At 43.5% G+C, this 114,249-nt stretch carries 88 protein-coding genes, 1 tRNA gene and 2 pseudogenes; 28 read left to right on the top strand and 63 right to left on the bottom strand.

Features of this window, described 5'->3' with window-relative positions:
* Window positions 1-258: 258 nt before the first annotated feature.
* The 11 genes from ABWW54_RS17560 to ABWW54_RS17610 all read right to left on the bottom strand — a co-directional run bounded on the left by ABWW54_RS17560 (window position 259) and on the right by ABWW54_RS17610 (window position 12,373).
* The gene (locus tag ABWW54_RS17560; RefSeq protein ID WP_353414159.1) at window positions 259-543 is read right to left on the bottom strand and encodes a hypothetical protein; all 285 of its coding nucleotides are present in this window, start codon (window positions 541-543) and stop codon (window positions 259-261) included.
* A gap of 1,277 nt (window positions 544-1,820) precedes the next feature.
* Window positions 1,821-2,651, bottom strand: coding sequence for a DUF5984 family protein (locus tag ABWW54_RS17565; RefSeq protein ID WP_353414161.1), 831 nt, complete (start codon window positions 2,649-2,651; stop codon window positions 1,821-1,823).
* Between the two features lie 78 nt (window positions 2,652-2,729).
* Window positions 2,730-3,848, bottom strand: a complete 1,119-nt coding sequence (locus tag ABWW54_RS17570; protein ID WP_353414309.1) for a polymorphic toxin-type HINT domain-containing protein — start codon at window positions 3,846-3,848, stop codon at window positions 2,730-2,732.
* 112 nt (window positions 3,849-3,960) lie between these two features.
* Window positions 3,961-5,898 carry a DUF3732 domain-containing protein gene (locus ABWW54_RS17575; protein WP_353414163.1) on the bottom strand — a complete coding sequence of 646 codons (1,938 nt, stop codon included), beginning with the start codon at window positions 5,896-5,898 and terminating at the stop codon, window positions 3,961-3,963.
* On the bottom strand, window positions 5,898-6,380 hold the full coding sequence (locus tag ABWW54_RS17580; protein ID WP_353414165.1) for a three component ABC system middle component: 483 nt from the start codon (window positions 6,378-6,380) through the stop codon (window positions 5,898-5,900). The genes ABWW54_RS17575 and ABWW54_RS17580 overlap by 1 nt, the downstream gene beginning before the upstream one ends.
* A 2-nt stretch (window positions 6,381-6,382) precedes the next feature.
* Complete coding sequence (locus ABWW54_RS17585; RefSeq protein ID WP_353414167.1) at window positions 6,383-7,555, bottom strand: ABC-three component system protein; 1,173 nt, start codon at window positions 7,553-7,555, stop codon at window positions 6,383-6,385.
* Window positions 7,556-7,746: 191 nt separating this feature from the next.
* Window positions 7,747-8,697, bottom strand: a complete 951-nt coding sequence (locus ABWW54_RS17590) for a tyrosine-type recombinase/integrase (RefSeq protein WP_353414169.1) — start codon at window positions 8,695-8,697, stop codon at window positions 7,747-7,749.
* Window positions 8,697-9,587, bottom strand: a complete 891-nt coding sequence (locus ABWW54_RS17595; RefSeq protein ID WP_353414170.1) for a toprim domain-containing protein — start codon at window positions 9,585-9,587, stop codon at window positions 8,697-8,699. The genes ABWW54_RS17590 and ABWW54_RS17595 overlap by 1 nt, the downstream gene beginning before the upstream one ends.
* A complete protein-coding gene (gene istB, locus ABWW54_RS17600; RefSeq protein ID WP_353414171.1) occupies window positions 9,580-10,332 on the bottom strand; it encodes an IS21-like element helper ATPase IstB in 753 nt (250 codons plus the stop codon). The genes ABWW54_RS17595 and istB overlap by 8 nt, the downstream gene beginning before the upstream one ends.
* Complete coding sequence (gene istA, locus ABWW54_RS17605) at window positions 10,332-11,879, bottom strand: IS21 family transposase (protein ID WP_353414173.1); 1,548 nt, start codon at window positions 11,877-11,879, stop codon at window positions 10,332-10,334. The genes istB and istA overlap by 1 nt, the downstream gene beginning before the upstream one ends.
* 227 nt (window positions 11,880-12,106) lie before the next feature.
* On the bottom strand, window positions 12,107-12,373 hold the full coding sequence (locus ABWW54_RS17610) for a hypothetical protein (protein WP_353414175.1): 267 nt from the start codon (window positions 12,371-12,373) through the stop codon (window positions 12,107-12,109).
* Between the two features lie 467 nt (window positions 12,374-12,840).
* On the opposite strand from ABWW54_RS17610, the gene ABWW54_RS17615 reads away from it, so the two are divergent.
* Window positions 12,841-13,614 carry a hypothetical protein gene (locus tag ABWW54_RS17615; protein ID WP_353414177.1) on the top strand — a complete coding sequence of 258 codons (774 nt, stop codon included), beginning with the start codon at window positions 12,841-12,843 and terminating at the stop codon, window positions 13,612-13,614.
* Window positions 13,615-13,661: 47 nt separating this feature from the next.
* Here the strand turns inward: ABWW54_RS17615 and ABWW54_RS17620 are convergent, their stop codons facing one another.
* Window positions 13,662-13,889: a helix-turn-helix transcriptional regulator gene (locus ABWW54_RS17620; RefSeq protein ID WP_353414179.1), complete on the bottom strand. Its 228-nt coding sequence runs from the start codon at window positions 13,887-13,889 to the stop codon at window positions 13,662-13,664.
* 89 nt (window positions 13,890-13,978) lie between these two features.
* Between ABWW54_RS17620 and ABWW54_RS17625 the strand changes: the two genes are divergently transcribed.
* Together ABWW54_RS17625 and ABWW54_RS17630 are read left to right on the top strand one after the other, a co-directional pair.
* Window positions 13,979-14,581, top strand: a complete 603-nt coding sequence (locus ABWW54_RS17625; protein WP_353414181.1) for a hypothetical protein — start codon at window positions 13,979-13,981, stop codon at window positions 14,579-14,581.
* A 254-nt stretch (window positions 14,582-14,835) separates the two neighbouring features.
* Window positions 14,836-15,459: a hypothetical protein gene (locus tag ABWW54_RS17630; RefSeq protein ID WP_353414182.1), complete on the top strand. Its 624-nt coding sequence runs from the start codon at window positions 14,836-14,838 to the stop codon at window positions 15,457-15,459.
* Window positions 15,460-15,484: 25 nt separating this feature from the next.
* On the opposite strand, the gene ABWW54_RS17635 is transcribed toward ABWW54_RS17630, so the two are convergent.
* Window positions 15,485-16,159, bottom strand: coding sequence for a hypothetical protein (locus tag ABWW54_RS17635; RefSeq protein WP_353414184.1), 675 nt, complete (start codon window positions 16,157-16,159; stop codon window positions 15,485-15,487).
* 432 nt (window positions 16,160-16,591) lie between these two features.
* Here ABWW54_RS17635 and ABWW54_RS17640 point away from each other — a divergent pair, with 432 nt between their 5' ends.
* A complete protein-coding gene (locus tag ABWW54_RS17640; RefSeq protein WP_353414186.1) occupies window positions 16,592-17,200 on the top strand; it encodes a ComEC/Rec2 family competence protein in 609 nt (202 codons plus the stop codon).
* A gap of 518 nt (window positions 17,201-17,718) precedes the next feature.
* On the opposite strand, the gene ABWW54_RS17645 is transcribed toward ABWW54_RS17640, so the two are convergent.
* Window positions 17,719-19,665 (bottom strand): winged helix-turn-helix domain-containing protein, encoded by a 1,947-nt coding sequence (locus ABWW54_RS17645; protein WP_353414188.1) that lies wholly within the window; start codon window positions 19,663-19,665, stop codon window positions 17,719-17,721.
* A gap of 229 nt (window positions 19,666-19,894) precedes the next feature.
* Here ABWW54_RS17645 and ABWW54_RS17650 point away from each other — a divergent pair, with 229 nt between their 5' ends.
* On the top strand, window positions 19,895-21,703 hold the full coding sequence (locus ABWW54_RS17650) for a hypothetical protein (protein WP_353414190.1): 1,809 nt from the start codon (window positions 19,895-19,897) through the stop codon (window positions 21,701-21,703).
* 17 nt (window positions 21,704-21,720) lie between these two features.
* Window positions 21,721-23,157, top strand: a complete 1,437-nt coding sequence (locus tag ABWW54_RS17655; RefSeq protein WP_353414192.1) for an amidohydrolase family protein — start codon at window positions 21,721-21,723, stop codon at window positions 23,155-23,157.
* 485 nt (window positions 23,158-23,642) lie between these two features.
* On the opposite strand, the gene ABWW54_RS17660 is transcribed toward ABWW54_RS17655, so the two are convergent.
* The 4 genes from ABWW54_RS17660 to ABWW54_RS17675 form a co-directional block, all read right to left on the bottom strand.
* Entirely contained in the window at window positions 23,643-23,759 is a 117-nt protein-coding gene (locus ABWW54_RS17660) for an IS66 family transposase (RefSeq protein ID WP_353414194.1), read from the bottom strand.
* Between the two features lie 574 nt (window positions 23,760-24,333).
* Window positions 24,334-25,890 carry a tryptophan halogenase family protein gene (locus ABWW54_RS17665; protein ID WP_353414196.1) on the bottom strand — a complete coding sequence of 519 codons (1,557 nt, stop codon included), beginning with the start codon at window positions 25,888-25,890 and terminating at the stop codon, window positions 24,334-24,336.
* 2 nt (window positions 25,891-25,892) lie between these two features.
* A complete protein-coding gene (locus ABWW54_RS17670) occupies window positions 25,893-27,395 on the bottom strand; it encodes a tryptophan halogenase family protein (RefSeq protein WP_353414198.1) in 1,503 nt (500 codons plus the stop codon).
* Window positions 27,396-27,561: 166 nt separating this feature from the next.
* Window positions 27,562-30,465, bottom strand: coding sequence for a TonB-dependent receptor (locus ABWW54_RS17675; protein ID WP_353414199.1), 2,904 nt, complete (start codon window positions 30,463-30,465; stop codon window positions 27,562-27,564).
* 719 nt (window positions 30,466-31,184) lie between these two features.
* Here ABWW54_RS17675 and ABWW54_RS17680 point away from each other — a divergent pair.
* Complete coding sequence (locus ABWW54_RS17680) at window positions 31,185-31,520, top strand: tryptophan 7-halogenase (RefSeq protein WP_353414200.1); 336 nt, start codon at window positions 31,185-31,187, stop codon at window positions 31,518-31,520.
* Between the two features lie 712 nt (window positions 31,521-32,232).
* Here ABWW54_RS17680 and ABWW54_RS17685 read toward each other — a convergent pair.
* The 9 genes from ABWW54_RS17685 to ABWW54_RS17725 form a co-directional block, all read right to left on the bottom strand.
* On the bottom strand, window positions 32,233-33,318 hold the full coding sequence (locus ABWW54_RS17685; RefSeq protein ID WP_353414202.1) for a DUF5694 domain-containing protein: 1,086 nt from the start codon (window positions 33,316-33,318) through the stop codon (window positions 32,233-32,235).
* Window positions 33,319-33,516: 198 nt separating this feature from the next.
* A complete protein-coding gene (locus ABWW54_RS17690; RefSeq protein WP_353414204.1) occupies window positions 33,517-34,515 on the bottom strand; it encodes a LacI family DNA-binding transcriptional regulator in 999 nt (332 codons plus the stop codon).
* A gap of 139 nt (window positions 34,516-34,654) precedes the next feature.
* Complete coding sequence (locus ABWW54_RS17695) at window positions 34,655-36,022, bottom strand: glycoside hydrolase 5 family protein (protein WP_353414206.1); 1,368 nt, start codon at window positions 36,020-36,022, stop codon at window positions 34,655-34,657.
* Window positions 36,023-36,174: 152 nt separating this feature from the next.
* The gene (locus ABWW54_RS17700) at window positions 36,175-37,560 is read right to left on the bottom strand and encodes a phosphohexomutase domain-containing protein (protein WP_353414208.1); all 1,386 of its coding nucleotides are present in this window, start codon (window positions 37,558-37,560) and stop codon (window positions 36,175-36,177) included.
* 10 nt (window positions 37,561-37,570) lie between these two features.
* Window positions 37,571-38,899, bottom strand: coding sequence for a glycoside hydrolase 5 family protein (locus tag ABWW54_RS17705; protein ID WP_353414210.1), 1,329 nt, complete (start codon window positions 38,897-38,899; stop codon window positions 37,571-37,573).
* A 13-nt stretch (window positions 38,900-38,912) separates the two neighbouring features.
* On the bottom strand, window positions 38,913-40,121 hold the full coding sequence (locus ABWW54_RS17710; protein WP_353414212.1) for an AGE family epimerase/isomerase: 1,209 nt from the start codon (window positions 40,119-40,121) through the stop codon (window positions 38,913-38,915).
* 19 nt (window positions 40,122-40,140) lie between these two features.
* Window positions 40,141-41,334: a glycoside hydrolase family 130 protein gene (locus ABWW54_RS17715; RefSeq protein WP_353414213.1), complete on the bottom strand. Its 1,194-nt coding sequence runs from the start codon at window positions 41,332-41,334 to the stop codon at window positions 40,141-40,143.
* A 19-nt stretch (window positions 41,335-41,353) separates the two neighbouring features.
* Window positions 41,354-43,195 carry a sodium:solute symporter family protein gene (locus tag ABWW54_RS17720; protein ID WP_353414215.1) on the bottom strand — a complete coding sequence of 614 codons (1,842 nt, stop codon included), beginning with the start codon at window positions 43,193-43,195 and terminating at the stop codon, window positions 41,354-41,356.
* Between the two features lie 121 nt (window positions 43,196-43,316).
* Complete coding sequence (locus ABWW54_RS17725) at window positions 43,317-44,459, bottom strand: AGE family epimerase/isomerase (protein WP_353414217.1); 1,143 nt, start codon at window positions 44,457-44,459, stop codon at window positions 43,317-43,319.
* A gap of 193 nt (window positions 44,460-44,652) precedes the next feature.
* Between ABWW54_RS17725 and ABWW54_RS17730 the strand changes: the two genes are divergently transcribed.
* The gene (locus tag ABWW54_RS17730; RefSeq protein WP_353414219.1) at window positions 44,653-45,630 is read left to right on the top strand and encodes a sugar phosphate isomerase/epimerase family protein; all 978 of its coding nucleotides are present in this window, start codon (window positions 44,653-44,655) and stop codon (window positions 45,628-45,630) included.
* Window positions 45,631-45,727: 97 nt separating this feature from the next.
* Here ABWW54_RS17730 and ABWW54_RS17735 read toward each other — a convergent pair whose 3' ends face one another.
* Window positions 45,728-47,002, bottom strand: coding sequence for an AGE family epimerase/isomerase (locus ABWW54_RS17735; protein WP_353414221.1), 1,275 nt, complete (start codon window positions 47,000-47,002; stop codon window positions 45,728-45,730).
* 231 nt (window positions 47,003-47,233) lie between these two features.
* Window positions 47,234-48,694 carry a glycoside hydrolase family protein gene (locus ABWW54_RS17740; RefSeq protein WP_353414222.1) on the bottom strand — a complete coding sequence of 487 codons (1,461 nt, stop codon included), beginning with the start codon at window positions 48,692-48,694 and terminating at the stop codon, window positions 47,234-47,236.
* Window positions 48,695-49,563: 869 nt separating this feature from the next.
* Between ABWW54_RS17740 and ABWW54_RS17745 the strand changes: the two genes are divergently transcribed.
* From ABWW54_RS17745 to ABWW54_RS17760, 4 genes are all read left to right on the top strand, one after another.
* On the top strand, window positions 49,564-50,850 hold the full coding sequence (locus ABWW54_RS17745) for a cellulase family glycosylhydrolase (protein ID WP_353414224.1): 1,287 nt from the start codon (window positions 49,564-49,566) through the stop codon (window positions 50,848-50,850).
* A 605-nt stretch (window positions 50,851-51,455) separates the two neighbouring features.
* Window positions 51,456-51,635, top strand: coding sequence for a helix-turn-helix domain-containing protein (locus ABWW54_RS17750; RefSeq protein WP_353414311.1), 180 nt, complete (start codon window positions 51,456-51,458; stop codon window positions 51,633-51,635).
* A gap of 310 nt (window positions 51,636-51,945) precedes the next feature.
* The gene (locus tag ABWW54_RS17755) at window positions 51,946-53,367 is read left to right on the top strand and encodes a hypothetical protein (RefSeq protein WP_353414226.1); all 1,422 of its coding nucleotides are present in this window, start codon (window positions 51,946-51,948) and stop codon (window positions 53,365-53,367) included.
* A 108-nt stretch (window positions 53,368-53,475) separates the two neighbouring features.
* Window positions 53,476-54,414 (top strand): gliding motility protein GldB-related protein, encoded by a 939-nt coding sequence (locus tag ABWW54_RS17760; protein WP_353414228.1) that lies wholly within the window; start codon window positions 53,476-53,478, stop codon window positions 54,412-54,414.
* Window positions 54,415-54,499: 85 nt separating this feature from the next.
* On the opposite strand, the gene ABWW54_RS17765 is transcribed toward ABWW54_RS17760, so the two are convergent.
* From ABWW54_RS17765 to ABWW54_RS17785, 5 genes are all read right to left on the bottom strand, one after another.
* The gene (locus ABWW54_RS17765; protein WP_353414230.1) at window positions 54,500-55,390 is read right to left on the bottom strand and encodes a S41 family peptidase; all 891 of its coding nucleotides are present in this window, start codon (window positions 55,388-55,390) and stop codon (window positions 54,500-54,502) included.
* 54 nt (window positions 55,391-55,444) lie between these two features.
* Window positions 55,445-55,948, bottom strand: a complete 504-nt coding sequence (locus ABWW54_RS17770) for a MarR family winged helix-turn-helix transcriptional regulator (RefSeq protein WP_353414231.1) — start codon at window positions 55,946-55,948, stop codon at window positions 55,445-55,447.
* Window positions 55,949-56,402: 454 nt separating this feature from the next.
* Window positions 56,403-58,253, bottom strand: coding sequence for a DUF885 domain-containing protein (locus ABWW54_RS17775; protein WP_353414233.1), 1,851 nt, complete (start codon window positions 58,251-58,253; stop codon window positions 56,403-56,405).
* Between the two features lie 36 nt (window positions 58,254-58,289).
* Window positions 58,290-60,038 (bottom strand): 2Fe-2S iron-sulfur cluster-binding protein, encoded by a 1,749-nt coding sequence (locus tag ABWW54_RS17780; RefSeq protein ID WP_353414235.1) that lies wholly within the window; start codon window positions 60,036-60,038, stop codon window positions 58,290-58,292.
* Window positions 60,029-61,072 carry a pyridoxal-phosphate dependent enzyme gene (locus tag ABWW54_RS17785; RefSeq protein ID WP_353414237.1) on the bottom strand — a complete coding sequence of 348 codons (1,044 nt, stop codon included), beginning with the start codon at window positions 61,070-61,072 and terminating at the stop codon, window positions 60,029-60,031. The genes ABWW54_RS17780 and ABWW54_RS17785 overlap by 10 nt, the downstream gene beginning before the upstream one ends.
* Before the next feature lie 84 nt (window positions 61,073-61,156).
* Here ABWW54_RS17785 and ABWW54_RS17790 point away from each other — a divergent pair, with 84 nt between their 5' ends.
* The 3 genes from ABWW54_RS17790 to ABWW54_RS17800 all read left to right on the top strand — a co-directional run bounded on the left by ABWW54_RS17790 (window position 61,157) and on the right by ABWW54_RS17800 (window position 64,140).
* Window positions 61,157-61,618 (top strand): Lrp/AsnC family transcriptional regulator, encoded by a 462-nt coding sequence (locus ABWW54_RS17790; protein WP_353414239.1) that lies wholly within the window; start codon window positions 61,157-61,159, stop codon window positions 61,616-61,618.
* An 811-nt stretch (window positions 61,619-62,429) separates the two neighbouring features.
* Window positions 62,430-63,569 (top strand): serine hydrolase domain-containing protein, encoded by a 1,140-nt coding sequence (locus ABWW54_RS17795; RefSeq protein ID WP_353414241.1) that lies wholly within the window; start codon window positions 62,430-62,432, stop codon window positions 63,567-63,569.
* Between the two features lie 385 nt (window positions 63,570-63,954).
* Window positions 63,955-64,140: a hypothetical protein gene (locus ABWW54_RS17800; RefSeq protein WP_353414242.1), complete on the top strand. Its 186-nt coding sequence runs from the start codon at window positions 63,955-63,957 to the stop codon at window positions 64,138-64,140.
* Between the two features lie 617 nt (window positions 64,141-64,757).
* Here ABWW54_RS17800 and ABWW54_RS17805 read toward each other — a convergent pair.
* Together ABWW54_RS17805 and ABWW54_RS17810 are read right to left on the bottom strand one after the other, a co-directional pair.
* Complete coding sequence (locus ABWW54_RS17805; RefSeq protein WP_353414244.1) at window positions 64,758-69,755, bottom strand: cadherin-like domain-containing protein; 4,998 nt, start codon at window positions 69,753-69,755, stop codon at window positions 64,758-64,760.
* A 603-nt stretch (window positions 69,756-70,358) separates the two neighbouring features.
* Window positions 70,359-70,628 (bottom strand): hypothetical protein, encoded by a 270-nt coding sequence (locus ABWW54_RS17810; RefSeq protein ID WP_353414246.1) that lies wholly within the window; start codon window positions 70,626-70,628, stop codon window positions 70,359-70,361.
* A 459-nt stretch (window positions 70,629-71,087) separates the two neighbouring features.
* On the opposite strand from ABWW54_RS17810, the gene ABWW54_RS17815 reads away from it, so the two are divergent.
* The 6 genes and pseudogenes from ABWW54_RS17815 to ABWW54_RS17835 all read left to right on the top strand — a co-directional run bounded on the left by ABWW54_RS17815 (window position 71,088) and on the right by ABWW54_RS17835 (window position 75,026).
* A complete protein-coding gene (locus ABWW54_RS17815) occupies window positions 71,088-71,258 on the top strand; it encodes a hypothetical protein (RefSeq protein WP_353414247.1) in 171 nt (56 codons plus the stop codon).
* Window positions 71,259-71,278: 20 nt separating this feature from the next.
* Window positions 71,279-71,429 (top strand): annotated as a pseudogene (locus ABWW54_RS20160) (IS3 family transposase); the annotation flags it as partial.
* Window positions 71,430-71,553: 124 nt separating this feature from the next.
* A complete protein-coding gene (locus ABWW54_RS17820) occupies window positions 71,554-72,111 on the top strand; it encodes an ArsR family transcriptional regulator (protein ID WP_353414249.1) in 558 nt (185 codons plus the stop codon).
* A gap of 133 nt (window positions 72,112-72,244) precedes the next feature.
* Window positions 72,245-72,556: a hypothetical protein gene (locus ABWW54_RS17825; protein ID WP_353414250.1), complete on the top strand. Its 312-nt coding sequence runs from the start codon at window positions 72,245-72,247 to the stop codon at window positions 72,554-72,556.
* 875 nt (window positions 72,557-73,431) lie between these two features.
* Window positions 73,432-74,258: pseudogene (locus tag ABWW54_RS17830) on the top strand (integrase core domain-containing protein).
* Window positions 74,259-74,949: 691 nt separating this feature from the next.
* A tRNA-Arg gene (locus ABWW54_RS17835) sits at window positions 74,950-75,026 on the top strand.
* A 78-nt stretch (window positions 75,027-75,104) separates the two neighbouring features.
* On the opposite strand, the gene ABWW54_RS17840 is transcribed toward ABWW54_RS17835, so the two are convergent.
* The 15 genes from ABWW54_RS17840 to ABWW54_RS17910 form a co-directional block, all read right to left on the bottom strand.
* On the bottom strand, window positions 75,105-75,500 hold the full coding sequence (locus ABWW54_RS17840) for a hypothetical protein (RefSeq protein WP_353414252.1): 396 nt from the start codon (window positions 75,498-75,500) through the stop codon (window positions 75,105-75,107).
* A complete protein-coding gene (locus ABWW54_RS17845) occupies window positions 75,484-77,478 on the bottom strand; it encodes a site-specific integrase (RefSeq protein ID WP_353414254.1) in 1,995 nt (664 codons plus the stop codon). The genes ABWW54_RS17840 and ABWW54_RS17845 overlap by 17 nt, the downstream gene beginning before the upstream one ends.
* Window positions 77,471-78,907 carry a hypothetical protein gene (locus ABWW54_RS17850; protein ID WP_353414255.1) on the bottom strand — a complete coding sequence of 479 codons (1,437 nt, stop codon included), beginning with the start codon at window positions 78,905-78,907 and terminating at the stop codon, window positions 77,471-77,473. The genes ABWW54_RS17845 and ABWW54_RS17850 overlap by 8 nt, the downstream gene beginning before the upstream one ends.
* Window positions 78,908-79,161: 254 nt before the next feature.
* The gene (locus ABWW54_RS17855; protein ID WP_353414257.1) at window positions 79,162-80,379 is read right to left on the bottom strand and encodes a tyrosine-type recombinase/integrase; all 1,218 of its coding nucleotides are present in this window, start codon (window positions 80,377-80,379) and stop codon (window positions 79,162-79,164) included.
* 264 nt (window positions 80,380-80,643) lie between these two features.
* Entirely contained in the window at window positions 80,644-81,363 is a 720-nt protein-coding gene (locus tag ABWW54_RS17860) for a DUF1499 domain-containing protein (protein WP_353414259.1), read from the bottom strand.
* Window positions 81,364-81,392: 29 nt separating this feature from the next.
* Entirely contained in the window at window positions 81,393-82,337 is a 945-nt protein-coding gene (gene nagZ / locus ABWW54_RS17865; protein ID WP_353414261.1) for a beta-N-acetylhexosaminidase, read from the bottom strand.
* A 59-nt stretch (window positions 82,338-82,396) separates the two neighbouring features.
* On the bottom strand, window positions 82,397-82,888 hold the full coding sequence (locus ABWW54_RS17870) for a L,D-transpeptidase family protein (protein ID WP_353414262.1): 492 nt from the start codon (window positions 82,886-82,888) through the stop codon (window positions 82,397-82,399).
* Complete coding sequence (locus tag ABWW54_RS17875) at window positions 82,882-83,382, bottom strand: low molecular weight protein-tyrosine-phosphatase (RefSeq protein ID WP_353414312.1); 501 nt, start codon at window positions 83,380-83,382, stop codon at window positions 82,882-82,884. Before ABWW54_RS17875 ends, ABWW54_RS17870 begins: the two co-directional genes overlap by 7 nt.
* Window positions 83,383-83,427: 45 nt before the next feature.
* Entirely contained in the window at window positions 83,428-84,159 is a 732-nt protein-coding gene (gene kdsB / locus ABWW54_RS17880) for a 3-deoxy-manno-octulosonate cytidylyltransferase (RefSeq protein WP_353414264.1), read from the bottom strand.
* Window positions 84,159-84,344, bottom strand: coding sequence for a Trm112 family protein (locus ABWW54_RS17885; protein ID WP_353414266.1), 186 nt, complete (start codon window positions 84,342-84,344; stop codon window positions 84,159-84,161). Before ABWW54_RS17885 ends, kdsB begins: the two co-directional genes overlap by 1 nt.
* Window positions 84,345-84,363: 19 nt before the next feature.
* Window positions 84,364-85,353 carry a tetraacyldisaccharide 4'-kinase gene (gene lpxK / locus ABWW54_RS17890; RefSeq protein ID WP_353414268.1) on the bottom strand — a complete coding sequence of 330 codons (990 nt, stop codon included), beginning with the start codon at window positions 85,351-85,353 and terminating at the stop codon, window positions 84,364-84,366.
* Window positions 85,354-85,380: 27 nt separating this feature from the next.
* Entirely contained in the window at window positions 85,381-87,210 is a 1,830-nt protein-coding gene (gene msbA / locus ABWW54_RS17895; RefSeq protein WP_353414270.1) for a lipid A export permease/ATP-binding protein MsbA, read from the bottom strand.
* A gap of 127 nt (window positions 87,211-87,337) precedes the next feature.
* Window positions 87,338-87,772: an ExbD/TolR family protein gene (locus ABWW54_RS17900; RefSeq protein ID WP_353414272.1), complete on the bottom strand. Its 435-nt coding sequence runs from the start codon at window positions 87,770-87,772 to the stop codon at window positions 87,338-87,340.
* A gap of 10 nt (window positions 87,773-87,782) precedes the next feature.
* The gene (locus tag ABWW54_RS17905) at window positions 87,783-88,382 is read right to left on the bottom strand and encodes a MotA/TolQ/ExbB proton channel family protein (protein WP_353414273.1); all 600 of its coding nucleotides are present in this window, start codon (window positions 88,380-88,382) and stop codon (window positions 87,783-87,785) included.
* Window positions 88,383-88,556: 174 nt separating this feature from the next.
* Window positions 88,557-90,941 (bottom strand): DNA internalization-related competence protein ComEC/Rec2, encoded by a 2,385-nt coding sequence (locus ABWW54_RS17910; RefSeq protein WP_353414275.1) that lies wholly within the window; start codon window positions 90,939-90,941, stop codon window positions 88,557-88,559.
* 287 nt (window positions 90,942-91,228) lie between these two features.
* Here ABWW54_RS17910 and ABWW54_RS17915 point away from each other — a divergent pair, with 287 nt between their 5' ends.
* Window positions 91,229-91,744: a DUF2062 domain-containing protein gene (locus ABWW54_RS17915; RefSeq protein ID WP_353414277.1), complete on the top strand. Its 516-nt coding sequence runs from the start codon at window positions 91,229-91,231 to the stop codon at window positions 91,742-91,744.
* Between the two features lie 63 nt (window positions 91,745-91,807).
* Here the strand turns inward: ABWW54_RS17915 and lolD are convergent, their stop codons facing one another.
* The 8 genes from lolD to ABWW54_RS17955 form a co-directional block, all read right to left on the bottom strand.
* Window positions 91,808-92,488 (bottom strand): lipoprotein-releasing ABC transporter ATP-binding protein LolD, encoded by a 681-nt coding sequence (lolD, locus tag ABWW54_RS17920; protein ID WP_353414279.1) that lies wholly within the window; start codon window positions 92,486-92,488, stop codon window positions 91,808-91,810.
* 9 nt (window positions 92,489-92,497) lie between these two features.
* A complete protein-coding gene (locus ABWW54_RS17925; RefSeq protein WP_353414281.1) occupies window positions 92,498-93,751 on the bottom strand; it encodes a lipoprotein-releasing ABC transporter permease subunit in 1,254 nt (417 codons plus the stop codon).
* Between the two features lie 79 nt (window positions 93,752-93,830).
* Window positions 93,831-95,348, bottom strand: coding sequence for a lysine--tRNA ligase (gene lysS, locus ABWW54_RS17930; RefSeq protein ID WP_353414283.1), 1,518 nt, complete (start codon window positions 95,346-95,348; stop codon window positions 93,831-93,833).
* Window positions 95,349-95,448: 100 nt separating this feature from the next.
* A protein-coding gene (gene prfB / locus ABWW54_RS17935) for a peptide chain release factor 2 (RefSeq protein WP_502907829.1) occupies window positions 95,449-96,547 on the bottom strand; the annotation gives its coding sequence in 2 pieces (ribosomal slippage) (window positions 95,449-96,471 and window positions 96,473-96,547; 1,098 coding nt in all).
* Between the two features lie 72 nt (window positions 96,548-96,619).
* Window positions 96,620-97,405: an SPOR domain-containing protein gene (locus ABWW54_RS17940; protein WP_353414287.1), complete on the bottom strand. Its 786-nt coding sequence runs from the start codon at window positions 97,403-97,405 to the stop codon at window positions 96,620-96,622.
* Window positions 97,406-97,540: 135 nt separating this feature from the next.
* Complete coding sequence (locus ABWW54_RS17945; RefSeq protein WP_353414289.1) at window positions 97,541-98,821, bottom strand: ammonium transporter; 1,281 nt, start codon at window positions 98,819-98,821, stop codon at window positions 97,541-97,543.
* Between the two features lie 146 nt (window positions 98,822-98,967).
* Window positions 98,968-99,306 carry a P-II family nitrogen regulator gene (locus ABWW54_RS17950; RefSeq protein ID WP_353414314.1) on the bottom strand — a complete coding sequence of 113 codons (339 nt, stop codon included), beginning with the start codon at window positions 99,304-99,306 and terminating at the stop codon, window positions 98,968-98,970.
* 269 nt (window positions 99,307-99,575) lie between these two features.
* Window positions 99,576-100,535: an NAD(P)H-dependent flavin oxidoreductase gene (locus ABWW54_RS17955; protein WP_502907828.1), complete on the bottom strand. Its 960-nt coding sequence runs from the start codon at window positions 100,533-100,535 to the stop codon at window positions 99,576-99,578.
* A gap of 164 nt (window positions 100,536-100,699) precedes the next feature.
* Between ABWW54_RS17955 and ABWW54_RS17960 the strand changes: the two genes are divergently transcribed.
* Genes ABWW54_RS17960 through ABWW54_RS17970 form a run of 3 tightly spaced genes read left to right on the top strand, consistent with a single transcriptional unit; the run spans window position 100,700 to window position 106,529 of the window.
* A complete protein-coding gene (locus ABWW54_RS17960) occupies window positions 100,700-102,151 on the top strand; it encodes a Wadjet anti-phage system protein JetA family protein (RefSeq protein ID WP_353414291.1) in 1,452 nt (483 codons plus the stop codon).
* Window positions 102,152-102,155: 4 nt separating this feature from the next.
* Window positions 102,156-102,863, top strand: coding sequence for a DUF4194 domain-containing protein (locus ABWW54_RS17965; protein WP_353414293.1), 708 nt, complete (start codon window positions 102,156-102,158; stop codon window positions 102,861-102,863).
* Window positions 102,864-102,875: 12 nt separating this feature from the next.
* The gene (locus ABWW54_RS17970; protein WP_353414295.1) at window positions 102,876-106,529 is read left to right on the top strand and encodes an ATP-binding protein; all 3,654 of its coding nucleotides are present in this window, start codon (window positions 102,876-102,878) and stop codon (window positions 106,527-106,529) included.
* Window positions 106,530-106,564: 35 nt separating this feature from the next.
* Here the strand turns inward: ABWW54_RS17970 and ABWW54_RS17975 are convergent, their stop codons facing one another.
* The 4 genes from ABWW54_RS17975 to ABWW54_RS17990 are packed head-to-tail and all read right to left on the bottom strand — an operon-like array spanning window position 106,565 to window position 110,027.
* On the bottom strand, window positions 106,565-107,164 hold the full coding sequence (locus ABWW54_RS17975; RefSeq protein ID WP_353414297.1) for a PqiC family protein: 600 nt from the start codon (window positions 107,162-107,164) through the stop codon (window positions 106,565-106,567).
* Window positions 107,157-108,749: a PqiB family protein gene (locus ABWW54_RS17980; protein ID WP_353414299.1), complete on the bottom strand. Its 1,593-nt coding sequence runs from the start codon at window positions 108,747-108,749 to the stop codon at window positions 107,157-107,159. Before ABWW54_RS17980 ends, ABWW54_RS17975 begins: the two co-directional genes overlap by 8 nt.
* Window positions 108,746-109,372, bottom strand: coding sequence for a paraquat-inducible protein A (locus ABWW54_RS17985; RefSeq protein ID WP_353414301.1), 627 nt, complete (start codon window positions 109,370-109,372; stop codon window positions 108,746-108,748). The genes ABWW54_RS17980 and ABWW54_RS17985 overlap by 4 nt, the downstream gene beginning before the upstream one ends.
* A gap of 1 nt (window position 109,373) precedes the next feature.
* Complete coding sequence (locus tag ABWW54_RS17990) at window positions 109,374-110,027, bottom strand: paraquat-inducible protein A (RefSeq protein WP_353414303.1); 654 nt, start codon at window positions 110,025-110,027, stop codon at window positions 109,374-109,376.
* A 189-nt stretch (window positions 110,028-110,216) separates the two neighbouring features.
* On the opposite strand from ABWW54_RS17990, the gene ABWW54_RS17995 reads away from it, so the two are divergent.
* The 3 genes from ABWW54_RS17995 to ABWW54_RS18005 all read left to right on the top strand — a co-directional run bounded on the left by ABWW54_RS17995 (window position 110,217) and on the right by ABWW54_RS18005 (window position 113,660).
* Window positions 110,217-111,158 (top strand): glutathione S-transferase family protein, encoded by a 942-nt coding sequence (locus tag ABWW54_RS17995; protein ID WP_353414305.1) that lies wholly within the window; start codon window positions 110,217-110,219, stop codon window positions 111,156-111,158.
* A 56-nt stretch (window positions 111,159-111,214) separates the two neighbouring features.
* On the top strand, window positions 111,215-112,348 hold the full coding sequence (locus ABWW54_RS18000) for a M14 family metallopeptidase (protein ID WP_353414318.1): 1,134 nt from the start codon (window positions 111,215-111,217) through the stop codon (window positions 112,346-112,348).
* Window positions 112,349-112,535: 187 nt separating this feature from the next.
* Entirely contained in the window at window positions 112,536-113,660 is a 1,125-nt protein-coding gene (locus ABWW54_RS18005; protein WP_353414307.1) for a zinc-binding dehydrogenase, read from the top strand.
* Window positions 113,661-114,249 lie beyond the last annotated feature (589 nt).

Here is a 114,249-nt window from a genome sequence, read left to right on the forward strand (position 1 = left end):
CTGGAGGATCTCTTAGAAGATATTCACCGCAGCCTATTGCTATTGGCATCTGGATCATAAACTGGGTCACTAGACATTTATCAGTTAACCCTAGCAGCCCCAGTCAAGGTCGTAGGCTCGAGGCCGTTTAGTCTCGGGGTCAATTCGGGTGCAAACAATCTTGCTAAGTGCTATGAATGGGCACTTTCGAATACTTTGTATCGAATGCACAAATTGCCAATGACTAATCAAGCCCATTGGCTCTAGCTACTCCAAAGATTACAGTCTAGGTGTTAAAATGTTAATGGGTAATAATATTGTTAGCACCGTCCAGTTAGATGTTGGGTCTATTGCCCGAGGCAATCGGTCTAGATCGCCAATTTCTAACAAGATGAGGCTGACGAGTAAGTCGCCAATACCGATGACGGTTTTAACTAGATAAAGGTTAGTGAGTTGATGCTTTTTAAGCTCTTTATAGATGAGCTGTTCGAAACGCCTTAACTCCTTAGTGTGAAAGGCTATTAAATTGAGATCCATATCGATGCTGTGTTGTAAAGACGGCATAGGAAAGGCGTTGCGAAGTATGGTTTGGCTCTTCGATCCACACAGATCACCATTCTTGATGATGAGGTTGTACCGCGATTTGGAGTTCGAGACGTGGGCTTTAAGCTGACTGGTATAGCGCACTATAAGTCGCGCATGGCACGGAGTTGTTTTGGATAGCGTAAACCGATGGGAAAGTTGCCACCACGAATGAGTATAGCGATTTTGTAAGAGTCGATCCGGTCAGACTTGGCTTTGCCGCAGTGAACGGCTTTCATGTGCAAGGCATGGCCAATGATAAAGTCAATGTGGAGATCTTCACAAAAATCAGAGCCCCAGTACCAGCACTGCATACACGCGTCACCGACAACGATATTGCGGAGATAGGGTTTTAGTGATTCGAGTAATGCACTAAGTCAATGTTAACTTTTTGGTGAACTAGGGCTCCCTGATCGTCTGAAATGCAAACCTAGAGCATGCAGGCGTGTAAATCGATACCGCAATAGAAAGGATGTTGATGGTTATGAAATTTAATGGGCCTTCTCCGATGGTTGTGTCGAAACTTCAATTTATACACCAGTAGTGGATAATCTGGAGGAGGCGCAATGACTATCAAACATGTTACTATCATTACACCCAAGCAATGACTGTAGTATCTTTCTGACACCTAAAATAGTAGGTTTACTCTTAATAAAAACTTTAGCGATATTGACTTCGTAGTAAGAGTGCCGGAATTCGGAGGGTACAAAATGGATTTTTCTATTCAATGACCTACAAAGCAGTAGTCGCCAATGCAAAAAAAGTTGTACGTGAATGGAAAGCGCGTACGAACAGCTATGGGCCTGCGCTTTGCTCCTGAGCGGAATAGATCAGCAAGTTGAGCTATTCCACTTTACGCAGGCGTTAATACTACTGCATTTAGCCCCAGTGAATTAGCCTTTTACTATCTAGACCTTTCAAAAAAGCCCATAACCGAGCCGGTTCAGGTTCACTCAAAGCGGACTACATTATATCTTGGTGAAAATCTAACGCCGTTGAGAATTAGGGTCGACCCAACCAATCAAGCGCTAACGTCAGTTACTAACTCTAGTGGCGTCCCTGTCTTGTGCTCTCGGAAAAAGGCTCAAATAATCATCGACGATGGCATCGTCGAGACTCTTGAGGGCAAATTCTGGATTGAAATAGTGCAGGCGCTACACCAAAATGCACACGGCGCTGGAAAGGGCTGACCACCTGAACCGGTGCTACTGCCCATACAAATCATAAATGAGTTGTGAATCAAAATTTTAAGAATTAACCTATATGCTCAGGCCTTGATCCTTTTGCAATGACTCATACGCAGTCAATACCTCATCCCAGCTTTGCACTGCGGCTTTCTCCACTATGGCTTCATTAAGTGCATGCGACCTTTCTTCTTGCTCCCGCGCTAATTCTTGCTTATCAATAGAAATGTTTGAAAGGGCGTCATTCGATGCAATTAATGACACTCTATCCTCCATTCCTTTCATCAACTTGTCGTGAAATGAATGTACCTCTTCGACAAATTTTTCAACCGGTAACAAGAACTCTCCAGATGAAGCAGACCAGGTACCAATACCATCCTGACTATAGTCAGAGTTATCCCAACGAATGACCACTTGCTCATCGAACCTAAAAATCAATATATCTGGCCCACCACCAATTCCCGCTAGTTTTCGACATTGAAACCAATCTGTAGCCTGTGTATATGCATCAAAAAAATCCATCTCCTCCACTGGATCCTCATTTTCATAAGAATCCGCAAATGAGGCTAAGCTGTACTCCCAATTTTTTTGTTTTTCAACTGTCGCAATACAATCAAATAATGCTTTAGGAATTTCTTGAAGCACATTTGGTAAAATAGCTAACAAGTCCTCATGGAGGCGACTAACTTGATAGTCAAAATATGGGCTTACATGAATTTCATCATTCGAATTATCTTTTGACCAGTATCGTAACAACTCAGTAGAGTATTCAAACAACTTTTCCTTTCCAACATTCATATAGTAGTTGGAATCAGTAAGTCCGAACCAACTCAAATACAAATTATTTTCCTCACCCCACGGAATAATTTCTTCGAGTGGCTTCAATTTAAATTCAAACAATGCCATTTATTCTAGCTCGCACATCTTCAACATTTACTTAGTTATCTTACCTGAGAGTTCATCTATTACAGGCACCTTGAATGGTTATTGCAACTTACCACTATCTTTAAATCCTAGAGCCCGTTTAATCGCTGGCGGAATGTCACTGAATTTTAAAGCAGACTTTACATCAGTCGTACTTGCTGACCAATGAGCTTTGCCTCTACTCTCAGTGTACATATATATTGACTTACCATCAGTCGACTTGGCATACCACTTTTTCGGCTGTTTTTCTGCCTTAAGAGCTAGCCTAAAAGCTAGATCATGGTCAAATGGAAGAAGCCCTGAAGCTTTTCCTCCACTACGCAGTCCACCAACATGCTTGTTATTAATCTCTAGCTCAGGCTTTTTCCCTCCTAAGATTAAACCATTGATGGGGCAGACCTTTTGAGCGTTATGATTCAAAACTTTGCTAACACCAACATAATATGTGTGGTCATTATCAACAGTTATGTTGTAGACATCGCGACTCTCTCGATAATTTTTAACTTGTTCTATTTCGATGCTTTTATCATCGATACTAACTAAATAATCACCTTCAACTAAATCGCTAGCATCAACCCATTCATTATTAACATAGAACGGATGCTCATTAGTCGCTGTCAATACCTCACCGGTTTCAAGTGTAATATCTATCAGCTCCTTGGTGCCTTCACCGAAAATTAGATGCGTTACTTCTTGAAGCGACTTTTCGCCAGTTTTATCGTTGTAAGCCCAAACTTTATCCCCAATTTTAACCTCATGAATTGGTCTTAGTCCGTTTTCAGTAGCAACTAATGTATCACTATCAAAGCTGTTGCAACCTCTCTTAAAGAGCTTTAAAAACTTTCCAGGGCTCAATGATGTAAGGAAAATAATTCCCGCTTCTTTTGCGGTCAGACCATCACCATCAGTAGCAGCACCGAAAATATCAAATGCGGTAGTGGCTACACTAATAGTAGACAATATTCCACTAATACTCCCACCAACGCTCACACTACCAATAGAGAAATTCCCGGTCGGGTCTACCATATTGGCTGGATCAACGTTGGCATAAAGGTACTTATGCAAAGTGATCGGGTCATGATTGCGCCCCATCCACGTATCCATCTGCGTAAAACGACCCACGTTCTGGTCGTAATACCTCGCTCTTAGGTAGTGTCGATAGACTACGACACAAATTATGTTCCTATTACTCCTAAAATTAGCATATTAGCCACAAAAGCTTAGACTCGATTAAGACCTTGTGCCAGAGCTATGCTTTAAGAAATACTTATTCGATTCAGCTCTACCCCAGCTAATTGGGGAGCCATTCATAAGGTATCAATGCTTTATTTCCTCTCCATGGCTCCTCCACTAACGCTGATTGAAACCAATCCTTATCAACGTTTGCATGCTCAGTGACTATTATCTGGAAGCCATTTTTTGCTTCCTCACAGTAACTAAAAAAAAGGCGAAATAATTTTATTACCTCTTGCATATCTGTATCAGCATACTCAGCAATTTCACCCTCCAGTTGTTTATACGAAGAAAGGTCTGGAAAATGGACTTGTGAAGGCTGATCAAGAATTAGAAAAGATGGAACAGGAGATCTTTGCTCCGAAAAATATCTATGCAATGCGAGTAACGTTATCACATGACAACCAAGCCAGTTTTCACCACTTCCCTGACGCAACATAGGAACTCCCCCTTGGGGACTATCTGCGTAAACTGTAAGCCTAGGGATATCTAGTCGATAGAGCGAATCAGAATACTCTAACTGCATATTTCTAGCGTATTCAGTCATATAACCACCGACAACATTAAGTGCTGACTGAAGTCTGTCACGGACAGATTCAGCATTTAATTCACTTTCGAGCACGCCTATCTCATGTTTTAGGTTCTCTATGTTTTGAAGTAATTTGGAATCCGGCTTGGTCTCTTTAACGCTTTCGAGAAACAATGAAATACGACCCAGGACGCGCGAGATATGAGCCTCTCTATCTTTAATTACTAAGTTTTCTTTTCGGGAGTCAATAATTGCTGTTATTTTACCTTCGAGATCATCAATCTGTACCTGTATACCGTTCTCCTTTGTTGATAGGTCACTAATATAATCTTGTAACATAGGGTTGCTTTGGTTGAGAGCATCTAGCTGATCAGAAGTCGTTTTCAATGCCTCTTCTATTTGAATAAAACGCGTCGCTGACTCTGGCTCTTGGTTTCCACACACTGGGCATGACGCTTCCTTAGACGGGTCGAATAAACCTATTGGAGAAAGTCTTATCTTATGTTCATCGACGCTTTCGGCATGGGCACTACGATGCTTCTTAAATAGTGTCGCCTGCATGATTTTTTCATTACACTCAACTTGTTCTTTTCGAAGATCGGTCAAATTGCTCTGAAGCAAGTAAAGCTCATCTTTGGAGTACCTCTGTATCTCACTAGGAGTCCAAGTTGAGCATCGTTCGAGAAGCCCCACACATTTCTCAAACTCTAATTCGCTCGATATTAACTCTTGACCGACTAACCCAAAATTCGACGCCTCATGAAGCAACTGTATTGCACGATCGTTGCTTTGGTTAATGATGCTCTCAAGCTGCTTTAGATTTGAATTCAACCTTTTAAGCTCCTTCTTTTTGTCTCCTAAAACGCTTAACTTTGATAGTCGTTCACTGTCCATCGCACCAAGAAAAAATGGGAAAGTGTCTTTTATAGCTTGGTCTAAAAATGACTCGTCTTGACGATGGAACAGAATTTTCTTATTAGCTATCTCTCCTTGTTCCTGAAATAGAAAGCTTTTTGTATGTTTTAAATTTGCCCTATATGCAGTTTCTGTAGTTTCAGTTCTGAATGTTAAGTTTTCGGACAAACCTATTTCTCGTTCTATTTGGTTTCTAACTCCCTCATCATTTGTGTTGACCGTTAAGGTTTCTAGTTCAGGTATACCTACGTCTTCGCTTATCAAAATACACGATTCGGAATTTGACGTATAACTATTCTTTGGTGGTTTCTTCGCTACAAGAATTTGCTTATTTTTAAATTGATAGGTGACTGCATACCAGCTAATAACATCTCGATTCACACCATCGAAAACATTGAACGTTGAACGCCCAAGGCAATAGTCGATGATATTAATAATCGCAGACTTTCCAGTTCTGGATTTACCAGTGATTATATTCAAAGAGTTTAACTTAAATAGTATCTCCCTATAGTCGCCTGTATTGTTATACAAGACGATATTTTTTATTTGCATTAAAGCTGTACCCCCAAAACTGCCATTATAGATATAGCGCTGTTATTTTTTCCGCACATAGAACCAAGTGTTCTGGCCTTCTTTAAATACTCGCCGATCATAGGAAAGTCTCTGGCGGCGCTATTCAACGCGCTCTGTTTAACCAGCTTAATTCCTAACTCTGAATCAGAGTTGATTTGCCCTTGACCATGTAAAAACATAGCTGCCTCCGATACAAAAGGTTTTAGACCACTCGCGCGCTCTGCGAGCCCGACTTTTATTTCCTCTGTATTCTGGAGCCAAGAATGAAATTTGGTAATTGAGCTTTTGGGAATTAGCATCCTCGACTCTCTATGCAATATGATCGGCATCAAAACATATGGGAGATAAAAAGGAATCGGGGACTTTGACTTTGAGTTATATCCGCTCACAATTGAAGCGTAAACCAATCCACAAAATGCAGGATTCAACAGGTTTGTTGTTTCGGTTGATCTATCGCGCATAACTAAGCTTCGGTCTCTAACAGCTGCGCTAACTTATCTGAAAAATTAGGATGCCAACCTATGGAAGGATCAGCTTCATTTGATAACATGTGGTAACTCCCTATCATCACGAACTTATCTGAAACCCTTGGCCTTATTCTTAAATCAGCCTTTGTTTCAACCCAATTCAATATCGATCTTCCCGCTTTCTCCAACTCCTGATCACCACCTTCACCTAATTCATCGAGCACTGAAAGCCGAACACGTTTCCACTCGTCGTTTAGCCTTTGCTCATATTTTGTGATGTCATACTCAATTAATAAGTCGTCCTTTATCCATTTAGTGCGTTGATTGTAAGCCTTATAGTAATCCAGGACCGCATTATGAATTCTTTCCGTACCAACTCCTATAATTTTTAGCTGTCTAACAAACTGATAGCCCATAAAGTCATTTATCTGTTCTTCGCCTAAATACGCATCGCTAAAATCAATCGGTAGCGTATCAGGGTGATAGGCATAAGAAAGTTGTATTACTTTATCTCTGACTTCGTCTCGCCATATTTTCTCTCGATCACCAAATAAAAGCGATACGACTTCGTTAAACCACCAGCCTTCTAATTTGCTGTATAGGTCATCAACAAAATCAGTTTGTACAGATAATTCAAGCCGTTGTTTTATTTTTTCGGTTATATCCTGAGCATTATCTTCTTCAGCCAGGATAGTAATTGAATCACACAACTGAATTTTCTGTTGTTGGTTGAGTGCTAAATAATTTGAAACCGATTTCGCTAAATCATTGTTTTCTATTTCACCCGCAACTCTATCCATCAAGTCTACAGCGACGTTCGTGTTGCGCATCCTTCTTAGCAAATTACTGGCGATAGTTTTTTCTTTAACTTTAGCGGTTGTTACAAGAAAAAACTTGAATTCTTCTGTCTCAAGCTCTTCATTTAATATCTGCCCGGACCATATGCCTATACTTTTCCAAAAGTCGACAGACTTATCTGAAAGATTTATTTTATTAACATGATGTTTTAGCTGAAATAGAACTGTATCTGAATCTGTTTTTACTTCCACATCGTCCAATGATTCCAGCTTTATAAAATAGGCATCAGTATCCTCAATCGCGCGATAAAGTGCATACCTAATTTGATACAAATATCCAAGTTTCGCAAATCCTGCACTGTGAACACTCACTCTAACTTCTCCATGACGAACGCCTCCCCAAAATGAGAGTTTGAGTATTCAAGACAAAATTGATTATGTCAACACACCAAAATTCGCCACTACCGAACCTCGACACGTACCCTGGCAAACGACCAGATTGCCTGAGGTTTAGCGCCTTCCAATAATTTATGAATATTTTGCCTCTTTGAGAGCCTCAACGTTCAACACTCCTTCGCTGCTGGATGAGTACGGAGATACACCTTCTCCAATTGATTAATCGCTACATGCGTATAAACCTGAGTCGTTGAAATATCAGCGTGACCCAGCATTTCCTGTACATAACGGATATCAGCACCTGCATTTAACATCGACGTAGCTGTAGCATGTCTGAACAAATGGCAGGCACCTGGCTTTTCAACACCGGCTCTACGTCGGTACTTCCCTACCGCCTGGCCAATCTGATCCGCTTTTAACGGATAACCCTTATCGTGGAGAAACAAAGCCTCTCTTGATTCGATAGTGAGGAATTTAGGACGCACTTCCTGCAAATATGCTCGAACTCGATCGCAGGCTCTCAACGCGACCGGCAAATGCCTATCCCTTAGCCCTTTCCCCTCTACAATCATGAGCACCTGCTTATCAAAGTCGATGTGAGACAGTTTTAACCTAGCCAGTTCGGAGCGGCGAATAGCCGTTGCGTAAAACAATTCAAGAATCGCCCGATCCCGAATGCCTATAGGGTCACCGCGCAGCATAGCCACAGCAAAAATACGCTCAATCTCTTCTGACGATAATACAGAACGCGGTAGCCGCTTTTTGCACCTCGGCATTTCAAATTCTTCAAAATCTGAATTGGTGATAATACGACGTCGATGTAATCGACGAAGGAAGAGTTTTAAATCAGTCAGAAACTTATATTGACTGTTGATTGATAACGGTTCGCCATCTAATAGTTTCTTGTAGTGATGCAAATACAAGCGAAAGCCCTCCATTACTTCGAGGTTGATCTCTTGTGGCCTCGTTATACCATGAGCCCCACACCACTCGTTAAATCGGCTCAAGGACTGTCGTTTAACGATGATGGTGTTCGGCGACATCCCTTTCGCCAAACAATCATCTAGGTAAAACGACACCGCCTCAGATATAGTTACTATTGCAGGTGCCGGCCACATTACACTTCTCCTAATCGGTTTTCATAGGATTGATCAAAAGGTAGTGCTGTTTTCAAGCGCTTACTGAAGGCCTCATATAGATCGTCCTCACGTTGAGCCACCTCACCTATGTCTTGGTTTCTCGGCAAATTGAGCCTATAGCACTTAAGACTCATTGCTGATAAAGATTGAGCCAGCATCCCCGCAACATGATTACCAGAGTCTGAATTGTCGAACGCCAATACGATTTCAGACGGCTGGTATTTATACAGCTCTTCCATGTGAGCAAGTCCAAAACTAAACAACCCCATGATAGACACCACATTCGAGATTCCTGCACTGATCAGCACAAGCGCTTCCAATGGGCTTTTACACAATACGATTTGACTGTATTGCTCAAGAACTCGACGGTTAAAGAACGTGGCTTCCCCATGAAACCAATGGTGATGGTAGATTTGATCGCACCTGTTTTCAGGGGTAACTCGCCTTCCGTAAGCACCAACAATACGATCATCTCCATCGAAGAATGGAAAAACCACATCACCATGAAAATATTGATATCCACTTGGTTTTAATATTCCCAAGCGCTGCCAAGCTCCACGTACAAGGTCAGACTGCCTCCCTTTGTCTCTGCCATAATTTTTACACAAAGACCGATCAGAAAACCCAAGCCGAAACTCACTGATCAATGGGTGTGTTAGATCAATTTTCCTAGCTTTAAACCAATCCCAAATACGGGGTGTACTCACCAGCACTTCTTCGTAGTGATTAAACGCATGTTCAACGTAGGCATATAGATCATCAGCAGGACGGAGCTCATCGGCACTTTCTCTACCGTTGGTGCTAGACTGATGTAAAGCGGGCGAATAGCCAGCAACCTTGATATTTAAGGGGGTAACTCCGCTAAACATTATCCACCTCCAACTCGCTTCGTTTGAGCTTTCTCATCGATTCGCCCTTGAGACTTAACAAGTGTGAGCGATGAACCACACGATCAATCATGGCATCAGCGACCGTCGGCTCACTGACGTAGTCATGCCATTCACTAACGGGCAGCTGCGACGCTATTAACAGAGAACCTACTTCGTTCTTATCTTCGAATATCTCGAAGAGTTCCCGACGTCCATTAACGGTCATTGGACATATAGCCCAGTCGTCCACAATGAGCAATGAACACTTCGCAATACGTGCGCGCAAATTCGGCAATGAACCATCCAGTCGTATTTCTAGTGCCTCTATTAGCCGAGGAAACCGCCAATACAACACAGGCATGCTTTGCCGAATCGCGGCTTGACCAAAAGCACAGGCCAGCCATGTTTTGCCTACACCCGTTGGTCCTTCGATAATCATGTGCTGATATCGTTTTATCCAATTACAGGTTTTCAGATTAGCTACAGTCTTTTTCTCAAGCCCACGTCGCGCCTTGAAGTCAACGTTTTCCAAAAATGCAGTTGGATACTTTAACTTCGAGGCTCTCAGCAATCGCTGTATCTTACGTTGCCTGCGATCATGGACCTCAGCATCGATCAACAGACTTAATAGTTCATCGAAACATAGCTCTTCGATATTAGGGTCAGTCTGCATGCATTCATAGCGACTGGCCATTCCTAAGAATCTCAAATCAGCCAGAAGCGTTTGGTTTTGTTGGTATGACATTATGCTTGCCCCCCCAATTTAAAATACTCAGAACCGCGCACATTTTGGTGCAGGGGTAACTGACCTTGAAGTGGTATGCCATCCAACTCCGCCAAGTCCAACTTACGCTGCAAAATAGAGCGAATACTCTTAACGGTAAATGACCGTATTGCGGCCGCACGAGAGCAGGCATGCTCAAAGCGCTCGTCTCCATATTGCTTCGCTAAAGATTGCAATTGACTGCATGCGTTACGCCCTACATAGCTATAATCAGGCTTACCCTCAAATTGAGCGTATACAGTCTGCATTGCAGCTGGACCAATTGCCTTACTCCATTTAATAAACTTATCGGCTGTCTGTTCAGCATAAGCTTTGTGCTTGTCAGGGCGGTGTTCAGGGTTTGTTGTATGCCCCCCAGGCTGAAATTGTCTGGCATGCATGGCAATACGTTTTCCATTGAAGTACAACTCAACTACCTTTTCTGATAATCGTGCCTCAACATCTTCACTTACCAACATAAACGGCACGGAGTAAGCATGGTTATCAACGTAGACGTGATAATCCGGCCCCACCTTTTGTTTACTAATCCATTCAGCATACTCGAATGAATGAGCTGGCAGAGGGTTAAGCATTGGCTTATCGAATTCGTTAAACCGACTTAACCGGTTACCTGGTAGCCGTTTGAACGAGCGATTATTGAAGGCCTCTAACAGCTCGGCAATACGGGCATTGATTTCAGCAACGCTAAAAAACGTCTCTTGCTGTAATTTGTTGATAATCCAGATTGTAATCAGCCGGACTGCATTCTCCGCCTTCGATTTGTCTTGTGGTTTTCGAACACGACTAGGGATAATCACAATGCCATAATGAATTGCCCAGTCGTTGAAGGTGCGATTAAGCTCTGGAATCTTACCAGCCTTAGTGACAGCCGACTTCAAGTTGTCAGGCACCTCAACTTCAGGCACCCCGCCATAAAATCGAAGCATCGCATTGTGTGCCTCAATCCAATGCATGCTCTTTTGGCTGGGTACTGCATAAGCAAATGTATAATTCGAGCAGCCCATGCAAGCGACGAAAACTTCGGCCATTAGCTCTTGACCAGTTTTCAACGAACGATACGGTATGCGTTTTCCACAGAAGTCCGTGAATACGACCTCGCCAGCGATATGAGTTTGTCGCATGGTTATATCGAGTTTTGCGCAGAACCGTCGGAAATAGTGTGTGAACTGAGAGTAGGAGTAGGCGTCGCCAGGGTCAATTAAACGGTAATCTTCCCAAAGTTCCGTCAAGACCTGATGCTTGCGCTGCATCTTCGCATAGATAAAGTCCCAATCAGGCAATCGCTTACCTGGAACAGGTAGACCTTTACCCTTCAATAGAGACCGAATCTCCATATCACCCATCTCTTTAACGTCAGCCAAGCTATGGCCACTGTCTTTCAAAAGAAGCCGATATCGCCTAATCGTATTAGGCGCTAACCCTACCATTTTAGCGATCTTTCGGTTCGATAGCGATGTGCTCAATATGAGCTCAACTGCATATCGCATCTGCGATTGTTTAAGTTTCATTTTTCGAGTATTCCTCATTAATTTTTGAATTTAATGAGGCAATAAACGGCCTACAACGCATGATCGATTGTGCGATCAGCATTGACGAAGTAGGCTTTTTGAGGGATACTAGAAGTCGAAAAGGTATTCCAGTAATATCTCAGGCCAGATTAGAGTGACAGCTCTTTTCTGGCTTTTTCATTTATTGCCCCAGTTTTTTGGCAAACCTTTTATCTGATCACATAGTTTTATCCTCCTGATTGCCCTTCATATCTAGCTTTGGCAAGATAGTGAGCAACATCTTTCGTTAATGCGTAATAGCCTCTTCGACCATCCATTCTAAAAATTGGTACAGGCACTGTTTTTCGTGCAATCGATGTTCTAAACGCGTCCGTTGAGACGTATCCAAGAGATTTGGTTAAATGCTCACCCGAAAGAACTGGCCCGTAAAGCTTCAGAAGGTCCTCCTCTAAAGCTGCTTCTAGTGTTTTTTCTAGCGCACTAAAATCATTCATAAATTATTCACCGGCACCTGTTTGGAACGTTATAAAACAAATCACAACTTAATGTTTTTATTCTATCCAGCTCCTCAAAATTGCGGAAGGGTCAAGGTTTTACCCCCAAGGCACCAGTTTTGATATAAAGTGGGACACTTATTTTCTATTATTATCAGCCACTTACCGATTTTAGGGCGTTTATAACAAAAATAGGACTAAAAATTAATATCAGGACGACAAACGCAAATCCACCATCAATCTGGCAATTAAGAAGGATTGCGACACAACTCTTGTTCACTGAACTGAAAGGCATTTCAGAGATAAGTAATGGAGAACTACATAGGCTTCTTTATCGATGTGATGAGGAGTATTAAGGCGACACTTCAAGAATACTTAGTAAATATGCGAGAGGGGCGTGCTCCATTTCTGAAGACTCACCTTTACTTGAAAAAGTCGAAAGTCGATTCTCTGGAAAAGCCAAAATATTGAAACATCCACTTTGGTTCATCCTTAAAAACCCATCATCGAACCAAGAAACCATCATCAAAAAGATGAAGGAGCTAAACTCTAGTATTCAATCTAAAGTTTTTGAAAAGGTCCAGACAGAAAACTTGATTTTGCGTCGAAAGTGGAAAAACGCCAAGCCTCTATACTATATCGGACGAGACAACAGCCTAGATGCTCTGGCGTGCCTCTTAATGGTCATAAGAGAGATGGAAATTCTGAAACGCTGGGATATATACGTTTACGCCAAGTGGTTTGCTCATTGGCTTTTTTTTCGTCTAGCACACTTTGAACCTTTTAAAACCGTAGCCCATAAGCTTTATCCGACAATCTACTTTTCATTTATCAATCGAAATGAACCACTCCCTGTAAACGACTTCCTTTCGTATTCGATGTATGGTCAGCTCGTTTCACCGAGATTCGTAACTGACAAAAAGCAAATTGATGACAAATTTGCGAGCATTTTGTCGATGACTGAAAACTTAAATCTTGATGCCAACAACAAGGAGGCCAAACTTGAACTTCTTTTTTGGTGTTGTACTTATGGCTTAAACGCAATAAGTGAGTCTTTAGATCCGAATAATTCCAAGCTAGAAAACCAAGTCTTTATCAAGAAACTGACACAGGCCTCCAATAGTTCAAACACGAAACAACATCTACCAAGCACTCGAATCCTCGACGTATATGGACCATATTGTATGATTGAAGAGACTCAAGATCGCCAACTCCACACTGAACTGCTTGAACTCGATTAACTGCCGAGCAATCTCAGCATAAATGGAATTTGAAATGATTTTCTAGACTATCCAGATATCTGCGGAATAATATCCTTCAATTCAATATCCAATGCCCTGACAATTTTGACCAGCGTCAAAAAAGAGGCATTAATTTCTCCGCGTTCCAAACTCCCGTAGTAACTTCTCCCTAAACCAACTTCATAAGCAAAATTATCTTGCGAGAACCCGGCTTTCTCGCGATATCTGCGAATATTCTTACCCAATAAAACCAATTCTGGCGACTTAGTCTTCATCCACCAGAATATATTTATGTGCCTTAAATATAGACACCCCATATATAGGGCAATATACTTCTACGGAAAAATTGCTATTCGAAGAAAATATGATTCAATTTCATGGAAATGCTCAGATCAATGTTCTGGGTGAAGCTAGAAAACCAATGGATGATTACACGCTCTATAGCTATATAGAGCTGAAAGTTAACAATCAATTGATCCAATTTAGAGACATCTATGTCCACGATCAAATCAATGCAGGGCTAGTCCCTGGCACCTCAGCAAGCGTTGCCATTGCCTCGTTTATGGAATACTCCGTATATTCTCTGGCTGAACCGATTAATGAGATGATCTTGCTCAAAACTAAAAACGAGGAAAGAATACACTTCACCGCACTTATCGAGGAACTGAAAAAAACACCACGGTACCCAAAGTTATTTTTATGGATTATTCTCATGCCAATTCGCGTCGTGCGCTCGACCTTCAGCAGTTCTGGGGTTGGAGGACTCGGCGGATTAATTGGTGGTTTGACAGTTGGTTACTGCTCCATATTCCTAGCGCCAGTGGTGGCTCCATTTACGTTCTTGAAAAGACGTAGAACTTACAGAGAGCTCGTGAAATCTTCCAAAGTGTTTCTGGAGCAGACCCAAAAGTTTAGCCAAAACAATACTGAGTACCAGCTGCTTCAAGAACACATAGAGCCATTTTAAATATCTATAATTTACATCCACATTGGCATCTAATTTTCGCAACCGTAAAGCCCTAAAGTGGATCAGTAGAGTCAACGGGCAGGCAATTCTAACAACGGCTGTAAAATACTCGAGATATCAAGCAGGTGAGTAATGGAAGGAACAGTAGCTCATTTATTTCGTATGAGCTGTTATCTAAAGCCTTGTTTGAAATATTTTGAGACCTCTGAGATACTCAAAAAGGCATTATTAAGAACATCGAAAAAGGTCAATTCATGGATTCTAAAGGAGTTTTGTCAAAACTTCCCAGTTGGGCGATTAGTCTACTCTGCATCGTCTTAATCTACATTTTGTTCACGGCATTTATTTACCCCAAAACGCCGATTAATTTGGGCAAAAAGTTTGGCACTGTCGGAGGGCAGATAGTTCCAAGTAATAATATTTCTGAAAAGAAATTAACTGATACAGAAATTACAGATAGATTTGTCAATAATGAAAACGAAATCAAGGCTATCCAAAGTCTGCTAGAAGAAATTAAGGCGAACCAGGTTGAAACCAGTGTAACTCCGCTAACACCATTAGAAAGCGAGGATATTGGATCAATAACATTCTTCAGTAATAGCCATAGAACCGGTTTTTCAAAAGACTTTGTTATTAAAGATGAAAATATAGGAAAATGGATTCCTGTTGGTCCAACAATGAACGATCAGGCATCATCGTTTATTGTGAGCATGCCACAGGGGTACTCACTTAGACTAGCGACGGACAATCCACATAGTGGCCAGGGAGTCGGCAAAGAACTCCTTCAAGGTTCGCAAGGAAAGCGAGTTGCGTATGATGATCTGAACGAAATTGAAATGAACGATCAAATATCAGCTTTCATGGTAGACCAAAATTAGCATTGCGTACGTAACGCCAAAAACATTAGCCAACTATGCCTTCGCCTTCTTGGCGAGCTGCATCTAGAACTCCATCATGATCATTTAACGACTCTATAGGGCTCATTTCATCAAGCCAACTATTAGGTGAGTCGAACCAGAGCGCTATTTGCCAGGCACTCATTTCATTGGGTAGAATCTTAAGGATCTTCTCTATTACTGGTTTCGGTGAGCCTTCTGAAAACTGAAATATTGGAAATTTTTCTACACCGTTAACTTTGATCGCAAAGATTTTTCCCTCTTTCTTCCAACTTGATACTAAAGCAGTGTCATACTGGAATTCTGCAACAAATTGCCCACACAACTCGGCAGCGCTGAGTACTGGAGTGCGACGTAGATAGTCTGCTCTCATTACGGCATTGTCGCGTTCAATTTGAATATCCACTTCGGCCCTAGGTTGCCTATCTAGAAATAGATCCACCAATCTTTCGATGTTTCTCTCAGAGCGTGTTGTGCTGCGATCATCAAATATTCTTACCGTTGTCTCGAATATTTTCTTAAAGGCATTGCAAGCTAGATCGTCTTTACTTTTTATTAGCACAACTTGAACTTCTTTCGACCCAAGCTCATCAAGTGGTACTGAGAACTTTTCTCTCAGCTTAGGAGGAAAGCTGTCTATATCTGCTCGGGAAAGACTGAAATTGGATATTAGCGTTTTCACAATAGCCCTCAATAAAAAATCGATACAGACACTATAGTGCCAACGGGCAATTAGATTCAAATCAACAACAGACAAACTCTTGAACAACTAATTTCTCGTTAAGTTTATTAGCTGGTGGGCATTAGTATCAGCGCGACTCAACTCAATCATTTTAAAAGTGTGGGCATTTAGTCCGGCACAGCTGGGCATTCTCTGTAGCGCCTGCAAAATAGAAAAGAATGAGATTCAGGCAAAATATACGAGCGACAAGAAGTAGCTTAAACTTAAACTCTGGGATGATAGAGAAAAAACTGTAACACTTGAGGTGATCACAGAAGGAAAGAGCAAAGTCGCTCCATTAACTGTGACGTTCTTTAATGTCGCGTATGGACTCGCAGTATTAATTCAGCCTCCAGACGGCACTAACATTATGGCCGATACTGGAAAAGGGATATGAATGAGCGATCCGTGCTTCCATTCTTGATTACAAATAAGATTCCTTTGCATGAATTTTGGACCTCTCACCGTCATAGCGATCATCGGAGTGGCAAAGAGATTTTGCGCACGGCCTATAAAGAAATTAGCGGCGGCGCTCTAAAAGACAGCCTATCGCTCTCGATAAAAGATAATATCGGCTGTACACCTTCGGGAGACACAGCTTTTAATAGAGGAGATGCGCATCTCGGTGCGGCGAAAATCTCTATACAGAATGCTCATGGTGGCCGCTATAACAACGGTTTTCTCGATTTGAACGCTACCTCACTCGCTTTTCGCTTAGAGTACTCTGGATTTCGTTTCTGCTTCCAAGAGGACTTATACAGTCAACACGCAGATGAAGGTCACTGCTATTTTGGAGAAGACGCCATTAAAGTTAACGTTCTTCAAAGCAGCCATCAGTGGCACGGATCAATAAACCCTGAGTACATTAGAGAAACAAATGCCGATCTAATTATTGTATCAGCCGGTGAACAGATTTGGGGAGCAAGCTCATTCACACAAGGTGGGCTAAATGAAGTTGATTTCTTAAAAGCCAACGCCCTAATTTTATGGAACGCCCAATGACATTTGACGTCGGGCACATAGCGGTCAAAGTCTTCGAAGATGGGTGTTTTACATATGAGACAATCAATACCAATGGGGTACATAGGATTCAGGGGAGGGCTATTGACTAGGATCCCAAATATCATGGGCTATTAAAAGGCAGATTTAGTGGAACTAGAGGTCGGAAACTTCGATGGTTACGTTAAGGAGCGATAAAGAGTCCCGGTCATCGAAAAGGTCATTGAACTCTAAAATCGACATTGAGAGAAAAAAGCTACCGTGACAATCTAAGACAATTGGAATAAGCGCTGGATACTCAGGAACTTAAGCTCTGGTCTTCGACCCTAAATTTACTTTAATTGGAGCCAACTATCATGAAAGCAACTTTGACCATAGATCTAAATCTGAACCTAATAACTGACTAAACTTTTGAACTTTTTCACTGCGTAAAAAAACATCATATCGGGCAAATATGTATTTTGAGTGCTGCCACCATTTTATACGTGAGTAATGCTTAAACTCCCAGTTTTGATTAATAGTTAGCGCCTATCAGTTTTCCACAATGAAACCGGCAGTCCCTCAATTCTATTGTTGGCCGCTCTGATTTTCGCTAAATGCCTCATTCCCTTCGTTTGCCAAACTTCCATATATTGCTCACTATCTACAAATGTCGAGGGAAATGCGATAGAACCGCCCAATGAGGTTAGGTCGAAAGACTCGATAAAGCTAGACCTATCTCTAAGCTTCAATAATATATTGCGAGCCTCGTCGAATTCACCTAGGTGAGCAAGAACTGATGCCATCATAAGTGTTGGAGTTGCATCATTCATCCAACCACGCCGCCCTATCTGACGACCTCTTTTATGCACAAAAATCTCGACCATATCACGTAATTCGTCTTCGCTTGATACGTCTTCGTTCGAGTACCCTGCTTTTACATAAGCTGCCGCACTATCCACATAGCGTTGTATGGCCTCCTCAATGTAAAATGGCGATCCATGCTGGATTGAAGTTAAAAACACGATATAGTCGTAGCTAGGATCATTGCAGCGATCACAATCAAAAATCAGATCCTTAACTTCTGACACCTTTCCGCTCCCAGCCAAAGACATGAGTTTCAAATTAAGTGGTATGACATTTTTCGAATCTAAGAAAATTGCTCTGTCGAGGGAACGATGAGCGGCCGAAAGCAAACCTTCGGCTAATAAAGTAATACCTAGCACATAATGTGCTTCTGCAAGTTTTGGAGCAATTTCTAAGGCCCTCTTAGCATGAAATTTCGCTTTGGTAGTATCTAGCTCTCGACGCAAGGAAAATGCTGCGACACCGATATGCGCGTACGCGCTGCTCGAATCCAAACTCATCGCTCTATCGAGAGCCTGCTTAGCTTCCGAATCTGCAGTAACTCGAGACTCTCCAGATACTTCAGGTAAGGACAGCGCCATCGCTATGCCATACCGTGCCCAGGCATCAGCAAAGTCCGGAGCCAGTGAAACAGACATTCGAAAAGCTTTGACAGCTTTTCTTCGTGAACTTAAGTTTCCTCTCTCAGGCCAAAGGGCAACGCCATCCAAATAGTGTTCAAAGGCTTCATCGGAAATATCCTGCGCAGATGCTCTACCAACGCCAATACCAACACCTAGTCGAGCTTGCAAAGCTCTACTGATTTCCTGGGCGATATCTTTTCTCGCTATATTGTTCAATCCATTTCTTTTAAAAATTATGCTTGACCAGAGTCGGTCTCCAGTGCCTGCGTCCACACATTGAACAGCTACACGTAAACCTTTATCTGTTTGCTCGACGGTACCTTGCAAAACAAAGTCGGCCTTTTGATGGCTAGATTGTTTTGGGGTGTCTAAATCAATTACCTTGAGCTTAGCTATTCCGGATAGTGCAGCATGTAATTCCATGTTAAGACCTGAAGAAAACCGCTCAATATCAGCATCGTGCGTCAGTTCAGTAAACGACCGAATAGAAACCGTAACCGGATCTACATCCTCATTAGGCCCCACGATTTGATAAAGAAAAATTACTAAAACTATTATCAGAACGGCAATAGGGCCTAACTTGGAGACTATTGCTTCGAAGCCTAGCCATCTAAATCTACCAACTTGTCCCTTATCGTCAGAAGCATCATCAATCTCCTCATCGATTGCGATATATTTAATACGTCGTGTTAAACGATATCCACGTTTGGGTATCGTTTCAATGTAGCGACCACCGTTCGGCACCTCTCTGAAAACCTTTCTTAAAAGTGAAATCGCACGAACTAGTCTCTCACTAGTACCGTATTCACTGCCCCAAACCCGTTCTATGAGGATATCCTGACTGACTACCTGACCTGCCTCGTCAGCAAGAACGCAAAGCACTCGCATCACTAGAGGCTCAATTTGAAAGGCACTTGAATTGAGAACGATTCTATGGCGATCAGGATCCACATCAAATTCGCCAATTGAAAAGCCTGGTTGTATAAGTTGATCGCTCATTTACGGGCCATAGAAGTGGTTAAGCTATTCCAATTTGGAAAGGAAATTAGATTTTTCTGACTAAGCGCCACGCAGAAACACTACGTTATTGAGGACGAAAAAGCTGTCATTCTTCTCCCTCATAATTTCCACAGACTTTCCTTCGATAAACATCGCATACCCCAAAGGTTTTTCTCTCAACAAACCAACTATTCTATCTATCTCTGAACAACCTTGAGAGAGACTAACGATGAAAATTTTCTGCTCAACAAAACATATTAAGGCGATAGCGTTCATTACGGCAATGACTATTCTATCAGGGTGCGTGACCTCATCAATAGACAATATTAGTTGGATTCACGAAAAACCACTAGTAAATGAAACTAATGACTCAAATGCAAGAAAAGCTACGACCAACTTCCCAGAGAAGCCTGCGCAGTACTATCTGAGGTCAAGACAGGCACGTTCGGACACTCAAAACCACAAATGCAGCAAAGCTCTTCCGGAACTGGAAGACTTGGTATTGGAATACACTGATGACGGCGATTTATGGCGAGCACTGGCAATATGTCGCGCTGAGGCCGTTGATACAAAAGGTGCCATCTCTGCCTACCGTGAGGCGCTCGCTCTAGGCACTACTCCGTGGGAGTCTGAACGCTCTTCGTCTTACAACCCAAACGATATCATGATTTTGATCTCCAAAATCTATGCGAAAAATGGTGAAAACAAATCGGCACTTGAATGGCTAAAATTGGGGCTAAAAGCCAGATATGACGACATACCAGGGCTGATCGATGCCCCAGAATACCAACTTCTAAAGACGACACGGGAGTTCCAGCAGTTATTGGGCATTAGTCACGTGATGACTACTAGCCGACATGAAGGCTGGCTAAGTGACATCACCTATTTACGCAGTAAAGTAGCCGTCTTACATTCAAACCCCGACCACCACTCTAGCGCACTCCATTTGAATAAATTCCTAGACAAGCTAATTGAGAACATCCCCAGCCTCTCAGATGAACAGATAACGGCTCGAATCACCGCGTTTGTCGGAGCCTTAGGAGCAGGACACGATATATTTTGGCCGGTTGACGGGCTGCGAGGCAGGCTTATTCCATTTGCGTTGAAGTTTTATCAGTTTTCAGACGGGCTTTACATTATTGATGCTTACGAAGATGCTTTGATAGGAGCAAAAGTCGACCTAGTCGGAGATATGTCTGTTGAAAACGCCTACGACATCATTCGAGTTGCGTTCCCGGGAGATAACGACATGGGAGCTAAATGGCACTCGGTTCGTCACTTTGCACAACCCTATACCCTAGAATATTTAGGGGTAGTAAATGACGCGGAGAGCGCGACCATAACGGTTACCTTGACAAGCGGCGAACAACGGACAATTTTACCGAAACGGCGTCCCTTTACACCCTTTACACCTGCCCTAGCAATGCCAAAGAACGGAAAGATACCTCTTTACCTCAGTAAACTAAACAAAAACTATTGGACTCAGGAATTGAGACATTTGAATGCTCTTTACGTCCAAGTCAATTTAATGATCAATGACGAACAAGAAAGCATCTCTCAATTCGCAGAGCGTATTGAACAAGAATCATCATCGCCAAGTATTCACAACCTTATTCTAGACCTTCGCCACTCGCCTGGCGGGAACGGATATTTGACGCCCCCTCTACTCCGACAGCTAATCCGATTTAATGCTGACCCATCCAAAGGCGAACTTTTTGTCCTCATAGGTCGCAATACTTTTTCAGCCAGTCAAAATTTGATTACGGATTTAGATTGGATCGCAAACCCGATCTTTGTTGGAGAGCCAAGCGGATCTAAACCGAACGCATACTCTGAATCGGGACGCTTACAGCTACCTAACAGTAAGTTTGGGCTAATAGTGTCATCGCAGTTCCACCAGCATTCGTGGCCGGAAGATTCTCGAATTTGGATTGCTCCCGATGTGCCTGTCACGCTGACCTCAAAAGCCTACTTTGCTGGGCGTGATCCATTAATTGAAGCGGTACAACAAATAATTCAAACTAACGAACAACAATGAAAGCTAAAGAAAACACAATGAAACCAAGCCTATCCTTTTTACTTCTACTACTAACATTTGTATCAAACTCAGGGGTTGCCTCAAAATCGTCAGAGGAAACCATCGACTTCATTATAGAAAACGTAAACGTCATCACCATGACTGAGGAAGCAGTTCTAAGAGGTAAGGCTATTGCCGTTCGTGAAGGAAAAATAGTGGCTGTTGTTAATCAGACTGAGGCGAGCCGCTATAAAGCAACAAAAAGAGTCAATGGAAACAATCAATACGTGATACCTGGACTAGCGGATATGCATGTTCATATGCGTATGCACCCAAAAGCAATGTTTAATTTACTATTAGCCAACGGGGTCACAACTGCAGCAAATATGCGTTTAGCGGATGGTGAAGTCGATCATATTGCTTTACGAGACGCCGTTGTCAACGGGAAAATGCGTGGGCCACGGTATCTAGTTGGTGGCCCGATGCTCAAACACGAGGTACTACCTAACGTGGACTCTGTTGCTGCGGTTCTAGAGAGTCACATCAAGGAGCAATACGATTTTATCAAAATTCACGATGACCTTAAACTCGATGTTTTTAACGCTCTACTAGACGGCGCAAAGCAACTTTCGCTCCCAGTCACCGGACATACTCAGCGACTACTACCGCTACGGTACTCGCTTAGAATGAGTTCGATAGAACATGTCGAAGAATTTTTATATGTGACAGAAATGGGACTGGACGCGGAACCTGGCAACTTTCTCGCTGCACTAGATAAGTTTATTAATGCATACCAGGCTAACATTCAACTTCTGCAAAATCCAGACTATAGAAAAGAGCTTGCCAAGAAAATCGCTGACTCCGGTATCTACTTAGACCCAACGTTAACAATATACAAGTACATCGCGCTATACTTGAACGATACAAAACTTAAAGCCTTGGAGTCCGATCCACGCCTATCATTTATCCCAAAATCCACGGTAGAAGAAAATCTGAACCCCGAAAAAAATGGCTATCGCAGAAATATGTTTGGTCGCTTTGGACCAGCCATCGGGCTAAAAACACAAGCAGAAATAGCAGATCACTTCGCTCGAAATGTAAAACTCTTGATGTCATTGACTAAAGACTTACATGAAGCTGGGGTACCTCTACTATTGGGCACGGATGCTTTTGGAGCAGTTGTTCCGGGTTTTGCGACTCATCAAGAATTAGAACTTTTAGTTGAGTCGGGTTTGTCACCCTATGAAGCACTGAAAACTGGAACGGTAAACGTAGCTGCCTATTTGGGAGAATCGAATAAATCTGGAACGATAGAAAAAGGAAAAATCGCCGATTTCGTTCTAATAGCAAACAATCCCTTAATCAATATTCGGCACGCGGAGCAGGTCCAAGGAGTTTTTACTCAAACCAACTGGTATGCTGACCAAGATCTAAATGATTTTATTAATGAAGCTGCCTCTTTAGCAAATTACTGACATAAAAATCGAAACAATTTTCTCCTAATCTCGCTCAGTCAATCAAACACACTAATTCTTGCTTCGGTTTGTTAACACCGGCCTGCGACATATCGAGCGTACTAAAGGTTTAGATCTTGACCGAGCAACCTTTTTGGCCGGGGAGAGCCAAACAGGATAGAGAGGAATAAGCATTCCTAATTCGTAAACCTCAATTGTCGTATTTGAGGTTTACTGTCCCCTGTACGGCGTCAGGACCAGTGTATATTGATTTGTTCATCGTTAACCTAATAGAAAACGGTGATGGCCAATTCTAAACAAAAAAAGATTCGTATTGTTCTGAGTTTAAATAAAATTGGTTATTGATGCATATATTATATAAAGGAAGTACAAACTACGTATAATGTTGGATGAGTGGCCCAGTGTACCGAACCCACTAATAGGATTTTTGTCGGAGGGTTGTGCGCTTGCACGGGCTTTTCGTTCATATGAATAAACATCTGCTCTTAAAAGTAGGTGATCAGTGATTGTATAAACTCGCCACAGAGGATCATCCAGTTAGCCAACGTCGTGCGGTCAATATCGATGCCTAAACAGCTTGGAATCGCGTTTTGGCGATACACAGGTATCCTCTTCTAAAACATACCTTTCTTCAACTATGTTGACAACCATATAAAGAGTCTTGCGCTCGATATCACATATCGATGCTATTCCCATGCTCGCAAACATTGAAATCAAAATTTTTGTCAAATCACGTTGTTAGTCACCATTTCAAACTATCTTTACTTTTATCTAGTAATTCAATTAGCCTTCCTAATTGTGTACCTAGCCCGTCTGAAGCTCTTTCATATTTCATCATCACCCCACTATACATAACCACTTATACATAAATAATCATATATTCAAGTACAGGGGAGTGATCTCCCTTTCCTTAGCAATGATGATTTACCACCAATGATGGGGTCAAACCACTACACTTGCCAAGTTGACCGGGTCCAAATTTTGGGAAAGGTCAAGTAGAGATAGATATTGACTAATATATTTCTAGTGAAGACTTCGCGCTCTACCACATTTTTCGAACTATTCGTGTTAACTGGTCGCCTCTTTCAGCCAAAAACAACGAATTGAAGGTCTCACCGAGTTGTTTCCGGAATCGCCTTACTATGCTCAAAACCTCTGGCCGCACTGGGTGAATCACTAAAAGTTCATCCGTAAGAAGTCTTTATGCAATGGTACCCGCTCAATTTGCGCCGCGACCTTACTACTCGTTACAGACAAAAATGCGCTCACTTCAGCATCGCTCAAACCATTCGCCCGCGAATCTATCCCACTCTGCTGGACTCCCATTCCAGTCAAAACTGAAAGCCAGCTCGCGCGCTCAAAAGGCTCCTGATCGTAGCAGACTAGATAGCCTTTACTCTTAAAAACATCCACCTTATGCTGAAGAGTATCTGGGATGACTATTGAGGTAATGTCTCGCCAAAAATCGGTATCTTTACGTTTTGAGAGGCAGTAATGAAGTATCAAGAAATCTCTAATTCTCTCATTCTCGATTTGTTGTTGTCTATTTGCCTCATTAATATCACATTGATTCCAATTCTTATCGGGAAAAAATGTCAATAGCTTCGAAAGCCCAGACTGTATCAGCGCGATACTTGTAGATTCCAACGGCTCCAAGAACCCACTAGACAAACCTACAGCAACGCAATTATTGACCCAAAACTCTGACTGCATTCCAGCTTTAAAAGAGAAATGTTTTGGTTCACTCAAAACATCATCACCTATATGGGTTAAAAGCCTATTCTCCGCATCCTCTCGTGATTCATGACTACCACTATACACATAACCATTTCCAGTTCTGTTTCTCAATGGAATTTGCCACTGCCAACCTGAAGACGATGCGATTGACCTAGTGAAAGGCCTTAGAACAGCATCACCTTTACTACGAATTGCTACCGCTGAGTCGCAAGGCAACCAATGACTCCAGTCCAGATATGATTTTCTCTGAAGCTTATTAATCAACAGCCCCTTAAAGCCACTACAATCGACAAATAAGTCCGCATGAAGTAAACCCTTATCCAAAATTTCTGAGGCTTTCAACTTAGCTAACTTTGTTTCCGATTCCGCCGAATCGATATCAACATTTAGAGATTGAATAAATCCCTCGTGATTAACGTCAGCATTAAGCACGTGCCCTTTGATGCGAGTAACGCCAAGTGCAAGTGAGTAATCCCGAAGATAGGTAGCATATTTATTGGCATCGAAATGGAATGCATAGCCGAAATCACCTAGCTCCGATCGAGGCTGTGTAAACTTCATCAGTTTAGCCATTTTTACAGCAAGGCAATACTCGCTTAATGGTAGATCAATACCAGCAATGCCTCCTCGCGACCAAATCTGGTGAAAATCGATACCTTTAAACCTTTTACCGTAGCTTGAAAATGGGTGAAAAAAGGAATGTCCGTCATCTAACCAATCTTCGAAATTGATCCCAAGCTTAAACGTCGCGTCGGTCTTTTCAATAAAATCGCGCTCGTCGATACCAAGTAGTGAATTGAACCCTCTTATCGTTGGAATCGTTGCCTCACCCACTCCGGTAGGCGAAATTAAATCAGATTCTACAACGCAAATTGCACAATCCTTCCCACGAAAATGATTTGACAAACTAGCTGCAGCCATCCACCCGGCGGTGCCACCACCAACGATCAAAATCCTATGTACCCCCCCCCTATCTACACAACTCGTATCCAACACGGTTACCCCTCCATCACTCCATAAGCTATAAGAAAGTCTGGATGACTCGGCGCTTCTAGCGCTGACCTTAGAAGGCTAGCCTTCATACGACTTAAACTGCTCACTAAATTTTCTTTGCTGATCGCATCTACCAAGGGGTGGTATGTTTGAGGCAACACACCAAAAGCGGTGAACATGGTCAGCCAACTTGGCTCATGAAACGATTCCCATTCATATTTTTTCAAAATTCCACTTTCTCTAAATAGTGATATTCGAGCCTCCAATGACGAAGGGAGGTGAATAGAACCAAAATCGTTCCAAAACTCGCTATCAGTTCTCGAACTCCCAGCATAATGAAGAATTATAAAATCACGTATATTTTCAATCTCCATTTGAGTGCGGTAGTTGAACTCTTCGACGGCACCTGGGACCACCTGGGAACGTGGAAAAAACCGGAGCAAGCGATCTATAGCAGTTTCGATCAATGAAATACTTGTTGACTCAAGGGGCTCGACGAACCCCGCCGACAATCCAATTGATACGACATTTTTATACCAAGCTTTTTTTCTACGCCCCGCCTTAAATCGAATTAGGCTAGGACTCGTTAATAACTCCCCTTCTAGGCTATTTCGAAAAGTTTCTTCTGCTATATCGTCACAGCAATGAGAGCTACTATATACGAAACCATTTCCAACTCTATCCTGGAGCGGTATTCTCCATTTCCAACCAAACTCAAGCGCAGTCGACTGCGTATAGGGCTGCATCCCATGCTTATTCGCGCACTGTGACACTATCGCGGAGTCAGTAGGGAGTAAATTTGACCAGTCTTCGTATTCAACGCCTAACGCCTTTCCAATTAGCAGGGATTTAAAACCAGAGCAATCCACAAAAAGATCGCCAAAAACCGGCATACCATCGGTCACTAGTTTACAAATATCACCTGTATTTGGATCAAGTTCAGCATCAACAACTTCTAAATCAAGGCAAACAGCTCCTCGAGCAATGGCATGGTCCTTCAAAACCGTAGCAAATAGCCCAGCATCGAAATGCAGCGCCCAATCGAAAACAGATAGTTCTGAGCTCGGTTGTTTTACTGGCCGAGTGAACCTACCAGACTTCGCAAGGACGGCTGCAAGTGAGTAGTGCTCAAGAGAACTGGCTTTATCTTCATTGAATAGCCGTAGCCAGTAATGATAAAAATCCACAGACTGAAAAGGCGTGCCATAAAGTCCGAACGGATGAAAGAACGACTGCCCACGTTTTGACCAATCTATAAACTCAACACCAAGTTTACAGGTTGCTTTCGTTGACCTCATCAGATCAATTTCTTCGATTCCGATACTCGAACAGAAACTTCGGATCGATGGCAACGTTGCCTCTCCAACTCCAATTGCTTCTACTTTAGAACTATCTATGACAGTTACTTTAAGACCTAGCCCATCGAGCTTTGTCACAAGACTTGATGCAACCATCCAACCAGCGGTGCCGCCACCAAGAACCACAACTTTCTTAATTTTCTTATCCACAAAAATAGATCTCACCCCGAAAAAGCCAGTCTAAGGCCGGAGAGGGTACATAACGGCCTCAGACTGTAAAATGGATCTAAATCTACTGCGCAATGACTATCGATAGAAGGAGAAAAATATCACGCATGCATCCAGAATCCAATAGAAGTTCTCGTTCAACCCTGAATTAGAACCGACCTCTCATACCAATAGTATATCGAGCTTCATATTCATTTCGATACGCTTTTTGGTCCTCCCACTGAAGGTAATATTCCTCACCCTCACCAGTAATATTAGAAGCATTTAAGTAGACAGATACTGAATCGTTTATATCATAACTCATTGATGCATCTACGTAAGACGTCGGAGCCTGAAACATGGTTAAGCCCTGAGTTCCCCAAACGCGATCGAAAAAAACGACTCGTTCACTACGATAGTTAAACGCCAATCTAGCTTGGAACTTATCATCTTGATACCACCCAATTAAATTATAGAGCGTTTCAGAATTATCAATAAATGGAAGTTCGTCACCATTAAGATCTCGATTTCCAGAGTCACTAGGTGAGTAAGTCAAATTCATGTCAACCCCGAAATTTGACCAAAATCCAGGCAGAAAATCAAAAGCCTGCTTAACTTGAAGCTCCACTCCTTCAAGTGTCCCACCTTCACCCTGAACGTTTGTAGAGACGCCAGTGCTCCTGCGGACAACTCCATCTTGATCAGGCAGATCAAGAATGACTTCTCCTCGTTCAACAAAGCTCTCTATATCCACTTTAAATAACCCAATGCTCACCATGCTCGATTCACTGGTATAATATTCGATACTTAGGTCGTAGTTTGACGCACGCCATGGGTCGAGCTCAGGATTACCGTTTGCGTTTGCACTAATAATCTCAAAAATTCCTGTATCTGAGTTGATAGCATAGGTCGGAGCCAACCCCTCGCCCCATTGCCTAAGATCAAGGGGAGACAATGTCTCTGCATAGGCCGCGCGCACCACTAAATCTTCGCTTATCTCGAACGCCAAATTAAGCGAGGGAAGCACATCCGAAAAACTCCTTTTAGTAACAAAGTCTCCGGCGTCTCTCGCCGCAGCACCATAAGGCTGCGCATCTCCGACTACGTTTTGAGTCACCGAAAGATCAGTGTCGACAACCCTAACTCCAAGATTACCACTAACGTCGATATCACCAACTTGAGTTGTAAAATTACCCTTAACAAAATAACTCAGTTCATCAAGTTCTACTTTATATGCCTCTCCAGGTATCACACCGCGAACATTACCAGGATATAATCGTTCGTGAAATGCTAAGACATTATCCATTGCCCTGGGATCTAAAGTATAAATACTAGGAATGCCAGATGCGCCACCGAAGCTAGTCAATTGAATCACGTCATCTCCAAACGATGATAGAGGCGTTGGGTTCCCAGCCGTAAAAAAGGTACCACTACCATTCCCCGAACTACAGGAATCTGCACCCAGAACAACATCAGTTGCGCGCCAGCGAACTAAACATTGCTGATCTCCAAATGGAGCAAGAAGGTGATATTGGAAGTTCTCGACCTCTCTATTACTCTGGCGAATGCCAACGTCTAAAGATGTAAAGAATCCATCACCATCAAATTCATAGCTTCCATCCAGCCGACCAACAAACATATCGGCCTCTCTATCATAATTATTCTCAGAAGCGAGAGCTCCAATGGAGTAAGCGTCCAAATTACCAACTATAGGGTCAAAGCCACTCCATACAGGACTTTCGCCGCGATAATCCACCGTTAATTGTGTATTACCTGAATACCCATTCGGGTTTGTTGGAAGCCGACCATTTGCATAGTCCTGAAATTCGACACCCCATTGACTCCCATTCGCCAAATCTATGTCCGCATAGCTGTTTATCCTATCTTCAGTTGCCTTACCGTAAAGTAGTCGAGCACTTCCGGAAAAGGGCCCTTCACCCGCGTAATTCAGCTCCAAATTTATATTTGTTGACTCTTTTTCGGTTACTTGTACTTCCGAGTATGACTTCAAACGGCGTCCATCACCTTGGTAAACTTGAACAGTATTTGCAGTATTCCCATTTGACAGAACTACTCCCGTATCTCTCGATACTTGCGGTGTAAACCAGCCCCACCGTTGCCACTTATCTGAATTAGCAATACCCGCAAAGCGGTCATAATTTTCTAAGGATGTATGGAATACCTCAGCGATAAACTCAGTTGAATCAGAGATTTGAGTTTGGAACGCAAGATTAATACCTAAACGGTCCCGCTCAGTTGTCTTATTGTAAGCAGTATGACCTTGAAACCCAATAAAGGAATCAAGCGTATCGCCATCTCCGTTGACATCTGTTGGTACGCCTCCATTAAAGTGCTCGGACTCAGATGGAAAGCCGGTCCAGCCAGCGCTATCAGGGCCAGCCATCCCATTATAGAAATTGGCCAACGTTGCATCATCCTTGGCAACAGACAGCGTAACTCCGGTGGTCCCATTGCTCCAGTTGGTCAAAAAGCTGACACCCAAATCAGACTCTTCAGTCTCTTCACCGCGTTTTATTTCGACCGAGCCTGCGCTTGTAAAACCCTCATCAAAGTCCAATGGTCGCCGAGTTTTCAGGTTTACAACTCCGGTTATACCACCCGAAACCAAATCAGCCGTAGGAGACTTATAGACGGTTGCGCCTGATAATAACTGTGAAGGAATATCTCCAAAATCTGGCTGCACTAGAGTTATCGAGCCTGCGGCTTGGAATGACTCTCCATTTAACGTCGTCTGTACCTGTGGAAGTCCACGTACATTTAATGAGGTCCCCTCTCCAGCCGAACGCCTAATTTGAACACCTGGAATCCTCTGCAAAGAATCTGAAATTGTAACATCCGGCAGCTTTCCAATATCTTCCGCTGATATTGCATCAACTATTGATGACGAGCTTCGCTTCTCGTTTACTGAATTTGCTTGAGCAGCTCGAACTCCATACACGGTAACTTCCTCAAGAACATCATATTCTTGTGCCACAACCGGCAATGAGGAAGCCGAAATCAGACTCGCCACGACCAGTGACACTTTTGTTTTAGTAAAAATATTTTTTTCCATCTTTCTCCTCGTACATAATTATTTATATTTTTGACGCGACGCACCCATTTTCAGATCATCGAATCATTCAATTTTCATTTTAACCGCAGGTGACTGTTTCCTTAGAAGGCCAAAAATAGAGCCCTAAGACGCTGCATTGTTAGTCGTCCTACTGCTTGACCAAAAAACATACAGACTAGAACTAGTCACGACCAAACATTACAACAAAATGTAACCGGTTACAAACAAATACTTCCAAAATCTTCTGGATCGTGAAATGAAACTAACTACATTAGAAAAGTACGACAGATAATAGATAGGGGATATGAGTTACCAGAATTCGAATGTGGGCGATACATAGATTTATGTGAAAAACACTGCGCTCATGTCGAATAACCTAATGAAGCAACCGAACCTATTCCTAGCTGCGACGCTAAACTCAGAGATCATGGGGAGTCTCCCGAAGAGGAATCACTAACCGCAGTAACTAATTTAGCGACTTCAAGGTTATAGAACATCCAGAACTCTGGTACGACTAGCATTCAACTTCTTGCAAACGCCCGCCATTACATTATTTACAATGACAATCCCGACTGCAGCCCCCTTTTTTTGTGTGAAAAATCCGTATATGCAACTATTCGAGCCTTTCTTTGTGATCGCGCGAATGCTACATCTAGCAATTCAGCCACACCAACAATTATCCCTTATACAATCTCAAAAGCGCAGACCTGGGGCTGATCATGGCGAATTCCGCGACACCAGACTTAGAAATGGGCACCACGCATACTTACAGTTCGTTATTAACTGAGGAACAAGCAACAAATGAATTGCTCGTATCAGTTGAAGGAGCCCCAATTTTGACGGTAAAACACCAAAATTTCACATCTGATGCTCGCAAAAAAAATTGGAACAAGAACAGTGTCTCACTTGAATTAGCCAAAGGTTTCATTGAATCACTAGAGTCAACCAGCATCAACTTGGTACATCGTGCGCTAACTATATTGATGGACTTTTGCCCAGACGAGGACATTGACAAAAACTCGCAACATGAAGCCAACGTAGCCTTCGATAAGTAACAGGAAAGAATCGGAGACTTCACTATTTTGCACTTCCGTTTAAGTCAGCGCTCTCACTCGAGTATTTGACGATCAATCAGAGAATGAAAAATTCTTGACAGTCTGCAGCGGAAAATCGAGACTTTTCAAAACTGAGGCCACCAACTTCGGTTCGGCTTCGAGTATTTTGAGCATTCAAGCTCGCTAAGCATGTACGACGGTTTCGGGATTCATCCAAACAAGTTCGACCTTCGCCTGGATATGATCAAAGTTCGAACGCAATTGAAGCCCTTGAACACATAAAGCATTCGATTGAGTCTTCAGTGAGAACTGCCGATTTTCATCCTACCCATATTCAAAAATCACTCAATCCAGAAAAATATGATAAGGCGTCTTTCTCAAACATACTGCTCGTAACAACTCAAATCATCTAAAGCAGCCTGGTAAGGCTTCACAATATCCGTCGGCAGCGCTACATTTCCCTCAGAAGCCTTTATCTTTCCTAAATAGTCAAAGTCGAAGAATCAGCGGAGAGCTCAATAGTTATCAATTTATAGAAAATAGAATATACGATGCCCCTATTGCTAGAACTTGTTATAGAGGAAGTTCGGGACAACACCGACAATTTGAAGCTAATACGAGTAGCAAAGACTACAAAAATCTCAACAGCGCAGACATTATAGGCACAGCAAACTCATACATTGATTCTTCTAGATAATTTTATCTACTGTAACTAATGAATCTTAGGCCCTTTCAAAAACGGCATAACATCCACTACCTTTACGTCATGCATAACGTCAAGGTAACTTTCAAAATATGGTTTATGTGAAGCACCAACAATAGATAACACTCTCCCCCCCGGAACACTTGCGGCAGCAACAATGACATTTGAGACCATACGCAAATTACGTGCTTGATACCATGCCACATACTTACGTCCATACTCCTTGTGTAAATCATCATTCATAGCTTTGCGAAAATCATTATCAACAAAGTCAACTTGACTCATATGCTGATTCACTAACCGATAAGCCTGTACTACTTTGTTGTTTAATATCAGTTCATCATGTTTTTGCATAGTCTTGTGAACTGGGTTTCGCGCTCCACTCTTCCATATTTCACTCATTCTCTCCCAAAACGACTCGTCCTCAATTGCAAAAATAATATCTGCACTATGGTCATCGACAGCGTAAATGCGCTCATGCCCTAAGGTCAAAGCAAGACGAACACCTATTTGATTATTTTCGTTCATGCTAACCTTCTTTTTTTCTAGAAACTTCATCGATTTCTCACCAAGACCGTCTCCGAATTTTTGCTCTGCTTTAGACAACTTCAACCACTGAATCAACGCTGAATAAATTTCACCCAAGGAGAGAAAAGCAGAGGCAAGCCTCCGACGCTCCGACGAATTTAGTTCTTTCGTGCCGTCATCAAGAATTCGACGAATTTCAGATCTAGCATCAGCAACAGTAAGTCCTGACTCTACTTGAAAATCTGTCAGGTCATAACAGTATCTATCTGCAACGTTAGGGTATTCAGCGGGAAACGACTTAATAAGATCACAAGTTTCTCCCGACACGGACTCTATTGTGATGATGTCCGGGTTATACTCTGCTAAATTGTCAAGCAATGGCCGAAGAGTTTTAATATTCAGATTATCCTTATAGCCAGCTAAATGTGACGTCCCTAAGACCATCACTTCCGTTGGCGTCACCCTTAAGGAGGAATCCAGCCCTTGCAGCTCTAATGCTGTTTTATACGTTTTTGTTTCACAAGCAGATATAAAGATACAGAGTAAAATACAGATAGCTGATCTCATGGCAGCCACTCTCAAATTTAATCTACTGGGGAATTGATATTTCCGATCGTTTTTCATATGCTCATATTTTAAAAAGGTTGAACTCTTGATGCGTCGTATGTCGCCAATGTATCCGCAACGCTCTGTAGGTTGTCTACAATAAAATTCAAAATACCTAATCTGCCTTGTCTAATTATTAGACGAACGAACCACTATTTTTCAAGAGTTATTTAATACGGTTGTGACACTCTGCCTCAAAATAAATTCATGAGGCAAAATAAACTGGCTCTCAGTCAGGGTCTCTCCTTCGATCAATTGTATCAACTTAGACGCAGCAACATTCCCCAACTTCAGCGCGGGCTGTTCTATTGTCGTGAGGGGTGGATCAGTGTACTTTGAATACTCAATATTATCGAAGCCTATAACAGAAATATCTTTGGGTACTTTCAATCCATTGGATTTAAAAGTTTGCGTAGCAGCAATAGCCATATCGTCATTCATACAAAAGACAGCGGTCGGTCGATCCGCCATCTTCACAATCTGATCAGCTGCAATCTTTCCTGAAGACATTGTAAATTCCCCCTCCACAACTAACTGGCTATCATACTCAATTCCTGCCTCTGACAGAGCTTGCTTATAACCTTTAAGACGATCAATAGTATGACGGTTTTCGCTCAGGCCTGTTACTACTCCGATACGGCGATGTCCAAGTGAGATAAAATACTCGATAGCTGTTTTAGCCGCCTCCCGGTTGTCAATCCTAATAGTAGGATATGGGGTTCCTTCGCACCCTGCGGCGTTCACCGCCAATACATAACTAGGGTATAGTTTTGATCCAGGTGAATAGGGAGTCAGTTGAATTAAACCATCAGCTTGTCTGGTCTCAATGAGGCTTAAATATTCATCTTCATTCTTTTCATTTTCACGCGTATCTCCTAACAACACTGAATACCCCTTTTTTTGAGCAACATCTTCAATCCCTCTTATTAGTGTACTAAAGAAAGGGTTCGCAATATTAGGAACAAGAACAAGAATCGTAAAGGATTTTGTCGCGCGAAAATTACGAGCCATCATATTAGGCCTATAATCATACTTTAGCATCGCCTCTCGAACCTTTTTGAGGGTTTTTTCAGCAACCTTGTCTGGATGACTCAATGCTCTTGATACCGTGGCTGTGGAAACTCCAGCGAATCTAGCAATCTCTCTAATATTGGACAATATACTGCCTCAAAAACTCATAAAATGGTTAGGTTAAAAAACTCATACAAATACCGGCCCAGTTTACACTATTTAAACAAGGTTTGAGATAATCAGATTCTTCACTGGTGCCAAGCGGACTTTTTATCAAATAAGATACTCACTCTGGATTAACTGGGAAAGTAAACGACTTAACGTTTGAAGGCAGCGATTCGCCACTTTCATTCGAAGCAAAAACACGATAATAGCGCGTTTCATTTTCTTCAAAACTTTGTTTGTCAGCAAAAATAATGTCGGTTTCCGGGTTAAATTTATTCATTCCATCCGATATCCTGGAAGCTATTGTTGTCCACCCGGTATATCTGTTAGACGAGACTTCTATACGGTAATAGCGGCCTAGCGGCGCCCCCATCCAACGAATATTTTTCGCGGTCAATATATCTCTGAGCAAAGGAGGCTCTGGTATGGGCAATTTGGAAGGTTCATTCATACCTGCCATTTGAGCTTGGGCCTCACGAACCAAGTCAACCACAGCTTGCTCTTCATTTGAATCCCCTTCTGGAAAGCCTGGAATATGGTAGCTAAAATAATCGCGATCTGCATGCCAATAAAAACCACCATCATGCCGATGCCCTCTGAAGCCCCAGACAAACGCGCCAGCGGTTTTGGCCCCCTTGTAGCTCAGATGTACAGCTGTTTGCATTACATCCCGTATGTTTGTAGCCTTATCCAAGCCAAACTCGCCAATCATATAAACTTTCGCTCCATCTATCGCTTTTAGGTCATTCAAAACAGAAGCTGGATTATTATTCCCGTTAACGGTGTAGTAGTGATTAGAAATAATATCGACGTTAGGGTCATTTAGAGAAAAACTATTTATTGACAAATAATTTCCATCCACAACTAATTGATTGGGTGCAAGAGACTTGATATGCGACGCAGCAATTCGAAGAAAACTCTCATTGGTAGATTTTAGTTCGTTCCCAGTTTCCCAAGCCATGATAGCTTTTTCCTCACTATACAGTCGGCCAGTGAAGCTATTTTTGCGAGTAATAACATCTTCAACGATGCTCAAATAGGCCTCAAAAGTTTTACTTTTAACATCATAAAAATCATCTTCCGTTTCTCCATAGAACTCGGCAAGTTGCTTTCGTCCTCCCCACCATTCCCAGTGATCTATAAACGGCAAAATCAGTCTAAGATTATTTTCATCAGCTAGCATGATCATCCGATCATAGTGTATGAAAGCCTCCTCATTCAATCGAGGCATACCACCCTTTGTCAGCGGGGCCAAGATATGTGCTTCTCTCCCACATTTGTCATCACTTCTTTGCGCGACCGAAAGTGTATAGATCCTCATAGCCTTGTGACCGCTACGGCTCAAGGCCTTAATCCAATTCGATTGTTCATCTGCGGTAGGCCACTTGAAATACTGCCCCCATCCACGACTATCCTCTTGACACTTCCCTCGACTGTCATCTTCTATTCTATGTAATTCAGGAGCATGAATACCGGCAAATCTAAACACCTCAGTCCCATCATAAAGTTGATGACCCTGGCGTGTAATATAATTGTCAAACGCCAGAACATTAGATGTATACGCTACTAGCAGGGAAAAAACATATATCGGGATCAAATAGTTCATAAGAAGTAAATCGGAGAATTCTGTCTCTAAAAGAGCTAGTTAGATGACTTTTTGTTTTCACTGAACTCAGAAATCTTTGCTTCTAGTTCAGATATCTTGTTTAGTAAAAGTTCATTACTTTGTCGAGTTTCAACGTTTAGCCGCACGACAGGTTCGGTATTAGACATTCGAATATTAAACCGCCAGTCGCTAAACCCGATACTGAGCCCATCGATTTTCTCAATGTGGACTGCCAAAGGCGAATAGAATTGCTCAATCAAATCTACAAGTCTTTCGGGCTCATCTACATTGAAATTGATTTCGTCACTGCTTGGGAATAGAGACTTTGCTTCATTAATAAAGTTCGAAAAGGGTTGCTCTTTGGTGCTCAATAGCTCTGCAAGCAATAGCCAGGGAATCATCCCACTGTCACAATAACCAAAACCCTTAAAATAATGGTGTGCGCTAATTTCGCCACCATAAATCGCATCTTCACTGCGCATACGTTCCTTGATAAAGGCATGACCTGTTTTAGACATGACCGGTACTCCGTTGGCGCTCCTCACTGCATCGATAGTGTTCCAAGTAAGTCGAGGATCATGGATAATTTTTCTATTTGGCTCTAAATCTCTATCCAAAAGCAAACGAGCTAAAAGTCCAACGATGTAATACCCAGAAATAAAATCCCCATTTTCATCAAAAAAGAAGCAGCGATCAAAATCTCCATCCCAAGCAATCCCCAGATCAGCATCATGCTCTTCGATAGCTGCAGAAGTTACGTTTCTATTTTCAATCAGCAGCGGATTTGGAACGCCATTCGGGAAGCTACCATCTGGATCATGGTGTACTTTGATAAAATCAAAGGGCAACTCTTTTTCGAGCAAATCGATAATCGGTCCAGCGCCACCATTACCTGAGTTAACAACAATTTTTAACCGCCGCAACTTACTGATGTCTATGTAGCCAAGTAAGTGTGATATGTACTCGGTCTTAGAAACAACATCACGAACGCCGCCTTTTCTAACAGATGTCGGCGGAAAATCAGAAGTTTCAACCATGCTTTGAATCTTCTTTAGCCCGGTTTCACCACTAATTGGGCGAGCCCCAGCGGCGACAAACTTCATACCATTGTAGTTTTCAGGGTTATGACTTGCAGTAACCACAATTCCGCCGTCAACGGATGTGGAAAAAGCAGCATGGTATATTTCCTCTGTACCACAAAGCCCTAAATTAATGACATTAGCTCCTTCGTCAGTAATTCCTGAGATGAGCGCCTTTAGCAGTGACGGACTGCTTAGACGAATGTCATGCCCAACGGCTACCTCTTTGGCCTTAAGATGGAGCACAAACGCTCGGCCGATTTTATAGGCTATATCCTCATTGAGATCTTCAGGCACTCGTCCTCGAACATCATAAGCCTTGAAACATCTAGCTTTATTCATAATTATTTATCTATTGTTGAACACAATGCTTGAGAATAAACTCATTGATAGAAGTGAGATTTTTGTTGTGTGCACTTAAGATCTTTAACGTCGACTGATCAGTATTAAAGACCGAATTCAAACCTTGTGGTTCCTGGGGCGGATCGCCGGTGAAATTGTCGCCAGCCTTCCAGATCAAATCCTTATTGTTTGCTCTACCCTCGCCTCCCCAGCCCCAAAAATTTGATCCTACCAGTGGCCCGCAGGATTCTAAATTACTTTCGATAAGCCGAAATATGGATTGATAAAAAGCATCCCGATAAATGGTGCCGCCATTCGCCTCATAGTTGCCGAAATCACGTTCTACACCAAACTCCTCCAAAACCAGAGGTTTTTCCAGCTTCTTCGCAAAAGCAATGTGTTTATCAATATAGGCTGTCGCTTTTTCAACGGCAGTTGGGAAGGTCTTCGCTACGTTCGACATATCGAGCCAGCTCCAGTTTTTTGGCCATAAGTGTACTGTCAGGTAATCAATGTACTTTGAAGAATGAGCGCTCAAATAAAGACTTTCGTTGAGAGAAGTGCCTGCAATGCCCTCACTACCTGTTGTAACGAGGTGGTTTTTGTCTAAAGACTTTATATACTTGGCAGTTGAACTCACCCAATCAATAAATGGGCTATGTGATGCGAAAGGCAAGTCATTTATTCCCGCCCTCGGCTCATTCGCCAACTCCCAGGACATAATCGTTGGATCTTGTGAATACAATTTTCCCGTGATTGTGTTTTTTCTAGTGACCACACGAAGAATGTAATTCTTAAAAATTTCGTTAGCAGCCTCTGAACGATAAAAGCTCGCTGCACTGGCGATATAGGTGTTCCAATCTCCGGTTACGTCGGGGTCTTCAATCTTCCCTCCATTCGCCCAAACAACATACTGACTCATCCCTCCTGACCACTGCCAGAAATTATTCAGATACAAAACTGCCCGCATGTCTCGTTTTGACATCTCGGACAGTAAATAATCGAGGCCGATCAGCAATGACTCGTTTAGAAGTCCTGAATCAGCCTGCATAGAGGGGGAAACTGCTCTTTCCAATTCACTCCTTTCGGAAGACGCTAATACGCGCAGATTAACCACGCCATTTTTCTTTAAAATATCTAGTTCCGTTAACAGTCTAGCTCGATCTCCCTTGTTAAGCTCGGCTCCCAAATAGGCTCCATACCACAGATTAGCACCCACGAAGACGTAAGGCTTTTCACCCAAAAAGAGCTGCGTGCCGTTTACTTTTACATAATCTGAACTTGAATAAGCAGAGTTTTGAAAAAGCGAATAGAGTAAAAATAGTAAAATGTACTTCAATGCATCCTCCAGATTAAGCGGTTTTTTCTAATTCTTCGAAACCCGTTTCAACATGGCGCTTGCAAACTTCAATCATAGCTCGACCGTTATGATATGGTCCCTTCCAACAACCTGCCTTATAGTTCTGCCGAGAAACATCACAGATGCGAGAAAACCAAAGCCATTCACCATTTTCATAATCTTTTATGTGCTCCTCAATAAATGACCACACGCTATCAAACACATCTAGATACTTTCTTTTGCCGGTTATTTGATAAGCGTTATAAAAGCCGACTAGCGCTTCTGCTTGCACCCACCACGGAAACTCTTTTTTCCTCAACTTACTGACGACATCGAATTCATCCAGTATCCCGCCGCTCTCGTCAACCGCGCTCGCGAAGCAGCTATCTGCTAGACCTAAAACGATCGGTTCAAACTCAGTTTTCAGCAACGGATCATCCAACACATCAATCGCTTCCCAAATTAGCCAACTCGCCTCGATATCATGCCCGTAAGAATATGACGTAGATTGATCTACCCATTCACTATCGAGAAACATTCTTAAATGATCAACGCGGTCATCAATAATGTAAGTGCGAAAATAGTCGAGAACAGTTCTCAATGCAGCACTATGACGTTGACTAGGATGCACCATTTGTAAACTAGTATAAGCCTCAAGCACATGCAGGTGAGTATTCATGGTCTTAGGATGATTCATGTCCTGAGGGCTAAGCCTCAAATCGTCAATCGGACTCCATGATTCTGAAAAAGCCTCTATGTAGCCACCGTGAACACCATCAACAGCATTCTTTTCCAGCAAGCTGAAAATTTCCATTGCCTCCTCCAGAGCTACTTTATTGTCAGTTAAAGAGTAATACGCACAAAAGGCGTAAATAACGAATGACTGACCGTAAACTTGCTTGCGTCTCGACACTGGTTGACCCAAATGATCAACTAACCACCAGTACCCGCCGTTTTCTTTATCACGAAAATGAGTTCTCAAATAGTCAAATGCACGGTCGGCGATCAACTGGTATTTACGATCTCCAAGCAACTTCGCTACTTCACTAAAGAACCAAAGCATACGAGCATTCAACACAAGCCCTTTTTCTGCAGTAGCCACGGGAATACTGTTGTTGCTAACCTCCCCATAGAATCCACCGTTGACTTCGTCAATTGAATTTTCCATCCACCAAGTCGCAATCTCTTCTAATTCAACTCTAAATTTACTTCCACATTTCATGATGTCATCCAATAATAAATCACGCCGATTGTTTTCTGCCTGAGCCGAGCAGGCTCAAATTCTTCCGTATCAGCTCATTTCTTTGGTCAACACTCGCTGCCGATCTCAACCCGTCTTCCGGTGTATTAATCACATAATCAACCAGTTTTTCAACAGTTGTGGTTGCGACATGTAAACGCGTATCCGAGGAGGCGTAATAAATAAAAACCTCTTGATTGTCATTCACTATCCAGCCGTTAGAAAAGACAACGTTCGAAACATCGCCCACTCGCTCGCTGCCTTCTGGCGCGATCAAATGACCTCCAGGACGATGTGTCACTACCCAAGGGCGATCCAATTCAGTCATAAACATATACAGTACATACCTCAGCCCTGCCGCTGTATTTCTCACTCCGTGAGCCAAATGCATCCAACCCGAATCAGTTCTAATTGGCGCCGGTCCTTGACCATTTTTAACTTCTTTAATTGTATGATAGACCTTTCCATCGACAATCATTTCGTCTGCTAAAACTGGGTTTTCAATATCCTTACATGTACCGAATCCAATTCCCCCTCCACCGCCTACTTCTATGAAGCCATCTTGAGGTCGAGTATAAAATGCATATTCTCCCTCTACATACTCAGGATGAAGGACCACATTACGTTGCTGACCGCTACTGCTTTCTAAATCGGGCAATCGCTCCCATTCAACCAAATCCTTTGTGCGTGCAATTCCACAACCTGCTTCAGCAGCAGACGTATCATCTGGGTATGCTCCATCTTTTCTTTCGGTACAGAACAGGCCATAGATATAGCCATCTTCATGCTCCGTCAAACGCATATCATAGACATTGACATCTGGACGTTCTGTTTCTGGCATCGTAATCGGGTAGTCCCAAAACTCAAAATTATCAATACCATTGGGGCTTTCAGCAACTGCAAAAAAGGACTTACGATCATTTCCTTCAACGCGCACAACCACAATATAGCGACCTTGCCAAAGCAACGCTCCTGAATTTAAGGTGGCATTCACTCCTAAGCGCTCCAAAAGAAAAGGGTTTGCTGAAGGATCAAAATCATAGCGCCAAAACGGAGGTATATGATCTTTAGTAACAACTGGATGTTGCCATCTTGAAAAGATACCGTTTTGCTTTTGGCTCTTTGAGTTTTTCTGTTGGATAACGGATTCATATGATTCCACTATCGTCTCTATTTTTTTATCAAACGTACTCATTTTAACTCTTTGATTGATGTCATGACACGGTAGGCGAAGAAGAGGCGCCATCAGCTGGAAAGTCCTCTAGGTTATCGTACCAACTAAACTTTAGAATCAGTGAAGTGGTTGCAATAACAATCGCCGTAATTAAAAAATTGTTCCATTGCTGAATTACCAGAAAGATCGGCAGTGCAGCTAAGCTTGTTTGCCAAACCAACCCAACAAGAACGTTAAAGGAGTCTCTACCAAACGATGAATTTTTCTCAATCTCAGGCTTCTCTTTCTTTAGCTCCTCTAGGACGGGTTTCCAAAAACCCCATGGCCGGGTTTTTAGGTAAAACTCTTTCAGCACTCCCATATCATCGGGCTTAGTGAGTAGAGTCGATACTACACACACAACCAAACAAAACAGAAACAAGAACGGAAAGGCATGGAGGGGTGACACATCAGTCGCAGCCATAGGTATTGCAGCTACCAAACCAGCCAGCATTCCATAAAAATAACCAAACCCATTGAAACGCCACCAATACCATTTCAACAGATTCGCAGCGGCATAACTGCCATAAAGCGCACTGACAATCCAAACAATCAGTGAGTTTAAAGATGGTATATAAAGCCCAATGGCTGTACCCAATACAACAAAGAGGACTGAAACAGCATAACTTAGACGAACATAGACTTTGGGAGCCGCATTCTTGTTTATATACCTTTTATATATGTCATTAACCACGTAGGCTGGAGCGGCATTTGTTGTCGCTGCAAACGTAGACATAAATGCAGCCAGCAACCCTGCCAACAAAAGACCCAACAGCCCACTTGGAATGAAGTCGCGAATGACAAAGGGTAGAATTTGTTCAAAATCCACGTCGGGTCCCATCGCACGCAAATCATCCATAAAGAACGCCAGCGCAAGCACTGTCAAACCGGTTACCAACATATATCTAGGGAACAACATTACCACATTGACTATCGCGCTCATCTTCGCTGCCTCGCGAGGGCTTCGAGCTGACAACACTCGCTGCATGTCGTAGTTTGGTGCTGGGCCAGCCATACTCTGAAGAATACCTTTGAATAAAACCAACATGATAAATATGGTAAACAACGAATAACCGTCGGCATTAATTTTATCATTTGCCGCCATTAATTGAGCCGACCAATCGATGTCTAGCACCCACCCAAATGAGATATCCATCCAGCCTTTAGGAACTGAGGAAAGTAGCATTTCTGGCGATACTTGCTGCATAGCTATAACACCCACCATGATGCACGCGATAGTCATAATCACAAACTGAACAACTTCAGTAAAGACAACTGCATACATCCCACCCTTCACGACATAAACTGTCGTCAATGCGGTAATAATCAATCCATAATAAACTTCATTAACCATGGAATTATTAGATAACTGCCAAGGAAAAAAGGACGCCGCAAATTTACTAATTCCAACAAACCCGTATGCCATAAAACCAAGTACGGACAAGAGGGCAAATACAACAACCACCAAATGCGATAACGTGGCACCTCGACCACTCCCAAACCGAAAAGCTATCCATTCGGCTCCAGTCATCACACCAGAACGGCGCAACCAAATAGACAAGAACATCATCATAAATATTTGATTAAAGGACGGCCAAAGCCAAGGTATGTATATACTTTTGAGTCCATAGATAAACAGCAAATAGACCATCCACATGGTCCCACTGATATCAAACATACCAGAAGCATTAGACAAACCGAGCGTCCACCACGGCAGCTTATTCCCTCCCAAAAAGTAACTTTTGAGATTAGCTGCAGCCTTTTTAGACACCCAGAAACCAATCCCCATCGTCAAAAGAACATAAACTAGAATGATCGCAATATCTAAGTTGGAGATATTCATTATTTATCCTATATTATTATTTTTATACACGACCAAAGGATCAGTCGTTGGGTTTGTTAGGCGCCCGATATTGTAACCGGTTACAGCATTGGGCGCCATTATAAAAGAATTGATATGACGTTTAGTCTGGGAAAAAACGATTTCTAACAGAGCTAGCCTCTGCTGAAGCGACTATCAAATGATAAAGAGTGCTTGCTGGCATTTTCCCATCAAGCACTCTATCCTGACTGTCTCTTTGATCAATATAACCACCTTCAAGCTCCTCGCAAATAAAATACTTAAACAAAACATCAATATGATTAGCCGCTTGCGACAATTCAACAGAGTTAGGACCTACCGCTTGTGAAACACACCCTTTTACAGCCTCGGTCATTGGCCAACACCTCTTGGTTCTCATAAAAGGACGCCGATCGACGCCTATCCGATCATAGAGCAGGCCGCTCGAGGCGAACCCGTACTTGTTTACCGACTCAAGCATCCGAACACAGTACTCACTGCAATCCCTACCAGAAAGAGCCGAGAAATCGTTTAGCAACCATACCCACTCCATCATATGCCCAGGTTCAACGTAACACTTGTGAGGCTCCTCGCAAACCGACCAATCAGCATTAAAGTTCTCTAACAATAAATTGGACTCAGAGTCATAAAAATGACGCTTAAACAATTCCACAATCTCGGCTGCTCGCTCCAGCCAGTACTCATCCTCAGTAGCACCGAATAGGGCCAAGAACGCCTCTAAAAGATGCATATGTGGGTTTTGACGCCGGTATGACGATGAAAAATCCCCTTCCACCCAGCCTCCATTTACAGACTTGAATTCTTGATCCAAAAAGCCAACTAAACGCTTTGCAAAAACTAAGGCACTTTCGTTCTTGAAAGCACGATAACACCACGTGTAGGCCAATATATGAAACGCGTAGTCATATATGTCTTTTCGAGAATCTATAACATTAAATTTAGGGTCAAAAAGGTGTGGAAAGGAAACGTCACTCCGCTGCTCATCCGCAAACTTCAAAAGTGATGCTACTGTATCCTCAGCACTCTCATCCCAACCGAGGTGATGAGCGTAAGAAAACACAAAAAGCTGCCGAGATTGTACTCTCATTCGAATATTGGCCGTCCAATCTGGATTACCATGCTCATCAAGTCGCTCAACATGTCCGCTTCCATCTCCATCCATTCCTCTCGCCTTCCAGAACGGCAACGCGCTACCTCTTATCCACTGCTCTAGCTTTTTTGATGATTCTATAAACTCTCGACTCATGAAAAGACTCTTTTATGTTGACTAAATGTAACCGGTTACATAGTATTTGATTACAACCTGAAGATCAACAATCAATTTTACTTAATAAAACGCAAGAGAAAGGCTTGAAACAACTATGCTCGCTAATTTCGAAACTTCACGCCCGAAGAAGCATGAGCTAAGATGAAAAGAATATGAAGAAAGGAAGTTCAAAATGAAACGACGCAGATTTGCCAAAAGTCTTATTGTGGGATTGATTTCCCCGCCACTCCTTGTACGTGCGAATCAGCCAAAAAAAAGGGAGGCTCGCTATGAAATCTCTATCTCACAGTGGTGTTTTCACCATGCTATTTTTGGAGCTAGCCGCCAAAATTACAGTAAATTCTTGAAGATGCTGAGAACTTCTCCCGACTCCGTTCTATTGGGTGAAATGGATCCCCGCGACATTACTAAGGTCGCTCGTAGACTTGATGTTTCGATCATCGACATGGTAAATGTTTTGTGGTTCGGCCACGCTAAGGATAGACCCTGGCTAAAAGAACTTAAGCAACGAGCAGAGGATGATGGAGTTTCCTTCGGATTGTTAATGTGCGATCAACTAGGTTCTATTGGTGCGAGCAATTCGGAGTTGAGGACTCGAGCCGTAGAAAACCACCTACCCTGGATGGAAGCCGCAGCAGAGATTGGCTGCAGCCAATTGCGCGTCAACGCTTACGGTGACGGCTCCTATTTAGATAAACTAAATCAATGCGCTGAAAGCTTACACCGTTTGTGTGAATTGGGGGCTGAATTTAACCTAGAAATTTTAGTCGAAAATCACGGGCATCAATCCAACAACGGAGCCTGGCTAGCAATGCTGATAGACCAAACCAACCATAGCAATAGCGGTGTTCTTCTGGACTTAGATAACTTCTTCATGGGAGGCTGGAACATCGACCCTCCTCGTCTGTACGACAGGCTACAGGGAGTTATTGATCTGGCGCCATACACCAAAGGAGTTAGCGCCAAGACTTATGATTTCGACAATGAAGGTAATGAATCATCTATTGACTACAAGCTATGTCTTGAGATTCTGATCGACGCAGGGTTCAAAGGCCGAGTTAGCGCCGAGTTTGAAGGCACTACCTTGACTGAATATGAAGGCAGTAAAAGAACTCTGGAATTGTTAAGAGCATATCAATACGAGACATAATCATCGAGACAGATAGTGGCTAGTTAACCGGATTCCAGCCATCTATTTCAAATACCGATTCGCGGCTCGAATGGTATTATTAAAAACACCGCCTACTCTACAAGTTTTCAATCAGAAATCGATACATTTCAACAGTATGGTAAGCGGACTTACCTATGCTAGATTTAGGTTCCGTAAGGATTGGTCTATTATCTTTATCGAGATAAAAATACTCTCCTCCGTACACTCGATCTTTGAAACTTAATTCAAAAAAGTCCAAGAGATCCTTTAACTTCTGACTGCTTGGGTCGTAGAATGATAACGCGATAATCGCTTCGCTGTGTTGCCACCATGCTTTTAAATGTGAAATACGTTGCGAATCGCTTGGGTCGTACTCGCTAAAAAAACCACCTTTGCTCGATTCTCCCCAAATTTCTTTTTCTAGGGTAGCTGAGATTATTCTTCTACCCAAAATATCATATTTATGCTGATTTTCTTTGCTGATAAAAGTCCAGTTTCTAGTATTCAATAATAGCCAAGCAAGTTGAAAATTATGACCCGGAGCAACACTGAAACATTTACCGTCAGCGTTAGGACATACGCCCCAATCAGAATCAAATCTGATATTAATCCAATTCTTCGCAGAGTCCCAAAGGTAGTCATGCGCATATTGCACATGCTTAGACAGCAACGCTTGGAGCGGCTTAGGGTTAGGAGAAATCGCCCATAGATTGTTCATATAAGCTGTTACTGGATAAACAGTGGACTGAAAACTCTTACTCGAAAAAATGGGGCCATTTTCGAGACTGTAACGCCCCCAAAAGCCTCCATTTTTTAGATCAGAAAAGCGATTGACGAAAGCAATGTGCATCAGCTCAATGATTCGAAACAATTCGGGATCCGGCCAATTTCGATAAAGCTCAACTAACCCTGTAAGCCCATAAGCCTGCTGCCAAACATCCAATTCTCTTACTTTTGGAGACGATCCGCTGCTCAAATCGTACTCAGGCAGAAAATAAGCAAGGCCATCATGCTCAAAAATAAGATTCTCTGTTAAAAACTCAGCCGATTGCTTGGCGAGCGCCAAATTCTCTGGAACATATTTAGAAGAGAATGAGAGCGCATAGATTGTACGGCTTAGTGACACCAGATATACCTTGCTGGTGGAGACCCGGCCCTTATTATCAATATCAGAGTAAAAAACTCGAGCTTCAGGAGAATATGCGTTCTTTTTAAGAAAATCGACCGACTCGATAATAGACTTTATATATGAATCGGATGCCTTCTCATCTGGGCCAGTGGGCGAGCTACTGATATTAGAACCACAGCAAACACTACTTAAAAAAAACAGCACAACCATCACAGTAGTACAAACCAACTTTTCATGGAGCATTTACAACCTTACCTAAATATTCAAAACTTCTAGCAATATTACAATCATGATGACTCAGAGATCCCTAAAACTTCAATAGTTGAACTAATAGTAAAAAATATAGCCGATCACATTGAAATTACATAGAAGAAGCCCTGTTAAAATTCTAGGGCTTATCAAGTGCGAGAATCCTCGAGCCATGGCCTGGGTAGTCACTTGAAATTACTTCGAACTGCATCGATTGAGAAACAATTATTTGATTAACATCTTGTTCACCATTGGAGAGACATCACGATCTTCTGTACTGAGTATCAAATTCAACCTCCATTTCTCCGCCGAATCAGGTACTTCCAATCGTCCAAACTTTATTGATTGCCTCTTGCCAACAGAAATAGTAGGTCCCGAAGAAAGTCGACCATCAACTGTATAGTCTGCTTGCACATAAACTTTTTGACGCTCCGTTTTTTCGACGCCCAATTCCTTATATGCGATTCCTATTGGTCTCTCATAAGTTAAGTAGAGAGTGTTGCCATCAAGAGCGATATCAGCATCGCCAGTGCCAAAACTGTTTCCATCTTCTGTATCATTGTCCCACAGTTGATTTTGATCTGGCTTAAATGGCCCAAAAGCGTCGTTTGTCAATCTCCAACCATAAGGAAACTCTTCTCCAGTCGTCCAAGCGTACGCCAAGTTGTAGTGAAAATGCTCACCATCATCCATAAACATATGCCAGCGATTATTAAAATAGGCTAGATCCGCATCGCCAGTATGATCCATAATGTCTACCGCAACACCATTTTCCCATTCCCCTCTTTTTTCAACGGGAATCGACGGAGCCGTCCACTTTGCAAGCGGATCATCGCTCCTAACAACGGTAATCCGATTTTCATCTTCGTTAAACAAGTAGAAATACTCACCATCCCAAATTATACCAGGGTCATGACCGTTAATACCCTCGATTGGCCCCTCGAGCTTCCAAGAAACTGTATCTTTGCTCGTCCACATACGAGAAGTGTGATCACGGGATTCGTCCGGTGCATACCAAGTGCCACTATGAAAGAACCAATCATTGGGCGCATTATACCCTCCGGTTGCCTTGGTTAGCGGATAGGGTTCAGCCAGTCTAAATGGATTAACACCCTGTTTGAGGGGCTCCAATGAATCAGCGATTGCCATACCCCATCCTTTGACGGCCCATCCACCTATATTAAAAAATAAGACCCATTTATCTTCATATACTCCATGTCCTCGCTCCAACGATTGATCATTTGGCCGGTCTGAATAGTGACTGGGGAGCTGGAGCGTCTGATCAGTGGCGTGATTCCAAGCATGCTCACTTATTAGTGGGTTTCCAGAAAACTTAATCCAATTTTCATCCATTTTTTCTAAATAGCCGTAGCTCAGCCACTCGATATCAATTGTTGATGGATGAGAGTCCAACCAAGATGAGAACCAACTGCCGGCCTCTACAAACTTGGTCGTTTTCCAAAAAGGTAACCCCGTATTTTCTTTCTCCAGCATCAGCACTCCTTCACCCATAAGATCCAACCCTCCTCCTATCGCGTGATTCTTGACAATGGCAGTTTTATCATAAGAAGCAGTAAAGTTCAGCCACGACTCATCGTCAAAAACCTTAACTCCAACTGCTGTCACTTCTCCTGCCATACTAAAGGTAATGAACAGGATAATTAATCCCTTATAGCTAAATTTCATACTCTTAAAACCTATGTGTTTAATAAACTTCAATGATACCGGCTACGTTCCAGATGCATTAAATAGTGCAATTTAATACAACCAAAATTTAAAAAAATGTGCTGCCCTAACCTGTCTCAACATTCATTTTCATGAAAGGATTTGTCGGTATTTTCAGAAAAGATACTCAATGGTCACACTGTAGGAGGCTAAGTATTGGCGAACAATCGGCAGCCCTTCAATTATTCATCTAAGCCTTCAGGCTCTCTCATCGTACAGAATCTGTAGCTATAGCTCACTCAGCACCCCAGATATCTTCGTCGACCAATAATGTAACCGGTTACAGATAGATAATCAAATTTCACCATTCGTTTGAAAGCCCCACCAATCGTTATTATTCACTCTTGAGAGCAGTTCAACTTTAGCAATCTTCTTACTTTGTAAATCTATGGCATGAAATCGCGTATAAACCGCTAACCTATGGATGTTTCTACTGCTATCGATTACCAAAATACTCGCAGCAGAGTTTTCCTAGTTGCCCATGAAAAAGCTCATGCGAGTTTTTAGACTGGAGAAAAGACCACAGACTTCATTGACTCCCCAAATGCAACCGGTTACATTTATGCTCGATTAAAAGTGGATATCTGCACTAGCTAGTATGTAGCTCTCGGCTTTCAATCTCTTTATCGAAAATCGATAAATGCACAACCCTACAATCAGATCATTCAGTATAGGCCTGTTCGGAAAGCATTTTTTGATTACCCTCGTTCACCTAGAAACTGTCTCTGGAATAGCAGAATTTTAAGTCGCTCTTCTCGTCTCGAACTAGTGCAAAAAATCAACGCAGAGAACAGCTGGTGACGCACCAAAATATTAATCGGAGGATTCAAATGACCATTATTAATTCAATCCGGGCATGTTTGCTCGTATTATCAGCCGCACTCGCAGTTACCCTTTCCAATACCGCCATGGCAGGTTTTAGCGTTTCTGGTACTCAATTGATAGATGCCAATGGCAACGCGTTTGTTATGCGAGGAATTAACCACCCACACACTTGGTATACAAGCGAAACCGCATCATTTGGCGATATCGCAGCGACTGGCGCAAACACCGTAAGAGTAGTTTTGTCCAACGGTGGCCAATGGACCAGAAATTCCGGCTCTGATGTCGCTAACGTCATATCATTATGCAAAGAAAACAAATTGATCTGCGTGCTAGAAGTGCACGACTCCACCGGCTACCCTGAGTCGTCAGGTGCGGTTCCGCTAGAAGAATCAGCCGCGTATTGGACTAGCCCTGATATTTTACAAGTAATACAAGGTGAAGAAGACTATATTATTATAAATATAGCTAACGAGCCGTTTGGAAATTCCGGGGTCAATTCAGACACCTATGTAAACGGAACGATTGAAGCTATTCAGTCTTTACGACTTGCTGGTCTGACTCATACACTAATGGTCGATGCTGCGAATTGGGGACAAGATTGGCAGTTCTTCATGAGAGACAATGCGCCACAAATTTTTGCGGCAGACTCTCAAAGTAACACTATCTTTTCCGTACATATGTATGAAGTATTTTCATCAGCATCTAATCAAGAGTCTTACATACAAGCATTCCAATCACACGGATTACCCTTGATTATTGGAGAATTTGGCGCATCACATGGCGGCCAAGATATAGATATTGATTCTCTCTTAGATCTCGCTCAGCAGCATGGAATTGGCTATATCGGCTGGTCTTGGTCAGGAAACGGAGATTGTTGTCTGGCGTTAGATCTAGTCAGCAACTTTGATTCAAGTGACCTTACACCTTGGGGGCAGCGCCTCATCAACGGAAGCAATGGAATTACTGAAACATCTCTCATAGCAACAATATTTGACAGTAGCGGCGGGAACCCACCTACTAACGATGAAATGTGTACCTGGAGCGACGGTAGCATCTGGCCTATATGCAAAGTAGACATTGGTGACTGGGGATACGAGGCTGGTCAGAGCTGTATTTCAAGAAGTATATGCCCCAACGCCGGAAGCATTGGAACTGGAAATCGAAAAATAGATCGTTTTTTGAAACAACAAGATAGAGAATGGCGTCGATTTTTAAAACGACAAAAAGGCGAATACAGACGTTTCAAAAAACGTCAGAATCGCAAACTTAACCGAGTTCTAGATAAATTGTAAAAAATAAACATGCTAGGAACCCTGACCTCTGATAGTCGGGGTTTCCTGTATTGGGAAACCATGAATGCACTAATAGCAGCTGTTTCTATTACCAATTTCAGGACAGATTGCCAGTATTGATAGACATTTGTTTGGGTTTAGCTTGTCGGAAAATCAACGAAAGCCCTACCCGCAATATTAACAAGTCATATCAATTAAGAGCAACCCTGATCATCACAAGATCATTATTCCGAATACTCAATGAAAATCAGCTCTGTTACTAATAGGACCAACTATAGCCTCCGATTAACTTTATTCTACAATCGGTCATCATTTGATCATATTGCACATGGGGGATATCACTTAAACACGAAACGTAATACCTTAGAACAGGCAATGCTACGCCGCCAATCGTTCGCGAAAAATGTAAGAATTCTGGCTTATCGGAAGCGCAACATATGGAAATTGAACAAAAAATTCGGATAGCAGTGGAGGAGCATAGAATGTACTTAGGTCCCAGCCTCTCTCTTTCTCTCCTATCTAGAAGGATTGATATCTTCTCAAACTATATCCCGCAAACGATCAACTTTAAAATCGTAGACTCGTTTTTTGACTAAGTAAATGGCCTGCGAGTAAAGAAAGCGATCGCACGCCTCGAAGATAGCAATGATCCAGTATTGAATATATTCTTTGATGCCGGTTTCAATTCAAGATCTTCTTTCTATTCCACATTTGCAAAAGTGACTGGAACACGCTCTGCGGCATATCGAAAAAAACATAGAGTTTACACAGGAAAGACCATCTGAGTCACCGAGTGATCTGTCTTTATATAAACCAGTATTTGTCCACCCAAAAAATAAGGGCTACCCGCAATTTTCTTGTCATGGATTTCCGAGTTCTCGGCAGGTTCACTTATATGGCGCTACTTTTCCGCCAATCTGGCTCCCCTGTATTTCAAAGATTGCGAATCATTATGATACCGGTTACATTATCGAAAGTTCCCAAACTATAGAGCTATTCCATATGACATACTCAAAATCCGTTATATCTATCTCACTTCTTATAGCTTGTATAGTTGGAGTAGCACATGCAAATCGTGAGACTGCGGGCCGCGCATTGAAAAGTCTACCTCCAATTTTGATGCTAGTTGAAGATCAAAATTCTCATTTATTTTGGTCTAGTTCAGAACTGCGTATATGGAGAGAACGTGCAGGTAAGGGCCCTTATAAAACCAAAGGAGACGTGTCACCCAATAGCCCTGGCGATTGGGATCACATATTAAAGGCACGGAATAGTTTCCATAAAGACGCATTGTCAGACTATTTTGATCCAGATAAAGACCTTGAGTATTCATCTCCCAAGCCGGAAAATCGTGATGGTTGCTATAACGGAAAATTTCCCACAAATAGACACGCGTCGAGACTTCGAGATACAGCGTTTTACGGGCTGATAGAGAACGATACCGCCTCAAAACGACTGGCTTTGAGTGCACTCCTTAGAATAGCAAGAGATCGAAAGATGGATTTTTCTAACGATATCATCTGGTGCAAGGGAAAAAGCGGCGATGGCGGAGTCTTTCTCTTATCCGAATGGATCTCTCGTTTAGTAGTCGCATATGATTTTTTATCGAACTCAATTCCTGCAGACAAAAGGACAATATTGCTTCGCTGGTTTTCCAGTTACGCAAACTTCGCACGTGTTGACTTAAATGAAGGTCTTGAAAAGCTATTTGAAGATAGGACCGCTCCAACACCAGTTCTCTCCGACTATTATCTGGCCGGGCATGAGATGAGAGCGCCGGGATACGCCGGTGGCCCAAAGATTCCAAGGTTGAGCTACTTCTATAATAATCGGCGCGCCAACTTAGCTCGATCAATCGGCATCATAGGCATACTGAATCGGGATCGAAGACTGGTAAAAGACGCACAAAATTTTTGTCGTGAGTTTCTAGCCTACTCCGTATTCAAAGAGGGTTTTATTGGAGAGTTTGAGCGCGCTCGTGCCGACAACCCGAACACGACGAAAGACGAAACCCTACCAGACCTAGGTTGGAACTATGGCATTGTTGCTATTGGACCTTGCCTCACATTTGCAGAGACTCTTTCGCGTCAAGGTGATGATTCACTTTATCAATTCTCTACCTCACATGGTGAGTTTGGGACTGAGGGATCCCCACCAGACAGGGATGGCAAAGACCTTGAATTTGTAGCAGAGACTATGTCTAACTACGTAAGCGATAAGTATGAAAGGTATATGTATGGCCATAACAACGACCCAAATTTTAGAATAGACGCACGACACCCTAGGAACGGAAGTATTTGGTCGTCAACGGCCGATACTGCATTTGCTCACGCCAATAGATTCTTTAAGAACCATTCAATAACATTAGGATATCGGAGGAAACTATTAGGAACTGTTCCCTACCCGATTAAAGCCGTAGGGTCTGGAGGATACTACCCGTTTGGTGGAGAGTCGTCTATATTTCCAGGAGTATTGTTTATGTATGACCTACCTCATGACATTAAACGAAGAAACTAACGTTTCAATTCGGAATCTAACAGCACGTCTAATCCCCTTTATTTCTGTCCCCACAATGCTAGAGACAGGAGTAACGCAGTTCAAAAACAACACTTAAACGGTATAAAGATGACGAATCGCATAGCTAAAACACTTTCTCTAGCCATCATTTTTTTATCTCTGTATCAAAGCCCTTTTTCAGCACAGGCTCAATACAGCACACAGGATGCGGAAAATTTCGCGGCAATATTTCTTAAGCAAGAAAAAATGACCTCAATAGCTTTAGACAAGAATTACCTTAGTGTCGGAACTGAAGGCATTGACCTTTTTACACCGTTGAGAATCAAAACTGCTGACAATATGATGCGAGCCATCAGTAAAGCCGAGGCTGATTATTCTAAGGCAATAGAGATATGCCTTCCAGCGGCTCAAGAATTTCAAAGCGAAGCAGAAGAACTACTTCGTAAATCAAGAGAGCTACTCAATGTCGATTTCGAGACTCCAGTTTACATATTGTTTGGTGCAAATAATTCTGGAGGTACCGCAAACCGAAAAGGTTTAGCAATTGGACTCGAAGTTCTCTGTAAATTCGCAGAGAATGAAGCTGAGGCTAAAAATTTATTGCGGTGGTACACCTATCACGAAGTCGTTCATGTTTACCAAGCCATGATCCGAAGCAAACCCAAACCAAGAGCGAAAAACAGTCTGCTTAGACAAGCATTACACGAAGGATTTGCGGATTTAGTCTCAAGCTTTTTTCTTACTGATACAGGCAAAGCGGAAATGGAAAGAAGCAGTTATGGTAAAACCAACGAGAAGAAACTTTGGAAAGACTTTAGTGCTGCTATGCATGACGAATCGCTTGGAGATTGGATGTACACAAAACCTTCAAGCGACCAACCTAGAGACATGGGCTATTGGATTGGAAAGCAAATTTCTCGCCATTACTATGAAAACTCTCTAGATAAAGCTAGAGCTCTTAAAGAATTACTGATTTTGTCGAACCCTGACCGTATTTTGAAAAAGAGTAAATATGCGTCGTTTGTACACTCATTGCCAAGTCGCTAAACCTCTTCAGCTAACCTAAGGAAAGGTCTACTTAAAAGCTGATTTTTACCAAATCCCAAACCACGACCTCTCCTCTTAGAATACTTTATTTGGTAATCAACTCCTTAATAGCAACTTTTACAATATCGTCTCCTTGATAGACTATATCCGGTGTGACCCCCACAGCTTCCCAATTAAGCCCCGATTTAGAGGCAACAGGGCGAATCTCAGGGACATGTAATTTAAAACCTGTTGATAAAGGAATTCCTGTGCCGAGCATATGCGCTCCTCCACCGGACTTGGAGCCAATAACTACGGCCCTTCCGATAGACTGCAGAGAGAAGGCGATTGCTTCCGGGGCAGAAAAAGACCGGTCATCTAACAATATGGCAAGAGGTCTTTCAGAACCATACCTTAACCAAGGTACTTTAGGTTCGACTAAATCCTTCACATCTCCAAACCGAGATTCAAGCCGTAGGGGGACTTCAGTCCCGGGCTCCAAGAAAGTCCATTGCAACGGCCATTCAGTCTCGCTCGAGCCCCCGCCGTTACCTCGCAGATCAAGTATCAACCCTTGAGTATCTTCAACTAGCTTGAACGCAGCTTCAAATCGATCAAAGGCGGTTTTCATGTCGTAAAACGTAGATATTTTTACAATACCTATATTCTCCTCCAGTATTTCTACCCGTTCAACACCATACCCATTGTATTTTCCATTTGATATCCACTCTGCAATCCAATCATCTTCTCCTTCATCTGCGGAAGCCTCCAGGTAAAAATGTCCATCACCAGAGATTTTTCTCAACTCGTCAGTAACATTCGACGCAAACTGCGAACTGGGGTCACAATTCTGCTGTGCAGTAGCGTTTTTAGCTTGCTTCCTTATAGTTTTTGCCACTCGAATGGCATCCTCTTCTAAAACGTACCTTTCTTCAACTATGTCGGCAACCATATAAAGAGTCTTACGCTCGATATCACATATCGATGCTATAGCCATGCTCGCAAACATTGAAATCATAATTTTTATCCTATCCTATTGTATTGTTAATCATTAATTCAAATTATCTTTACTTTTATCTAGTAAAATTTCTTGTTCAAATATCCTCTTCGAAAAAGATTTTTCAGACAGCCTATCAATACTCTCTGCTAGTAATTTACTTAACGGAGAGGAAAGTTCTGCGTCCAGCTTATTGGCAGCAGCTTGTGTCGCTCGCCATCGACGCTGGAGCATCGGCAACATTGAACGACCAACATTCGTTAGGTAAATAGCACGCTCTCTAGCGTCGCCGTTACCCACTTTGCTAAAAACCCATCCAAGATCAATCAACTTAGAAACAGTCTGACTAGCGGCTGAATGCGAGATGCTAGATAAATCAGAGATTTCCTTAATCGTTAAACCATCCCTCGCAGCAAGAGACTTCATAATTGGGGTAAATCTTGGCCTGTACCCCACTCCATCGTTTTCATAGATTTTTTCTAGATCGCCATCAAGTAATTCAATTAGCCTTCTTAATTGTGTACCTAGCCCGTCTGAAGCTTTTTCATATTTCATCATCACTACACTATACATAACCGCTTATACATAAGCAATTATATATTCAAGTACAAATGAGTGATTTCCCTTTCCTTAACGATGATGATTTACCACTAAAGATGGGGTCAAACCACTACACTTACCAAGTTGACCGGGACCAAATTTTGGAAAAGGTCAACATGGCTTAGAGAACATTTGATTGTTATGTATAGACTCTGTGCTTTATATTTAACCGTAAAGGTATGGTAAATCTCAAGAGGTGACTAAATACAGAGATCGAGTCAGCCAGCTAGTCTTAGGTCGACGGGTTCAACAATAATAAACAAATACTCAAATCGAACGGCGACATACCACCATCGAAGAAGGCCCCCGATGACTCCAGTGCGAACCGGCATATGAAAACCGCAATCTTCCTTAGCAAAATATTTAGAATGAAATATTTTCACTGCTTAATAATATTCAATTAGGTCGACTACTATCTCGATTTCTTAGTCTGGTTGATCCAACGACCTACCTTGTCCTCTAGTAAACTCAATGGGAGCGCACCGCCATCAAGAATCGCTCCATGAAATTCTTTTAGATCAAACTGATCTCCAAGTTCCGATTCGGCCCGACGCCGGAGGTCTTGTATGTGTAGCATGCCAACCTTATAACTAGTGGCTTGTCCAGGCCACACGAGATAACGATTAATTTCAGATTGGATCGTTTGTGCTGGAAGTAATGAATTACTGGAAAAGTACTCGGTGGCCTTGTCACGACTCCAACCTTTGCTGTGTAAACCGGTGTCCACGACTAGACGTATTGCTCTAATCATTTCACTACTCAACCGGCCAAAATCCGACAGCAAATTCTGATAAGTGCCTTCCATCTCTTTAGCCAGCACTTCACTGTAAAGTGCCCAACCTTCGATATAAGCCCCAAAAAAAGCGCGCTTTCGAAAGGTAGGAATATCATCCAACTCTTGAGCAATAGCCACCTGCATATGATGACCGGGAAGCGCTTCATGATATGCGGTCACCTCCATCAAGCCTTTGGGCATTGCCGACATATCGGATAAATGTGCGTAGTAGACGCCTGGTTTGTCTGTGTTTGGCTGTGGCGGTAGATAGTGTTGCGGAGCTCCGTCCTCTTCGCGATAGGGTTCGACGCGCTTGACCACCAAATCGGCTTTTGGCAGCTGGTTGAAGTAACGCGGCAGTTGGCTTTCTATTTTTCTGATGAACGACGTGGATTGATCAATATACGCTTTACGTCCCTCATCGTTATTTGAAAAATAATAATCTGGATTGTCTTTGTTATCTCGCAAGTGAGCAAAGAACTCAATTAAGCTGCCTTGATAACCAAGTTCGCCTTTTATCTTTAGCATTTCTACTCTAATCCGCGCGACTTCTTCTAACCCGATGTCATGAATTTCATCGGCAGTAAGCGTACTTGTGGTTTGAGATATTAGTGTTTGATTATAAAACTCTCGCCCACGATTAAACACTGAAACCCCACGTGGCGTTTTATCGCTATTAGCCATGTCAGTTTCTAACCAATCAATCAAATTCACATAGGCAGGCTGTATTTGTAGAGACATGATTCGTTCAGCTTGATCAATCAAATTCATTGCATCTTCTTTGGTGAGATGCTGGTTTTTAACAAGCAAGGCCGTTTTATTTTTCATGTCTTTATATAATGAAGAGTCTCGTTCAGACTCATCAAAAGGTCGACCAGCGATGACTTTGCTAGCTTGATCTCTGACTTGCTCGTAGACGAAGCGCGGTGGCCTGATACCATTTTCACCGGCGGCTTTCATTCTGGCGGTTAGTTGGTTGATTGCGCGACCAATTTGAGCCAAACGAGAAATATAGTCCTGCATTTCTTCTACAGTCTCCACACTATGATAATTGATCATAAAGGTTGGTATCCGAGTGTGAGGGCCGAACAATTGGTTAAACACATAATAATGTCGTTGGAATTCGTGCTTGGATTTGAGTTCTTCGTGCTGAAACTCCCAAAGTCGATACGACAGCTTTGCGTCTTGGTTCAACTTTTCATAATCGAATCGCCGTCGCATCTCCTCAACACTCGCTTTTTTCCAAGCTAGCTTGCTCCTTTCCGCCAGCTCACTGAAATCATCAAGGCGGCTATATCCTTCTTTGAAGCCTTCTCTTGTTGCTGTCATTGGGCTCATCACCAACTCGTACTGATATTGCTGATCGAGCCACTGATTAAGCAATTTGCTTTCATCAGTTGCAGACAATCCTTGCTTTGAAATAGCGGCTTCGCATGGGCTGATGACGAGAAGATATAACGTCATCAAATATAGTACTTTTTTGCTCATCGTATTACCTTTTGTAAAATTGATTTTTGTGTATTTTCAGCATGTCAGTATGACGTTGCTGAGCGGCACGCTGCAGCAAGTCAGGATGACTTCGCTGTTTTTCTTTTCGCCGCTTGATAGACACAGCACTGAACCTTCAAGAAGGCGAACCTTACACGAGCCACACACACCGGCCCGACACTGAGATTGGATGTTCACTCCGTGCCGCTCTACAAAATCCAGTAGTGATTGATCTGAACGTTGCCAAATACCTTGCACATCGGTTTTATTTAGTCGAACTTGATGCGCACTGTAGTTGGTTGCTGAGTTGATTGCTTTTGTGGATAAGGGTGACACGAACTTCTCAGTCACTATTCTAGATTCCGGTATATCTTGTTTTTTAAGTTCTCGTAGAACCGATTGTTGGAAGGACTCTGGGCCACAAACAACAACGAAAGAACCGTCTTGTGCTACACCTTTCGCAATGGCCGTAGGGTCCATGCGGTTGCCTGATAAGGCGTAGCTAGAAAGTTTCTCGGTTATAAAAAGGTGTAACGCAGTGTTGTGTTGATTTGTGGCGTGTTCCAAAACTTCGTCCCAAAGAGCAAGCGAGGTTTGACTTGTAACCGAGTGGAATACTTGAATTTTGCGAGAGTCGTCGCGTAGTGACGCCAACATTGGAATGATTGGCGTAATTCCAATTCCGGCGGTTACAAAGGTGTATGCCGTTGCTTTTGGGTCTAGGCGCATATCGCCAAAAGGGCCGCTAATGAGCACTTTATCGCCAATATTTAACTGATGGATGGCGTTAGATCCTAATCCGCTTTGTCGCTTGACGGTGAGCCTGATTAGCCTATTTTCATACTTCGATACAGAATAGGATCGCCAAACACCGGAGCTTTTTATGTTGTGTGTTTTAATGTGCATTCCCGCAAAGAACGGCAGCTCCAAATCTTGCATCATCGCAGTGTCTTGCAGCCAGATTGAACGCGTGTCCTTGGTTTCCTCAAATACGTCTTTTACCATCGCTAAACGTGGCCAATCACTTGGTGTTGGCGCGGTCGGCTGGATTGCAGCCTGAGTCATATGTTGATTAGGCTCGTGGTTTTGCAAAACGAAGTTAGAGTCTTGCCTAATTGTCCCGCCTTTAATGACTTTTGCGTAAACGCCACAGTAATGATGCCCATAGTGTCTTAATAGTAACGCTGGGATATTTGTATCTAGCTCACTGCTGTCAGGATTCACTGACGTTGCGCGACAGCGATCTGTTGGACGTAGTACATAAAGCTTGGGCTCTTGAGCCTTTAGTACCTGCCCAAGCCAAGCGAATTCCGACCACGGTTCCGCACGGACGTAGATATTTGCGCGAAACCGTCTACGATCAATTTGGACGCCAGTCACACGTTCAATTTCCGCCAATGTGTTGAGATTTATGATGGATATCTGTGCATCGCGGTGATCCCAAAATCCTTTCTGACTTTCTACAACACGAGCTTGATCTGAAAAAGAACCGTGAGTTAATCGAGTTGAAGATGAGGCAGAAAACGCTGTTCCTTGTGGCGACGTTATGGTGTCTTGACCGTTTTGTGAATCGACTTTCCATAAAGCGAGTGAAGGGTTGATGGTTAAACGTTCGAATGTGCCACATTCTGCCCAATCACCAATTTTTGACGTGTTTGGCTTACCCAGTGTTATCGCACGTCGACGATCTCCATCCAGGCCAGACTCTGGGCGAAGCATCGCATTTTGCATTTCCACACCGGCGAGACCTTTGACCGGGTATTTGAAAATTTGTTCTATACGCATGATTTTGATGTGTGATGGTCGGCTTCGGTGACAATAATAAGAGGGTTGAAATCCGTTCGACCTGCATCCAACAGTTTTTGTTCTTTTAGTACAGCCGCAAAACCGGCGCCACCCGAGGGCGTGGTAGCCACCCCCAGACGCTGTAACTTCTCAACGGCTCGCCTAGCTTCAGCGTCAGAAATGCTTATAAAGTTATTTGCTTCATTTTTTAGTACTTCGAAGGCCACCTGGGAAGGTACCTTGCAGTCAAGCATTCCCATGATCGACGCTGCTCCACTTACACTGGAAATGGCGCCGACAGATGCGCTAGTGAGGAGACACGCAGCATCGACAGGTTCAACAATGCTAATGTGCGGCTGCACTTGCCAATTTTCACGAATGCCTGTAGTCAAAGCCGCTGCAAACGACCCTACGCCTGCTTGAAGGTAGACATGAGTTGGCCATGTACCCTCGGATTCGAATTGGGTACGAAGTTCTTCCGCGATTACGGTGTAGCCCTCCATAATCAGCTTGGGAACATCGGAGTAACCATTCCACGAACTGTCCGCCAGTAAAATGGCACCAGTGCTTTCGGTATCAGTAATAGCAAGCTCCATGCTTTCTTCATAATTTGCGCCAGACCGCAAAACGGTTGCCCCCAATTTCTGCAATCGTAGCGAGTAACTTTCGGGTACAGTGGATGCAAGGTGGATGCGAGCTTTTGCGCCAAATGTGGCGGAAGCGGCAGCGACGCCTAAACCGTGATTGCCAGCACTGGCACAAACAAAGGTCATATGAGTTGCCGCATGTCTGAAAATGTCTGTATTCACAAGACTGGGGCAAATCTGCAAAGAGTCTGCGATGTGTCGGATAACCGCGTAGGCACTTCCAAGGCTTTTAAATGAGCCTAAGCCGAATCGCGTTCTCTCGTCTTTGAGCCAAATATCGATACCTTCTGATTCCAACTTGCAAAGGGGGGAAATTTGATATCTTGGACACCGACTGACGAGATTGAGTGCGTCGGTTGATTGCGTTGTTGAAGTTGTCTTTTTCATAGAAGAATGGTATCGACAAAAAATGATGAAAACTCCACAGATTTTGATAAAATTTGATCAATTTAAATCAGTTTTTTGGGCTCTATGGATAAATACGATCAAAAGTTATTGAAGGTTCTCCAGCAAGATGCTCGCGCCTCGCTTGAACAACTCAGTTACGAGGTTGGGATCTCTGTACCTACTGTGCAGCGGCGCGTTCGCAATCTACGCAACTCTGGTGTTATCACCGGCGAGGTTGCATTGGTAGACCCAGTTAAAGTGGGGCAACATATGACATTTGTCATCATGGTTGAGCTGGATCGTGAAAGGTTGGATCACATAGATGCCTTCAGTCGAAGGATGCAAAAGCATGATCAGGTTCAGCAGTGCTACTACATCACCGGGGAAGCTGACTTTTGTCTGATTTGTACGGCACGGGATATCAGTGATTTTGAAGAACTTACAAAAAGCCTTTTCTTCAAAGACTCAAATGTAAAACGTTTTAGAACATCTGTTGTAATGAGCCGAAAGAAGGTTAGTTCAGCTGTCGCGCTGACGCACGACTAGAAACTTAATAAGTTAACGTCACTTATACTGCCTACCTAAGTCGAAATCTATATAGGATCTTTGGGAAGCTACTGAATAGTTCAGTTAAACTCTTAAGAAGTCAGAAATAACATTACCTGCTACACCCAATGGGCGAGTATCTTAAACGAAATGTGGACAAAAGAATGACAAGCGAAAAACTCATTTTAAAGGCCGAGAAAAAACTAGTACGAATTTTTCTTCAAACTGCTGGCGCGTAAAGGAAACGACAGTAGATGAAAAATAAAAATAATCAACCAATAGGTTTAATTTATGTTGTTTTGTATGAATCAAATAGAACAAACATTTTCAGTATTGGATAATAATACTCGCCTGGCTATCATTGAGCAGCTTTCTAAGGGAAAGACGTCATTGTCTGTAAAAGCTTGATCTCGATCTGGCGCTTCAAAAATCGAGGTTAGACGAAGTCTGACAACAGAGCTTTACTTTTCAAAAAGGCAGAATCATACTCGGAGCGGTCGTTTGGGGGTGATATTGAAAACCGTGGTCTGTCCCCGCTTTTGCCCTGTGCCTTAGCAACAAAAGCCTAGCTTGTATAAGTATTCCTACGTGCGGGATGATTAAAAACCTGACAAGACAGGTCAATGGCATGAGCGCTCACTTCGTCCGTATTTGTGAAAAGACCATTCTAGATATAGCTATGAAGATGAAAATTCAAGGGCTTAGATAGGAAAAACTTTGTACTAACAACCCTGTCATTGCCTATGTTTGAGTTTCATTTGATGTTGACTTCATATAATGGTGAAAATTAATTCACTAGAGGTTTAGAATCATGAAAAACACCATTTTAATCATCAGCTTTGTTGCCATATATTTATTTACTGGGTTAGCACATGCAAATTCTCTCCGTGAGCAATTGACACAATTCATCGAAACGAAAAGCACTCCCGGGATGGTGGTAATTGTAAAACACAAGGGAAAAGAAGTCTTTCATGAGGCAATCGGGTATGCAGACGTCGATAAAAAAGAGCCGATATCCAAGGAACATCGTTTTAAGTGGTACTCAATGAGTAAACCAGTTACTTCCATCGCGTTTATGAAAGCGATGGAAGATAAGGGCTTAAGCATTGAACAAACTCAATTACAGGATATATTCCCCGCATTTAGCAACCATTCACCCATACCGGTAAAAAACATTGCGACACACACCGCAGGGTTTCCATATGGTGGAGATTGGAAAAGCGTAGCAGGATGGAGATACTGGTGGTCTGCGCCACTCGATGACAGCGAGAGTCTCTCAGAGATGATGACGACGCTCGCTCAACTACCACTGATGAATGAACCGGGAGAGAAATGGCAGTACAGCATGTCACAAGATATTCAGGGTGCCCTTGTTGAGCAACTTAGCGGTAGCAGTCTCGACAATTACATGAAGGAAAACATATTTAAGGTTCTGTCTATGAAGAATACGGGCTTTATTCAAAAGGGCGAGAAAATTGCAAGGCTAGCGCCAATGCACGGCTATGACCGGGACGATAAAAAATCATTCGTATTGGAAGAGCAAGACGAATGGGATAAGGAAGTTCTAGCCGGAGGTAGCGGTTTGTATGGAACGGCGGAAGACTATATGAATTTTCTTGATCTATTCAGATCTCCAAATCAGTATACTCACGTGCTAGACGAGAAACTTATCAATGAAGCTGTAAAGAACCAGCTGCCCAAAAATATATCAAGCATACCTCAGATGATTTATCCGAAAAGTGGCTATGGTTATGGGCTTGGTGTCAAGTTAGAAGATGAGGAGTATTTGAGTAAAGGTAGTTTCTACTGGGCCGGGAAAGGCGGAACAATGTTTTGGGTAGACCCCGCTGAAGATCTAGCCGTTGTGGTAATGATTCAATTGGCAAGTGCGCGCGCGAGTTTGGAAAAGTATCTGATTCCTATGGTTTATAAATGGGTTGAAAGTGCTTAGTGAGCGCTAGAGATAGAATGTAAATCCGGCCCCAACCGGATCTACTTTGAGGAGTTATCTGATGATTTTTAGCGAGCTTTTCACCTAGGGAACTTCTGATCTAAATCGTAAGTTGTTTGTCGGCCCAGGCGATTTCGACGTGAAGCGATTTAAGGGTGTGCTTGACCGATTTTTGCGTGACTGCAAGCGTGCGTTTTACATGGGGAAAAGCGGCAGGGAAAAGCGGGACAGACCACGTTTTTCAGATTCCAGAACTTTCCTAATCATGTCCGTTTAGGGCAAAACAGGGACAGTCACTGTACTGCTTGATCGAGCCTAGATTGGTAAATTTGTAAGATCAAGTTCCAACATTTACACATTATCAGATATAGTTGAGCCATTTGAAATGTCATTGACCGCTACTACCAAGCACGTGAAGATTCGCTACAATCCAGATTTAGTTGATAATCATAACCGTGGACGAACCGGGTTTTGTCGACTAATACCTGAACCATTGAAGCAAGCAGAGGTACGTTTTCAAGAGCATCAGCGATTCGATAATTTGAATAACTTTTTTGACGACGAAAAATAACTTTGAATTTATCTTTTCTTAAACCTCCACAGAGCGAAACTCCGGTTATCTTAGAAGCTAAATTTAACCTAAGCGCGGCATGTTATGTTTAGTCAAAACTTTATGGAGTACCTGCAGTTTCAAGTACATATAAAGCCACTGTAAGACATTTAACTCTCCTACCGAGTAAACTGACTATGTCTTGGCCTTCTTGATATGCAGCGTCTAAAATTCCCTCTAGATCATCAAGCGACTCCGTAGGACGTATATCGTTTAGCCAATCGTTAGGTGAGTCAAACCAAAATGCGATTTGCCAGACACTCATCCCTTTAGGTGATTTTTCAGAGTTTCTTTTACTATCGGGTTTGCAATTCCATTCGAAAATTGAAAGGCAGGAAATCTCTCAGCCCCACTATCCTTTATCGCGAAAACTCTGCATTCTCTTTTCCAGACGAAGACAGATTCATTTTCAATCTTTGGCTCGGTTGTACAAATCGATTCTGTCCCACTAGTGACGAAACAGGCGCCGCTTATCCCAGGCTTCGTGCATTTCGCCTGGACGGCTTTTTTGTAAGTCATGCAGGTTTTGCTCTTTGAGGATCGTAGACTGGTCGCCCTGGGCATGCTCTTGCGCCTTATCAATTGGGAGGGTTAACTGTAATAGAAACTGGCACGGTTATTGTATAGTTGCCATCAGACAACAGGTAATTGAAACTCGCCATGCCTGCAAAATCATTCGCAGGTGTAAATATGATCATGCCATCAATGAACTCAACAGTACCATTCACAGCATCTGCAACATCTATGATACTCAATACATCGCTAACGTCATAAGGTACCATAACTATTGTTCCGTCTTGTTTTTTTACTATTATAGGCAAAAAGCCCTCATCTGGGTCACGGTCATTCGCTAGCAAACTCGCTACGGTCATTTGCAATGCCACACTTTGGTTGGTACTCACAGTATCAGCCCCCCCCACAGGTGGGGTGTTAACCGGTGTCGCGATGGCCTCCACCGTAATGCGGACCACCGCATAGGTAGTTGCTTGGCCATCTGTTGGCAAATACACAAATCGCGCATCACCAACAAAATCAGCATCGGGCATAAACGTAATCGTGCCTGCTTCTCGGTCTAAAACAGCGGTGCCATTAACTGCGTCGTCTACCAACGCTATTGTTAACTCATCACCGTCGGCGTCTTGGTCGTTTCTTAACAAGTCCGCATTATGAAACACAACCGGCGTATTCACTGTTGTGGTAGCTAAGTCATTGCCCCCTACTGGTGGTGTATTACTTGGTGGATCAGAACCTTCGGTGACCTCAACACTCACGGTGACTGAAACCGAATCTTGACCGTCAGACAAAATGTAATCAAAGCTGGCATCACCAAAAAAGTCGGAAGCGGGCGTGAACTGCACTGTCCCTGCATCAAGGTCAAGCACAGCGGTGCCGTTAACCATGTCAGCCACCGCAGTAATGGATAGAACATCATTGTCTGCATCATTGTCATTACCTAACAACTCAGTAATTTGCAAAGTAAGCCCAACACCTTGCTGGGTACTGGCCTGATCTATACCACCCATTGGTGGGGTGTTAACGGGAGGGGTTGAGCTATTATTGCCCTGTGCATCAATTTGCAATAAGTACGCCACCAAATCAGCTTGGCTTTGGGTGGGTAGCTGGTTAACCAAAGTGTGCGCACTGGCATTGGCTATATCGTCGCTACGACTTATGGTGATGTCATCAATGATGATAGCACCACTGTCCGATTGACGACTAATGGTAACTGTGTTTTCTGAGCCTGGTGATAAGCTTATTGGCAGTGTTGGTGTATCCGCCATACTCGGCACTTCATCACCGAATGTCGCCATATTGGATAAAGTCATGACATGTTCTTGACCATTAACATTAATCACCACGTTAGATGGATTACCAACACCCAGCCCCATACCGCGCAAGCTAATTAAAGAATCGCCACCATTGCCACCATCGACATCATTCAAAGTGATCAAATCACTGGTACTGTCACGTAAGCGTACTGCACTTGGACTTGCATTGGGATCACTGCGACGAAGGTTTTCAAATACGCTTTGAGTCTCTATTACAGCACCAACGATATCTGCCTCTTCGGCTTGGAAAACATCTCCTCCCACAGTATTAAACACAGATTGCATTGTAACTGCACGACCATCATGCAAATAAGGTGCTGATGCAAAGAGTTCAAACAAAGGTGGGGTACGAATGCCGTGTAACACGTCGCCAAGGCGTTGCCCTGAATAGACTCTCAGTGTACCCACATCGTGCAATTGGCCATCCGAAAACCCGTCGCCACTGTGACAACTAATACAATTTTGTTCAACAAAGAGCACTCGCCCACGCCGTGCTTCTGCGGTTAGTAAGCCAGTATCAGTACGATGAGGGCTGTTCAACAAAGATTCGTCGGCCAAGGAGTTGACATACTCCGCCAAATTATCCAAATCGTCACTTAAGCCGACTTTTGGGGTTCCTAGCGGTGAAGTTTGTGCGTACTCTTCGTTCGTCAAAAAGCCCAAGCCTAGGAAGCGATCACGGATATCATGCTCAAAATCCTGAATTTCATCAAAATTGCCAGACCAATGAACTGCGCCAAATCGCACCCCTTCTCGTCCATTTAGCGACGGCGTATTACGCAAACCTTCACCACGACCGGTAAAATCCCATGTTCTGCCATCGTGTGACCCGTCTATATGACAAGTCGCACAGCTAATATAGCCTTCTGCACTCATGCGCTCGTCACTGGCATTATAGAAAATTTGTTTGCCTGCTAATACCGCTGGCGTAAGCACTTCGTCAGTGACTGTATTGATGGTTTCAATTGTCGGATTCAGACCACCAAAGTTAAGAAAGTTTTCAACATCAATTTGACTAACGCTACGCTCCGTGAAGTTTTTCACATAGAGGTGCGTATTTTCAGTGTCCATACATAGACCTTGAGGTGCTAAACCAGTCTGGAATAAGCCGCTTTCTTGCCCCAAGCTGCCTGTCTCATTAACTGGAAACGCCAATACCGTGTTGTTGCCCTGCGTGGTAACAAACAAATAATCAAGCTGTGGTGAAAAAGCCAAGGCTGATGGCGAGTCACGGTTGTCTAAATCGGTACGAAAATCGTAATTTTCTACATTAGCATTCAAGTCAATCATGCCGACCAAAGTTCTTACTGTGTTGTCGTCATCCAAATCACTACCAGTGAGCATGCCTTTGTCTGTATTGGCTTTTTGTGCTGCGTAGTAGGCACGATCACCCCCGGCCGTGATGATGATAGACGTCAAATAATTGGGTACACCATGACCATTAGAAATGGTATCCGGGTCATCACTTTTCAGTAGTTCAATGGTTCTGGTTAAGGTGAAGCTACTGGTATCGATATCCCAGATTTGCCCAGTATTTTGAGGTGAAATAAAACGGGTCACCAGAAGTCGGCTGTCGTCGTTGGTAATAGCAATAGCGCGAGGTGTTGGACCAAGCGCGATGCGCCCTGTTTCTTCACGAGTTGCTACGGCAAAACGCGCTAATTCACCACTACCGTATAAGGTGGCATAAACATCGCTACCCCCGTGAGAAGCGACCAAGCCAAACGGTGCACTGCCATAGCCAGTCGCGATGTGCGAAATTAAGTTACCTTCAGGGCCGTAAACGTCTACACCATCGGATGCCATACCTGCCACCCAAATGTTGCCGTCGTTCGCGACTAATACGCTACGCGGGTCATCTGAGTCGGTTAATTCAACTGCGATAGTTTGTGTCGACTTAGCAATTCCCATCACCGCATCATTATCGGGGTTAACAGCCCACAGTAGTTCCTCATCTGACGAACACGCTAGCTGCGAACTGGTGTGAACAATCGGTGCAGGTGGCGGAGGTAGAGTGCCATCGTTGGGAAAAATACGCCGCCAATTAAGATTAGAATTAATATGCCCATTCGCATCGCGCACTAACAACCGAGTTCCATAGTAAGCGGCCTCTGGGTAAACTATCGAAAAACTAGGGGTCGTCGACCAATCCGACATGGGTTCTCCATCTATGCCTGAAGAAAACCGATACTCTAAAGGTTCAACACCTGTAGCTTGCGCTAACAATGTTGTGGTGGCATTCGCCATCGGCTCGGAAGAGGCCGTAGTAAAACTGATAATTTCCGGTGGTGGGAGCTGGTTGGTCGCGGCGGCCGTAGTAAATTCAAACGTAAACTCAGGCATGGCGTTGCCCATATAGTCCTGAATGCCAGTCAGAATGACTTCATAGTTTGTCTCGGGCAATAAGTGACCATCGGGGTCAATGGTGAGCATTCCACTGTGGGAAAAACGAAAGTTTAACCCAATGGGCTCCCCCCCTAATGGGCGTACTATAATGTTTTGTCCAGGCACCATCGTCACACCACGTAGCTTTTCGGGGATATGAATGCTAATGGGTAAGTTGATTGGGTAGTTCGTGCGTCCGTCTTGCGGAATATGATAGGCCACAAACGGCGGCCGTGTATCCGGCGCTGACTGATGTACCCACAATGACATACCCTGTTCAGTCACCGGGCCAAATGCGTCGATACCTCCAGCCACTAAAATATTGCCAAGTGGCAAGGAATACTGACTCATATCATGCCGCCCATCATGTGGAATCGACATATCGACTCGACAGTCTTCGATATGCACTTTATAACGATCTAAAAACGCATGATCATCTTGAAAGTTGACATACATAGGTTCGCCCGGCAATTCGATGTAACAATGCAAACGTAGATTCTCAGGGTCTTCAAAATCCACCACGGTAATAGCACCGGTAGTTGTTCCAATAGCTTCATTAGGCCTGCTTGCAAATACCATATAATGGCCGTAAATTTCCGCACCATAACCACCGATGCCACGTTCTCGGCCTACTGGGCCAATATGATCATTAATTAGATCCAGTAATACAGGGTTACTGGGATCTGACACATCATAAGTCGCCATACCGGTATTACTCTGGTCACTGGCATGGATCATTATATCGCCCACAAACATGGAAAAGCCGATCACACCGGTCATCCCCAAGTGATCCCACTGTGACATAATTTGATCGTCCAAATAAAGCTCAGAGTCACGTGCCACAAACCCATAAGTGCCATAATTGGTTGCGCTCCAAGGGAAAAAAATACTTGATAAGTTAGATAAGTTTCTAGGGTTAACACCTAACCATGACTCTTCACTTACCTCACCATTAGCAGCGAGCGTAAACCCCTCCCCATTGCCCTTATCAATTTGAACTTGCCCAGTCACTTGATCGTAAATTTTTACGGTGCCGTGAGCCTGGTAAGGCATCGATGTAAAACTGCCATTTGTCACCAAACGAGGACTGGAAGGGTCGGATAAGTCCCATACTTGGTTCAACATACTACTTCCCGGTGCACTGCCAGGCGCTTCTGGGATAGTACAAACATATCCACCGCATGGCTCCATGATTGCCAAACGACCCATTTGGTTCATCTCTGGCACATCAATCGAGCTGGAAATTAGCGTGCCTGGCTCCCCTCGAGTAATATTAGGAATGTACTGAGCGTGTACTAAAGATGATGCTAGGCCAACATATGCGACTAGGAGGATTTGTTTGATAGTGGCAGAAAAGTACATGGTTATATTTGTAGTGGCGGTGATTGATGAGCCCGATGAATATACATGTACACAAAATCAAGGAGGGATAACATTCCTAATTCGACCAGCCCCGGTATTCACCCGATAAACGGTATTTTTATTGCTCAAGCTGGTTTACAAACTACTCGACGGCCTGAGACTGAGTTCAAAAAGGCCCAACTTTCGAGCACTATACCCACATTTTTTTCATCGCTTCCAATCGGTGTTGAATTATACGTCGTCGGGGCCTTTTGGACAGCTAAGGCTGTGCACAGGGGAGCATTTCATTCCTCAGTTGAGCTTTTCAGCCCGGTTCGCACAATAGGTATTTTGGCATATCCCCCAAAAAGACCTCTTACGGTAGAATAGCCTTGGAGTAACTTTGCGAAAAAAGACTAGATAACGGATTAAGAGTTTATCGACCGTCTCAGTTTCTCCCCTAACAGCTGTTCATTTGATATATTCAATAATTTTGATTTCACCACAAGTGGCTTTGGTGCCAAAACTAAAGCTAGTTTTATAATATATTTTGACTATCGCCTTTAAATTAGGTGGCATTAGTCAAAGGCACGCGTTGGCGTGTGAGCTTATTGAATACTCGGACTAATCAGAAATAGCATCCAATGTGTTTAATAGCTCTCTAATTGATGAAGATAAACGTGAACGATTGGTTTCCCTAATTAGTTCGGGAAAATCGCGGGTAGATATTACATTTGGCATTCCGATTTCCGTACCAACAATCATTGCTACTGGCACCATCGGAGAAACATTTAAAGTGGGATTCAAATGGCTACGGAGCAGCTCATTTAACACCCTTTGGGCAGTGTCTCGCTTTCGGTCCAGAGGGTCCACCATGTTGATGTTGTCGAACATGAATACACTCACTCAGAGGTTCATTTTAGGGTTGGTTGGTTGGTTGGTTGGACCATTATTAAAATATTCCAATATGGTTCAGTTAAGGAGTCGCTCTTTTAGTCGATTATGGATAACCGTATTTGATTGCCCAACATTGAGTTTTCCAAATAGCGTGTAGATATCGTAAAAAGCAAAGAGCCCAATTTATTCAATGGTGAAAACATCGTTGAAAATTATCGAGCGGCAAGAGCCGCTGTCGAAACTATTGATAGATTAAATTGCTGTAGTGATTTAACAAAAGTTAGACAGGGAATGAAATTTGAAGATCTATTTACGTTATAGCTTACGCCTTGCCCTACCTTACTCGATAGACGAATTGGGCAAACCTCGGACGGTCACCGAATCATTAGAGCAAGACAATTTGACTAATTCCTTGGATTAACCAAAGCTCAGAGAGGCTACGGCAAGCCAAAGTATATGTATGCTGGAAAGCCGCACAAACTGATTCCAAACACGCTTGATCGTGAGTTTGAGGTTGAGCATCCGAACCAATGGTGGGTCAGTGATATTACGTACATCAAGACCTGTGAAGGTTTCTTGTTTGTAGCCGTCGTTATGGACTTCTACGCTCGAAACATCATTGGCTAATCGATTAGTTCACGCATGACCGACGAGGTATTTATTGGGATAATGCGATGGCGGAGAGTTTTTCTCTCGAATTTGAAGAAGGAAAAGGTTCGACGTGAAATCTACAAAATGCGTGACGATGCCCACGCTGATGTGTTTAAATATATCGAGATGTTCTACAACCCGAAGCGATGACATACTCATAGTGCTCGAGTAATCCCAACGGTCGATGTACAACATTGTTTTATAAAGCAGGAAAGTTTCTAGAGAACTCAGGCCTTCCCAAACAAATAAGTTCACTTAATAATTTTTCTGTATGAATCAAGTAGAACAAACATTTTCAGCATTGGGTAGTAATACTCGCTTGGCTATCCTTGAACAGCTTTCTAAGGGAGAGACGTCATTATCAGATATAGCAGAGCCATTTGAAATGTCACGGACAGCTGCTGCCAAGCACGTGAAGATTCGCTACAATCCAAATTTAGTTGATAATCATAACCGTGGACGAACCTGTTTTTGTCGAGGAAAAATAACCTTGAATTTATCTTTTCTTAAACCTCCACAGGGCGAAACTCCGGTTATCGTAGAAGCTAAATTTAACCTAAGCGCGGCACGTTTATTTCAGGCATGGACAATACGTTCTGAAATTATACAATTGTTCGATTCAGAAAATGGTGACCCAGAGATAGCCGAGGTCGATCTAAAAGTCAGTGGTGATGGGCAATTTGTATTTCCAAGGAATGAAGGACAAACTGACAGCTTGGCGGGAAAATACTTAAATACAAAACAATCCGAGCTCTTAGAATTTTCTCGGCCACATACATACGTCCATGTGCAGTTGGCATCATCGCAACACCACCCGAGTCGGTTGTGAGAATTGTGTTTCAACCACATAAGCAAGGCTCGTTCTCGCGCCCTGTACATAGATCGATTCAATCCGAAAGCCAACGCAACAATATCGGTGGTTGTTGGAACGCATCATTTACCATAGTCAAAAAGTTAGTCAAATGATATTTCAGGAGTTAGTAAGCCGGTTTGAAGTTGAAAATGGAGTTGAGCAGTCCACTATGATGGGTACGCCATGCCTTCGCTATAAAGGCGAGTTTATCGGTATGATGTTTGATAAGGAAGACTCTCTTATCATCAAAGTCTCCTCTGAAAGAGTCGATGAAATCATTGCGAACGGTGAAGGTAATGAGTTTAATTTTACTAAGAAGCGCTTTAAGGAATGGGTTCTGATACCCCTCGAGTTCAGGGAAGATTACGAGGCTTATCTTGGTGAAGCGTTGACTTATGCTAAGACCAAGAAAGCTGAATAGAGTCGGTACTTGTGCATAATGTGGCTTTAGTAGTGGTATGAAATCATCGTACCCTCTAAGCTAGAGTCGTCATTTGCTGAGGTAATACATATTCACGAAAAAGGTTACAGCACCGAGTAATTAAAAACCATGCATAGCCATATGGCTATACAACTCAATATCCAATTAAATCAGGCCTCACCAATCCATGTCCTCGGAGATGAATCACATAGAAGAGTGCTTGAAGTTATAAGCAGCGAAGCACAGCTGGCGAGTTAGTTGATCTATTTGGTTTTTCTTAACTAGCTTTTTCAAAAACCTAAGAGTTTTTGAAAAAGCTAGTTTGATTTCTCGGCAAATTGAAGATGTCTTCGACGCATTTTCTCAAGGAGAGTCTTTGGCAAAATGTTTACCTCCAACTAATTAGATTGACGCAAAGACTCTCTTTCACCAATTTAAAGTTGGTGGGAACTATAGAATTGGTTTCACATTCCCAGATCATGAGAAACTTATCATTTCAAGCTTATTTTTTGAGATTGAAAAACCGGTCAAAATTATTTTTTCATAGTAATTTGAAGAACCGGATCTACATACCGCACGTATCGGAGATCTGAAAAAAATACCACCGTACCCAAAGTCGTTCTGAAGGGTTATTATCACGCTAATTCGCGTCGTGCGTTCAACAATCGCCAATTCCGGGGTAGGATGTATTAACGTGAAAATTGATAGCCTCATAGTGGGCTACTGCTCGATATTCATAGCACCGGTGGTAGCCCTATTTACTTTCTTGAAAAGGCGGAGAAATTACAGTGAGCTCGTAGAATCTTCTGTAATCCCCCGAAAATTAATCGAGGTTTTAAGTAGAATATTCTTTAATCCTAACAGGAGAATTTTCTATGCGCAGCTCTAAATTTTCAGACAATCAAATCATCGCTATCTTGAAGCAAAACGAAGATGGTGTTTCAGTGCCCGATCTTTGTCGTGAGCACGGTATGAGTAACGCCACGTTTTATAAGTGGCAGGCTAAGTTTGGTGGCATGTACGCTTCGCTGATGAAACGTATGAAAGAACTTGAGGCCGAGAATAGGCATCTCAAAAAGATGTACGCCAAAGAACATCTAAAAGCGGAAATAAGGCAGGAGGCGCTCGAGGGAAAGTTGTAAAGCCGTCTCAGCGTAAAGAGATGGCACAACATGCTGTAGCGCCTCATCAAGTTAGCATTCGCTTTGCATGTGTTTGCTTGGGCATCTGTGAAGCCTGCTATCGCTACCAACCGAAACTGTCTAGCGAACGGCTTAAAGTTCCGTACGTTCAATGTAATAAACGATTACAATCGCGAAGGCTTAACTATCGAAATCGGTTTATCGCTGCCCAGCTCAAGGGTTATTCGAGCACTTGATCAAGTTATTGAATGGCGTGGCAAACCAGCTGCGATTCGTTGCGATAACGGGCCGGAGTACATCAGAGGTGAGATGATGGCTTGGGCAAATAAACATCGCATTGCGCTGCTTTATATCCAGCCAGGAATGCCAACACAGAACGCATACGTCGAACGCTTCAACCGCACGGTTAGGCACAAATGGCTGGATATGCATAGCTTTAACTCGATCGAGCAAGCTCAATTCAATTACTCGCCACACAATGGCTGAGGATTTACAATAACGAAAGACCACATACCGCAATCAACGGAATTCCACCGAGGCAAATGTTGAACGCGGCTTAAATCCTATACTCAAAACGGCGGTTATAAATTGGGGGGATTACAGTATCTTTGCGGCGATCATCAAGTATTCGGACTATTGTCTGGAGCGTTTTCTTAAACGCTCTACAGACTCGATCGTCATTACTTTTTATCAGCACTACTTGAACTTCTTTCGACCCAAGTTCATCAAGAGATGTTAAGAACTTTTTTCTTAGTTTAGGAGGAAAGTTAGTTATGTCCGCTCGGGAAAGACTGAAATTGAATATTCGCGTTTTCACAAATAGCCCTCAATAAGAAATCGATAAAACACCTACTTTAGTGCGAATTGACAATCAAATTCAAACCAATGACTGGCAAGCTCAAAGAAGAGACCACTCATATTTCAAGAATCAGGGCTAATTGTTTATGAACTCCTGAACAACTAATTTCTCGTTAGATTCATTAGCCTGTGGGCATTAGTATCAGCGAGACTGAATTCAAACATTTTAAAATGTGTAGCCATTAAGTCCTGTACAGCCGTGCGCGCTCGACGGTACTAGCATTTCTGTTTTTGAACCCGTTCTTTATTTAAGGCTATCGCCAAATTAGTAGAAAGACAAAAATCCACACATTTATATCGCTTGAGCTCTGTAACAGTTAAATTTTGATTTGGTAGTTGCTAACTATTTCGCTACACTAGCGCCTTGGCCGGCTAGGTTAATCCTCAGAACATCTCCCTGTAGCATAATTGGATAATGCAATCGCCTCCTAAGCGATAGACTGTTGGTTCGAGTCCAATCAGGGAGGCCAGTTCCCCTTAATATTCTCATCAATGAGCACATCAACTTCAAATACTTACCTTTAACATTTTTGGGTGCTCGACATATTTTACTCATTTTTTCTCAGCATGACGACGCCCCCATCTTTTAACATATCTATTTCTTCTTGCTGGTGATCAATAACATCGCGCAGACTGTTGTTCATAGCCAACAGCTTTTCTACCATATCATTTAATTTTTTTATTCGTTTGGCATCCGACTTACGCCTTTTTTTCTTCGGCTTGCTTTGATTATCTATTGACGTAGAAACTTCAATGAACGCTGCAACTTCTCTGTGTATTTCAGGATATCGTTCTCTACGAAATGCGGAAGGCAAGATACGCGCCTCTTTGGCTACGCTAGACATAGTCATCTTGGTTCCTTGAGGGATATTTTGCTGTGTACCCAACTTAATACGTTCGAAGGCCCCCCTTAATTTTTGTTCTACGCTAGGTGGACGTGGCATCTAAAAATACCTCTATTGCTTTGTTTTCATTTTCCAGTTTTGCATGCCTAGGAGTAAGCGGTTTAAGAGTTGATATTTCCTCGGTGTTACGCTGTTTTAGAGCGCGAAGTTTTGAGGCATTGGGCTTTCTAAAGATCGCGTCCTTACACGGTGCTTTACCATCAATGCCCGCACAGTGTATTGCAGACTCTATACCACCATATTTACAAGTTTTAGCCATACACAACCCCAACATGGTTGTCCTTATGGATATCTGACCTTTCTTTGCTGCAACCTCTAGCTTTCTATAATCTCTCTCTTCAATTAAGCTCAATATTTCTAACGGAATAGGGTTATAGCTGGTCGCTAGAACATTATCTCCATTCTTATTTTCTACCAAATCAATCAAAGCAAGCGCAGTGCCTCGATTCCTCTCTGTCTGACAAACATCCTTTACCCCGCTATTGACCAGTAGCCTTGTATGATTTCGACCATAATAATATGACTGCTGAATTGTTCGATGCTTCATTTGCCATTGAATCACGCTGTCTGACACATTTTGCGTATACATATTAACAGCCAGTGTACGTCTAAGTTGGTGAGGGTTAAAGTGCCAATGATTTCCAACTTCGAACCATTTTTTTTGCGTTAGTGCAGGAGTAAGGTTGTATGCGATATCATAATCTTCGCGCGTTATAGTAAGTTTGGATGGACAAAACACATTCGGGTATTTAGGTATTATTTTGGTCAGATTGAACTCTTTAACTCTCTCTACCATCATTTTATCAGAAGAAGAGTGCCCAGCTACCCAACACTCTCCCACGCCGGCCATCAGATAAGGGTTTTCCTTCACCTGATCGTCTACGTTCATCAATGTATGAGCAATTCTAAGTCGGCCAATATATTTCAGAATATCGATTGCTCTTTTGACTTGAATTGGAACGACCCAACGAGCATCGTTATCAGCATCAGTTTTTGTCGTTTCTCCCACGAGCATTGCCACACTCCCGAATATGGGGTCGTCGTCAATCAAAAAGCAATCTGCACGTAGAGACAATCCTTCAGATTGCCGTTGAAGGCTATGCGCGAGGATATATAAAAAGGAGCAATCGCGAACCAAATTCACGTAGTTTGTAAGAATAGCTGCACCTTTGTGCTTTATCAACGTCTGGTCGAACCAGCATTCCATAGACGCCATTATTCCGCGTTCCACTAAAAAGGCTTCACCACCTTCTTCATATCTAATTCGGCCAGAACAAGAGTTATCTTTTAGATTATATTTCCTAAACGGATTAATATGAAAATAGCCGTTTTCAATATTCTTTTTGTACGCCCTATGAATCCATATCCAGGCCTCCTCGATGGCACCCTTTTGGGTTTCAAAATCACTCATTACCGCTTCTGCAGATTCAATCAAAGCTAACCACAACCTAGGGGGGATGTAAGCATTTTGCACAGTTATACTTGGCTTTAGAGCTTTTCGTAATTCATCAAGATAGCGTTCATCTACTGCCTGCCAACCAAGCACTCTCTTTTCGACATAAACCTGTTCTAGGACCCTAATAAGTTTTTCAAATTGCGCTGGTGTAAATAACTTAGAAAGTACTATCGCTGTTCGAGGAAAACGATAAAGTTGATCCAGTCTTATATTATTATCATCAATGTATCGACACAAAGATCCAAGTAAACCTAGCCTCTTACTCACAACCCGTAGTGTGCCAGGAAATAGTGGTATGTGATATAAATGTAAAAAAATTACTTGCTTTAATAAGTCTCGATTTACTTCAGAAAGCTGATATTGAGCAAAATCAAATCCATAATAATTTTGCTCTGACATGTCCCAAAAATCATCTGAGTACTTCGATTTAGCATTTCCTGTAGCGTCTATGGAGACGCAAAAATTTCCGTCCGGCGGAAAGATCGGCGTTTGATAGTAGGCGAGACTAGACGGATCTAATGCATCTATATCACCACAAAACCTTAAAATTGTCTCAGCCACCTCCACCCTCCCAAAACTGCAGTATATTGTCCCAGTTAGGGTGATAATCGCCTTCCCCCACTCGCTCCAAACCTTCTATAACCCATTGTCGAGATTCGTCATTCATAGACCTGTAGGCTTCGATTTTATCTGTTAGTTTTGCAACGATTAAGTCAACAGTGCCATCACTAGCAGTATGTCTTGAACGCAATTCGACTATTTTCAACATTCGAAAGGTTATTAACCCCCATACATAGTCAAAAGATTTAATATCGCGATGACTTTTACAAAACAGGCAACCTGATTCATGCATACAGTCAGGCGTAACGATCTGCTCAGGCTTACCTTTTATAGCCTCCGGCCTACCGCGACATTCACTCTGGATTAAACTTCTCATAGGCTCAGTTGCCCAAAAACCTGTAATTTCCGTCAAAGCGCGTTGCTGAGATGGCAATTCATATCTATCCTTGAAAACTTCCCTCGAATGCTGAGCCATTTCTGCACTCACATTAGGGTCACCAGCCAAACGATCTATGAAGTTTACGCGAGTATTTCTTATAGTCTTTGGTGAAAGCCATGGTATACCATCCTGAGCCAATTGTTTCTTGAAGACATTGTATTTAATTAAACCTTGCTGACTCATTTGTAGGTTACCAAGCGGAAAAAGTCTCTCATCATCTGGATAGAAATGTGTAATAAATTCTATATATCTCTTGAACCATGGTCGGTACATTCTATAAATCGTAAATTCAACTCCGCCTTGTCTTCTTGGCTTGTGAACAGACACACGCCAATCAGTCGAACCTTGGCCCTTGTATTTAAAAACACGACGCTCCAATCGCAAAGTCTGAGACACATTCATACCTGTCTGAAAGATGAAAATAATAAATTCGGCCATTAATTTCATTCTAACTATACCCCAACGAAAATCGTCAAGCTCCGAACCTTTCGGTATTGGGTTACATGTATTTTTGGCGCGAGCGATATGATGGGGTCTATTCCCATTAATCATTGAAATTAGCCCGCTAGGCAATGCGGTTAAACGAGCAACATCGTCTTTTTGAGAATGCAAACTGCCAGACACAATAGGCAGACGCCCATATACTCTTTCAATCGTAATCGCTTGAGCAACCTCAACGCAATATCGCCCCATTTTTTTAGAATCACCTAGCTGTTGTTTCTCAGCATTTCTAGACACTGATACCTTACGAGGAATTCTGTACTTTTTGATAACTTTGGACTTATTCCGGAAAGATAAATAGCTAGGTAGCTCCAAGGTTAATGACAGTATACGAGCAACCTCATTAACATTGCCGTAGGCAGTTTCAATCGATACCTCGTTTGCAATCCAGGCTCGTTGATACCACCATTCATCGTATCCTCTGAAGTGTTTTTCTAATTCTTCAGGCTCCAATATCAACTTCAACCTATGATGATCAGACCATTTCATAAAGTCATTAAAACGTGCAACACTGTTACGAATAGTTGCGGGCCTAGCGCCCTTCGCTGCATCAAAAGCTATTGCGTTATCGAAAACCTCCTTTATAAAACCCATTCGGTTACCGCAAATACTCTTGAATGTTTCTTCATTGATTGAACTAAAAAATTCTAATGAATTTCGAGCGGCTCCACCTGGCACTAACCATCTGCGAAGGTCTGCCCACGAATTTTTAAAGCCGTCTATTCTAAAATCGAAGTTCCCGTTCACAACCCAAAGTCTTCTCCTAAAAACCGCTTGTTATACTCAGAATTCAACTTTTCAGCCTGACGAGTAACTTTAATAAAGTTGATATACTTCATAGTCACTGTTTCGCTTTTGTGCATGAGCCAGTCGCGTACCAACTGTATCGCATTAACTTCTCCACTTCGCATGAGAATTCGAGCCAACTCTGTCCCACACGTTGCTCTAGATTGATGAAACTTAAGGTCGCAAAATTGTGTCAAACCAGCTAAAACTAAATCACTACGTAACTCACTCATCGCCATATTTATATTTTGTTGGCTGTATGGCTTTCCGTTTTTAGTTAAAAATATTAATGACCGATTCTTTTCACTAGCCTTAGTCTGTCGAAGAAGTCTAGCTACGTTTGTCCGCGCATATTTCTTTAGCTCGTCTGCAATTGGCCTAGGGAAACGCAAACAACCGCTCACATCGAACTTGGTTGGTATGCCCGTTCCCGGCCCCGCCTGAACCTGCAATATACTTTCATATACAGGATCCTCTATTGCGGCTTCCAAATGTTCTATTCGTAGCTTTCTGATGGAGCCAAGTCGTGCGCCAGTGTAAAAGCCTGTAAGAAATAAAAGGTAAAGCACTTGATTTCGCTCGGATTGATTCTCCAGTAAGAACTTGAGTAGTTCGTCACGATCCTCTATTGAGATTGGCAAAAGCCCGCTTTCCACAGATGTAATGTTTTTGTTACGGCTTTGTATTTTTAAGTCAGTAGTTAAAACCCTTGATGTACGTTCAAACCCAGTATCATTAAAAAATGATACTGGGACTTGCTGATCCGACCACAATTGTAGTTGTTTATCAATCACACCATAAACCTTACACCAACGATAGAAATTAATGACCGCATTCATTCTCCTGGCCTCTAGCTTTCCAGTGCCTTTTATTCCACGCGTAAGGTAGCCTCGATATCGGTAGAGACACCTGTTTTTCTTTTGCAATGGGAAATGCAACCAGTGGATATTCTCGGACTCTAACCACTCTGCGTAATTGTACAAGTCATACGCATTACTCCGGATCGTCGCTGCTTTTACTCGTTTCCCTCTAAGATAATCGTGCACCTCCACCCATAAGTCACCCGACTCCCAGAAAATCGTATGCTTCTCTTTGCCGACTCGGGAGTCATGCTCCACCAACTCTCCATTTTGATAAATATATTTACAATCGATGTACTTCTTAATATGCGCCACTGTTTAGTAATATGAACACCAGTATTGTCAATGTTTTATTTCATATGTGTAATATTGTCAATAACTTTATATATGTGTAAGGTTTGAGTCCTGCCGGGGGCGCCAAGCATGGGGCGCCATGCATGGGGTATCTAAAGACACTTCTACGCACTAACTTCACACTCTAGTGAATTCACAAAATGTGCAAACGGATTTTCATATTTATTGACCCAACCCAAAATAAGCCCACTGGAGCCAATCTAATTAGCTCCAGCGAGGTACCAATCATTGGAATTCTACTTGAGAGAAAGAATTCAAAAACTTCTCTATTCTTGCGGCGTTTACACCAAGGTCGCTTTGCCCAAAGCGAGATACCGAATGCAAATCCACCGCCGTTTCGGAGCCCGATGGTTGGACGCGAATTACAATATCATCTTTAAACCCCCAAAGCAGTGTCGTTTCAGTCGCTTCTACTAGCCCGTTAGATGCATCCACATCCACTATCTCCCACCCTAATTCGCGAGCGATCTTTTCAGCTTTTATAAGCGCTTCTTCCACCGACATTGCCGTCATCAAAGTTTTGACCTCTGGATACGCTTTTTGTTGGAGTTCAGCCAGTGCATCAGCATCATATTGGTGCGGATTATCCTGATCCGTTCGTAACGTCAACACTTTGTTAAATTCAGGGGCATTAACCACATCTGTGGATATATTGTGTATATACGGAACAGAGCTCGCTTTTTTAGCTTGTAGAGCCAGCGGAATCACCGGAATAATCGCAATCAACGCACCGATCATTGCCGCCCTTGCTCCTTGGCTGTTTGATTTTCTGGTAAAGAACCAATAGACAACACCAACTAAAAACACCAATACTCCGAGGCCTGCTGATGCTTTAATAATCTCCAATGCACCTCCAAACCCAAGCACTCCCTGTCTATACAAGACAACCGAGGCGGGGAAAGCCAGCGCTGTCAAAATACCAAACCGTTTTAACCAGTTACCCATTCTATTTTCTCCTAAATTAAAAGCCGTGCTTATGCAGCCGCTGATAATCTGGCCAAACGACCAGATAATGTTTCGTTGGGCTCAAATTCCAAGCCTTCTAATAATTCATCAACCAAATCTGGGCGATTGCAAACTAACACCATGTCGCACCCAGCATAAAAAGCTCGTTGTGCACTTTCCAATATTGAGCCTCCCTCACCAGCCCCATTAGCGTCGATGGCACCTTGCATCGACAGATCGTCGCTGAAAACAACACCTTCAAACTCAAGCTTTTCACGCAGCACGGTTTGTAACCAATAGTTTGAATACGTTGGAATGTCTGCATCGCAGTTAGAATAGAGCACATGCGCCGTCATGACGCCCTCTATATCATTAATGAGCGCTTTATAGGGCACAAGGTCATGTGACTCCACAGTTTCCATAGGCCGTTGATCTTCAGGTAAACAGTGATGAGAATCACCGCTAACGCCACCATGTCCCGGAAAATGCTTGGCCACGGCGATCATTCCCGATGAATGCATGCCATCAATATAGGCGGCGAGCAGCTCAGTAGCCACCTCGGGCTGTGGATGAAAACAGCGATCCCCAATCACCTCGCTCTCTTTAGTGGTAACGTCAAATACTGGTGCAAAACTAAAGTCTACTCCAACGCTAAGCAGCTCTGTGGCCATCGTAACGGCCGATTCGAACGCTTTCATCGGTGCAGTGTGTTTGTCCTCTCGCCACATCTCCCCAAATTTTTGAGGAGCCGGAAGCAGTGTGAAACCGTCCTTAAAGCGCTGAACTCTTCCACCTTCTTGATCCACAGCGATCAACAAAGAAGGCGACCTAAGCGATTTAATATGCGCAATCAGGGCTTTAACTTGTTCTCTGTTGTTAAAGTTTCTGGCAAAAAGTATCACAGCACCCACATTCGGATCCACGAGCCTTCTTATATCTTGTTGATTAAGTTCTAGCCCTTCGACATCTAGCATGACGGGACCCAATGGCATTCTTAGCATGGTTTAGAATTGTGTATGTGCAGGTAAAAAGTCTAAGCAGAAATTAGCACGGTTGTGCCAATTTTAACTCTGTTGAATAATTCAATAATTTCAGTGTTTCGCATTTTAATACAACCATGGGAACTAGGCACTCCCATCTGATGCGAATCTGGCGCGCCGTGGATATAAACGTAACGACGTTGCGTATCGACGTTCCCAAGCCGATTTAGTCCAATCTCATTACCACACAACCACATAATCCTCGTCAAAATCCAATCCCGATTTGGATAACAATCCGCTAACGCAGAAGAATAAAGTTCGCCTGTGGGACGTCTGCCTACAAACACGGCGTTTTCAGGGCAGTCTCCTCCTATTTTAGCGCGAATTCGATGCGAACCCAGTGGCGTACATTCACTACCAAAAATTTGTCCACAACCATTTTTAGCAGTCGACACAGTAGCCTCAAAGACCACACCTCTGTCTTTGGAGTAACCACGTAGGCTCTGACTTTGTATCGACACTTCAATGTGATCAATGTCTAGCATACGTGATTCTCTCTCTCGGCCAGTATGGTGTCAATTAACGCGTCGCAACCAGCATCAACAAGCGAGAATACGTGCGTAAACCCTTGATCACCGCCATAGTACGGGTCTGGAACAATCGTGTCCGAGAGGTCGCCAGCGGCATTGGCATAACTTAGAAAAAGCCCTACTCGAGCTCTACCGCCATCTGGTGCATAGTAATTTATGAGATCCAAATTATCTTCATCCATGGCCAGTATGTAATCAAACTCATCATGATCTGTAATTGATATCTTTCGAGCTCTTATGAACTCCATATCGATTCCCATGCTCATGGCTTTCTGACGAGATCTTGGATCAGGCTTCTCACCCACGTGATATGCGTGTGTGCCAGCTGAATCAACTTCGATGACATCACCTAGAGATCGGGCGTCAAGCTTATGCTGCATCACCGCATGGGCAGTAGGAGAGCGGCAGATGTTCCCCATACACACAAATAAAACTTTTGTTTTCATGATTTAGACCACGTTAAATAAATCCGCCAACCTTAACTGAAGCTCGCGTTAGCGATTGTTAAAAATCGCCCGGACTTGCTCTAGATCTTCGGCGGTATCCACGCCGATTCCAGTACCGTGAGAGACAACCTCAACCACTATTTTTTCTCCGTTATCTAAGACTCTGAGTTGCTCCAATTTTTCAGTTTGTTCAATCAAACTCTCTTCGAGCAAATGATAGCGCCTCAAAAATTTCGCTCGGTACCCATAAATACCAATATGACGATATGCACATTGAATCTGCGCTTCACGAGCGTAAGGTATGGTTGAGCGAGAAAAGTACATTGCTTCATTATTACGATTAAAAACAACTTTTACGACATTCGGGTTGTGCAAGTCCTTATCACTGTCGATCTTCATTGCCGCCGTTGACATCGCCGCATCTGAACCCGCCAGCGATTCCGCCATTCTATTGATAAGTTCGCCTGGAATGAGGGGCTCGTCACCTTGCACATTGACGACGACCTCTTGGTCTGCAATATCCATGCTAGTCACCACTTCCGCAATTCTATCACTTCCAGACTCATGATCCTCTCGAGTCATACAGACTTCACACTCTAAACTCGCTACAGCGTCAGCAATACGCTCATCATCGGTCGCAACGATTACTCGGTGTGCCAGAGACTCGTTCGCTCGGGCAACGACGTGCGCCACCATTGGCTGGCCTGCAATTTGAAGAAGCGCTTTCCCAGGCAATCTAGTGGATCCAAACCGCGCGGGTATGACAACAGTAAACGACATTACTTCGAGCGCTCCTCGTTTGCATCCAACTCACGAGCTTCGTTTTCGAGCAGCACCGGAAAGCCATCTCGAATAGGAAAAGCCAGACGAGCTTGGTACGAAATTAACTCTTGCTCTTCTTGGTCATAGTCCAGTTTGCCCTTGGTTATCGGACAAACCAACATCTCTAATAGTTTGCTATCCATTTTTAAACACTACATAAAGTTAGTTAAGCTTTGTAAGCCTTGCCTTTAAAGCCCCATCAAATTTCGCGCTTAGTGTAGCATCTACGGGTAAATACCAGTGCTCCGATTGAGCAAAGTTCTGACACTTAACGGCGTCTTTCTCCGTCATTAAAACGGTTTCACCGGCGAAGTCGATATCATCTTTTGAAAATGGGTGATGATCTGGAAATCTATGCTCACTGAACGTATAACCGAGTGTACGGCAGGTATTGAAAAATCGAGAAGGATTTCCAATACCAGCAACAGCGTGAAACGAAAATTCAGCAGGAAACTGTTGGCTAAACCCAGCCTCAGGACTGACAGGCCGAGGCGCAGAAGGGCTCAAATTCATCGCGAAGCGAAGATCACTGTCGTTGTCTACTCCGTGATCCACAATCAAATCAACGGTCTTCAGCCTAGACAACGCCTCTCTATAAGGCCCAGCCGGTAATAGAAAATTGTTCACCAAAGGCGATGTTGAGTCCATTAAACAAATTTCAAGGTCTCGCTGCAGAGCAAGATGCTGCAAACCATCATCACTAATCACGATATCTATCGCTGTAAGTGCCAACAAAGCTTCTATCGACGCCCTGCGATCTGGCCCCACCACCATCGGAACGGCTGTCCGACTGACGATTAACGCCGGTTCGTCACCGCATTCATCAACTGGCGAATCTGTCGTTACCACGTATGGATACGCCGACGCGCTCCCGCCATATCCACGGCTAATAACCCCTGGATTGAAGCCAAACCCTCGAAGAGTTTCTACCAAATGAATCACCAACGGCGTTTTTCCTGTCCCTCCCACGGTCAGGTTGCCCACAACCAACACAGGAACTGGCGCCTTGTAGCTGCTAATCACACCCGAGGCATATAACATTGACCGGAGACCAAACAACAACCGATACATAAGCGATAGCGGCCAAAGAACAACGGTAACGATATTAGGTTTGATCCAGCTTTGTTCAATAATACGACGCAAAATTACCATGTTCCTCTTGAGAGTTGCTGCTTAAGACTATCGATTCCAGAAGAAGAAACCCTTTTTTGCATTACCAGATTGCGCTCGATGAAGCTCAGCATACACGCCGTTTTTCTTAATCAAACGCTTATGCGGCCCCTGCTCTACGATTTCCCCACGATCAAGAACAATAATATTATCGGCGCTTTCTATCGTGGAAAGACGATGAGCGATCACTAAAGAAGTTCGCCCTTTCATTAGTGTCTCTAATGCATCTTGTACATACCGCTCAGACTTATTATCTAACGCCGATGTTGCCTCATCCAGAATCAAGATCGGAGCATTTTTATAGATGGCTCTCGCTATCGCAACCCGCTGACGTTGCCCGCCGGAAAGACGCAAACCACTTTCACCTACCATAGTATCCAACCCAAGCGGCATTTCATTGAGAAATTCGTCCACGTGAGCTGCGCGTATCGCAGCTTGGAGTCTAGCTTCGTCGTACTGATCTAACATTCCATACATAATGTTTCGACCAATTGTGTCGTCAAATAGCGTTGTTTCTTGACTAACCAGCGCCACCTGAGAACGCAAGCCCTTCAAACAGATATCGTCCACATTGGTTCCATCAATGGAAATCTTTCCAACCTGAGGCTTGTAAAACCGCAGAATGAGGGATGTTATTGTTGATTTCCCACTTCCCGATGGACCTACTAGTGCAACTCTTTCTCCTGGTTTGATGTGTAAGTTAATCTCTTTTAAAACGGCCTGTTCGTCATCGTCTCGGTACTTAAATGAAACGTCTTTAAACTGAACTTCGCCGCGCATTTGCTCCAACTGAATTGAGCCAGTATCGACCTCAGGAATCTCGTCAATAACATCAAAAACACTGCGCGCCGCCGTTACACCAACTTGAATTTTCTCATTGACCTTAGCGAGCCTCTTAAGAGGGCTCATTAAAGCCAAGCAGGCCATAATATAAGTAGAAAACTGGACCACCGATTCTGGACCTGTACGCAAATGATTCAGGAATATATATAAGATCAAACCAATCGCTGGGGCTACCAGCAGCATGGTCATTGGCACCAACGCAGAAGACACGCGAGCTCGTTTCAAATTTTGCCTGAAATTAAATTCGTTGACGCGCGTAAAGTTCTCAATTTCTTGCTCTTGACCATTATAAACCTTGATGACTTTTTGGCCGACCACCGCCTCTTTAACGGTATCGCCAATGCCGCCCATTGAACCTTGAATCTCCTTTGACGTTTTTCGAAACCTCTTATTGGTGTACGCTGCGGCCAACACAACCAATGGAACAACCAGCATAAAGATCAAGGTCAAGCGCCATTCTGACCAAAACAAAAAACCGATTAGCCAGATGGCTTTGAAAGACTCCCTAAACATGATGCTGAGAGTATCGGTGAGCGCGACAGACGTTGCCTCTACGTCGTATATCAACTTCGAGATCGTTTGCGCAGACGTTGTTCGATCAAAGTAAGGCGTCGGTAAGCAAATCATCTTACGAAAAATATCTTGCCTCAACGAAAAAATCACAAGTCGGCCTACTTTGGCCATGCTGTAATTTCCAATGTAGCCAGTAATCGCCCTCGCTGTTAACACGCCAACCAAAAGCAAGCCGGACCAGCGAACATACCAATCATCTCCCTGAAGAAAGCCGCTTTTGAGAATCGTGTCAATTGAGTTTATAAACGAGGCCTCGATGACTCCTGTGGCAATTAAAAATACGATCGCTACCAGCAACAATACTTTATGCTTAAGCATGTACGATAAGAGCCGCCATAAAGTAGCTTTTACGTCGATGTCTTGCAATCTAGTTTTCTTTTGCTTCTCTGCAGTTGCTGTCGTTTTATCAGAACTGTTTGGCATAGTGATTTCTCATCGCTCAGTGATTCGCGGAACCAATTTCATGAAACCGAATTCGGGATGCTTAAATCGCAAAACCGGGTTCACGATCATGAGTTAGAACTGCATTTCATCGCAAAGTCGGCTGGAATTATTGCTCTACCTGTTGAGTCGCAAAGGTAATATTGGTTAACCCTAGCTGCTGTGCTACATCCATCACTTTTATAACAGACTCGTGGGGAGCCTTTCTATCCGCTCTAATAATTAGTAAGACTTTTTGTTCAGATTGGAAACCAGACAATGCTCTTTTAAGTGTTTCGCGTGTTGAATTAATTAAAGGCTGAGCGACGCTATCAGTATCAGCCGCGATGGCATACTGTGCTTCGGCACTAATCTGAATTTCAACACTGGTGGGCACAGCAGAAACCTGTTCACCAGAAGATTCCGGCAAGTTGATCTTCAGCGAAGTCTCTTTTGTGAATGTTGTGGATATCATGAAAAAAATGAGTAGCAAAAATACCACATCAATCAACGGCGTGAGTTCTATCCCCGTTTCGTCCTGATCACCTTGGGCACCAAAATTCATAACCGCCTCTCTAATTCTTTTGACTAGCAAGAAGCGCCAACGCCTCTTCCTCAAGAGTAACTGCGAGCTCGGCAATCTTACCGCGAAAATGACGATAGAACATAAGGCAAGGTATGCCAACACTCAAGCCAGCCGCCGTGGTTATAAGCGCCTCTGAAATGCCACCAGAGAGCACAGTGGGGTCGCCCACTCCACTCGCTGTAATTGCTGTAAACACTTTGATCATCCCAATAACCGTACCCAACAAACCAATTAATGGGGTTATCGATGCGATGGTACCCAACGTATTTAAATAGCGCCCAAGTCTGTGAACGACGACCTTACCAGTCTCTTCCAATGATTCACGCATCGCGGCTTCACCCAAATGGAGATTTTCCAGACCGGCGGCCAGAACTTGCCCTAGTGGAGAATGTTCACGTACTTTCTGAATTCTATCTGAGGTGACGCGGCCTGATGTCGCCAACTCTATAATTTGTTCTCGCAAATTACCGGGCGCGACTTGGCGAGTTCTCAAGGTGAGTAAGCGCTCAAAAATAATAGTCAGCGCAACCAAAGAACAAAGAAGGATAATCCACATAAGCGGGCCACCCGCTCGGAATAATTCAAACATCGAAAACCCTGCTGAAAGCGTTAAATTTGAAAACCAAGCTTGGATTCTGACTCATTCAAAGCGAACGGGCCAAAACATTAGAGTTTGGTCACTTTATATTGTTATAGCTTTTAATCTAAGCTTGGCGAAGTCTATCAAACTATGCTTTTTAGAGCGCGTGTTTTTATTCGGTGTCTAAATATTCTCGTTCGTATTGTTTCGCCAATGCCAAAAACGCTTTTGAACAACTCTGTGCTCCTCCACAACGTAGCCATGCTCGTCAATCTCGATTTCGATCGTTCCTGAATCGATTGTTGAAAGCACTGGAATGCCTTTGTGATTGTATCTTTCAATCACGTCTTTATGAGGGTGGCCATAATGGTTTAGGTAGCCAGCAGCAACCAGCACAAGCTTAGGGTTAACTATTTCTATAAATTCAGGTGTAGATGAGGTCTTACTCCCCTGATGAGGGACTAACATGATTGTCGATTCCAAGGTCTGTCCTTGACTCAGAAGAAATCGCTCAACCTGCTTTTCAATGTCTGCGGTAATCAGAAAGGAAATCGAACCGTGTTGTATCCGTAAAACGCAAGACCTATTGTTGCTTCCTTTAGGCGTGCCCTTATTTGGACTAATAAACAAAAATGAGGTCATTCCCTCAGACCAGGTTTGTCCAGCCAAGCACTCAGACGCGCTCGGAATTTTATCAGTCCTGCTGGTTAACGTTTTCTTTACGAAAATAGATTGCCTTAGAGCTTGGAGGCCTCCAATGTGATCATTGTCAGCGTGACTGATAATCAATCGATCAACCTTTCTGATGCCTTCTGAACGCAAATAGGGTACTAGCACAGCGTTTGCTGCCGTGAAGCCACTGCTGTATCGCGGACCGGTATCAAAGACGGTCACCCCCTCACTCGATTGAATCACCATGGCTAACCCTTGCCCTACATCCAACAATGCGATTTTTAATGAGGGTTTCTCAGTGGCAGCGGCAGCAGGAAAAAGGAGGAGGACCGGATACAATACTAGAAACCACCATCTCCATCGAGACTTAAAGCGGTAAGTCATTACCAGCAACATCAATACTAAGATGGTCCACCACGACACAGTGGGCAGACTAATGGATGCAAATGAATGACTCACCAGGAAATCGAGCAAGATGAATATCTTCACATAAACAACGTCCAAGAAATGCAAGGCTGGTTTAGCGATCACGGTAAGTCCGATTTCATTGAGGAGCACCGCGAACAAAGTCAGAGGTATCAATAGCAAACAAAAGAGAGGCACCGCAAATAAGTTCAATACCGGAGACATCAACGACAGTTTGCCGAAAAAATGAACGGTTAATGGCGCCATTCCTAACCACAGCATTGGCTGGAGCTTTAGAAGACTGACTTTCTCTCCGTTTCGAGCCGAAAAGTGAATCACAACCACCGCACCGCACGACAGCCAAAAACCGATATCGAGTATAGAAAAAGGGTCATACAACAAAATCACAACCGCCGCTATTAGCAATACTTTAAGTAGAGATGTGTCTCGAACGCCTACCTTTGCAATCGAAAACAGTAGCAGCATCACTAAGGCTCTCTGCGTAGAAACAGCAAACCCAGCTAGCGCTGAATAACCAAAAGCACAGACCAAAGCGCAAAACAGACACAGATACAGTTTGGGGCAGGACTCGAACAAGATTGGAGTCCGGTTCAAAACCAAGCCAGTCAACCCAAAACAACAGATAAAGACCAAACCGATATGCAAACCCGATATGGCAATTAAATGACTAAGACCAGAATCCTGCAAAATCCGACGTTGTTTTGAGCTGAAGCTACTTTTGTCACCGATACTCAAAGCGACAATGATATTGAACCCCGCAGATTCTGATTTCAAGGAAGCGAGTAACCGATTCTTTACGCCTATTCTGTATTGCGCAAGGTTGGCTGACGCATTACGTAATTTGATATTTTCCGACTTTAGCCGTACGTACCCTTTAGCGACTATTTTATTTCTAAATAGATACTTTTCGTAATCGAATGCGCCGGCGCTACTGTAGCCATGAGGCCTTTTTAATCGAACAGTAAATTTCCACTGCTGAGTCGTCACGATGTCCAGCGGGCAACGATAGCAGGCCAACTGAAGTTTCTCGCCGATCAGGTGCTCTAAATCCAAAGGCAACACCTGATTACGTACTCTAAATTGAAACGAGATGTCTTGATCTTGCTTTTTGGGCATCCCAATCACCTCACCAACCAGCTGAATTTCCTTACGCTCCCATCGAGGAGGGAATTGAGTCTCTAAATGGGCGCCGAACCGGTAGGTTGCCAACAACAAACCGACATTGAGCAACAATAAAAACAAAAAGGGCCGCTTCCAAATCGTCATCAATAGACTCAAAACTAACATCAAGCTAAGTGGCACAAGCGGGAACAGTTGGCTTTGAAACGCGGGTATGGTGGTCCCCAATATAAAGCTCAACAAACCTAGGTAAGAATTAGACAGCGCCAATAGAAACTCTGCACGCCATAGGACAAAACGCTTATATAATGTTCCGGCGAGTGCAAATTCCAGAGGTTTGATTGAATCCATGAATATCCTTATTCAGTAGCTACTGGCCCCAGGCAAAAAACGCTCCTTCACAAAAACGTTTTTTCTTCTCTGAGGGGTTGAATGATGGCCAAATCCATTTTGGCTTCACCTTAACTATAAGCTTATTTAAAATGAATTAAAACCCATGCTAAACAGCCTTATTTGACAACAATGTTGTGATCGTGACAATTACGTTACGCGACCAAGGTATAGTATCGATATTATCCACACTCGACATATACTATGTTTACCGTCAGTGTTAATTGCCATAATTTGATTCCACCGCTGTGCACCTGTTAAAAAATCTTCGAAAGTACTTACCGACCTACACGGAAATTCAGCAATACCGATACCTCCATATTTTTGGAGATGGGTTGAAACAACCAGAGGTATGGGCATTCAATCGCCAAAGTACGGCTAAAGGAGTTGCTATCGGTCTATTCTGTGCGTTTTTGCCCATGCCGTTTGAAATGGTCCCTGCCATTTTTCTCGCGGTTTTAATGGGCGGCAATCTTCCTTTTGCCCTAGCGTGCGTGTGGCTCTCTAATCCACTAACCTGGATACCTCTTTACACACCATGCTACTTATTGGGTGCCAAGATACTGCAATTAAATCCAATCGCCCTTAATGAAATCACGTTGATGCAAGCTGGCACTCACTACGCCGCATTATGGTTGGGCTGCCTCACTATTGGATTAATATTGAGTATAAGCACACACTTTTTAATCAGCTACCTATGGAGATCTCAGATCAGGCAACGCTGGAAAAGAAGGCAACTTATGCGATTGGCTCGAAAAAAATAGCCATTACCAACTCCCTCTTCTGATTCGTTAAGAACGCCTAGTCAAAAAAGAAGCAAGCGGCTTTTAGCCAAGAGTTAAATGCCCACGCTCCAAATGATATGACTTATCCATTCTGGCTGCTAGGCTAGTGTCGTGCGTCACCATTACCAACGCGGTTCCTACGCGTTCATTTAGTTCCAGCATCATATTAAATACCGCATCAGCGGTTTTTTCATCAAGGTTTCCAGTTGGCTCATCGGCTAAAACAACACTGGGCTCTGTAACCAACGCTCTAGCAATCGCTGCTCGTTGACGCTCGCCTCCAGACAACTCCACCGGGCGATGAGACAACCTATCATCAAGCCCCATGTTTGACAAAAGTGTGCTTGCTCTGTCTCGCGCTTCTTTAGCATCTACACCTCGAATCAATAAAGGCATGGCAACGTTATCCACCGCCGTAAATTCAGGAAGCAAGTGGTGAAACTGATAAACAAACCCTAAGTATTCATTTCTAATGTCTCCACGCCGCTTATCAGACATCCCTGATAACTCTTGGCCGTCAACCCAAATCGACCCAGTGGTAGGCAAATCTAAGCCACCAAGCAAGTGCAAAAGTGTGCTTTTACCAGACCCAGAGGTTCCAACAATGGCAATCCTCTCACCAGATTGAATATCTAAATTAACGCCATCCAATACGGTAACGTCATTTGGACCTTCGGTGTAAGTTTTACCGAGTTGCTGGCAATGCAAAATTCCTGTAGTCAAAACAACCTCCTACTCATAGCGCAGCGCTTCGGCTGGTTGGGTTTTAGAAGCCTGCCAAGAGGGGAACAAGGTGGCCAACATGCTGATAACAATTGATACTGACACCACCGTCCAAACATCAGACCAACGTAATTCCGCTGGAAAGTCAGTAATAATGTATACGTCCGCTGGAAACAATTGATACCCGATCAATCCTTCAATAAAGTTAATAATCGTGGTTATGTTTAATGCCGTCAACACGCCTGCGACTGCGCCAATTATCGTACCGGTGATGCCAGATGTCACACCTTGAACAAAGAAAATTCCCATCACACCCTTGGGAGACAAACCAAGTGTACGCAAAATAGCGATATCAGCACGCTTATCCGTGACCACCATAACCAAGGTAGACACAATATTAAAAGCCGCTACCGCCACAACCAAAAATAACACGATGAACGTCATTCTGCGTTCAACCTCTAACGCACGGAAGAAGCTCTTATGTTGACGAGTCCAATTGTCAACAATGTATCGATAATCCAGATCCACAGCGATTTCACCGGCAGTTTGGCGTGCCGAATATGGCTCATCTAACGTTAACCTAACACCAGATACTTGACTGCCTGACTTGTAGAGCTTTGCCGCATCCTTCATGTGTATGAACGCCAAAGCACCATCATAATCATCTGGCCCAATACCGCCAAACGTTCCGGATACCGTGAACCGTCTAAGTCTTGGCATTAATCCAGCTGGAGTCGATTGGCCTTGCGGAGAAATTAGTGTCACCTTATCTCCCACTTGAGCGTTAAGTTTATACGCCAGCCCTTCACCCAAAATCACATTATATTTTCCTGCCTGTAGCGTTGAGAACGCCCCTTGCTCCATATTTTCGGGCACTACCGATACGGTTTTCTCGTATTCTGGCAACACTCCTCGAACTAATGCGCCGGTAACATTTCCACTGAAGGTTGCTAAACCCTGAGCATAAATATAGGGTGCATAGCCTTTGATGTCTGAACGAGGCTTCAACTCGGCTTCCAAGTTTTCCCATCCTTTAAGCCACCCTCCCTGACCAGTAATTGTAATGTGAGGCGTAACGTCTAAAATTCGCCCTCGCAGTTCGTTTCCAAACCCGTTCATTATCGATACAACGGTAATGATCACCCAAACACCAAGCGCTATCCCAATCATTGAGATAGCCGATATAAATGAGATAAACCCATTGCGTCGTTTAGCGCGCGAATAACGCGCACCGACCATCAAGGGAATATTAATTTTAGCCATTCGATTTTCGCTCAGTATTAAAGAAGCTTTACGGCCCTACCAATGATTCTGAGGCCACACAATGCGCGACATTCTATCGCTACAACTCCGCTTCGGGGCGCATATGGGGAAACAGTAATACATCACGAATAGACGGGCTATTCGTAAATAGCATCACCAGACGATCAATGCCGATACCTTCGCCAGCGGTCGGAGGCATTCCATATTCTAATGCTCGAATGTAGTCAGCATCATACTCCATGGCTTCATCATCGCCTGCTGCTTTATCAGCCACTTGGCGTTGAAACCGTTCAGCCTGATCTTCAGGATCATTTAATTCAGAGAAACCGTTAGCAATCTCCCGACCACCGATAAAGAGCTCAAAGCGATCAGTCACAAAGTCATCTTCGTCGTTCCTTCTAGAGAGCGGTGAAACCTCCACGGGGTACTCGGTGATAAAGGTAGGCTCCATTAATTGATCTTCAACCGTTTTTTCGAACACCTCGATTTGAACCTTTCCTAATCCATAGTTATCGTAAATCGGCACGCCCAATGACTGAGCGTAAGCCACCAGCGTATCTCGATCTGCAACATCATCCTTAGTTAGAGAGGAATTATATTGCAATATCGAATCAACGACACTGAGACGATGAAATGGCTTATTAAAGTCTATTTCTTGACCTTGATAATCAATGGAGCCGGATTCAGTCACACTTTGGGCAATCCCTTTGAACATTTCCTCAGTAATATCCATCAAATCATTGTGGTCAGCGTAAGCCAAATAGAATTCGAGCATTGTAAACTCGGGATTATGTCGAGTACTCAACCCTTCATTTCTGAAGTTTCGATTTACTTCGAATACACGCTCAAATCCACCCACTACCAAACGCTTTAAATACAATTCCGGTGCGATGCGTAAGTACAAAGGCATGTCTAAGGCATTATGATGTGTGGTGAACGGCTTCGCGGCTGCCCCGCCAAGCACAGGGTGCATCATTGGTGTCTCGACTTCCAAAAATTCTTTTTCAATCAAAAAGTTACGGATAAAATTAACGATCTTAGAGCGCGTGGTAAACACCGCACGACTTTCCTCGCTCATTATTAAATCCACATATCGTTGCCGATACGCTGTTTCTTTATCTTTAAGCCCATTGAATTTCTCAGGCAAGGGTCTTAGAGATTTAACTAACAATTCGACGTAAGTCACCTTAACGCTTAATTCGCCTTTGTTGGTTTTGAACAGAGTGCCTTTGGCGCCAACAATGTCACCGATATCCCATTTTTTGAAGGACTCGTTATAAAAGCCTTCAGGTAACGCATCACGAGACACGTATATTTGAACTCGCTGGCCTGAGCGGTCTTGCAGATGCGCAAAACTTGCCTTACCCATGATTCTACGGCTCATCATTCGGCCAGCAACCGAAACTTCAACGCCTAATTCTTCCAATTCAGGCTTATCAATATCACCGTACTTCTCCGACAAATCACCAGCAAGGTCCTCTGGTTTGAATGTGTTCGGATAAGCTTGAGTGCTTTCACGCCAGGCCGTTAACTTTTCTCGGCGTTGCCGAATAAGTTCGTTTTCGTCTATTTGAGAGTCTTGAGTTTCGTTAGTCACAGTTCTTCTACTTTTCTGTCGAGATACCAACCTCTTAATGGTCGATATTTTAATTTATACAATTCAAACCACACCCGACACTGTCTGGCATGGCATGAAATCACAAGCCTTGCTTTAAACTTGCTTCAATAAACTGGTTTAAGTCGCCATCTAAAACGGCCTGCGTATTACCAGTTTCTACGCCTGTTCTTAAATCCTTAATCCTAGATTGATCTAAAACGTAAGAGCGAATCTGAGACCCCCAACCGATGTCCGACTTCTCATCTTCCTGCGCCTGCTGCTCTGATCGCCGTATTTGCATCTCATGTTCGTACAAACGTGCTTTTAACATCGAAAACGCAGCGTCCTTATTTCGGTGCTGCGAACGATCACTCTGACATTGTACGACAATGCCCGTAGGTTCATGCGTTATTCGAACAGCAGAATCTGTTTTATTTACATGTTGACCACCAGCGCCACTGGCTCGATACGTATCTATTCTTATATCCGCGGGGTTGATTTCAACGTCGACACTGTCGTCTATTTCAGGGTAAGCGAATAATGAGGCAAATGAAGTATGTCGTCTGTTTCCAGAATCGAAAGGTGATTTTCTCACCAATCTATGCACTCCAGTTTCGGTTCTCAAAAATCCGAAAGCGTACTCTCCCGATACCTTGACCGTGGCGCTTTTGATGCCAGCCACATCGCCTGCGGATACTTCAATTACTTCAACATTAAAGCCCTGGGCTTCAGCCCAGCGTAAATATTGCCTTAATAGCATATTTGCCCAATCCTGAGCCTCGGTGCCTCCTGAACCAGACTGTATGTCGATGAACGCGTTATTGGCATCCATCGGTCCAGAAAACATACGTTGAAACTCGAGCACTCCCAAATCCTGCTCCAGTGACACAAGATCAGCGGTGACTTCATCCACCAATTCCTGATCTTGCTCTTCGTGAGCCAACTCAAGCATCTCCATGCTTTCAGCCACACCAGATTTAAGTCGACTGAGGGTCCCCACTACTTTCTCTAAGGAAGCACGTTCTTGTCCTAATTTTTGCGCAAACTGAGGGTCCTCCCAGATACTGGGGTCCTCCATTTGACGCAATACTTCTTCTAGCCTCTCTGCCTTTGTATCAAAGTCAAAGGTACCCCCTAAGCAATTCACCGCGATCCGCTAGGTCTTTGCCTTTCTCAAAAAGTGGATTTAATTCCATGATTTTTCTATAACTGTGTGTGGCACAAAATTAAGGTTGCGAACGATAACTGAATTATTACTGTAATAAAACCGTTTAACCACCTTTAATAATGGCCTGCACGCCTTTAATCGGCCGCAGCCATGGTCCATGCTCTTTTAATTGAGAGGTAAATCCTGAACGCGCCGCATCCGCTTCTTGTTTGGTCGCATAGGCTCCGTAAATCAGCTTGAAGAGTGGCGTCGATTGACTCCTATCCAAAAAATAAGCCGCATTACGATGCAATCCATGATCATCAATGAAGTTGCGGACTTTAGCTTCTTCACTAAACGCAAGCATTTGAATAGTCCAAGCACCAGACAACTGTGCAAGAATCCAGCGCTCTCCTTGATAATTACGTGAATCCACTTGACTGACAGAAGACTCTGGCCTCTGTTTAGTCAGCTCTTTAGCGATGCCGCTTTCTTGACGATTGGCCTGCGGCTGAGGTTGAATTCCCAATTGCTCTTGCGCTAGCAAGAAACCGGACGCCGCCGCTCTTCGTAACAAAGCATCAGACTCGGCATCCAACCCTCTGAGTTGTAATCTGCGCGCCAAATGATAGTCAGCGGGCGCATAACCGGCATCACCTGCGGAGCGAAACCAATGGTCGGCCCTTGCTTCACTCGCACCGGATATTCGTTGACGCTCATGCAACAGTCCCAAGTTAAACATCGCCTTGGGGTCGTTTAAATCGGCGGCTTTCAGCCATTGTCTCTGTGCAGCGTCAAAGTCACTGTTCATGTAAGAGGTCATTCCCGCTGAGTATTCTACAGAAGCGAGAATGGAAAACGTCATGCACAGTGGCAACACGGCCAACATATAGGTAAATAAACTTTTCACTTTGATTTAATAAAGGGTGGACAACAACAATACCAATAACTATAGCCTAATAAATACCTAAATACAGATTACAAAAAAGAGGCTGGATAAACCAGCCTCTTTCTCAATGCCTACTTTACTAATAAGTTTGACTAACTAGAGATTGTACCCCGTTTCGCAATGCTGAGTAACATCTAGACCTTGCTGTTCTATTTCCGCATCAGCTCGCAACGGCAGTACAATTGCGATAACTTTGAGCAGCACATACGACACCACAGCTGCATAAACCCCCGTCGCAACAACGCCCAGCACTTGTACACCCAATTGAGACCCAAGCCCCATGCCTTGAGCATACCCGACACCCCCCCATGAACTGGAAACAAACACGGCTGCTAAAATCGTGCCTAATGCACCACCAACGCCATGTACTGGAAAAACATCCAAAGAATCGTCTATTTTCCAAATACTTTTAATAAGCTGAGTCGCAAAATAGCAAACTGTTCCACCACAAAGCCCGATAATAACGCCACCCATTGGTCCTACGAACCCTGATGCAGGCGTGATTGTTCCCAGACCTGCCACCATACCAGTGACTATTCCTAAAACGCTTGGCTTACGAAAACGAATCCACTCAATTGCCATCCAAGCCAATGAGCCTGCGGCGGCGCTTAAGTGAGTAACCAACATGGCCATTCCTGCGCCACCGTTAGCGGCAACGGCAGACCCGCCATTGAACCCAAACCAACCAAACCACAGCATTCCGGCACCGGCGACAGTCAACGCCATACTGTGTGGCGTCATGGGTCGTTCAGGAAACCCAGTTCTGTTTCCGACCACCAGCGCAGCAACCAAGGCAGAGACACCCGCGGTGACGTGCACCACCGTACCACCAGCGAAATCCAACAGACCCTTTTCAGCCAACCAGCCACCGCCCCAAACCCAATGAGTAACAGGCACGTAAACGATCAACGACCATAAGATCGAGAACACAAACATTGGTGCAAAGTTCATTCTTTCAGCAAACCCACCCACAAATAGAGCAGGCGTAATCATGATAAAAGTCATCTGGAAGACGACGAATACAGACTCTGGAATGGTGCCACTCATTGAATCAAAGCTAACGCCCTTGAGAAAGGCTTTGTCCAGGTTCCCGATCCAGGCACCATCGCCACTGAACGCCAAACTGTAGCCGACCAAGAACCAAAGAATCGACATGGCACACGCAATAGAGAAGCACTGCATCAGAACAGAAAGAACATTCTTACTTCGAACTAGGCCCGCATAAAACAAAGACAGACCAGGTAACAGCATAAAGAGCACCAGCGCCGACGAGGTAAGCATCCACGCAGTGTCTCCCGAATTTAGCTCATCTGCAAAGGCAGCAAATGGCGCTAGCGCGGTCGTACATAAGACCAACGTTTGTTTAAAATATTTCATCTAACATCCTATTTATTTCTTCGGGTTTTAGTGTTTTTTTTATAAACCCTTTTATTTTTGTGCACGTTTACCGTCAATACGGAATGCCAACGTCGCCAAGCTTAATTTCGCCCAATCGGTTTGGGTAACAAACAAACCGTCCGCTTCTAAATCGCTTCAGATCCCGTTTCGCCAGTACGGATTCGAATTACGTTATCCAACGCAGTAACGAAAATTTTGCCATCACCCACTTTATTACCCTTAGCGGATTCAACAATCGCATCGACCACCTTATCCAGCACGTCATCCGCGACAGCGACTTCAATTTTAGTTTTAGGGATAAAATCAATGGCGTACTCAGCGCCACGATAGATTTCGGTATGCCCTTTCTGACGACCAAACCCTTTAACCTCCGACACCGTCATTCCCATCACGCCAATGGCAGACAGGGCGTCTTTAACATCGTCTAACTTAAATGGACGAATAATAGCCGTTACTAACTTCATCATTTTCTCCTAATATTTTATGTGCATGCATAAGCAGATTGCCCCTTCACTGTTTGGCACTTTCTGCATATACGATTAATCAATCTGCGCTCTATAGACAGTGGCGCAAATTCTACTCAAAGTGAGCAAGTAATAAAAGTTTCTGCGGCCAATCGCAAAAAAAACATTCAAATATTCCTTATTTTGGCCATCGATAAGCAAATCCTTTTGCGCTGGATGAGTGCATTGGCGGCCTGTTTAGCCGCCTAGCTTGATTATCCCCTATCTTTTTACAGACTCAGCCTAGAGCGTGCTGCGTCGTATTCAGATTTAAGTTTTTCGACTCGATCAGCGATTGAATCAACAGCATCAACAGCGCCGATTCCTTGCCCACAACCCCAGATGTCTTTCCACGCTTTCGCATCGCTTTGCTCATCCGTTAACTTACTCATCGCGCTGATATCACCTTTAGGAAGGTTATTGGGGTCCATTCCAGCGTCTTTGATACTTGGCTTTAAGTAATTACCTGAGACTCCGGTAAAGTAATCAGAATAGACGATGTCATCTGCATCACAGTCAACTACCATATTTTTATAAGCATCAGCTGCATTTGCTTCTTGAGTTGCTATAAACGCAGAACCTATATAGCCAAAATCGGCTCCCATTGCCTGTGCTGCCAAGACTGAGTCTCCCGTCGCAATACAGCCGGAAAGAGCCAATGGGCCATCAAACCATTCGCGAGTCTCTTGAATGATTGCAAATGGACTCTGCGCCCCAGCATGACCACCCGCTCCTGAGGCCACCGCAATAAGACCATCTGCGCCCTTTTCGATCGCTTTTCTGGCAAACCTTTGATTGATTACATCGTGAAAAACAATGCCCCCGTAGGAATGTGCAGCCGCGTTAACCTCGGTGTTAGCTCCTAACGAGGTAATAATGATGGGAACTTTATATTTGACACACAGCTCCATGTCTTCATGCAGTCGTGCATTTGACTTAAAGACGATTTGATTGACCGCAAATGGGGCCGCTGGTCTATCTGGATTGGCTTGGTTATATCGGTCAAGCTCCTCTGTTATCTCAATGAGCCAACGCTCAAATTCGCCCTCTCCTCGCGCATTTAAAGCTGGAAAAGACCCAACGATTCCAGATTTGCATTGCTCTAGTACCATCTCTTTGCCAGACACAATGAACATCGGGGCCGCTATCACCGGCACAGTGAGGTTTCGTAAGATTTCAGGAACAGCCATAATTTAATTTATCCGATCAGTTTAACAACACAGACCTCATACTAAATCGGCACCTAAAAACTCTCAATAGCTTTCGTCGATAACCAGTATTCAGCTCAACGCCCACTGACATCATCCGGCATTAAAAGTTCGCAACGGTCCGGACAGCACACTATAATAACGGGATGTTTTTTATTGATTCTAGACAGCAGTTCTTCAAACCTCTGGTAAGCAAATACCGCGAACACGTTGGGCGATGCCTAACCCTTTTGTATAACCGTCAATATGGTGCAAATGCTGACTACGGCCATTCGTTAAGCCGTGAACAAGTTATTGAAATATTTGAAGAAGCTCTAATACAGATCGGTGATGTCCCCACGCTTAATGACGTCGAAACTTCCGAATCAGAGGGTCAAGACGAACGCTTTAAGTCTCCTCGCGAACACGCCAGCTGGATTCTTAAGCAATTGATAGAGTTCGGCTGGATCGAAAGGCAAGTTGACCCAGGAACACTTAAATCAACCTTCCCGTTCAGTCGTTTTGGACGCTTGTTTTCCCAATCATTACTTGAGTCCGACGGCCAACAAATACGCACCCGTCATAGGAACACCAGAAACACCTTAAACGCGTTAGATGCGTTTGCAAACAGAGGGGAAGTCTACGATCTGTTAGATGCCTTTGATTATTCTGAACGTATCGTTACCGATTTCACCGATGTGGTCGCCGAACTGGAGGAAAAGAAACGCGCTTTGGTCCAAGAGATGGAGTCTCAGCAATTGGTTCAACGTGCGGCTGATCAATTTTTTGAATTTATGGAAAAACGTTTTCAGCCCGACATCCAAGTTCGTCTTTCAGCTGACTCTGTGGAAAAGCACCGAGAAGACATAAACAAGCGAATTCGCTCCATTCGTCGTAAAAGCAGTGAGTTTAAGTCCAATGCGGAGAGAGAACTACGCCGATTAACACCCGATCTTTGTGAACACGATCAGTCGTACCTGCTTTATGTGCTCGAAATGATTGAACGAAGAATGCATAATGCCGCTGATGTCATGCTGCCAGCGTTGCGTTCAGCCCTTCACGGCTTTACTAAACGCGCAGACATCATCATTCGGCAAATGAGCTTTTTGACAAACCAAGGCAATTCAAACTTGGTTGAGATATGCCGAGAATTGGCCGATCTGGACACGGATCAATACTCAGACAGGCTAGAAAACGCCGCTTGTTCAGTTTCTGGATTCAAGTTAGGCCTGATTGACCCGAACCACATAAAGATAAACGAGCGAAAGTCTCAAGCTAGCGTGGATAGCTCGGTAGCCAAAGTTCAATCTCCAGATAAGGAAGCTCAAAGAGAGCTCATGGTTCAAGCCATGTTGGATCAAGCTTTTGTGCTAAACAACCAAGGCATTCGAGATTATGTGATGGATACCCTAAAAGGCGGAAATAAACTTTATACTGGCGAGTTGGCAATTCGAGATGCTCAATCGTTAATCGCCGCCGCGCATGCGATTGAGGTCGCAGCAATCAATAATTTGAGTAGCAACCTTACGTTTAAAGTCACAAGACTAAACACCATCGGTAGCAATGAGTTTTATCGAGCTTTTGACGAACACGAAATAGAATTAATCGAAACCAACTGAAATAATGAATCAAATTTCCGACTCCATAATGGAGCGCCTTGCTACGTTAGGCATTAGCCAAAAAGAATTCTCCGAACTATTAATCCGGTTGCTTGACTATGGCGTTCTCAATCGAGACGAAAGCCTAATAGAAGCCACATTGTATGACCGCTACCTTCAGTGCTCCGACCTAATCGAAGATTACCTAGCGATGATTCACGTTACGATTTTCCATGACAGAACCTTTCGTTTTGTTCGTCTTTTTCCGCCAAGCGCCGAAGTGCCCGGTGTAGCTGACAATGATCATGAAACCCTCAGTCCATTTAATGGGGGACTTAGAACCAAACCCAGCCCTCAGGCAATTGCGGTAATACTCGTTTTAAGAGTCGAGTACGAAAAAGCTTTAAGAGAAGGAAAAGTTGATCAAAACGGAGGGGCATTAATCCCTCTTGAAGCATTAAGTATCTCTTTACAAAACCTATTAAAACAAGGGTTACCGAACACACAGGCAGAACGTAACGCCATATTTAAGCAACTACGTCAATTACGGCTAATAAAGTTCAATTCTGAAAGTGAATTGTCTTTAGAAAATGGCCAAGACAGTTGGCTAAAGATTGAGCCAAGCATTACATCCTACGTAACGCAAAGTATGCTTGACCAGCTATACCCTCCGGAGCATTCACCAGCGAACCAAGATAACCGCCGTGAATCAATCGATCATACTAAGCACTAAAGGACCGATATTATGTTCTGTAAGAAAGCGATCTTAGTAAACTGGGGGAATATACCCAATCTCGACATCGAGTTTGGCCCAGTAAACCTGTTTTCTGGTGGTAATGGTTCTGGAAAGACAACCGCCGCTGACGCCCTGCAAACATTGATGACGGCGGCGTACGAGAACTTATTTACCTATAACCCGGGTCAAGATGAAACCACCCAAAAAGGACGAGGTGGCAAGCAGGTCAGAACGTTGGCATCCTATGTGCTCGGTTGCGATGACGGAAGCTATTCAAGACCTCGAGTTACCGATGGGTATATCGCGGGAATTTTCCATCCAACTCAAGGAGAAACCGGACAACCCTTTACCGCCATGATCGGGGTTCGTGCTGAAATTGAGACCGTTGGCAAGCAACGACAAGCCCGCCAGCGAGACCTTCAATTTTTCATTTTGGCTGGCGAGCAAATACACAAAGGTCTTTTATGCTCAGACAGTAAGGTCACAAACTTAGACTCGGTGGCAAAAACGCTACGTGAAGAATACGGCAAAAAGTGCGTAGAGGTGTACGACAAAAAGGGGCTATACCTTAATCGTCTTTACGGGGCATTAAGAGGAATGGATGGCTCTGTCTCTAAACGTGAAGCACAACATGCAGCCAAGGCATTCTCAAGCTTCATGGCCTATAAGCCCGTAAAGAGTATCAATGATTTCGTCGCGCGCGAAATACTAGAACCCAAGGACCTCAGCACTGACATAAAGCAAGTGTCCGAACTCATGAAGACCATTCATGATATGGAAGCTGAGACGCGCCAAATTTCGCAGGTAATCAGTAACCTAGAGACTCTAGGAGATCTTTCCCTTCGTTACATTAACCACTGGGTAGATTGGCGGTTATGCAACTACAGAGAACAGGTCAGGACATCTTGGGTGATGCAAAAACGATACCTGGATGTTAAGCATAAGCAGAATGAAACCGCACAGCTGATCGAAGACAAAGAACAAAGAATCAAGAGCCTCACCAATAAACAAGAATCACTGCATTTACAACTAGTGACGTTAAAGGCTCAACGATTAGGCGTCGCTGCGTTAAAGGATAAGGATGAACTTGAAAAACAGATTGAGCAAAACAAAACTAGTTTAGTTGAAAAAGCTCAGCCGCTACTTCAACAAGACCAGCAATTAACCCAGAACTATCAAGCAGCAAAAGAGCTGAAAGCGCAGATCGATGAATCTGACTTGGCGCTGGATTTACCAGAGCTAGAGCAGCCCGACATACGCAGGTCCATAAATCGAGTCTTAGATGCAGGCAGTAGCAGTGGTGTAGATATGCAAACACTGTTTACCCAAGATTTGGTAGGAATCGAAAACTTGGAGCACAAACTTGACGCACTGAGGGAATTCGAAACTTCTCACCTAGGACTTGTAAATCGACTACACAATCGAGATGCAAAACACGCTAGCGTCAGAGACCGGGTTTTGTCCATTGCGCAAGCTAGACTCGCGACTCAAAATAAGCTGAACGATCAGACTAAGGCAAAACAAAGAGAGATCAATCAGCTACAAAATCATCGGATCTCCTACCCCAACCACGTCGAGGTAGCCCTGGCCGCGATTGCGCAACAATGCCCTCAAGCCAGACCAGCCGTCCTCTGTGATTTTATCAATGTGTCAGATGAGCGATGGCAAATGGCCATTGAGGGTTACATTGGGGGAAATCGTTTTGCCATTGTCGTAGAGCCGGAGTTTGAAGCGCAAGCCATCAAAATTGTTCGAAATATTGGCAGCGGCGGACGGAAAAATTCATCTAAAATTATTCAAGGCAACAAAGTTCAAAGAGATGCATCACGTTTGAGTACCCCAAACGGCTCAATTTTAGACATCATGAGTTTTGAACATAAAACGGTGGAGTACTATATCTTAGGCTCTTATGGAAATGTTCTACGCGTTGCCGACGAAAACGAACTTCGTAACACCGCACGCGGAATCACGCAGGATGGTCTCGGTTCAGGCGGTTACAGCATGTTTCGCTGCGATGTGGATGAGGCTGACTTAGTCTTTGGTTTAGGTGCTCGTGAACGAGCCCTGAGAGCGAAAGAACAACAGCTGCAAGAGCTGAAAACCAAGCGGCATCTCGCAGAGCAAGCAGCTCGAAATGCCAGCCTTATGTTGCAAAACATCGACAAAATCAGTGCCCTTAGCATTAATGTGATCGTCACCGAGATGCTGTCAACTTATCGTAAAAACCAACATCACGAACAACAGCTTTCGGCCTTAGACCTTTCAGACTTCGATGCGTTAGAACAAGAGCTTACGGAGGTAAGCACCCAGCATAATGATGTCCGAGACGAACTTAAACTGGAACAAACTCAACTCGGCAGGCATGAAGCAAAGCAGATATCGTTAAAACAGCAAGCCTCACAGCTATCTGACGTACAAGACGAACTACAAAATGATCAAGAGCAAGCCGAAGAAGCGGTAGAACGAATCGGGTCAGCTCATCCTGACTTTGACACAGCCAACGCACTTGAAGAAGCTGAACGCTCAGCCATTGAACATGCTAAAAACGCCGATGCGGACGACGGCTTTGAGGCAGAACAAAAAATGCACAATGAGCAATGTTCGCAGCTGGAACGACAGTTGGACCGCTGCGTACTGTCTCACAATGAGATTTGTCGCCAAGCGGACAGCATCGTATACCTATCAGATACTGGAAGCGATGGTTTAATAGCTCACAATTTCGAATGGTTTAAACGTATCGCCATTGTTCTCAAAGAATGCCGCTCGATAGGTAACAGGCTAAAAAACAACGTTTTAGTTGGCAAACATGAAAAATTATTTGACTTAAAAGAGAGTTTTAATACCGCATTCGTATCAAACCTTTGCCACTCAATTTACCAGGCAATCAATGATGGTGAGCGAACTCTCAAGGAACTAAACAGCGAATTATCGAGCCATCAATTTGGTACAGATCGAGAGAGTTATCATTTTGATACTAAATGGATACCTGAGTTCAAAGAGTATCACCGCTTCTTCAAAGATGTCATTGCCCTTCCGAGCTTGGGAGACGGCAGCAGCCTGTTTGAAGCTGAGCTTAATCCTAAATCTGCTGAAATTAGAGACCGGCTGCTTGACATGTTGTTGGATGGCGATGAACAAACCGCCTTGCGCGAGTTAAAGCGCATTAGTGACTATCGACACTACAGGGACTATGAAATTTACAAAACGCCGCTAGGAAAGGAACCAATCGCTTTAAGCCAATACGGTACAGGGTCTGGCGGCCAACTTGAAACACCAGCCTACATTATTCGCAGCGCCGCGATAACTTCAGCATTCAAATTTAATGATGGAAACACCCATTGTCGGATGGTTCTCGTTGACGAGGCGTTTTCAAAAATGGATGAAACTCGGTCCCGTGAGGTTATCCATTACCTGACCAATAAACTTGGCCTACAGCTAATTTTCATAATGCCAACAAGCAAATCGGGGCCTTTCATGGATCTAATTAGTCATCAAACCGTGTTCAGTAAATGCCCGACAGAGAGCCTTGTGGGAGAGCTAAACACACAAGTTTTGGTGGATAGACGCGTCTGTAACCAAGATAAAATAGATGAACTATGGAAGCAACATCGCAGAACTATACGAAACCAAGCAACGTTAGACTTCATGCAAGAATTTATCTAGGAAATAGCGCAGCAATGCTGAGAGACCACTAAGCCTCACTCGTTAAGGCCGACCTGATTTCCAGCAATCTCTAGAGCAATTGCATTGCCAAGTAACTTTACCACGGCATTCATTTGTTCTACCGCTTCTCTATAGCCACCGACTTGAAGTTCACGAGTAAAAATAAAATCACGATAAACGGGCTTCTCATCACGCCCTTTATGGCGCCACGAATAGACGCCAGACAGAATCACATCGCCCTCAGACGTAGGGTAGAAATGCTCTATGTCCACACTCAACTTATCGCACTCGCTGCAGGAATCCAAAACCCGGTACAGAGATTGAGCTGCATTTAATTCTCGCCGTAAAATTCTTGTAACTGCCACTGTCACAGGTTCAGCCCAATTATGGTAGTTCGCTAGCCGCACCTCTTGTTTATCGAGCTTTAATACTAGCTTTGACTGGTTCAAATAATCAGGTAGGCTCACGCGGCCAAGCATAATTGGTTTTAATTCTGAGTTCGCCTGCACCAGAGTTTCCTGCGTTCTCACCGGAGAAGCGTCTAGTAAGTAATAACTTACCTGCGTGAGTGCATTAGAAGAACTCGCACAGGCTTGTAAAAGCATCGATAACACAATAAGACAGATTTTATTCATCGATTTTCTCCTTAGCCCCAGGTTGAAGATCTGCCGCTTGTTCTCCACCAAAAATCAATGAGTTAGGCTTATTACTGATTTCCTTAATTAACGGCCTTGCTTCCATCAACGTGGTTTTGAGCTCGCGCATGCTTTGATCTAGTGAACGATATAATTCAGATTCTGGTTGCAACCCTGCAAGCGTATTTTGCAATTCCTTAAGAGTGTCTGACAATGAAATCATCGCTGAATCGGCGGTTTTAATCGCGTTATTTGTGTTGTTAACAGTGGCGTTAAGAGGCAAAGATTCAAGCTTCGACAACACCGCTTCGAGCTTATCTGTAATGCGAGCAAGACCGCCTCTTTTAGTGGGTATTACGGGGTAATTTTGATAACGCTGAATTTCTCCAATCGATTCACCGCCAAAATTCAGGCTGACTTTTAAGCTGCCCGTTAGAATGTTTGCTGTTTCAATGGTCGCGGTCAATCCCTGTGTGATCCCACGATTTATTTGATTGATAAAAGCCAACTTATCAACATTTTCCTGTGACGGCACACGCCCAGGTTCTAAGCGAACGATGACAGGTATTCTATGCTGTCCTGAGTCGTCCAGATTGCGATCAAGATCTGCATCAAGGTTTAAATAAGGTTGAGACACCGTTCCGACTCTGATTCCGCGGTACTCAACCGGCGCTCCTCGGCTCAACCCACCAATCGAATCCTCCACTAATATCGCGTACTCGACGAACTCATATTCACGACTTTCGACAATATCGTCATAAGATTGAAATAGCTTAAAAGTGACGTTGTCTTGAATTCGCTCACCTAGTTCACGATCATCAGGAATGTCAAACTCTACACCACCTTCAATTAAAGTACCCAAAGACGCCATATCAAACTTTATACCGTCGGCTCCAGTACTCAAACTGACACCACCTGCATTCCAAAAGACCGTATTCGTTGTTACTAACGCGTCATAGGGAGGGGATATAAACACGCCGTAAGTGGCTTCTCTGGTTTGGGGTTCAAAGACAAAAGATTCTATTTGGCCTACTGTAAACCCCCGATAAACCACGGTACTTCCAACACTGATCGGCTTACCACCTCTGGATACTAGATTTAGCCGAACACCTTCAGCATTTAAGGGCGAAACTGGTGGGCTTTCTAAACCGACAAATTCAACCGAATAGTTTCCTTCGGAGCCCGGCGCTATTTCCACATAAGCGCCAGACAACAAAGTGCCAATTCCGCTCACTCCCTGAGCGCCTACTCTTGGTCTAACTACCCATAATTGACTGTCTGATTTAAGAAGTTCTTCCATTTCCTTCTCTATTTCTATCCTTACCACAATGTGTTCATGATCCGAAGAAAAACCAATAGCCTTAACCTTCCCTATATCCACGTTACGATACTTAACTTTTGTTTTATTCGCCTCTAAGCCTTCTGCAGTTTGAAACGTAACGCGAACATCTATCCCACGACTCTGCCAACTTTTAATCACCATACCGATGCCGATAACGACGGCCAGTAGTGGCAAAAACCATATTCGTGATAGGCGCGGCTTTTCTCGTACTATTGCATCCGGTAGGTCTAACTCGTCATTCATACGCTTTCTAAATGATCCCAAATCAGTCTAATATCAAATTGATGCGCAGCCAGCATTGTTGCAATGACCACACCAGAAAAGGCCGTAATAGCTGCGCCAGGCTGAATGGTCATTAGCCCAGTTAGCTGAACCAAAGCCACCAATATCGCAACCACAAAAACGTCGACCATTGACCATTTACCAATAAACTCGACTGATCGGTACAAATACCCTAGTTCATGCTGGGTCAAACGCTGAGGTCGTGTGGTGGCATAACACAACCACAAAATGGCGCCCATTTTAGCCAATGGAATCACGACACTTGCCATAAAAATAACAAATGCGATAAAGAATGAACCATGATCAAGAAAAGTAACTACCCCACCCAATATAGTGCTGTTTGTGACCGTACCAATTAGGTTAGTAGACATGATTGGCAATAAATTAGCAGGTATGTAAAGTAGGATTGCGGTAAAAACAAGAGCCAATGTTTTCTGAATACTATTTTCTATTCTTAAACTCAACCTGTCCCCACATCGCGGGCAAGATTCGACCGATTGCAGAGACAACATATCGCAAGTTAGGCAACGAATGTAGCCCTCTCGTGCTGCACTACCTGCTGAGAAATTTTCTTTATTGAACATTCTACAAACCCGAAGACTTGTTCTGAGGTATAGCGCCAGCCCATTGCCATAATGTGTGGTTATCAATGACCGAAGACAATTTCAGAAAACACACAGTAAACATGATATAGGCCCAAAAAGAGACGCCGAGAATAATATCAGCAAGAGCGACTATTTTAATCAAAGCGACTAATACGCCAATTATGAATACTTCCGCCATACTCCAAGGCAATAGTTTAGACACAAACTTACCCAAACCGATTGTAGGACTCGTACCCAAGTTGAATTTAGTCCGCAACGCCATCACGAGCAAACAGAGAAGGTAGACCAATGGTACAAACATCACAAAACAAAATACCAACAGCGCCAAAGCAGGAAACCCCTGCCTGAACATTTCGATCGCGGCTAAAGGTAAACTGATACCGCGCGCTCTTCCAGCGCTCGAAAACTCTAAAAAAGGGTTGCTCATCGCCACCAACAAAAGGACAAGCGCTGTTACCGATAAAGATATTGTCCATTCAAGAATATTAGCAGAAGTACGACGTACAGGGTGGCCGCATCTGGCGCAACAAGACACATGATCACCCTCAACAGATCGGTCCAACGCCATTAACAAGTCGCATTCTTGACATGCGATCAGTTCGCTTAGATCACGATTTTGTGTGTTTGTATTCAACTCAACTTGCTCTTTTCTACAGCATCAATGGTGACCGTAATTAAAACACTACGAGCGAACCTAGCGGGCCCATCCGCCCACCTACCGTGACTTTATGACTCACTCACCAAGAATCAAATCATACAAAATTCGATCAATTCATCTCAATATTCTTGCGAGCAGTTTGCTAAGATACCACAGACATTTACTATGATGCTTCAGAAAATACCGCTGACCATGATTTTACACAATTACGATATTTCGCCGTATTCCGAGATGATTAGGTTGATGCTTGGGTATTCAGAAATAGCGTGGCACTCGGCTATCTCTCCACCGTACCCGCCTCGGCCCACTGTTGATCCGCTGGTTGGCGGATACCGAAGGATTCCAATTGCTCAAATAGAATCTGACATTTTTTGCGATACACGTATTATCGCTGCTGAAATAGCAAGGTTAAGCGAGAGACCCGAATTGTCGATTGATAGCTGCGAATCGTCCGCGGCAGCCTTCGCAATCAAAACCAATGGAGAGACGTTTTTCCCCATTGTTAACACCGCTGAACCTAGAGCACTGTTAACAATGTTAGTCACCAGATACTGGCCATGGCAAATTCTGCGTTTGATCAGAGATCGCGGGGGTGTAGCTAAAACGTCCAACATGCCACGCCTGAAAAAAAAGGAAATGATTGGCAACATCAATGCGTTTAGACAAGAGCTGGAATCAAAACTACAAGATAATAATTACCTTTTCGGCGACTCTCCCTGCGTAGCAGATTTTGCCGCTTATCACGTGATTTGGTTCGCCGACCTCACTAGATCAGCCTCATTCCTAGGCAACTATCCGCTTACTAAACAGTGGCATGAAAGAATGAAATCAATTGGCCATGGAAAGAGTCAAAAAATCAGTCGGCAGAGCGTCTTTCAGGGAGCCAAACTCTCTGAGCCTAGAGCGCTTGAGCAACATCTACTACAACATCAAGATATCAATAAGACAATTACCATTAGCCCCAGCGATTACGCTCGAGATTCAGTCACAGGCACTCTCGTCGGAGCCGATGACTCACGACTAATAATAGCGCGAGAGTCTGATCAGCTAGGAACACTTCATGTGCACTTCCCTGTTGAGGGTTATGACACTCGAATACACCAATAATCCGATCACACCGTTTCTAAGAACTAACCAATCACTGCAATCAGCCCATGAGCAAAATCACAATCAGCCACCAATTCGACGCCGGTAATATAACCGTCATTGATGCAAGTAACCCAAACGACATTCAACTCGCAATACCAAAGGATAACGCCTCAGACTTTCTGCAGTGGTTCCATTTCTCTCTCGAAGGCGAAATCGGTGAAACATACCGTATTAGAATCGTGAATGCAGGAAAAAGTTCTTATAATAAGGGTTGGGAAGGCTATGACGTCTGCACTTCGTGGGACCGACAAGATTGGTTCAGAACATCCAGCCAGTATGAAGATGGAGAGTTAATTTTTGAGTTAACGTTAACTCAATCAACCGTCTATTTCGCGTACTTCACCCCCTACAGTAATGAGCGCCATTTAGATCTACTAGCTTGGGCACAGAATGATATTCGTTGCTCAGCAGATACACTAGGTACCACGATAGACGGCCGCGCTATGACCCTGTTAAAGATCGAGGGCAATCCGAGTGCGAAACATAAGGTATGGGTAATTGCACGACAGCATCCTGGTGAGACCATGGCGGAGTGGTTCATCGAAGGTTTTTTACATTCCTTACTCGATGAGGACAACCCTATTGCTAGAAATTTGCTCAATTCAACCAACTTTTACGTTGTACCTAACATGAATCCCGATGGCTCCGCCAGAGGTAACTTACGTACAAATGCCGCCGGCGCAAACCTCAATAGAGAATGGCAAGAGCCTTCTATGGAAACTAGCCCAGAAGTCTACTTAGTTCGACAACGTATGATGTTGGAAGGAGGAAACCTTTTTCTCGATATTCACGGCGATGAAGAGCTACCATACAATTTTGTCGCTGGTTGTGAGGGCAATGAAAGCTATGATGAAAAGCATGCGAGCTTAGAGTCGAAGTTTAAGGAAAGCTACATGGCTATATCTCCGGATTTTCAAGACACCTATGGCTACCCTAAAGATGCACCAGGCTCAGCCGATTTGCGTATAGCGGCGAATTGGCTTGGAGATCACTTTAGAACTCTGTCATATACGATAGAAATGCCGTTCAAAGATAATGCCGACCTGCCTAATGTTGTTACAGGCTGGTCAGGAGAGCGAAGTGCGCAGCTGGGGAGCGATGTTCTCTTCCCCATTCAAGAGACGCTAAAACTGATTTCTAAGGATTAGATCATATTGAAAGCGCATACGATTGATCGTACGCGCAGCAGCCGCCCTGATCATATAGGGGACGGCTGCATAACCTTACAAGTAAGGCGCAGCCTCATTCATTATCGGGTATTAATGACATTCACATTCAGAATTGCAATTCTGATATAGAATAATCACACAGCCAATCAAGAAATTAGGATTTACCATGACCACATCAAAACAAATGTTCTCAACTGTGTCCTCAGAAGGACAACTTACCGTAGAAGTCAAAGAAGTTGAAGTACCAGCCCCAAAAGATCATGAAGTGATTGTCAAAATTGAAGTTGCTCCAATAAACCCGAGCGATATGTGGCCGATGTTCAGTTTAGGAGATTTATCTAAAGCAGAATTAACGTATAACGATGAAACCAAAAAACTATCAGCCCCCATATTCCCAGGGATGACTGGTGCGGTCAGAACACGACTAGATCAAGCGTGCCCAGTTGGCAATGAAGCAGCGGGGATTGTTGTGGCCGCGGGTTCAAGCGACGCTGCTCAAGCGTTAATGGGAAAGAGAGTTGCTGTACTCAGTGGAGCAACTTTTGCAGAATACACCTGCGCACCTGCCCAAATGTGTCTACCGCACGCAGAAAACACGACAGCACAACAGGCATGCTCATCGTTTGTAAACCCTCTAACAGCATTGTCTATGATTGAAACAATGCGAAAAGAAGGCCATACAGCACTTGTTCATACAGCAGCAGCATCTAATCTGGGGCAGATGCTAAACCGCATATGCATTTCTGACGGTGTAGAACTAGTAAACATAGTCCGAAAGCAAGAACAGGAAGAGATTCTTCGTGATCTCGGCGCTAAGCACATTGTTAACTCTTCATCGGAAACTTACGCGGCAGATCTTTACAAAGCCATACAGGCAACCGGTGCTACCTTGGCGTTTGACGCTACCGGCGGTGGCGAGCTAGCCAGCGATATTCTTACAGCAATGGAAGCCGTTCTTACCAAAGACGTCACCGGGCTTAACACCTACGGCGCTCCCCAGCACAAACAGGTCTACTTGTACGGTGGTTTAGATATCTCTCCGACATCACTGAAACGAGCGTATGGAATGTCTTGGGGAATTGGTGGCTGGCTATTGATGCGGACTCTATCAACCTTAGAACCAGCACGTGTCGGCGAAATGCACAAAAGAGTAGCTACGGAAATAGGCACTACATTTGCCAGCGCCTATACAGCCGAGCTGAGCTTTGAAGAGGCGCTAACACCGGCGAACATCCATAAATACAATGCAAAGAAAACTGGTGAGAAGTACTTAATCAATCCAAGTCTATAGAACATTAGATATTCAAGGCGCATCATGGCATTTGATGCGCCTTTTCAATACACTCTGAACCACAACTAACGTTCTTCCTCGCATCCCGTAAGTCATTCCCAAAGAGAGACACACCTCTCACATCCCCACAAAACGATCTCTAAGATCCTCTCCCAATAAACCTTTAACTGAAACGCGCTGTATGCTTAGCAATCGCATGCACTCGTCAAGTAGAGCGACGGTGATGCAATCAAGCGACACCCTAACTTGCCTTAGCTAAAGAGCCAGTTAGCGTTAATACTAGGAAACTATGAAGGCCAAGGTTGGCCAGATACGTGATCAAAAAAGTAAAGGTGTGCCTTCACTGAAGGCACAGAATTACACCCCCCCTCACCAATACGACCAATTTTTCTATTAAAGAAATCGCGGGCGAAACGAGCCAACTGAATTGTCATGGTACCTTTTATCAAAAGCACATAAAGATCCTCTAGTAGTTTCTTTTTGATTATCGATACCAGCTCTCAAGCCTAGCCAGATAAAGGGGGTTCTAAAGTGTTGCTAAATCTCTCGTCTAGGCTGATTAGATAGTAGGATAAGTTAGATTGGTGAG

The organism is Arenicella sp. 4NH20-0111 (genome assembly GCF_040366405.1).
Classification (GTDB): Bacteria; Pseudomonadota; Gammaproteobacteria; order Arenicellales; family Arenicellaceae; genus Arenicella.

Bases quoted from the DNA above. Each gene is read 5' to 3' on its own strand.
- ABWW54_RS17560 (WP_353414159.1), bottom strand. From the start codon at position 543: ATGCCGTCTTTACAACACAGCATCGATATGGATCTCAATTTAATAGCC.
- ABWW54_RS17565 (WP_353414161.1), bottom strand. From the start codon at position 2,651: ATGGCATTGTTTGAATTTAAATTGAAGCCACTCGAAGAAATTATTCCG.
- ABWW54_RS17575 (WP_353414163.1), bottom strand. From the start codon at position 5,898: ATGCAAATAAAAAATATCGTCTTGTATAACAATACAGGCGACTATAGG.
- ABWW54_RS17580 (WP_353414165.1), bottom strand. From the start codon at position 6,380: ATGCGCGATAGATCAACCGAAACAACAAACCTGTTGAATCCTGCATTT.
- ABWW54_RS17590 (WP_353414169.1), bottom strand. From the start codon at position 8,697: ATGTGGCCGGCACCTGCAATAGTAACTATATCTGAGGCGGTGTCGTTT.
- ABWW54_RS17595 (WP_353414170.1), bottom strand. From the start codon at position 9,587: ATGTTTAGCGGAGTTACCCCCTTAAATATCAAGGTTGCTGGCTATTCG.
- istB (WP_353414171.1), bottom strand. From the start codon at position 10,332: ATGTCATACCAACAAAACCAAACGCTTCTGGCTGATTTGAGATTCTTA.
- istA (WP_353414173.1), bottom strand. From the start codon at position 11,879: ATGAAACTTAAACAATCGCAGATGCGATATGCAGTTGAGCTCATATTG.
- ABWW54_RS17610 (WP_353414175.1), bottom strand. From the start codon at position 12,373: ATGAATGATTTTAGTGCGCTAGAAAAAACACTAGAAGCAGCTTTAGAG.
- ABWW54_RS17620 (WP_353414179.1), bottom strand. From the start codon at position 13,889: ATGAAGACTAAGTCGCCAGAATTGGTTTTATTGGGTAAGAATATTCGC.
- ABWW54_RS17625 (WP_353414181.1), top strand. From the start codon at position 13,979: ATGATTCAATTTCATGGAAATGCTCAGATCAATGTTCTGGGTGAAGCT.
- ABWW54_RS17630 (WP_353414182.1), top strand. From the start codon at position 14,836: ATGGATTCTAAAGGAGTTTTGTCAAAACTTCCCAGTTGGGCGATTAGT.
- ABWW54_RS17640 (WP_353414186.1), top strand. From the start codon at position 16,592: ATGAATGAGCGATCCGTGCTTCCATTCTTGATTACAAATAAGATTCCT.
- ABWW54_RS17645 (WP_353414188.1), bottom strand. From the start codon at position 19,665: ATGAGCGATCAACTTATACAACCAGGCTTTTCAATTGGCGAATTTGAT.
- ABWW54_RS17650 (WP_353414190.1), top strand. From the start codon at position 19,895: ATGAAAATTTTCTGCTCAACAAAACATATTAAGGCGATAGCGTTCATT.
- ABWW54_RS17655 (WP_353414192.1), top strand. From the start codon at position 21,721: ATGAAACCAAGCCTATCCTTTTTACTTCTACTACTAACATTTGTATCA.
- ABWW54_RS17675 (WP_353414199.1), bottom strand. From the start codon at position 30,465: ATGGAAAAAAATATTTTTACTAAAACAAAAGTGTCACTGGTCGTGGCG.
- ABWW54_RS17680 (WP_353414200.1), top strand. From the start codon at position 31,185: ATGGCGAATTCCGCGACACCAGACTTAGAAATGGGCACCACGCATACT.
- ABWW54_RS17685 (WP_353414202.1), bottom strand. From the start codon at position 33,318: ATGAGATCAGCTATCTGTATTTTACTCTGTATCTTTATATCTGCTTGT.
- ABWW54_RS17700 (WP_353414208.1), bottom strand. From the start codon at position 37,560: ATGAATAAAGCTAGATGTTTCAAGGCTTATGATGTTCGAGGACGAGTG.
- ABWW54_RS17710 (WP_353414212.1), bottom strand. From the start codon at position 40,121: ATGAAATGTGGAAGTAAATTTAGAGTTGAATTAGAAGAGATTGCGACT.
- ABWW54_RS17715 (WP_353414213.1), bottom strand. From the start codon at position 41,334: ATGAGTACGTTTGATAAAAAAATAGAGACGATAGTGGAATCATATGAA.
- ABWW54_RS17720 (WP_353414215.1), bottom strand. From the start codon at position 43,195: ATGAATATCTCCAACTTAGATATTGCGATCATTCTAGTTTATGTTCTT.
- ABWW54_RS17725 (WP_353414217.1), bottom strand. From the start codon at position 44,459: ATGAGTCGAGAGTTTATAGAATCATCAAAAAAGCTAGAGCAGTGGATA.
- ABWW54_RS17730 (WP_353414219.1), top strand. From the start codon at position 44,653: ATGAAACGACGCAGATTTGCCAAAAGTCTTATTGTGGGATTGATTTCC.
- ABWW54_RS17735 (WP_353414221.1), bottom strand. From the start codon at position 47,002: ATGCTCCATGAAAAGTTGGTTTGTACTACTGTGATGGTTGTGCTGTTT.
- ABWW54_RS17740 (WP_353414222.1), bottom strand. From the start codon at position 48,694: ATGAAATTTAGCTATAAGGGATTAATTATCCTGTTCATTACCTTTAGT.
- ABWW54_RS17745 (WP_353414224.1), top strand. From the start codon at position 49,564: ATGACCATTATTAATTCAATCCGGGCATGTTTGCTCGTATTATCAGCC.
- ABWW54_RS17760 (WP_353414228.1), top strand. From the start codon at position 53,476: ATGACGAATCGCATAGCTAAAACACTTTCTCTAGCCATCATTTTTTTA.
- ABWW54_RS17765 (WP_353414230.1), bottom strand. From the start codon at position 55,390: ATGGCTATAGCATCGATATGTGATATCGAGCGTAAGACTCTTTATATG.
- ABWW54_RS17770 (WP_353414231.1), bottom strand. From the start codon at position 55,948: ATGATGAAATATGAAAAAGCTTCAGACGGGCTAGGTACACAATTAAGA.
- ABWW54_RS17775 (WP_353414233.1), bottom strand. From the start codon at position 58,253: ATGAGCAAAAAAGTACTATATTTGATGACGTTATATCTTCTCGTCATC.
- ABWW54_RS17780 (WP_353414235.1), bottom strand. From the start codon at position 60,038: ATGCGTATAGAACAAATTTTCAAATACCCGGTCAAAGGTCTCGCCGGT.
- ABWW54_RS17785 (WP_353414237.1), bottom strand. From the start codon at position 61,072: ATGAAAAAGACAACTTCAACAACGCAATCAACCGACGCACTCAATCTC.
- ABWW54_RS17790 (WP_353414239.1), top strand. From the start codon at position 61,157: ATGGATAAATACGATCAAAAGTTATTGAAGGTTCTCCAGCAAGATGCT.
- ABWW54_RS17795 (WP_353414241.1), top strand. From the start codon at position 62,430: ATGAAAAACACCATTTTAATCATCAGCTTTGTTGCCATATATTTATTT.
- ABWW54_RS17800 (WP_353414242.1), top strand. From the start codon at position 63,955: ATGTCATTGACCGCTACTACCAAGCACGTGAAGATTCGCTACAATCCA.
- ABWW54_RS17805 (WP_353414244.1), bottom strand. From the start codon at position 69,755: ATGTACTTTTCTGCCACTATCAAACAAATCCTCCTAGTCGCATATGTT.
- ABWW54_RS17810 (WP_353414246.1), bottom strand. From the start codon at position 70,628: ATGTTCGACAACATCAACATGGTGGACCCTCTGGACCGAAAGCGAGAC.
- ABWW54_RS17815 (WP_353414247.1), top strand. From the start codon at position 71,088: ATGTATGCTGGAAAGCCGCACAAACTGATTCCAAACACGCTTGATCGT.
- ABWW54_RS17820 (WP_353414249.1), top strand. From the start codon at position 71,554: ATGAATCAAGTAGAACAAACATTTTCAGCATTGGGTAGTAATACTCGC.
- ABWW54_RS17825 (WP_353414250.1), top strand. From the start codon at position 72,245: ATGATATTTCAGGAGTTAGTAAGCCGGTTTGAAGTTGAAAATGGAGTT.
- ABWW54_RS17840 (WP_353414252.1), bottom strand. From the start codon at position 75,500: ATGCCACGTCCACCTAGCGTAGAACAAAAATTAAGGGGGGCCTTCGAA.
- ABWW54_RS17850 (WP_353414255.1), bottom strand. From the start codon at position 78,907: ATGAAATGGTCTGATCATCATAGGTTGAAGTTGATATTGGAGCCTGAA.
- ABWW54_RS17860 (WP_353414259.1), bottom strand. From the start codon at position 81,363: ATGGGTAACTGGTTAAAACGGTTTGGTATTTTGACAGCGCTGGCTTTC.
- nagZ (WP_353414261.1), bottom strand. From the start codon at position 82,337: ATGCTAGATGTCGAAGGGCTAGAACTTAATCAACAAGATATAAGAAGG.
- ABWW54_RS17870 (WP_353414262.1), bottom strand. From the start codon at position 82,888: ATGCTAGACATTGATCACATTGAAGTGTCGATACAAAGTCAGAGCCTA.
- kdsB (WP_353414264.1), bottom strand. From the start codon at position 84,159: ATGTCGTTTACTGTTGTCATACCCGCGCGGTTTGGATCCACTAGATTG.
- ABWW54_RS17885 (WP_353414266.1), bottom strand. From the start codon at position 84,344: ATGGATAGCAAACTATTAGAGATGTTGGTTTGTCCGATAACCAAGGGC.
- lpxK (WP_353414268.1), bottom strand. From the start codon at position 85,353: ATGGTAATTTTGCGTCGTATTATTGAACAAAGCTGGATCAAACCTAAT.
- msbA (WP_353414270.1), bottom strand. From the start codon at position 87,210: ATGCCAAACAGTTCTGATAAAACGACAGCAACTGCAGAGAAGCAAAAG.
- ABWW54_RS17900 (WP_353414272.1), bottom strand. From the start codon at position 87,772: ATGAATTTTGGTGCCCAAGGTGATCAGGACGAAACGGGGATAGAACTC.
- ABWW54_RS17905 (WP_353414273.1), bottom strand. From the start codon at position 88,382: ATGTTTGAATTATTCCGAGCGGGTGGCCCGCTTATGTGGATTATCCTT.
- ABWW54_RS17910 (WP_353414275.1), bottom strand. From the start codon at position 90,941: ATGGATTCAATCAAACCTCTGGAATTTGCACTCGCCGGAACATTATAT.
- ABWW54_RS17925 (WP_353414281.1), bottom strand. From the start codon at position 93,751: ATGGCTAAAATTAATATTCCCTTGATGGTCGGTGCGCGTTATTCGCGC.
- ABWW54_RS17945 (WP_353414289.1), bottom strand. From the start codon at position 98,821: ATGAAATATTTTAAACAAACGTTGGTCTTATGTACGACCGCGCTAGCG.
- ABWW54_RS17950 (WP_353414314.1), bottom strand. From the start codon at position 99,306: ATGAAGTTAGTAACGGCTATTATTCGTCCATTTAAGTTAGACGATGTT.
- ABWW54_RS17955 (WP_502907828.1), bottom strand. From the start codon at position 100,535: ATGGCTGTTCCTGAAATCTTACGAAACCTCACTGTGCCGGTGATAGCG.
- ABWW54_RS17960 (WP_353414291.1), top strand. From the start codon at position 100,700: ATGTTTTTTATTGATTCTAGACAGCAGTTCTTCAAACCTCTGGTAAGC.
- ABWW54_RS17965 (WP_353414293.1), top strand. From the start codon at position 102,156: ATGAATCAAATTTCCGACTCCATAATGGAGCGCCTTGCTACGTTAGGC.
- ABWW54_RS17970 (WP_353414295.1), top strand. From the start codon at position 102,876: ATGTTCTGTAAGAAAGCGATCTTAGTAAACTGGGGGAATATACCCAAT.
- ABWW54_RS17975 (WP_353414297.1), bottom strand. From the start codon at position 107,164: ATGAATAAAATCTGTCTTATTGTGTTATCGATGCTTTTACAAGCCTGT.
- ABWW54_RS17980 (WP_353414299.1), bottom strand. From the start codon at position 108,749: ATGAATGACGAGTTAGACCTACCGGATGCAATAGTACGAGAAAAGCCG.
- ABWW54_RS17985 (WP_353414301.1), bottom strand. From the start codon at position 109,372: ATGTTCAATAAAGAAAATTTCTCAGCAGGTAGTGCAGCACGAGAGGGC.
- ABWW54_RS17995 (WP_353414305.1), top strand. From the start codon at position 110,217: ATGATGCTTCAGAAAATACCGCTGACCATGATTTTACACAATTACGAT.
- ABWW54_RS18005 (WP_353414307.1), top strand. From the start codon at position 112,536: ATGACCACATCAAAACAAATGTTCTCAACTGTGTCCTCAGAAGGACAA.